The 115,343-nt window shown below is 38.4% G+C and carries 103 protein-coding genes, 8 tRNA genes and 2 other RNA genes (1 of these 113 running past the window's edge); 51 read left to right on the forward strand and 62 right to left on the reverse strand.

All coding sequences use genetic code 11. The features are described from left to right. From AC1M9B_RS05160 to cxpE, 8 genes are all read right to left on the reverse strand, one after another. Window positions 1-832, reverse strand: an 832-nt coding sequence (locus AC1M9B_RS05160; RefSeq protein ID WP_481608701.1) for a thioredoxin family protein, incomplete at its 3' end; no start/stop codon positions are given. Between the two features lie 171 nt (window positions 833-1,003). After that, the gene (locus AC1M9B_RS05165; RefSeq protein ID WP_481588962.1) at window positions 1,004-1,924 is read right to left on the reverse strand and encodes a hypothetical protein; all 921 of its coding nucleotides are present in this window, start codon (window positions 1,922-1,924) and stop codon (window positions 1,004-1,006) included. A gap of 17 nt (window positions 1,925-1,941) precedes the next feature. Further along, the gene (locus AC1M9B_RS05170) at window positions 1,942-3,072 is read right to left on the reverse strand and encodes a toxic anion resistance protein (protein WP_092766783.1); all 1,131 of its coding nucleotides are present in this window, start codon (window positions 3,070-3,072) and stop codon (window positions 1,942-1,944) included. A gap of 8 nt (window positions 3,073-3,080) precedes the next feature. Then, the gene (locus AC1M9B_RS05175) at window positions 3,081-3,863 is read right to left on the reverse strand and encodes a tellurium resistance protein (RefSeq protein ID WP_180027900.1); all 783 of its coding nucleotides are present in this window, start codon (window positions 3,861-3,863) and stop codon (window positions 3,081-3,083) included. Window positions 3,864-3,991: 128 nt separating this feature from the next. Beyond that, on the reverse strand, window positions 3,992-6,403 hold the full coding sequence (locus AC1M9B_RS05180; RefSeq protein WP_481608702.1) for a CSLREA domain-containing protein: 2,412 nt from the start codon (window positions 6,401-6,403) through the stop codon (window positions 3,992-3,994). Between the two features lie 12 nt (window positions 6,404-6,415). After that, complete coding sequence (gene rbtA / locus AC1M9B_RS05185) at window positions 6,416-8,206, reverse strand: rhombotarget A (protein ID WP_481597225.1); 1,791 nt, start codon at window positions 8,204-8,206, stop codon at window positions 6,416-6,418. 181 nt (window positions 8,207-8,387) lie between these two features. After that, entirely contained in the window at window positions 8,388-9,095 is a 708-nt protein-coding gene (hda, locus tag AC1M9B_RS05190; protein ID WP_035266869.1) for a DnaA regulatory inactivator Hda, read from the reverse strand. Window positions 9,096-9,110: 15 nt separating this feature from the next. Continuing rightward, window positions 9,111-10,334 (reverse strand): chloramphenicol efflux transporter CxpE, encoded by a 1,224-nt coding sequence (gene cxpE / locus AC1M9B_RS05195; RefSeq protein WP_481608703.1) that lies wholly within the window; start codon window positions 10,332-10,334, stop codon window positions 9,111-9,113. Between the two features lie 135 nt (window positions 10,335-10,469). On the opposite strand from cxpE, the gene purM reads away from it, so the two are divergent. Together purM and purN are read left to right on the forward strand one after the other, a co-directional pair. Continuing rightward, window positions 10,470-11,540 (forward strand): phosphoribosylformylglycinamidine cyclo-ligase, encoded by a 1,071-nt coding sequence (gene purM / locus AC1M9B_RS05200; RefSeq protein WP_481586445.1) that lies wholly within the window; start codon window positions 10,470-10,472, stop codon window positions 11,538-11,540. Window positions 11,541-11,558: 18 nt separating this feature from the next. Then, window positions 11,559-12,188, forward strand: coding sequence for a phosphoribosylglycinamide formyltransferase (gene purN / locus AC1M9B_RS05205; protein WP_481608704.1), 630 nt, complete (start codon window positions 11,559-11,561; stop codon window positions 12,186-12,188). A gap of 15 nt (window positions 12,189-12,203) precedes the next feature. On the opposite strand, the gene AC1M9B_RS05210 is transcribed toward purN, so the two are convergent. Beyond that, window positions 12,204-13,013 carry an alpha/beta fold hydrolase gene (locus AC1M9B_RS05210; RefSeq protein ID WP_481591826.1) on the reverse strand — a complete coding sequence of 270 codons (810 nt, stop codon included), beginning with the start codon at window positions 13,011-13,013 and terminating at the stop codon, window positions 12,204-12,206. Further along, window positions 13,010-14,023, reverse strand: coding sequence for a signal peptide peptidase SppA (gene sppA, locus AC1M9B_RS05215; protein WP_481608705.1), 1,014 nt, complete (start codon window positions 14,021-14,023; stop codon window positions 13,010-13,012). Before sppA ends, AC1M9B_RS05210 begins: the two co-directional genes overlap by 4 nt. 131 nt (window positions 14,024-14,154) lie before the next feature. On the opposite strand from sppA, the gene AC1M9B_RS05220 reads away from it, so the two are divergent. Further along, complete coding sequence (locus tag AC1M9B_RS05220) at window positions 14,155-15,090, forward strand: lysophospholipid acyltransferase family protein (protein WP_481608706.1); 936 nt, start codon at window positions 14,155-14,157, stop codon at window positions 15,088-15,090. Here the strand turns inward: AC1M9B_RS05220 and AC1M9B_RS05225 are convergent. From AC1M9B_RS05225 to AC1M9B_RS05235, 3 genes are all read right to left on the reverse strand, one after another. Then, window positions 15,087-17,576 (reverse strand): DNA internalization-related competence protein ComEC/Rec2, encoded by a 2,490-nt coding sequence (locus AC1M9B_RS05225; protein ID WP_481608707.1) that lies wholly within the window; start codon window positions 17,574-17,576, stop codon window positions 15,087-15,089. The genes AC1M9B_RS05220 and AC1M9B_RS05225 overlap by 4 nt on opposite strands. Before the next feature lie 82 nt (window positions 17,577-17,658). Beyond that, window positions 17,659-18,336: a lipoprotein-releasing ABC transporter ATP-binding protein LolD gene (gene lolD, locus AC1M9B_RS05230; RefSeq protein WP_035266856.1), complete on the reverse strand. Its 678-nt coding sequence runs from the start codon at window positions 18,334-18,336 to the stop codon at window positions 17,659-17,661. Then, a complete protein-coding gene (locus tag AC1M9B_RS05235) occupies window positions 18,329-19,564 on the reverse strand; it encodes a lipoprotein-releasing ABC transporter permease subunit (RefSeq protein WP_481591824.1) in 1,236 nt (411 codons plus the stop codon). Before AC1M9B_RS05235 ends, lolD begins: the two co-directional genes overlap by 8 nt. Window positions 19,565-19,587: 23 nt before the next feature. Between AC1M9B_RS05235 and AC1M9B_RS05240 the strand changes: the two genes are divergently transcribed. Then, window positions 19,588-20,163, forward strand: coding sequence for a PilZ domain-containing protein (locus AC1M9B_RS05240; RefSeq protein WP_035266851.1), 576 nt, complete (start codon window positions 19,588-19,590; stop codon window positions 20,161-20,163). Between the two features lie 9 nt (window positions 20,164-20,172). Here AC1M9B_RS05240 and AC1M9B_RS05245 read toward each other — a convergent pair whose 3' ends face one another. Together AC1M9B_RS05245 and AC1M9B_RS05250 are read right to left on the reverse strand one after the other, a co-directional pair. Continuing rightward, window positions 20,173-21,081, reverse strand: coding sequence for a DMT family transporter (locus AC1M9B_RS05245; RefSeq protein ID WP_035266850.1), 909 nt, complete (start codon window positions 21,079-21,081; stop codon window positions 20,173-20,175). Between the two features lie 23 nt (window positions 21,082-21,104). Beyond that, window positions 21,105-21,572 (reverse strand): YaiI/YqxD family protein, encoded by a 468-nt coding sequence (locus AC1M9B_RS05250; protein ID WP_035266848.1) that lies wholly within the window; start codon window positions 21,570-21,572, stop codon window positions 21,105-21,107. Between the two features lie 270 nt (window positions 21,573-21,842). On the opposite strand from AC1M9B_RS05250, the gene AC1M9B_RS05255 reads away from it, so the two are divergent. From AC1M9B_RS05255 to AC1M9B_RS05280, 6 genes are all read left to right on the forward strand, one after another. After that, window positions 21,843-21,918, forward strand: a tRNA-Glu gene (locus tag AC1M9B_RS05255). Window positions 21,919-22,026: 108 nt separating this feature from the next. Beyond that, complete coding sequence (locus AC1M9B_RS05260) at window positions 22,027-23,439, forward strand: amino acid permease (RefSeq protein ID WP_180027912.1); 1,413 nt, start codon at window positions 22,027-22,029, stop codon at window positions 23,437-23,439. A gap of 214 nt (window positions 23,440-23,653) precedes the next feature. Then, window positions 23,654-23,729, forward strand: a tRNA-Glu gene (locus tag AC1M9B_RS05265). 24 nt (window positions 23,730-23,753) lie between these two features. Beyond that, window positions 23,754-23,829, forward strand: a tRNA-Glu gene (locus AC1M9B_RS05270). 45 nt (window positions 23,830-23,874) lie between these two features. Then, window positions 23,875-23,950 (forward strand) — tRNA-Glu (locus AC1M9B_RS05275). 157 nt (window positions 23,951-24,107) lie between these two features. Continuing rightward, window positions 24,108-25,511 carry an iron-containing redox enzyme family protein gene (locus AC1M9B_RS05280; protein WP_481608708.1) on the forward strand — a complete coding sequence of 468 codons (1,404 nt, stop codon included), beginning with the start codon at window positions 24,108-24,110 and terminating at the stop codon, window positions 25,509-25,511. Window positions 25,512-25,570: 59 nt separating this feature from the next. Here AC1M9B_RS05280 and AC1M9B_RS05285 read toward each other — a convergent pair whose 3' ends face one another. The 6 genes from AC1M9B_RS05285 to AC1M9B_RS05310 form a co-directional block, all read right to left on the reverse strand. Then, window positions 25,571-26,815 carry an NADH:flavin oxidoreductase/NADH oxidase family protein gene (locus AC1M9B_RS05285; protein WP_481594359.1) on the reverse strand — a complete coding sequence of 415 codons (1,245 nt, stop codon included), beginning with the start codon at window positions 26,813-26,815 and terminating at the stop codon, window positions 25,571-25,573. A 102-nt stretch (window positions 26,816-26,917) separates the two neighbouring features. After that, the gene (locus AC1M9B_RS05290) at window positions 26,918-28,495 is read right to left on the reverse strand and encodes a dipeptide ABC transporter ATP-binding protein (protein ID WP_481608709.1); all 1,578 of its coding nucleotides are present in this window, start codon (window positions 28,493-28,495) and stop codon (window positions 26,918-26,920) included. Next, window positions 28,473-29,483, reverse strand: coding sequence for an ABC transporter permease (locus AC1M9B_RS05295; protein WP_481597230.1), 1,011 nt, complete (start codon window positions 29,481-29,483; stop codon window positions 28,473-28,475). The genes AC1M9B_RS05290 and AC1M9B_RS05295 overlap by 23 nt, the downstream gene beginning before the upstream one ends. 2 nt (window positions 29,484-29,485) lie before the next feature. Then, the gene (locus tag AC1M9B_RS05300) at window positions 29,486-30,556 is read right to left on the reverse strand and encodes a microcin C ABC transporter permease YejB (protein ID WP_481608710.1); all 1,071 of its coding nucleotides are present in this window, start codon (window positions 30,554-30,556) and stop codon (window positions 29,486-29,488) included. Window positions 30,557-30,567: 11 nt separating this feature from the next. Continuing rightward, window positions 30,568-32,415, reverse strand: coding sequence for an extracellular solute-binding protein (locus AC1M9B_RS05305; protein WP_481608788.1), 1,848 nt, complete (start codon window positions 32,413-32,415; stop codon window positions 30,568-30,570). Window positions 32,416-32,454: 39 nt separating this feature from the next. After that, a complete protein-coding gene (locus AC1M9B_RS05310) occupies window positions 32,455-35,667 on the reverse strand; it encodes a LysM peptidoglycan-binding domain-containing protein (protein WP_481608711.1) in 3,213 nt (1,070 codons plus the stop codon). A 215-nt stretch (window positions 35,668-35,882) separates the two neighbouring features. Here AC1M9B_RS05310 and dnaQ point away from each other — a divergent pair, with 215 nt between their 5' ends. The 3 genes from dnaQ to nudC all read left to right on the forward strand — a co-directional run bounded on the left by dnaQ (window position 35,883) and on the right by nudC (window position 39,816). Further along, window positions 35,883-37,298 carry a DNA polymerase III subunit epsilon gene (gene dnaQ / locus AC1M9B_RS05315; protein ID WP_481608712.1) on the forward strand — a complete coding sequence of 472 codons (1,416 nt, stop codon included), beginning with the start codon at window positions 35,883-35,885 and terminating at the stop codon, window positions 37,296-37,298. A gap of 119 nt (window positions 37,299-37,417) precedes the next feature. Continuing rightward, window positions 37,418-39,058, forward strand: a complete 1,641-nt coding sequence (locus tag AC1M9B_RS05320; protein WP_481608713.1) for a chemotaxis protein — start codon at window positions 37,418-37,420, stop codon at window positions 39,056-39,058. After that, window positions 39,058-39,816, forward strand: coding sequence for an NAD(+) diphosphatase (nudC, locus tag AC1M9B_RS05325; RefSeq protein WP_481608714.1), 759 nt, complete (start codon window positions 39,058-39,060; stop codon window positions 39,814-39,816). Before AC1M9B_RS05320 ends, nudC begins: the two co-directional genes overlap by 1 nt. A gap of 23 nt (window positions 39,817-39,839) precedes the next feature. Here nudC and AC1M9B_RS05330 read toward each other — a convergent pair whose 3' ends face one another. The 4 genes from AC1M9B_RS05330 to AC1M9B_RS05345 form a co-directional block, all read right to left on the reverse strand. Next, complete coding sequence (locus tag AC1M9B_RS05330; RefSeq protein ID WP_481608715.1) at window positions 39,840-40,721, reverse strand: alpha/beta hydrolase; 882 nt, start codon at window positions 40,719-40,721, stop codon at window positions 39,840-39,842. Next, complete coding sequence (locus AC1M9B_RS05335) at window positions 40,721-41,413, reverse strand: BON domain-containing protein (protein WP_481588942.1); 693 nt, start codon at window positions 41,411-41,413, stop codon at window positions 40,721-40,723. The genes AC1M9B_RS05330 and AC1M9B_RS05335 overlap by 1 nt, the downstream gene beginning before the upstream one ends. A gap of 64 nt (window positions 41,414-41,477) precedes the next feature. Beyond that, the gene (locus AC1M9B_RS05340) at window positions 41,478-41,894 is read right to left on the reverse strand and encodes a YraN family protein (protein WP_180027924.1); all 417 of its coding nucleotides are present in this window, start codon (window positions 41,892-41,894) and stop codon (window positions 41,478-41,480) included. A gap of 14 nt (window positions 41,895-41,908) precedes the next feature. Then, on the reverse strand, window positions 41,909-42,838 hold the full coding sequence (locus AC1M9B_RS05345) for a penicillin-binding protein activator (protein ID WP_481608716.1): 930 nt from the start codon (window positions 42,836-42,838) through the stop codon (window positions 41,909-41,911). An 11-nt stretch (window positions 42,839-42,849) separates the two neighbouring features. On the opposite strand from AC1M9B_RS05345, the gene rsmI reads away from it, so the two are divergent. Next, window positions 42,850-43,692, forward strand: a complete 843-nt coding sequence (gene rsmI / locus AC1M9B_RS05350) for a 16S rRNA (cytidine(1402)-2'-O)-methyltransferase (protein WP_481608717.1) — start codon at window positions 42,850-42,852, stop codon at window positions 43,690-43,692. A 39-nt stretch (window positions 43,693-43,731) separates the two neighbouring features. Here rsmI and AC1M9B_RS05355 read toward each other — a convergent pair whose 3' ends face one another. The 5 genes from AC1M9B_RS05355 to AC1M9B_RS05375 all read right to left on the reverse strand — a co-directional run bounded on the left by AC1M9B_RS05355 (window position 43,732) and on the right by AC1M9B_RS05375 (window position 48,812). Then, entirely contained in the window at window positions 43,732-43,980 is a 249-nt protein-coding gene (locus tag AC1M9B_RS05355) for a hypothetical protein (RefSeq protein ID WP_035269751.1), read from the reverse strand. A 170-nt stretch (window positions 43,981-44,150) separates the two neighbouring features. Then, on the reverse strand, window positions 44,151-45,389 hold the full coding sequence (locus AC1M9B_RS05360) for an FAD-dependent monooxygenase (protein WP_481608718.1): 1,239 nt from the start codon (window positions 45,387-45,389) through the stop codon (window positions 44,151-44,153). Beyond that, entirely contained in the window at window positions 45,386-46,594 is a 1,209-nt protein-coding gene (locus AC1M9B_RS05365) for an FAD-dependent monooxygenase (RefSeq protein WP_481608719.1), read from the reverse strand. Before AC1M9B_RS05365 ends, AC1M9B_RS05360 begins: the two co-directional genes overlap by 4 nt. Before the next feature lie 195 nt (window positions 46,595-46,789). After that, a complete protein-coding gene (gene pepP / locus AC1M9B_RS05370; protein WP_481608720.1) occupies window positions 46,790-48,109 on the reverse strand; it encodes a Xaa-Pro aminopeptidase in 1,320 nt (439 codons plus the stop codon). A gap of 82 nt (window positions 48,110-48,191) precedes the next feature. After that, entirely contained in the window at window positions 48,192-48,812 is a 621-nt protein-coding gene (locus AC1M9B_RS05375) for a UPF0149 family protein (RefSeq protein WP_092766815.1), read from the reverse strand. Between the two features lie 65 nt (window positions 48,813-48,877). On the opposite strand from AC1M9B_RS05375, the gene AC1M9B_RS05380 reads away from it, so the two are divergent. The 4 genes from AC1M9B_RS05380 (at window position 48,878) to AC1M9B_RS05395 (ending at window position 51,378) form a co-directional block, all read left to right on the forward strand. Then, window positions 48,878-49,429 (forward strand): hypothetical protein, encoded by a 552-nt coding sequence (locus AC1M9B_RS05380; protein ID WP_481608721.1) that lies wholly within the window; start codon window positions 48,878-48,880, stop codon window positions 49,427-49,429. Window positions 49,430-49,431: 2 nt separating this feature from the next. Further along, window positions 49,432-49,716, forward strand: a complete 285-nt coding sequence (locus AC1M9B_RS05385; RefSeq protein ID WP_180027932.1) for a cell division protein ZapA — start codon at window positions 49,432-49,434, stop codon at window positions 49,714-49,716. 101 nt (window positions 49,717-49,817) lie between these two features. Next, window positions 49,818-50,001, forward strand: a non-coding RNA gene (gene ssrS, locus AC1M9B_RS05390) — 6S RNA. Window positions 50,002-50,403: 402 nt separating this feature from the next. Beyond that, window positions 50,404-51,378, forward strand: coding sequence for a hypothetical protein (locus AC1M9B_RS05395; RefSeq protein WP_481608722.1), 975 nt, complete (start codon window positions 50,404-50,406; stop codon window positions 51,376-51,378). A 254-nt stretch (window positions 51,379-51,632) separates the two neighbouring features. On the opposite strand, the gene AC1M9B_RS05400 is transcribed toward AC1M9B_RS05395, so the two are convergent. Then, complete coding sequence (locus AC1M9B_RS05400; protein ID WP_481608723.1) at window positions 51,633-52,889, reverse strand: putative solute-binding protein; 1,257 nt, start codon at window positions 52,887-52,889, stop codon at window positions 51,633-51,635. Window positions 52,890-53,113: 224 nt separating this feature from the next. Between AC1M9B_RS05400 and AC1M9B_RS05405 the strand changes: the two genes are divergently transcribed. The 5 genes from AC1M9B_RS05405 (at window position 53,114) to AC1M9B_RS05425 (ending at window position 58,716) form a co-directional block, all read left to right on the forward strand. Next, window positions 53,114-53,728 carry a 5-formyltetrahydrofolate cyclo-ligase gene (locus tag AC1M9B_RS05405; RefSeq protein ID WP_481608724.1) on the forward strand — a complete coding sequence of 205 codons (615 nt, stop codon included), beginning with the start codon at window positions 53,114-53,116 and terminating at the stop codon, window positions 53,726-53,728. A gap of 116 nt (window positions 53,729-53,844) precedes the next feature. Further along, window positions 53,845-56,271: an endopeptidase La gene (lon, locus tag AC1M9B_RS05410; RefSeq protein ID WP_035269773.1), complete on the forward strand. Its 2,427-nt coding sequence runs from the start codon at window positions 53,845-53,847 to the stop codon at window positions 56,269-56,271. Window positions 56,272-56,426: 155 nt separating this feature from the next. Beyond that, window positions 56,427-56,909, forward strand: a complete 483-nt coding sequence (rlmH, locus tag AC1M9B_RS05415; protein WP_035268469.1) for a 23S rRNA (pseudouridine(1915)-N(3))-methyltransferase RlmH — start codon at window positions 56,427-56,429, stop codon at window positions 56,907-56,909. Window positions 56,910-57,009: 100 nt separating this feature from the next. Next, window positions 57,010-57,786: a DODA-type extradiol aromatic ring-opening family dioxygenase gene (locus tag AC1M9B_RS05420; RefSeq protein ID WP_092766821.1), complete on the forward strand. Its 777-nt coding sequence runs from the start codon at window positions 57,010-57,012 to the stop codon at window positions 57,784-57,786. 153 nt (window positions 57,787-57,939) lie between these two features. After that, window positions 57,940-58,716: a DUF4377 domain-containing protein gene (locus AC1M9B_RS05425; RefSeq protein ID WP_481608725.1), complete on the forward strand. Its 777-nt coding sequence runs from the start codon at window positions 57,940-57,942 to the stop codon at window positions 58,714-58,716. Between the two features lie 51 nt (window positions 58,717-58,767). On the opposite strand, the gene gdhA is transcribed toward AC1M9B_RS05425, so the two are convergent. Next, window positions 58,768-60,111, reverse strand: coding sequence for an NADP-specific glutamate dehydrogenase (gdhA, locus tag AC1M9B_RS05430; RefSeq protein ID WP_035268479.1), 1,344 nt, complete (start codon window positions 60,109-60,111; stop codon window positions 58,768-58,770). Window positions 60,112-60,447: 336 nt separating this feature from the next. Here gdhA and AC1M9B_RS05435 point away from each other — a divergent pair, with 336 nt between their 5' ends. Together AC1M9B_RS05435 and nth are read left to right on the forward strand one after the other, a co-directional pair. Beyond that, complete coding sequence (locus AC1M9B_RS05435; RefSeq protein ID WP_481608726.1) at window positions 60,448-61,239, forward strand: RnfABCDGE type electron transport complex subunit B; 792 nt, start codon at window positions 60,448-60,450, stop codon at window positions 61,237-61,239. Further along, window positions 61,240-61,941, forward strand: a complete 702-nt coding sequence (nth, locus tag AC1M9B_RS05440; protein ID WP_481597251.1) for an endonuclease III — start codon at window positions 61,240-61,242, stop codon at window positions 61,939-61,941. Here nth and AC1M9B_RS05445 read toward each other — a convergent pair. The 4 genes from AC1M9B_RS05445 to AC1M9B_RS05460 all read right to left on the reverse strand — a co-directional run bounded on the left by AC1M9B_RS05445 (window position 61,938) and on the right by AC1M9B_RS05460 (window position 64,797). Further along, entirely contained in the window at window positions 61,938-62,090 is a 153-nt protein-coding gene (locus tag AC1M9B_RS05445) for a hypothetical protein (RefSeq protein WP_481608727.1), read from the reverse strand. The genes nth and AC1M9B_RS05445 overlap by 4 nt on opposite strands. A 75-nt stretch (window positions 62,091-62,165) precedes the next feature. Further along, the gene (gene adk, locus AC1M9B_RS05450; protein ID WP_035268488.1) at window positions 62,166-62,825 is read right to left on the reverse strand and encodes an adenylate kinase; all 660 of its coding nucleotides are present in this window, start codon (window positions 62,823-62,825) and stop codon (window positions 62,166-62,168) included. Window positions 62,826-62,900: 75 nt separating this feature from the next. Further along, window positions 62,901-64,217 carry a DUF445 domain-containing protein gene (locus tag AC1M9B_RS05455; protein WP_035268489.1) on the reverse strand — a complete coding sequence of 439 codons (1,317 nt, stop codon included), beginning with the start codon at window positions 64,215-64,217 and terminating at the stop codon, window positions 62,901-62,903. Window positions 64,218-64,281: 64 nt separating this feature from the next. Next, on the reverse strand, window positions 64,282-64,797 hold the full coding sequence (locus tag AC1M9B_RS05460; RefSeq protein ID WP_035268492.1) for a hypothetical protein: 516 nt from the start codon (window positions 64,795-64,797) through the stop codon (window positions 64,282-64,284). Window positions 64,798-65,033: 236 nt separating this feature from the next. On the opposite strand from AC1M9B_RS05460, the gene mrdA reads away from it, so the two are divergent. Both mrdA and rsmD read left to right on the forward strand, forming a co-directional pair. Further along, window positions 65,034-67,142 (forward strand): penicillin-binding protein 2, encoded by a 2,109-nt coding sequence (mrdA, locus tag AC1M9B_RS05465; RefSeq protein WP_481608728.1) that lies wholly within the window; start codon window positions 65,034-65,036, stop codon window positions 67,140-67,142. Next, window positions 67,143-67,694, forward strand: a complete 552-nt coding sequence (gene rsmD / locus AC1M9B_RS05470; RefSeq protein WP_481608729.1) for a 16S rRNA (guanine(966)-N(2))-methyltransferase RsmD — start codon at window positions 67,143-67,145, stop codon at window positions 67,692-67,694. Window positions 67,695-67,698: 4 nt separating this feature from the next. Here the strand turns inward: rsmD and AC1M9B_RS05475 are convergent, their stop codons facing one another. The 10 genes from AC1M9B_RS05475 to sdhC form a co-directional block, all read right to left on the reverse strand. Beyond that, window positions 67,699-68,106 (reverse strand): hypothetical protein, encoded by a 408-nt coding sequence (locus AC1M9B_RS05475; RefSeq protein ID WP_481608730.1) that lies wholly within the window; start codon window positions 68,104-68,106, stop codon window positions 67,699-67,701. 149 nt (window positions 68,107-68,255) lie between these two features. Then, window positions 68,256-69,146 (reverse strand): succinate--CoA ligase subunit alpha, encoded by an 891-nt coding sequence (sucD, locus tag AC1M9B_RS05480; RefSeq protein WP_035268498.1) that lies wholly within the window; start codon window positions 69,144-69,146, stop codon window positions 68,256-68,258. Window positions 69,147-69,158: 12 nt separating this feature from the next. Then, a complete protein-coding gene (gene sucC / locus AC1M9B_RS05485; protein WP_035268500.1) occupies window positions 69,159-70,325 on the reverse strand; it encodes an ADP-forming succinate--CoA ligase subunit beta in 1,167 nt (388 codons plus the stop codon). 167 nt (window positions 70,326-70,492) lie between these two features. Continuing rightward, window positions 70,493-71,926, reverse strand: a complete 1,434-nt coding sequence (gene lpdA / locus AC1M9B_RS05490; RefSeq protein WP_035268502.1) for a dihydrolipoyl dehydrogenase — start codon at window positions 71,924-71,926, stop codon at window positions 70,493-70,495. A gap of 60 nt (window positions 71,927-71,986) precedes the next feature. Further along, window positions 71,987-73,207, reverse strand: a complete 1,221-nt coding sequence (odhB, locus tag AC1M9B_RS05495; protein ID WP_035268505.1) for a 2-oxoglutarate dehydrogenase complex dihydrolipoyllysine-residue succinyltransferase — start codon at window positions 73,205-73,207, stop codon at window positions 71,987-71,989. Window positions 73,208-73,224: 17 nt separating this feature from the next. After that, window positions 73,225-76,047, reverse strand: a complete 2,823-nt coding sequence (locus AC1M9B_RS05500; protein WP_481608731.1) for a 2-oxoglutarate dehydrogenase E1 component — start codon at window positions 76,045-76,047, stop codon at window positions 73,225-73,227. A gap of 738 nt (window positions 76,048-76,785) precedes the next feature. Continuing rightward, on the reverse strand, window positions 76,786-77,496 hold the full coding sequence (locus AC1M9B_RS05505; protein ID WP_035268507.1) for a succinate dehydrogenase iron-sulfur subunit: 711 nt from the start codon (window positions 77,494-77,496) through the stop codon (window positions 76,786-76,788). Window positions 77,497-77,510: 14 nt separating this feature from the next. Continuing rightward, window positions 77,511-79,409: a succinate dehydrogenase flavoprotein subunit gene (sdhA, locus tag AC1M9B_RS05510; RefSeq protein ID WP_035268510.1), complete on the reverse strand. Its 1,899-nt coding sequence runs from the start codon at window positions 79,407-79,409 to the stop codon at window positions 77,511-77,513. 12 nt (window positions 79,410-79,421) lie between these two features. Further along, complete coding sequence (gene sdhD, locus AC1M9B_RS05515) at window positions 79,422-79,787, reverse strand: succinate dehydrogenase, hydrophobic membrane anchor protein (RefSeq protein ID WP_035268511.1); 366 nt, start codon at window positions 79,785-79,787, stop codon at window positions 79,422-79,424. After that, window positions 79,787-80,185: a succinate dehydrogenase, cytochrome b556 subunit gene (gene sdhC, locus AC1M9B_RS05520; RefSeq protein WP_179997761.1), complete on the reverse strand. Its 399-nt coding sequence runs from the start codon at window positions 80,183-80,185 to the stop codon at window positions 79,787-79,789. The genes sdhD and sdhC overlap by 1 nt, the downstream gene beginning before the upstream one ends. A 1,041-nt stretch (window positions 80,186-81,226) precedes the next feature. Between sdhC and gltA the strand changes: the two genes are divergently transcribed. Then, window positions 81,227-82,501 (forward strand): citrate synthase, encoded by a 1,275-nt coding sequence (gltA, locus tag AC1M9B_RS05525; protein ID WP_035269948.1) that lies wholly within the window; start codon window positions 81,227-81,229, stop codon window positions 82,499-82,501. A gap of 158 nt (window positions 82,502-82,659) precedes the next feature. Here the strand turns inward: gltA and AC1M9B_RS05530 are convergent, their stop codons facing one another. Genes AC1M9B_RS05530 through AC1M9B_RS05540 form a run of 3 tightly spaced genes read right to left on the reverse strand, consistent with a single transcriptional unit; the run spans window position 82,660 to window position 86,067 of the window. Beyond that, the gene (locus tag AC1M9B_RS05530) at window positions 82,660-84,237 is read right to left on the reverse strand and encodes a flavin-containing monooxygenase (protein ID WP_481594374.1); all 1,578 of its coding nucleotides are present in this window, start codon (window positions 84,235-84,237) and stop codon (window positions 82,660-82,662) included. Window positions 84,238-84,252: 15 nt separating this feature from the next. Then, on the reverse strand, window positions 84,253-85,098 hold the full coding sequence (locus AC1M9B_RS05535) for an SDR family NAD(P)-dependent oxidoreductase (RefSeq protein WP_180027941.1): 846 nt from the start codon (window positions 85,096-85,098) through the stop codon (window positions 84,253-84,255). A gap of 15 nt (window positions 85,099-85,113) precedes the next feature. Beyond that, on the reverse strand, window positions 85,114-86,067 hold the full coding sequence (locus AC1M9B_RS05540; protein WP_481590217.1) for a metal-dependent hydrolase: 954 nt from the start codon (window positions 86,065-86,067) through the stop codon (window positions 85,114-85,116). Between the two features lie 282 nt (window positions 86,068-86,349). Here AC1M9B_RS05540 and AC1M9B_RS05545 point away from each other — a divergent pair, with 282 nt between their 5' ends. The 3 genes from AC1M9B_RS05545 to AC1M9B_RS05555 all read left to right on the forward strand — a co-directional run bounded on the left by AC1M9B_RS05545 (window position 86,350) and on the right by AC1M9B_RS05555 (window position 89,817). Further along, the gene (locus AC1M9B_RS05545; protein ID WP_092766833.1) at window positions 86,350-86,838 is read left to right on the forward strand and encodes a hypothetical protein; all 489 of its coding nucleotides are present in this window, start codon (window positions 86,350-86,352) and stop codon (window positions 86,836-86,838) included. Between the two features lie 341 nt (window positions 86,839-87,179). Beyond that, a complete protein-coding gene (locus tag AC1M9B_RS05550; RefSeq protein WP_481597255.1) occupies window positions 87,180-88,805 on the forward strand; it encodes an NAD+ synthase in 1,626 nt (541 codons plus the stop codon). After that, window positions 88,798-89,817, forward strand: a complete 1,020-nt coding sequence (locus AC1M9B_RS05555) for a hypothetical protein (protein ID WP_481597256.1) — start codon at window positions 88,798-88,800, stop codon at window positions 89,815-89,817. Before AC1M9B_RS05550 ends, AC1M9B_RS05555 begins: the two co-directional genes overlap by 8 nt. A 35-nt stretch (window positions 89,818-89,852) precedes the next feature. Here the strand turns inward: AC1M9B_RS05555 and AC1M9B_RS05560 are convergent. Continuing rightward, window positions 89,853-89,929 (reverse strand) — tRNA-Met (locus AC1M9B_RS05560). Between the two features lie 256 nt (window positions 89,930-90,185). Between AC1M9B_RS05560 and AC1M9B_RS05565 the strand changes: the two genes are divergently transcribed. After that, window positions 90,186-90,494 (forward strand): hypothetical protein, encoded by a 309-nt coding sequence (locus AC1M9B_RS05565; protein WP_228133291.1) that lies wholly within the window; start codon window positions 90,186-90,188, stop codon window positions 90,492-90,494. A 57-nt stretch (window positions 90,495-90,551) separates the two neighbouring features. Here AC1M9B_RS05565 and AC1M9B_RS05570 read toward each other — a convergent pair. The 4 genes from AC1M9B_RS05570 to coaD form a co-directional block, all read right to left on the reverse strand. After that, window positions 90,552-90,628 (reverse strand) — tRNA-Met (locus AC1M9B_RS05570). 72 nt (window positions 90,629-90,700) lie between these two features. Next, window positions 90,701-91,082: RNase P RNA component class A (gene rnpB / locus AC1M9B_RS05575), an RNA gene on the reverse strand. Window positions 91,083-91,110: 28 nt separating this feature from the next. Continuing rightward, a complete protein-coding gene (locus AC1M9B_RS05580; protein WP_481593080.1) occupies window positions 91,111-91,374 on the reverse strand; it encodes a YfhL family 4Fe-4S dicluster ferredoxin in 264 nt (87 codons plus the stop codon). Window position 91,375: 1 nt separating this feature from the next. Beyond that, a complete protein-coding gene (coaD, locus tag AC1M9B_RS05585) occupies window positions 91,376-91,867 on the reverse strand; it encodes a pantetheine-phosphate adenylyltransferase (protein WP_035269911.1) in 492 nt (163 codons plus the stop codon). 139 nt (window positions 91,868-92,006) lie between these two features. Between coaD and smpB the strand changes: the two genes are divergently transcribed. Continuing rightward, a complete protein-coding gene (gene smpB, locus AC1M9B_RS05590) occupies window positions 92,007-92,483 on the forward strand; it encodes an SsrA-binding protein SmpB (protein WP_035269908.1) in 477 nt (158 codons plus the stop codon). Window positions 92,484-92,512: 29 nt separating this feature from the next. Here the strand turns inward: smpB and AC1M9B_RS05595 are convergent, their stop codons facing one another. The 4 genes from AC1M9B_RS05595 to rluD all read right to left on the reverse strand — a co-directional run bounded on the left by AC1M9B_RS05595 (window position 92,513) and on the right by rluD (window position 97,508). Then, a complete protein-coding gene (locus AC1M9B_RS05595) occupies window positions 92,513-93,832 on the reverse strand; it encodes a hypothetical protein (protein WP_481608732.1) in 1,320 nt (439 codons plus the stop codon). A 236-nt stretch (window positions 93,833-94,068) separates the two neighbouring features. After that, entirely contained in the window at window positions 94,069-95,364 is a 1,296-nt protein-coding gene (locus AC1M9B_RS05600) for a hypothetical protein (RefSeq protein WP_481608733.1), read from the reverse strand. A gap of 333 nt (window positions 95,365-95,697) precedes the next feature. Beyond that, window positions 95,698-96,438, reverse strand: a complete 741-nt coding sequence (gene pgeF, locus AC1M9B_RS05605; RefSeq protein ID WP_481597260.1) for a peptidoglycan editing factor PgeF — start codon at window positions 96,436-96,438, stop codon at window positions 95,698-95,700. A 17-nt stretch (window positions 96,439-96,455) separates the two neighbouring features. Continuing rightward, the gene (gene rluD, locus AC1M9B_RS05610) at window positions 96,456-97,508 is read right to left on the reverse strand and encodes a 23S rRNA pseudouridine(1911/1915/1917) synthase RluD (protein WP_035269298.1); all 1,053 of its coding nucleotides are present in this window, start codon (window positions 97,506-97,508) and stop codon (window positions 96,456-96,458) included. Window positions 97,509-97,579: 71 nt separating this feature from the next. On the opposite strand from rluD, the gene AC1M9B_RS05615 reads away from it, so the two are divergent. Together AC1M9B_RS05615 and AC1M9B_RS05620 are read left to right on the forward strand one after the other, a co-directional pair. After that, window positions 97,580-98,596, forward strand: a complete 1,017-nt coding sequence (locus AC1M9B_RS05615) for an outer membrane protein assembly factor BamD (protein ID WP_180027950.1) — start codon at window positions 97,580-97,582, stop codon at window positions 98,594-98,596. Window positions 98,597-98,725: 129 nt separating this feature from the next. Continuing rightward, the gene (locus AC1M9B_RS05620) at window positions 98,726-100,621 is read left to right on the forward strand and encodes a DNA primase (RefSeq protein ID WP_481608734.1); all 1,896 of its coding nucleotides are present in this window, start codon (window positions 98,726-98,728) and stop codon (window positions 100,619-100,621) included. 23 nt (window positions 100,622-100,644) lie between these two features. Here AC1M9B_RS05620 and hemA read toward each other — a convergent pair whose 3' ends face one another. Next, the gene (hemA, locus tag AC1M9B_RS05625; protein ID WP_481597262.1) at window positions 100,645-101,928 is read right to left on the reverse strand and encodes a glutamyl-tRNA reductase; all 1,284 of its coding nucleotides are present in this window, start codon (window positions 101,926-101,928) and stop codon (window positions 100,645-100,647) included. Between the two features lie 76 nt (window positions 101,929-102,004). Between hemA and AC1M9B_RS05630 the strand changes: the two genes are divergently transcribed. The 9 genes from AC1M9B_RS05630 to panD all read left to right on the forward strand — a co-directional run bounded on the left by AC1M9B_RS05630 (window position 102,005) and on the right by panD (window position 107,908). After that, window positions 102,005-103,717, forward strand: coding sequence for a tetratricopeptide repeat protein (locus AC1M9B_RS05630; protein ID WP_481595844.1), 1,713 nt, complete (start codon window positions 102,005-102,007; stop codon window positions 103,715-103,717). Between the two features lie 6 nt (window positions 103,718-103,723). Continuing rightward, a complete protein-coding gene (gene lolB / locus AC1M9B_RS05635) occupies window positions 103,724-104,308 on the forward strand; it encodes a lipoprotein insertase outer membrane protein LolB (RefSeq protein ID WP_092766842.1) in 585 nt (194 codons plus the stop codon). A 12-nt stretch (window positions 104,309-104,320) separates the two neighbouring features. After that, entirely contained in the window at window positions 104,321-105,151 is an 831-nt protein-coding gene (gene ispE, locus AC1M9B_RS05640; RefSeq protein ID WP_035269285.1) for a 4-(cytidine 5'-diphospho)-2-C-methyl-D-erythritol kinase, read from the forward strand. Window positions 105,152-105,156: 5 nt separating this feature from the next. After that, a tRNA-Gln gene (locus AC1M9B_RS05645) sits at window positions 105,157-105,231 on the forward strand. A 91-nt stretch (window positions 105,232-105,322) separates the two neighbouring features. Beyond that, a tRNA-Gln gene (locus tag AC1M9B_RS05650) sits at window positions 105,323-105,397 on the forward strand. A 36-nt stretch (window positions 105,398-105,433) separates the two neighbouring features. Continuing rightward, window positions 105,434-106,387: a ribose-phosphate pyrophosphokinase gene (locus tag AC1M9B_RS05655; RefSeq protein WP_035269283.1), complete on the forward strand. Its 954-nt coding sequence runs from the start codon at window positions 105,434-105,436 to the stop codon at window positions 106,385-106,387. Between the two features lie 98 nt (window positions 106,388-106,485). Next, window positions 106,486-106,782, forward strand: coding sequence for a 50S ribosomal protein L25 (gene rplY, locus AC1M9B_RS05660; RefSeq protein WP_035269282.1), 297 nt, complete (start codon window positions 106,486-106,488; stop codon window positions 106,780-106,782). 19 nt (window positions 106,783-106,801) lie between these two features. Continuing rightward, on the forward strand, window positions 106,802-107,380 hold the full coding sequence (gene pth, locus AC1M9B_RS05665; protein ID WP_481608735.1) for an aminoacyl-tRNA hydrolase: 579 nt from the start codon (window positions 106,802-106,804) through the stop codon (window positions 107,378-107,380). 147 nt (window positions 107,381-107,527) lie between these two features. Beyond that, the gene (gene panD, locus AC1M9B_RS05670; RefSeq protein ID WP_035269276.1) at window positions 107,528-107,908 is read left to right on the forward strand and encodes an aspartate 1-decarboxylase; all 381 of its coding nucleotides are present in this window, start codon (window positions 107,528-107,530) and stop codon (window positions 107,906-107,908) included. A 58-nt stretch (window positions 107,909-107,966) separates the two neighbouring features. Here panD and AC1M9B_RS05675 read toward each other — a convergent pair whose 3' ends face one another. Next, window positions 107,967-108,473: a DUF1289 domain-containing protein gene (locus AC1M9B_RS05675; RefSeq protein WP_481608736.1), complete on the reverse strand. Its 507-nt coding sequence runs from the start codon at window positions 108,471-108,473 to the stop codon at window positions 107,967-107,969. Window positions 108,474-108,564: 91 nt separating this feature from the next. Here AC1M9B_RS05675 and trhO point away from each other — a divergent pair, with 91 nt between their 5' ends. From trhO to AC1M9B_RS05690, 3 genes are all read left to right on the forward strand, one after another. Beyond that, on the forward strand, window positions 108,565-109,497 hold the full coding sequence (trhO, locus tag AC1M9B_RS05680) for an oxygen-dependent tRNA uridine(34) hydroxylase TrhO (protein ID WP_035270894.1): 933 nt from the start codon (window positions 108,565-108,567) through the stop codon (window positions 109,495-109,497). A gap of 195 nt (window positions 109,498-109,692) precedes the next feature. After that, window positions 109,693-110,034: a hypothetical protein gene (locus AC1M9B_RS05685; RefSeq protein ID WP_481608737.1), complete on the forward strand. Its 342-nt coding sequence runs from the start codon at window positions 109,693-109,695 to the stop codon at window positions 110,032-110,034. A gap of 67 nt (window positions 110,035-110,101) precedes the next feature. Beyond that, the gene (locus AC1M9B_RS05690; protein ID WP_481608738.1) at window positions 110,102-110,710 is read left to right on the forward strand and encodes a DedA family protein; all 609 of its coding nucleotides are present in this window, start codon (window positions 110,102-110,104) and stop codon (window positions 110,708-110,710) included. 26 nt (window positions 110,711-110,736) lie between these two features. On the opposite strand, the gene AC1M9B_RS05695 is transcribed toward AC1M9B_RS05690, so the two are convergent. Both AC1M9B_RS05695 and AC1M9B_RS05700 read right to left on the reverse strand, forming a co-directional pair. Further along, window positions 110,737-111,261: a YecA/YgfB family protein gene (locus AC1M9B_RS05695; protein WP_179997742.1), complete on the reverse strand. Its 525-nt coding sequence runs from the start codon at window positions 111,259-111,261 to the stop codon at window positions 110,737-110,739. Window positions 111,262-111,327: 66 nt separating this feature from the next. Next, the gene (locus AC1M9B_RS05700) at window positions 111,328-111,534 is read right to left on the reverse strand and encodes a PA3496 family putative envelope integrity protein (RefSeq protein WP_092766845.1); all 207 of its coding nucleotides are present in this window, start codon (window positions 111,532-111,534) and stop codon (window positions 111,328-111,330) included. Window positions 111,535-111,831: 297 nt separating this feature from the next. Between AC1M9B_RS05700 and rpoD the strand changes: the two genes are divergently transcribed. The 4 genes from rpoD to AC1M9B_RS05720 all read left to right on the forward strand — a co-directional run. Next, window positions 111,832-113,769 carry an RNA polymerase sigma factor RpoD gene (rpoD, locus tag AC1M9B_RS05705; RefSeq protein WP_481597269.1) on the forward strand — a complete coding sequence of 646 codons (1,938 nt, stop codon included), beginning with the start codon at window positions 111,832-111,834 and terminating at the stop codon, window positions 113,767-113,769. A 127-nt stretch (window positions 113,770-113,896) separates the two neighbouring features. Beyond that, window positions 113,897-114,184, forward strand: coding sequence for a YbeD family protein (locus tag AC1M9B_RS05710; protein WP_035270687.1), 288 nt, complete (start codon window positions 113,897-113,899; stop codon window positions 114,182-114,184). Between the two features lie 129 nt (window positions 114,185-114,313). Further along, complete coding sequence (gene lipB, locus AC1M9B_RS05715) at window positions 114,314-114,970, forward strand: lipoyl(octanoyl) transferase LipB (RefSeq protein ID WP_035267889.1); 657 nt, start codon at window positions 114,314-114,316, stop codon at window positions 114,968-114,970. 77 nt (window positions 114,971-115,047) lie between these two features. Further along, window positions 115,048-115,343, forward strand: the 5' portion of a protein-coding gene (locus tag AC1M9B_RS05720) for a hypothetical protein (RefSeq protein ID WP_035267888.1). Its footprint extends 238 nt past the window's final position; only the first 296 of its 534 coding nucleotides appear in the window; it begins with the start codon at window positions 115,048-115,050; its stop codon lies beyond the right edge, outside the window.

Genomic DNA, 115,343 nt, shown 5'->3' on the forward strand with positions numbered 1-115,343 from the left:
CACGAACATGTGCTTCCATTTCAGCCGCAAACTTAGGACCTTGCGTCTTTTGCACTGATGTAAAGTTTTCAATATCCATGGTGTCCATGACTTGACCACCCATGCGCTCAGCAACGATCCCCGTACGGATACCTTTACGAGCCGCATAGATTGCAGATGTGTTACCTGCAGGACCACCACCGATCACAAGCACGTCAAATGCATCTTTGGCATTGAGTTTTTCAGCATCTTTCGCTGCAGAGTTAGTATCGAGCTTCGCAACAATTTCTTCCAATGTCATACGACCTTGACCAATATGTTCGTTGTCTTGGAACACCATTGGGACAGCCATGATTTTGCGTTCTTCAACTTCGTCTTGGAAGAATGCACCATCAATCATGGTTGCAGTTGTGCCAGGGTTGTAGATTGCGATCAAGTTAAGTGCTTGAACCACATCTGGACAGTTATGACAGCTTAAAGATACGAATACGTCAAAGTCAGATTTGATTTCTAAAGCTTTGATGGATGCTAATACTTCATCAGATACTTTTGGTGCATAACCAGAAGTTTGTAGCAATGCCAAAATCAAAGAAGTGAACTCATGACCCATTGGTAAACCTGCGAAGAAGACACGCGGTTCTTCACCTGCTTTTGCAATACCAAAGCTCGGCGCACGTTTATTTTGACCATCAAAACGAGCTGTGACGAATGGAGAAAGTTCAGCCACTTCTTCCACAAGTTCTTTGATTTTTGCAGATTTGTCTGAATCATTTAAAGTCGCAACCAATTCGATTGGACCTTCAAGGCGTTCTAAAAGCGTTTTTAATTGAGCTGAAGTATTTTGATCTAACATTGCTAACGTCTCCAAAGGAGTAATATTTATTTGATAAAGCTATATTAGAAGAAATACAAAAATAGGTAAAACAGTTAGTTTGCATAAAGACTATCGAAAAATTGAATTAAAAAATCATTCATTTAAAAATGAATGATTCTTTTATGATGGTCGTAACAGTACAAACTTTAACTATATCTCCAAACGTTGAGTGATCGTTTGAATTCTGCTTTTAAAACTACGAGCTAATCCAAAGAAAATAAGCATTAACAATAACATGATGGCTGAGAACACCATTAATATCATCTTGACGACTTCTGAAATTTGTCGTGCCTGATTTGCCCGATGATCTATCGCTTTTGCCCAAGGAGTAATAGATTGACCATAAACTTGTTGCTGCATTGACCATAACTGCTCTGCATTAAAACCATATTCGACAAACTGTTTTTCATTTCTTTCAGCTTGCGCAAGTCGAGCTAAATATGCAGTTGCTAGCTTGGTATCTTCAGGTTTGTGAATCAAAGCCACTTGCGCAAGGACGTAGGCTTGTATAATTGGATTGACCTGTTGTTCAGTCATGATGACAGCAATCTGACTTTCGTGAATCGATTTATCATAATGACTTAATTGATATTGTTGTTCCAACGACTCATCATTCAAGTCATATTGAACATAGGTCAAACCTGACCAAATTAAGATGACAGCAATGAACCAACCAACAAACTTAAGTACAAATGATTGAAAGCGCACATAGAAAAAACGTATTTTCTTTAAAAAATGAACGATAAAAAAAGCACCAATGACTGAGCTAAATACTTTTAGAATGAACCAACCTAACCAAGATATCAAATTAAAAAAATAGTCAGGCTGATGTTGGTACACGTTTACGACTTCATCTAAACTATGTGGCAAATGAAGCTGCTGAACAGTTTCACTCATACCCATAAAACCATAAATCATGTCCTGATGAATAAAAAGCGACACAACTGAAATAATGAGTACACTGGTACTCAAAAATCCCCATAAATTAAGTATGCGATTTCGTTTGTACAATTCAGGCAATCTTTTCTGAATCTCAGTCTGCGCCACAAGATATTCATTGGTTTTATTCAAATTTAAACCTCAAGAAATTAGTGTTTTGGCTGATTTTGACTCGAATCCAAAACAAGTTGTTGAAGATTTCCTTGCAAAGCCTTAATACGGATTGATGCCTCTTCACGTTTTTGCATCCCTTCTTTCTGAATACTAATAACATCATTCACTGTTTTAATGAGGGTATTTTGAACATGTTCAAGTGTTTCAATGTCAATCACTGAGCGTTGATTTGCTCGAGCAGTATCGACTGAATTCTGGTGTAATAAATCTGCATTTCGTTTAAGTAACTCATTCGTCGCATCATCAATAGTATTAGCCAATTGGACGCTATTTTTTTGTTCCTGTAATGAAATCGCTAAACTAATTTGATTTTTCCAGGCAGGAAGCGTGATATTTTTTATCGCATAAAACTTATCAACCAACATTGAATTATTTGATTGAATAATTCGAATCATCGGTAATGTCTGCATCGCAGATTGTTGCAATACCTGTAAATCACTCACTCTTTTTTCCAAGTTGTTTGCTAAGTGATTTAAGTCGTAGATTTTTTGATTAGTTTGCGCATCTTGTTCTAGCGTACTTAATTCAGCTATTTGCTCCTGAACTTCTTGTTGTTTAATTTTCCCTGCAGCAATATAAACCCCTAATTGTTTATATTCGTCCTGCACACCATCAAACATACGATCCAATGTATTTACACGGTCTTTTAACCCTTGTTGAGAGGTTTCAATTTCTTTAACTAAAGCATCTATTTGTTCTTTAGTGGTATTGAACTTTTGATCAAAACTCTGTTTAGCACCCTTAAATCGATTTAAGATACTACCCAAGAAGCCTGAACTTTTAGCAGGACTTAAAATACTGTTTGTATTGAGCTGTTGAGCCACTGTAACGACTTCATTTAACTTTTGACCTGTTGCATCCAAATCTTTATTTTTAACTAGATCCAGTAATTCATCCGTATAAGTCGCTGTTTTAGTCGCGATATTTTTCCCATATTCAGCAACCGTAGCATGATTCATATCAGCTAGTTCTTGGTGAACTGATTCGACTGCTGCAAGGTCTGACGTCGTCAACCCAATTTCTTTTAAATCTAACTTGGAAAACTTTTCCTCCGTAGAGATTAAGCTTAAGGATTCATTTTTCTTTTGAATTGGAAAATCAGACATAACACACCTTATTCTTTAATTAGTGATTTTTTTAGAGATCGAATCAGTTGTTCGCGACTTTGATCTAACTTTTCAATATCGACTGCGCCATTTTTAATTTGAGTTTGCTCAAGATGATATTGCCAAGCTGGGATTAATACTTGCTGCGCTTCACGAAAACGATCCGTCAGAGTTAATGAAAGTTGTTGAGTCAATTGCATTTGCATGAGAGAAATATCATTGTTTGCTTGTACCGACTCTAATGTTTGTATTTTTTTAGCCAATCGCTCCTCAAAGTTATCGAGTGGATGGCGATGATGAGAAAAATCTGTGTATTCTGTTAAAAATTGTCTTGCTGCTTGAATGTAGCGCGCCATTTGCTCTCTTAAACCAACTGCTTGCTGAAATCGAGAACTAGACTTTTGGATTTCAATGTGAATACGTTGGGACAGCTGATCAGCATCTAGAATGAGTCTATCTAAATCACGAATATAAGAAATTTGACCCGCACCGAACTCCAAATCCAGACCTAACCACTTTTGGAGAGCATTAAATTTTTTTTGTTTTAATTTCTTTTTGGATTGATTCAATTTTTGAATAATATCTGAAATTGTTTCGCTTAATTTTTTATTTAAAGTGGGGTCTATACCTACCAATAGAGCATTTTGTGCCTGCACAATATGTTCAGCATATAAATTAAGTTTAGACGAATCAGTCAATAAAGGAACAAGATCATGCCTCTTAATTGAGAGCAAATCCGAAGGATTAACTTCAATTTGATTTAAGGGTATAAGCTCATTAAAAGATGACATTGGTGTAATTTAAGAAAGTAATCAGCAATCTTCAAATGTAGCAATAAACTGTTCAAAATATACTAATTTTTTGCAAAATATTACACAAAATCAAACACAAAAAAAGCCAGCAAATGCTGGCTTTTTTATTAATGAGGTTTAGATTTTCTCATTCTAAGCCAACTTAAACCAATGAGTCCTAAAAGCCCAAACCCACCTAGGCTACCCCCTCCACTCGTACGAGAACTTCCAGGCCCTGTTTCCGTATTTAGAACAGCTAATGTTCCCTCACCTGATGAAGCGCCGTCTGCGTCCAATACTGAGTACTTAAGATCATAGGAAAAGACATCCAAATTATTGTTCAACTGAACTCGAATGTTTCCACCATAGCACTTTTTAAAACGGTCATTAGCACATGGCTCTACCCGATCTGCGATAATTGAAACGGGATTCGGTACTCTTGCAAAATAAATTGATACCTCATCCCCATTAGCATTATGGTAAAACTCCTTTTTATTTGGAGGATTGATTGCATTTCTGTTGCCATCACCAGCATCACTCGCTTCAGCCAGTAAATTTACACTGATTTGAGTCGATTTTTTTGGATTGATTGTATATTCCACACGTTCAGGAACAGTTGGCACGATATTGATAAAATTACCAATTAAATATGCACTTGATGTTTTTTTACTGTCGCTTTTTGAAGTAAGCGTATATGTACAGAATTCAGAGTCTCCACTCGGTGTTATGCGACCATCTGTTCTATACATGACTATTTGCTTAAGCTGCGGTTTCCACTCACATTTCAACCGCTCATCAAACTTACCTAAGAACGTTTTATCGATATCTAATTTCCCAACTCCCACAACCTCAACTTTGACATCATAATTATCAACATTAAGATGCTCAATTTTTCGCACCGTACCATCAGGAGAAACAATTTCATCCGGTAAATTCAATTTAAATGGATCGAACAAAATTGGACGATATTGATTAAGATTATTTAACTCATTCAAAAATGCTTTTTGATCGGTGAGCTCCTTATTATAATAATCAATCACTTCTTCTTTGGTTTCAGGATCGGCAATAGCATCTTCGAATGCTTTAATTCTATTCTCAGTTGATTTCTTTATCTGAACCAGTGATTCATTTGCTTTACTTAAATTGGAAACAGTCAACTTTAAGGTTTCTATTGCACCAATATCGCAAGTATTGGGAGTCGCATCTAAACTGTTGAGCGAGTCTAATCCAATCCGATTAATACCTCGTTGATCAAGCAGCGAACAACCATCAGTACCAAAATCAACTAAATCTGTACCACTCGAATTAATCTTCGGAAAAAAGACAGGATGAAAGTTAGTATTCTCATCATTAACTGGTAACGATGTTGAAAACAGATCATTGATACTCAATTGACTAACATCAAGACTATTTTTTTGTGCATTTTCTGACGCTTTTGCTGGTAGATCACAGTCTATAGATGGATTACTCAGTGGAATAGCATTTGCCAATAATTCAATACCTGCTGACTCAACTTGGCTCACATCACCGTGACTATATATACAGGCTTTAGCCTGATTAAAACCTATCACATTATGATTTAAGGCTTTTGCACCTGTATTTCCATACCAAAGCACAGATCGCGCGGTATTCGCGATAATCGTATTACTATCGAGCTTCAAAATAGAATTGGGACTCAAATTTATTTGACCCCCATCTGTTAAACGATCACTAAATTGAAAAATTTGACCTTGTGTAGTATTTAATACATTGGAAGATATTGTATTTGCTTGCAATTGAGTTGTAGGTTCACCACAAAATGAGAATAAACTGTTTGAAGCTGTATTTCCATTTTCGGTAATAGACATACGGGATAAATCAATCTTACGACGTGTGAACACAAGATTATCCAAACAAGACATCGCTATAACAGCGCCTTGCTGAGCTGTATTACCACTCACCCACCCGACCGAATAACTTAAAGAGCTATCACTGTCATTCAAAAATATCGCTCCACCTCTTAATGCAGAAGAGCTAGTGATATTTACATTATATAAATCAGTCTCGCCTCCCAATAGCAAAGCGCCACCGTTGGTAGATGATTTACCATTTCTCAGCTCTATATTTCTTAAACTCAAACTCGGTCGATTTAGATTGGTCGTATTAAAAATGCGATATGTATTTTGACCATTAATTATAGTTTGAATTTTAGTTTGCGCAGGATAACTATTTGAAATGACATTCGGTTTGGAATAATCGACAGGCTCTTTACCCCTAATAATCACTGAAGAAGTTGGCTGAAGCTCTGCATTCAAGCTATAGGTACCAGCTTCAAGCTGAATAATGTCAGTTTGTACTCGATCCGTATTACCTTTAGCACAACCTCCATAAGCTCGATTAGTCGAAGCAGCCGTCAACGCTTCTCTGAGTGAACACTTTGCATCATTAGTACCGTCTTCATCATCAAAGGTAGTGACATAAATTATTGTATCTTCAGCAGCCATCAATGACATTGCAGAAAGGACTGCTAAGGTCAAAAAAGCTTTTCTACTTTTCAACATACGGTTACCTTATTATTTTTTTCTACGTATCGCGATTAAAGTCATCAGACCTAATACGGAGATTAGACCTAGCCCCCCACCAGAAGTTTTTACTTTATCGCTTGTATAAGTATCTCTGGGGTCTTGTTTAATGACAGTTGGAATTTCGATATAAGGATTCATTGACTCATTTAACTGACGTGTAGATACAACGACCAAAACTTTAAAATCATCAGTTCCGTGCCAATTCCCTTGAGGTGTATACGTAAACTCTCCATTTTGGAGTAGTTCAGCTTTACCTTTACTAGGAGAGTTATTTTGTTGGATGATCATACAGCCCGCTTGCCATTCTTCTTTTTTCGGATGAGGTCCGACTAAGGCATCACATTGACTAGCAGGTATTAGCTCACCATCTCCTAGAAAATCATTAATATTTAACTTAACAATCTCTCCGTAAAAGATATCCTTGCCAAATCTGCCTGAAGACGTACTTGACTGAATAAGTTCGATTGCGCCTCGATCACACAAAATACGATCCTTACGTGCGTTGCCACGCTGATCAACTGTTTCACATGATGTACCATTTGAATCTGGTCCACGATTAATGATCGGAGAATCTGTCAATTGTCGATAACTAGGCAACACTCTTGGACGGAAATATCCTAAAGCATAGCCAGAATAGACTTTGAACGGACATAAAATGCCAGATGAATTAACATCACATTCACCTTCTACATCAGTCCCAGCTAATAATGTGCGCTCGCCCAGTTTTTCTGAAGCTGTGCCCTCACAACCAAAACCATATAAATTATTGTTTAAATTTGATTGATCGATTGCAGTCTCTACACGGCAGTCTCGATTGCCATTTTTTGCAATTATATTGTTAGTAAGCGATGCCTTCTTAAACGGTGCATTAAAAACCAAGCCAAAATCATTAAAGACCAGCGTATTGTTATTAAGCGCAATACCATCCTTCACATTGATAATATAGCCCTTATTATTAAAAATTGTTGAATTAGTCACTTTGGCATAATTGAGATTGGTCACCTTAGTTTCGTCTTCACTCAACACTTTATGGCTATAGATTGCGAAACCTTCTGAATCTGTTGTTTTATTACCTTTAATAACAGAAGCACTAATGTCAAAATCAGGATATTCACTATACAAAACAGCACCTTGTTGTGCTTGATTGTTTTCCAATAACGAATTAACTAAATTCACTCGCGCGGAACGAATTTTGCTGGTTTCGGATTCAATAAATGATTCAACATTATAAATCGCACCGCCAAAATTCGCTTTGCCATTGATAAGATGGCTTTTATCAAATTTTAGCCGTTCATAATTGAGAATTAACCCACCTTTGTCTTTGCATACTGTTGCGGCACAACCTTGCAAGGTAATTTCGTAAAATTCCACACCAATTGCAGCATCTCTAATTTCATCATCAGCTTTAGGACGAATTCGCTCAATATGGAAAATTCGATCAGTACCCTTCATTGTTATGACGGCATTTTTTGTACCAGGAATATCGTCGACAATGGTAGTTTCATACTGCGTTCTAAAAACCATCGGTTTAGAGATGCGAACTTGCTCGTTTAGGAGATATTCTTTCGTAGATAAGATAATATTATCTGTGGCATCTTTACCACCACAGCCATTGAGACCTGCTTCAGGTTTACCCTGATTAATATATTCAATTGCTTCACGCAACGAACATTGATCATCATTTTTGGTGATATCTTCAGTGGTCGTAACCACAATATCTGCACTGAATACATGCCCTGTTGCACACAACAATACAAGACCTAAGCCCCGTCTGAGCATTACCATCTCCTTAATTTTTTCTTTATTTTTTTAAGTAGCGAACTTTAATTATGTAGCGCTATTTGTCCATTTTGACTAATCTGTCACAAATTTTTTGAATTCTCAATTATTTTTAAGTAAAAAATTGCCGAGTTCAGATAAAGTCTACATTTTGAGTTTTGAATAACATTTAAAAAAGCATTTAAGCACTATACTGATCGATGAGCGCGTAGATTTGCTTAAGGGTTGCGTTGGATAGCTTAACTTTTTCACCCTGTAGTAACTTTGATAATTGATCAACTGTTTGTAATAAGGTACTGGTCTGTATCGGGCCATTGGTCAGCAGATAATCAATAATTAAAGGATCAAAATGCACACCTTTACGATCTAACACAGAATGTAATAAGGCATAGCGGTCAGCATAGGATTGACCTGTTGGCACTTTAACACTCACCGCTTGAGTTAATCTCGACTGAAGATCTGGTAATTCAAGTTTCAGTTCAATTGGCGCAGATCTAGATGAAAAGACTAGTTGTCCTCCACCATCATTATTATTATTTATTAAATGAAATACCGCCTTTTGCCAATGCGGTACACCACTAATCGCTTCAATATCGTCTAGAGCGACCAAATCATAACGATCCAATGAAGTAATCGCCTCAATTGGAGCATCGAGCAATTCTAGCAATGAAACTTTAATTGCAGATTTCCCCACATCTAGATATGAGTCACATATTGCAGTTAATAAGTGACTCTTTCCTGTGCCCGCCCCGCCATAAAGATAAAATCGATTCATTAATCCAGCATGAAGTTGGCGAACTGCATCAATGACGGGTCCCCAACCTGGGCCGGAAAAATCACTGATCCGTGCATCAAGTTGAGGTTCTATATCAAGTTGCAGTTGCCGCATAAATGCTTGGTCACCTTAAGGTTCTTTATTTTGTTTCTGCACATCGATTTTTTCAGATGTTGCAATATCTTGTTGATTATTGATTGATTGTGGTTTGAGATCAAGCTCAATATCAACCTGATCGGTTTGGATTGTAATTTCACCACCACCATGATCAGCTACGGCAACAGCTGGCGTACCATAAATTGTACTCCTTTCATAAGTGTCACGTGCATGTCGGAGCAGTACCACGATTACAGCTGCAACAGGTAATGCAATCAACATACCCAAGAAACCAGCCAATTGTGCACCAGCCAATACAGCGAATACGACCGCTACTGGAGAAAGACCAATTTTATCTCCCAATAAGAATGGCTGAAGCACATAACCTTCAACAGCTTGCCCTACCATGAACACCACTGCAACTAAAAGGAGTTGAGTCCAATCCATACCAAATTGAAAGAAAGTTGCGATCACGGCAGCAATAATTCCTACTGCAAATCCTAAATATGGGATGATACTTGCCAAGCCTGCAATCATGCCAATAATCAAACCAACTTCCAGACCAATTAGTTGTAAACCAACGGCATAAACAATCCCCAAAAGGATCATCACGAGGAATTGTCCTTTTACAAATGCGCCTAGTACGCTATGGCATTCACCTACGATTTCAAGTGTTGAAGCTTCATAAGGACGTGGAATGAGTCGACGCAAACTATTGAGCATTCGATCCCAATCTAAGAGGAAATAAAATGCAATAATTGGAATCAGTACAATTGTCCCACCAATCTGAATAAAATTCAGACCAGATTGTGCCAATTTGAGTGCCATCGCTTGGATACTGTCAGCACTATAATTGGTTTGAACATACTCCATAACAGCTGCTGAAATCTGGTCTACATCTAATTCTAGTGGCACTATATTGAAAGTATCTGATAACCACGGTAAGAAGCTATAATTTACCCAATGAACTACTTTCGGGATACTGGATTTAGCATACATCAGCTGTTCCCAAATTAATGGAACCAAATACCACATTGCCCATGTGATCACGACACCAATACCAATAAATACCAAACTGATAGACAACCAACGAGGTAAACCTATCTTATGCAATCGTTCAACCAATGGACTGAAAAGATAAGCTATTAAAAATGCACCAATAAATGGGATTACGACCGGTTTTAATAAGTATAAAATCCAGAGAAATAAAGCTATCCCTGCAAGGATAAAAACACGGCGTAGGGTACGATCTACCATAGAAACTCGCCTTTTTTAAGATTATTCGTTATGTAAAGGAAAATATTTTAGTAAAGATAACATTTTAGTGCATAAATAACATAAGAGTTTCGTATATTCAGGTTATAATCCCCGCGCGAATGCGGAGACTTCAATATGAGCAACTCAACTTCTACCCCAAACACTGGTTTAAGCTACAAAGATGCAGGTGTCGACATTGAGGCGGGCGACGCGTTAGTCGATCGTATCAAATCTGTCGCTAAACGCACGACTCGTCCTGAAGTAATGGGCGGTCTTGGTGGCTTCGGTGCACTTTGTAAAATTCCTAAAGGTTATGAAGAACCTGTTCTCGTATCTGGCACAGACGGTGTTGGTACAAAATTACGTTTAGCATTGAATTTAAACCGTCATGACACAATTGGTCAGGATTTGGTTGCAATGTGTGTGAACGATTTACTTGTCTGTGGTGCTGAACCACTCTTCTTCCTTGATTACTACGCAACTGGTCACCTCAATGTTGATGTCGCAGCAAATGTAGTGACAGGTATCGGTCAAGGTTGTGAGCTTGCTGGATGTGCATTGGTCGGTGGTGAAACTGCTGAAATGCCAGGCATGTATGAAGGTGAAGATTACGATTTAGCTGGTTTCTGTGTAGGTGTTGTAGAACAAAGTAAAATTATTGATGGCTCTAAAGTTAAAGCTGGTGATGTATTAGTTGGTGTTGCTTCAAGCGGCGCACACTCTAATGGCTACTCTCTTCTTCGTAAAATTTTAGATGTAAAAAATGTTGATTTAACTCAAATTGTTGATGGTCGTCCACTTGCTGATGTCGCAATGGAGCCAACTCGTATCTACGTTAAACCAATTCTAGAGCTTCTCAAACAGGTTGATGTTCACGCGATGGCACACATCACAGGTGGCGGTTTACCAGGTAACTTACCTCGCGTATTACCAAATGGTGCTCAAGCTGTAGTAAACGAATCTTCTTGGGAATGGCCTGAGCTGTTCAAACTTCTTCAACGTGAAGGTGGTGTAGAACAATTTGAAATGTACCGTACATTCAACTGTGGCGTAGGTATGGTTCTAGTTGTTGATGCTGCTGAAGCTGATAAAACAGTTGAATTCTTAAATCAACTCGGTGAAAAAGCATGGACAATGGGCCACATTGTTGACAATGCTGAATCTGTCGAAGGTGCAGACGAAAAAATTCGTGTGATCTTCGCTTAATCAGTTTATTGTTAAAACATGATTAAAATTGCTGTTTTAGTATCAGGTAACGGATCAAACCTACAAGCATTAATTGATGCAAACCTTTCAGGTCAAATTGTCGGTGTGATCTCGAATAAACCTGATGCTTACGCACTTGAGCGTGCTACTCATGCCAACATTGCAACTGCAGTGATTGAACACAAAAACTTCCCAGACCGTGAAACGTTTGATGATGTTATGCATCAGCAACTGCTCGACTGGGAAGCTGATCTTGTAGTTTTAGCGGGCTTTATGCGTATTTTAAGTGCTAAGTTCGTTAAAGCATGGGAGGGTAAAATGATCAATATCCACCCTTCTCTACTGCCAAATTACAAAGGAATGCATACACATCAACGTGTATTAAATACTGGTGATTTATGGCATGGATGTACAGTACATTATGTCACTGCAGAACTAGATGCAGGTCAAGCACTTGCTCAAGGCGTACTCAAAGTGTCGCACCATGATAATGTTGCATCTTTAGCTGATCGTGTACATCAACTTGAACATTTAATTTATCCTCAAGTTGTAGAATGGATTTGTAATCAAACCATTCAAGTCACATCCGAAGGCGTGCACTATAAAAATCAAATTTTGAAAGGTCCAATACAGTTCTGTCATATTTGATTTAAAAAACGCAGCTTAGGCTGCGTTTTTTTGTGGCGTCAAAATAGTTTTTAAATGCGCAGCCAATTGCTCAGGATGTTCAAGTGGGAACATGTGTCCACCTTCAAAAATACTAAAAGGCACACCAAACTTTTTCCTCACTTTATGAGGGAATTTACGTGCTAAGAATGGACCTTGAGAAGCAACAATTAATTGACTTGGAACTTTGAGCTTAGGTTGAGGCAGCCACCATAATGAAGGATTGGTTCTAAAAATATCCACTTCAATAGATTTTGGAATCGCCAACTCAACGCCGCCACGCGTTGGATCTTCAACTAATGCAAATTGAATATAGTCATTAAAACATTGCTCATCAAATGCTGCATATAGGGCTTTTGGTCGAAGTAATGTTGCAGCTTGCTCTCGACTATCCCAATGATCACGTCGACGTTTAGACAATGCCGCTGGCGACATTTGATCCACTGCTTTTAACTTCAAAGACTTTGCAATATGCATAGCAAATGATTCTAGCCCCATAATAAGAGGTGGATCGAGAAGAATAGTTTGACTAAAAAGTTCTGGGCATTTCAAAGCAGCTTTGAACGTCAAAACTCCTCCTAAGGAGTGCCCGATACCAATCACTTTACGACCATGGGATTTCTGAACAATATTATCAATCACTTGCTGTGTCATACTTTCCCAGTGTTGATCTACAGGATAACGTTGATCAACACCAAGATTGGTCGTATAAATCACATCGAATTGATCAGACAAAGCATCAAAAAATTTTTGATAAACTTTCGATGGAACCCCGTTGGCATGAGCAAAATGGATCAATGGTTTCATTGGATTCGATTCACCTGCTCAGATTGAATCTGCTTGGAAATTGAAGAAGCAAAACCTTGACCAAATTCACTTCCAAGTCGTCCAATCACAGAATCAAAGGGGCTACGTTGAATAGTATAATCTACCGTTTTTTCGACTTTTAATTCGCGTTTCAGTGTGTGAATACTGCCAATCCGATCTGCGATACCGAGCTTCACAGCCTGCTCACCAGTCCAAAACAAACCTGAAAATATAGCAGGATCTTGCGATTTCAATTTATTGCCACGACCTTTTTTAACTGCATCAATAAAATGTTGATGAACATTATCCAATACACCTTGTACGTGTGCACGTTGTGCAGGATCAACTGGTTGTGTCATCGACAATAATGCTTTGTTCTCACCTGAAGTCATGGTGCGATCTTCAACGCCAAGTTTTTGCATCAAACCACTCACTCCATAGTTTGGCATAATGACGCCAATTGAGCCGACTAAACTTGATGGATTAACAATAATTTCATCCGCTGCAGACGCTATGTAATAAGCACCTGAAGCACCTGTGTCACCAATTAATGCATAAATTTTTTTATCTTTATAAACCGACTTTAAATATTGGATCTCTTGCCAAATTTCATCAGACTGAACTGGAGATCCACCCGGAGAGTTAATATTTAAAACAACAGCTTGCGATTGCTTGCTTTCAAATGCTTTTTTCAAACCTTTGATCGTATCTGCACTATTCACACTTTGCTGGTCTGCAGCAATCGTTCCTACAATATCGACTGTAGCAATATGCTGTGATGACACCGCACTATCAGTGGAAGTCGTTGAACAACTTTTCCCCATGACCAAAACTATAAACAACAGATATGCGAAAGTAAGAAATTTAAAAAAGATTCCCCAACGTCTTGCACGTCTCTGTTCTTCTACAGATGCGAGAACAGCTTTTTCTAAAATTTGCCATTCTTTTCCGTTCGGTTGGTTATTTGGTTTTTGATTTTCATTTTGTGGTTCAGGCGGCCAAGCGGACATACATATCATCCAAATTAAATTTAAGCTGACATTATATACAAGGAATGAGGTCAAACTATTTATAAGTCAAGATTTAACATATAATAAACCCAAATCACAATATTCTATGAACTTACCAAATTTTGAATCTAATGCCTGAAACCAAAACATCGACCACAACCCGCCTGTTAAATTTCTTCAGTCGCCGTCCGATTCGTTTTTCTCGTTTTTTTGCAAAAATGCTTGCAGGGCTGATTAATACGCTAAAAATTACAAAAACTACGAATACCATCCGCCTCAATATCGACATTTGCTTACCGCATCTTTCTGATGAAGAAAAACATTTAGTGACTCGTGCAGCGGTAAGAAACGAACTTCAATCTTATATGGAATTTTTTAGTATTTGGGGAAGCTCAAACGAAACCAATATTTCACGAATACGCAATGTCACTGGTGCTGAATATTTTCATGAAGCAATGGCTGAAAAGAAAGGTATTATTTTACTCGCACCACATTTTGGTACATGGGAAGTCATGAATGCGTGGTTCGCACAATATACTAAGATGACCATCATGTATAAACCCATCAAGAATGAAGAAGCAGATCAATTTGTGCGCCAGGCTCGTAGTCGAGAACAAGCAACTTTAGTCCCTACAGATGAGAGTGGTATAAGACAAATTTTTAAAGCCCTTAAATTAGGGGGGACAACTGTGATTCTTCCAGATCACAATCCTAAACACGGTGGTGAAATGATCGATTATTTCGGCATACCACTCGAGTCCAGTAATTTAAGTGCCAAACTCATCCAAAAAACCAAAGCCAAAGGCCTTTTGGTCTATGCAATTCGCAATGAAACTGAAGATTTTGATGTATTTATTGAACCAATGGATGCTTCGATTTATGAAGGCACTCCCGCTGACGGAACGTTAGTAATTCACCGTGCAATAGAAAGCCTGATTCATCGTTATCCTGAACATGCTCATTGGAGCTATAAACGTTTCCGTGCAAATCCTGATCTACATAACATTTATCGTATCCCTGCAGAACAAGCCAGAGTAAAAATAGAGCAAGTCAGAAAAGTAAGTTAATCTATGGGGATATTCCGAGTTAACCACGCTTTTTGATCTCGATGATATCGAAATTGTACATCTCTGTTTTTATCGAAGGTCATTCGAATGCTGCCCTTCGATTGGGTATCGAGTAGCGGAATATTAAGCGCTTTTAAACGCTCTTTGACAACAGAATGTGGATGATTATAGCGGTTATCAAAACCAGCCGATGCAATGGCAATTTTAGGTTTGGTATTTTTTAAAAAGTCGTAAGATGAACTATGTCGACTGCCATGGTGTCCTAAGATTAAAATATCTACTCTAAGTTCAGGATACTGCTTTAAAATACGATACTCTGTCTCCCACCCTGCATCCCCCATAATCAGAATATGCTTAAAATCGTTAGCATAGGGTAATGTCAGATACATTACGCACGAAAGCTCATTACGATTTTGACTGACAAAATTTAATTGTGATTCAACTGGTGAAAGAAATTGTATATTGATCTTACCCAATTGTACCTGTTGATGCTGTCGACAATAATCAAATTCAACATACTGAAACCTATCATCTTTTTCATTTGAGATAACTTGATCAATTTGTATATGTTTTCCAATAGTGCGGTATGCTCCAGCATGATCTTGATCAAGATGACTGATAAAAACTTGATCTAATTTTGATATGCCACGTTGAATTAAGAAAGGGACAACTACATTTTCTCCGATACTAAATGTATTCTCATCAAAGCTCCCGCCTGTATCAACTAAAGCAGTTTTCCCTGATGACTGTAAGAGTATGGACTGCCCCTGCCCTATGTCCAAAATTTCTATGATATCGTATCCATCATCACGTTTAGGCATCAGCAATGCCACACCTAATACGGGTATCCATAATCGAGGGATTACATTCTTTGGCATAAAGAACATGAATACTGCCAAAGCGAGCAAAAACATTTGTGCTTTCGTTAACGCTACCCATTTCAATGGATTGTCTAATATTGCTCCCAGCTTAGTCAGTAGCACCAAAAGAACCGATATCAATACATCAGCCAGATGAAATAAAAATTGACCAACAAAAGGAATAAAGCTGAGACAATAGCCCAGTACTTCCAATGGCACGATCAAGGTACCAATCATTGGAACAGCAACTAAATTAGCAAATGGCGCAAATAAAGAAATCTGTTGAAATATCAGTAGAGTGAGTGGTATCAGTGCAATAAATATTTTCCATTGGGATTGCAAAAGTATTTTAAGATACATTTTTGCTTTATCTATAAAACGATGCTTATTGATTAAAGCAGTGTTTTGCTGTTCATGAACGATCGTTTGGTATACACGAATCAAAATCAAACATGCGCCGTACGAAAGCCAAAATGCAGCAGATAAAATACTAAAAGGGTCTAAATAGAGCATTAAGCTTGCACTGATAAGTAATAGTACAAAAGGCTTAATCTTAAATTTAAATAAAATAGCGATACTAATTAGACAAACTGACAATGTAGTTCTTAGTGCAGGAATTTCGAGCCCTGAAAAAAAACTATAAATAATTACCCCACATACGAAAGGGATTAAAAGTAAATATGTTTTGGGAACTTTTAGAAAAATATGAGGACGAAAAATTGATACAAGATACCCCATGAACCACGATAATAAACCAGCAAAAATTAGAACATGTGGACCTGAAATAGCCAATAAATGCGTAATGCCTAGTTTTTTAAATAATTCTTCTTGTTGCTCCGTCAGTAGACTCTTATCACCTGTGAGTAACGCGACTTGCAAACCCTTATTCCTGAATACTCCCTGTTCGATATCATCCCTAAAAGCTAAACGTGCTTTTTCAATGCTCAGGCTCAATCGTGCGATAAGGCTCCGATGCACATCAGTTGAAGATAAATAACCTTCAGAATATAACACCGCTTCACTTACAGGTACGATCCAATCTACACGCATTGTTCCAGCTATATTTTGCTGCAACAACCATTTCTCATGATCAAATACCCCATCTATTGCATAACTATGTGCGGGTCTTAATTTTCCCGTAACTTTATAATAACGCCCTAGTTCTAATGTCGTATCAAGTTTTGACTCTCGCAAATATAATAATAGCGTTTGAGATTGTCCTTGCTTCTTGTCGATCACTTGCGCACGCTGCTGTATTGATCGACCTTCCTGATCCATTTTCAGCTGATTAATTTTATTGATATAGACAACAATTTCTTTTTCTTCAATATATTGAACACGTTTCTCTAAACGATCGTGTAAGGCTGTTTTTGCATGTTGATGCCCCAAAACAAATGTGATCAGACAAATTCCCGTTAGCACAAGCATTCTTGATGATGACTGGACAATACTTGAGGTGTGAGGATAAATGAATCGATCAGGTTGCCTCATTAATCGTACAAAGTAACACATGATCAAAATGATACTTGCCATACCCAGCAAGAGAGTTGAATATTCAACTTCACCCTGAAAGCTGATCGTAGCAACACCAATAATCCAAAAGATGAGAATAAATATTAAAAACATCTAACTTTTATGTTTATTTTTCTTAAATAGATTAAAGCCCACCTAAGTGGGCTTTAACAAGACTGTTAATCGGATTTTGAGCCTATACCCACAATCCATCTTGCATATGCAAAATCTTATCAGCAGTTTGTGCGAGCTGTTCATCATGGGTCACGATGAGCATTGCCATATTAAATTCTTTACGCAGATCGGAAAGCAATTCAAAAATTGTGACGGCAGTCTTACGATCTAAATTTCCAGTAGGCTCATCTGCCATCATCAATTTAGGTTGAGCCACTAAAGCCCGTGCAAGTGCAACGCGTTGTCGCTCACCGCCAGATAACTCACCTGGTTTATGCGTTAAACGATGTGATAAACCCACTTTATTCAACAAATATTCTGCACGTTCTTTTACTTCTTTAAAATTTGCATCTTTACGTAACATCAGCGGCATTGATACATTTTCTAAAGCCGTAAACTCAGGAAGTAAATGGTGAAATTGATACACAAATCCGAGGTGTTCATTACGTAGGAAACCGCGTTCAGCTTCGCCTAAAGTGTCAAAACGCTGCCCATTAAGCATCACTACACCTTCGGACGGACGATCAAGCCCCCCTAATACATGTAACAGCGTACTCTTACCCGAACCACTTGATCCAACAATTGAAACAAATTGTCCTTGCTCAACAACTAAATCCAATCCCTTAATCACTTCAACAGTTGATTTACCATCTGTAAAATGTTTATGAATATTTTTGGCTTCTAAGACAATATTACTCATAGCGTAAAGCCTCTGCTGGTTGAACTTTAGCAGCACGCAGCGCTGGATAAATTGTTGCAAGGAAACTTAGCGCTAGTGATAAGCTAACAATCACCACCACATCTTGCCAACGTAGATACGATGGTAAATAGTTAATGAAATATGCATCGAATAAATTTAGTCCAAAAGCAGTGTTCAACCAGCCAATAAATCCACTAATGCTCGTTGCAAAGATGATTCCTAGTGCTGCTCCTGCCAGTGTTCCTACAACACCAATCACCGTACCCTGTACCATAAAAATCTTAGTGATCGTTGCTGGTGAAGCACCTAAGGTTCTTAAAATAGCAATGTCGGATTTTTTATCAGTAACCACCATCACCAATGAAGATACAATATTAAATGCTGCAACCAAGACAATGAGGAAAAGTAAAAGGCTAACCATTGCTTTTTCCATCTGAATGGCACTAAAGAGATTACCGTGCGTATAAGTCCAATTTGATGGATAGAAATTGCCTCGTAAATCCATAACAACTTCTTCAGCGACTTGTGGTGCTTTGAAGATATCATCTAGCTTCATACGGATACCCTGTGCACCATCCGGCAGTCTCAACAATGTCGAAGCATCATTTAGCGCGATGTAACCCATCATCGAGTCCACTTCCGCACCAATACTAAAAATACCGACAATTTTAAAACGTTTAAATCTTGGAACAACGCCAGCGGGTGATGGTGTCGCTTCAGGTAATACCAATGTTACATTGTCATTGAGACTTAAACCTAAAGCATCCGTCATCTGCTTGCCCAAAACAATCCCGAACTCACCTTTCTTTAATGAGTTGATGTCGCCTTGAACCATATGATTTTGAATAATAGATACATTTTTTTCATAGTCAGGCTCAATACCCGTGACCATTATCCCTGCAACCTGTCCTTGGGCTGTTAACATCCCCTGCAACTGTGTAAAAGGTGCAACACCCGTCACATGTTCATGTTGGTCTATTTTCTTTGCAAGCTCAGGCCAGTCTGTTAGAATTTGTGTAGAGGAAACAGTCGCTTGAGGTACCATTCCCAAGACACGGTTTTTTAATTCACGATCGAAACCGTTCATTACAGATAACACAGTAATGAGAACAGCGACGCCCAAAGTCAGACCGATCATGGAAACTAAAGCAATAAAAGAAATAAAGTGATTACTTCGCCGTGCGCGAGTGTATCTCAACCCTATATACAGCGAGATCGGTTTAAACATACCATCTAGTCCGAGGTGTTTTAATGGAAAATCTTCAGCATCAAAGTGGCAATATTGAAAGACGCGTCATGTCACGTATTGATGCTGCCTTAAGAATAAATTATCAGATCATCACTAAAGATGTCGCTTTGAATGATCCCTATGATTCAAATTTTGTACTACCGCGCTATTTTCTCTTACTTGCAGAATTAGATCAATTTGATCATGCGCTTATGTACGAATTAGAACAATTAAATCAAAAAGATCAACAAATTGCTCGGATATTATCCTTATTTAATCAAAAATTAAACCTCATTACGGGCTCACTTTACGACTCTATTGTACAAACCATGTTACCAGTACCTACTCAAGTCAATTTGTCTGAAACGGGTTTTAGTTTTTATGCTGAGCAACATATCCCTGAACAAACCTATATACACATCACATTGAGTCACCCTGAAAATGATTTTCATATCGCTGCAACTGCACAAGTTGTCTACAGCAATCAAGAAGAAAATGGGCTGTTTAGAACCGGTGCATATTTTCTAACGTTACATCCCCAAGACAAAGTAAAGTTAACAGAAGCCTTGAAGCATTTAAAAAACTCTCAGAATCGCTGAGCATCCAACTTAAGGCTTTAATACTTTTTGTTTAAATTTCTGATTCGTTTCTATATCCCGATAAAAATACATAAACAATCCCAGAAGTAGGATCATTGCTCCCAGTATCATACCTAGCGTTAATTTCTCATGATTAAATGCAGCACCTACACCAAGTGCTAGAACTGGAGTCATTACATTTGTCAGTGACAATGTCGTCGGTTGGATTTTTTTGACCAAATAGAAATAACAAAACATAGCCACTAATGAAGCCATAACAACAGAATATATGATCGCAAGTAATGACTTCATTGAAGGTAATTCAGTAGGTAAATATTTCCATATAAATGGCACAATTAAACATGCAACAAAGGTAGAAACCAGTATTGAACCTGTCGCCTGTGCCATCGGTGCTACATCAGCATTTATTTTTTTTACCCAAAAAATTGACATTGCGTATGAAAAAACGCTAAGCAACATTAAACCAATTCCAATGGGATGGATATGTTGTGATGATCCAGTAAAACTGATCACTACGAGCCCAGTAATCGCGACGATCATTCCTAACCATTGCAGCTTATGCAAATCTTGTTGAAAGATAAATTTTCCAATAAGCCCCGCCATAATTGGTGCTAATCCAAACATCAGTGCAATCATGCCAGAACTTAGATAATCAGTAGCTACATAAGTAAAAAATTGTGAACCAATCAAGCTAAATGAACCAGCAAAATAACTATGCAATGCAATTGAATTTAAAGGAAATTTTACCTTTAAAACAATGAGAAGCAATGCCGCGATAGGCAGTGCCAAGCCTAATCGAATCACCAATGCCCACATTAAATAAATATCTTCTACACTCCACACAATCGCAAGTGGAGTTGTTGCCCAGATGATGACCAATAAGGCATAAATGAGCATAAGTTTAGATTTTTCTGGCATGTGAACTCGATTGATAAGATAAATCAGGCAGTTTTTCTTTTTTGTTTTTGAATCGTTTGATCCAAAGCACTTGAAAATTCACGCTTATCTCTTTCTGAAATTGGCGGTGGTCCACCGGTTTGAACGCCAGCCCCTCTCAAAGTTTCCATGAAATCACGCAAATGTAATCGTGCCTTAATATTAGCTTCTGTCCAAATTTCACCACGTGGATGAATTGCAACGCCACCCTTTTCGATGACTTGAGCTGCTAGAGGAATATCCTGCGTCATGACAATATCATGCTCTTTCATACGTTCGATAATTTCTTTATCAGCTTGATCTGCTCCACTCATCACCTGTATTGAATTAATACGAACAGAAGGAGTTATTCCTACATTTTGATTGGCGACAAAAGTTACTTCAAGTTGGTAACGATCAGAAGCTCTTAAAATGACTTCACGCAAAATTTTAGGTAATGCATCAGCATCCACCCAGAGTTTAAATGGCAACACGCCTCTTTCCTTCGTTGTCTTACCACGTCATCTTATCAAATTTTACAGATGGCTGGTTTTATATGATGAATATAAAGCGGATCGTTTTTTTATAGTGAGGACCTTCTCTCCATGTTATTTAAATACATGAAAAATCTTATTGTTGTCAGTTTAATCAAAATTAAAACTAATTGATTGTTTTTGCTTAATGTATGAACGATTAAAACTTTTTTTGATACGAAGCTTTTGACAATTGAAATGTCTATCCTTAATATACAAGCACCTCGCAACGTCCCTATCGTCTAGAGGCCTAGGACATCGCCCTTTCACGGCGGTAACCGGGGTTCGAATCCCCGTAGGGACGCCATTATCGTTTCATACGATCACTCAATATTCAAAATTACTATTATTTCATTGAAGAATTGTAGTTTTTCACTACAATAACTCGCTTCATTTGTTTCGAATTTTCAATCCTATGCACTCATCTCCGAATGATGCTTCGCATCAGGGCAATTCTGCGCCTTTACAACGCGCTATGAGTACTCGACATCTGGTTATGATTTCGCTTGGCGGCGCAATCGGAACTGGACTTTTCTTAGGTTCGGGTGAAGTCATTGCACAAACGGGGCCTGTTGGTGCCATTATTTCTTATATCCTTGGCGGGATTATCGCCTACATGGTTATGCTGTGTTTAGGTGAGCTTGCCGTTCATATGCCTGAGTCTGGTTCGTTTGGTGCTTATGCCAAAAGATATATTGGACCAGGAACAGGCTATACCATCACTTGGTTATATTGGTTAACTTGGTCGGTTACATTAGGAACTGAGTTTACAGCCGCCGCCCTCCTCATGCAGGAATGGTTCCCAGATAGTTCCATGTGGATGTGGACTATAGTCTTTGGTGTATTCGTATTTGTTTTAAATATGATTTCCACAAAATGGTTCGCAGAATCTGAATTTTGGCTGGCCTTAGTTAAAGTTATTACTGTTGTTGCATTTATTCTCTTAGGCCTACTCGCAATTTTTGGTGTAATTGGTTATCAAGGTTACGAAGCTGCGCCTTTATTTAGCAATTTAACTGCACAAGGTTGGTTCCCTGAAGGTCTATTCCCAATTTTTGCTACGATGCTTATCGTAAACTTCGCATTCTCTGGAACAGAATTAATTGGGGTTGCTGCTGGTGAAACTAAAGACCCAGCTAAAAATGTTCCTAAAGCGATTAATACAGCGATTTTTCGTCTGTTGATTTTCTTCGTAGGTACAATCATTGTAGTAACGTCACTTCTTCCACATCAAGAAGCTGGCTTAGCTGCTGAAGGTGTGAGTAGCTCTCCATTTGTGACTGTTTTCCAGCATATTGGTATTCCCTATGCAGAAGATATCATCCGTTTTGTAATTATTACCGCTTTATTATCAGCTGCTAACTCTGGTTTGTTTGCTGCGTCACGCATGATGTGGTCTTTATCTTACAAAAAGCAGCTCCCTGCAGTATTTTCTAGAGTGAATGCACGTGGTATCCCCTATGTTGCAGTGATCGTGACAATGATCGGTGGGTTACCAGGCTTATTGTCAGAACAATTCGCACCTGAGACTATTTTTACCAATTTATTAGGTATTGCTGCTTTTACAATGGTCGTTGTGTGGATGAGTATTTGTTTAAGCCAATTTAATTTCAGACGCGATTGGTATAAGCAAGGGCGCAAAAAAGAAGAGCTGGGCTTTGCTGCTCCATTATTTCCAATTGTCCCAATCTTAGGTTTTGTGTTCTGTTTTATCACATGCTTAAGTATGGTATTTGATCCAAGTATGCGTATTAGCTTTTTCGGGTGTTTAGCGTTCATTGCTGTATGCTATGCCAGTTATTACCTGTTTTATCACGATAAATCTTGATTTTGAAATAGCGACTTCGGTCGCTATTTTTTTGCTTAGACAGTTCCTATTTTTCCAATGCTTTTCTAATATTTCTTGGAGATTTGATCTAAATTTAGCCTTTAAATTCAATATTGTTTTATTTTCATACGAACACACCATTTTTTTAATTTTTTTGCTGAAATGCGTTTGACACCCCCCTATTTTCACCCTATTATACGCCCACCTCTGAAACGTCCCTATCGTCTAGAGGCCTAGGACATCGCCCTTTCACGGCGGTAACCGGGGTTCGAATCCCCGTAGGGACGCCAATTTTCAGAAGTAGATTTTATTAAGTCCCTATCGTCTAGAGGCCTAGGACATCGCCCTTTCACGGCGGTAACCGGGGTTCGAATCCCCGTAGGGACGCCATTAATTTCAATTGAAATAACATGGTTTAAAATATATTTCTGCACTGTCCCTATCGTCTAGAGGCCTAGGACATCGCCCTTTCACGGCGGTAACCGGGGTTCGAATCCCCGTAGGGACGCCATATTCGAGATGATACATCTCATAAAAAAGCCCAAGCATTTAAGACTTGGGCTTTTTTTTATAACTTAGTCACCCTAAAAATCGAACACAAAATAAACAACATTATCATCTTTGCAGGTTATGGTGGTTTAAACCCTTAATAACGCTTGGAGAAGATGATGTTGGACAACACCGTACTTAATCCCCTAGCATCCCCATCACAATTAAATACAATTAGTCCTAAAACAAATAAAGACTGGGTTGAGTTTTTTTTAGACCCTAAAGTGAATCGTGAATGTAAAACAGAATATGCCGAAAGCTATGTTCTTTCACTATTCGATCAACTCAATACGACTCATTTATCATGGATTGATCAGGTAGACCAAGTTAGGCAACATATACAACACGAACATGATCAAACTTGTTCTAAATTTCAAAGTTATCTAGATCAACGAAAATCAGGCCTTGGGCGTGACTACTTTCCAACCATCTCTCATGCTTTAGAGTTTTTATATAAAGTTGCTCCAGTTAAATATGCAGATGGCTCATGGCTATATTCATCTCTTACGCACCCCTCTTTGTTTGAGAACAAAGATCTAAGCTATATCTACTTAGAAGAACTTGGCTTGGGAGATGCTAAAGCAAATCATGTTTGCATGTATCAAAGCTTACTACGACATTTCGAGCTTGAACCGTACATTAATTATTTAGATGATATTTATTTTGAACAAGCCGCTGTTCAACTTGCTCTCGCATATATATCACATGATTTATTTCCACTGGTAATTGGATTTAACTTGGGTTATGAACAATTACCACTACACCTGTTAATCACCAATTATGAGTTAGCAGAACTTGGAATTGATCCTCATTATTTTAATGTTCATATTACAATTGATAATGCACACAATGGACATGCTGAAAAATCAATACAGGCATTTATTGATCATTATCATCAAGCTCAAGATAAATCAAAATATCTTGAACTGGTGAAAATGGGTTTCCAAATGAATGATCTTGGCTTGAGCTCAACAAATATCATCCGAGAAATTGATCTGACTCAAAGCGTTTATCAACTTCTGCAAAGAAAAGCAGTTGTCGGTCAACATATCCATAACCAAAAATGTCAATTTAATGGCAGATCAATTAACGAATGGCTCGCTCAACCTGAATTAATATCTGAATTTATTCAAATCTTAATTGATAAACAATGGATTATTAAAAACAGGCCTGTCGAAGAAAGTCGTTTTTGGAAACTTATTCACGATAGTGATGGCAAAATGTTTGGTGTGTTTAATGCAACTGAGAAAATGCTGATCAAAGACTGGATTCAAGGGGAATCATTAACTGTTCGTTTAAAAAGAATGCCTGTAACAGGAGATCAAAACTGGCTATCAAAATACAATAATCAACATGAACTTGAACAGATCAAACATCAATGTCATTCATTAGATGATACAAACGATAAACTCGCATTATTAATTCCATATCTATCACCTTACTATCATCCACGAGCGATCGGATTATGGGCAACCCAAGAAGTCTCTAAGTTACTTTTCCCTTTTCAAACACTTGCGCTTTAGTTTTAACTCGCCGCATAAAATAAGGAGCCATAAAGGCTCCTTATATGTATTGATTTATACTATGCAGATTTTCTTGAATTAACTTTGCCCTGAATGATAGCCTTCACATTTCCTTTTGCATAATTCAGAAAAACTTTTAAAGGTGAAAGTTTTGGATTAGGTTGATTACCCTCACCAATCGCTTTGAATTGTGCCGCATACCAAATAATTTCCATAATTGCCATTTTATCAATAAATGGAATCCCTGTTTTAATTGGTTTTACTGCATATCTAACATCGTGTCCTGCAATCAAACGATCAGTTAAATCCGTTTCTACAGCGAGCGGGCGTGCAATTCCAATAAAGTCACATGCACCACTTTCTAAAGCATCATTCATCCCTTTAACGGTTCTGAATCCACCTGTAACCATCAGTTTGCATTTTACTTCTTGACGTATTTTCTCTGCGAAATCTAAAAAGTAAGCCTCACGTGCAATGGTACTTGCTTTACGCTGTTCAGCTTTAGCACCTGCCATTGCGGGCGCTTCATACGTACCACCTGAAATTTCAATTAAATCGATACCTGCATCATCAATAGCTTTAAATACTTGAATCACTTCTTCTTCAGTAATTCCACCACGTTGAAAATCTGCGGAATTCAATTTCACTGAAACGATAAAATTCTCGGATGTTGCAGCTCGAACAGCTTTATAAATTTCTAATAAGAAACGCATACGATTTTCAATGCTTCCACCCCATTGATCATTACGCTTATTGGTCAGTGGCGATAGAAATTCACTGATTAAATATCCATGAGCACCGTGTAATTGAACACCTTCAAAGCCCGCTTTTTCGCAAATCGCTGCAGAGGTTGCAAACCTTTGGATTAGATCTAGGATTTCCTCATGCTCGAGAGCCCGTGGAGTAGCAAAGGTAGTAGCCAACATAGCACTAAATGGAACAGCAGACGGTGCAACAGTTTCTTTATTTAAGCCTTTAGGACACTGTCTGCCCGGATGAGACAATTGAACAAGCTGGACCATACCATAACGTTTACCTAGGTCAGCCCATGCCTTTAATTTAGGTAAATCTCGCTCATTTTCGACCACGACGACACCAGGCTCATTCTTCGCACGTAGATCAACCATCACATTTCCTGTGATTGAACCCCCTAAACCTCCTCTTGCCCAAGCTTCATACAAGCCTGTGTGCAAATGATTTGGTTCACCAGCAGCATTCGCTAGAGCTTCACTCATTGCGCCTTTAATAATGCGATTTTTGAAAGTTGTATTACGAATTTGAATCGGCTCAGCAATTTTACTCATCTTGAAGTTCTCAATTTTGTGCTTATCTAAACCTAAAACCAATTAGGCGTGACTTCCCTGAATTTCAGTCTAGAATTGACAATCCTTCTTGTCAAATAACTTTTATAAACTACTTTGTATAAGATGTTGCGTATAAGCATGAATCGGTGCACGGAATAAACGTTCTGTCTCTTGAATTTCTATAACTTTTGCATCTTTCATCACCATAACTCGATGGCATAACGCTTTCACAATTTTCAGATCATGACTAATAAAGATGTAACTGATCCCTGTTCTCTGCTGTATATCTTGAAGTAATTTCACCAATTTTATTTGTGTATTGCGATCTAATGCAGATGTTGGCTCATCCAGAATGAGTAATTGAGGTTTCAGAATAAGTGCTCTGGCCAGCGATACTCTTTGTCGCTGTCCACCCGACATTTGATGAGGATAACGATCAAGAAATTCTTTTGTGAGATTAACCTCTTCAAGGGCTTGAATCGCGAGATTTAATTTTTCACTCTTTCTCAATTTTTTTAATCTTAACCCTTCAGTTAATAATGACAAAACATCCATTCTTGGATTGAGACTCGAAAAAGGATCTTGAAAAACGATTTGAAAATCTTTTCGATGCGCTCTTAATTGCTTGTCAGACAACTGATTGAGATTGATACAATTTAACTCAATGGTACCTGTTGACTCTATGAGTCGTGCAAGCGCGAGTGCAGCACTGGTTTTTCCAGACCCACTTTCACCTACAATACCAAGCGACTCTCCTTGTTTAAGCTGGAAACTTAAATCTTCCACTGCTATAAATTGAGTTTTAAATACATTCAGAAAATTCAGCTTAGGTGGATAGCGCACTCGAAGATGTTCAGTATTTAAAAGTTCTTTGGCCTGTTCACTGATAGGTGAAATCGAATCAAACTGCTGATTAAGGAGCAGTCGAGTATATTCATGGCAAGGCTGCAGGAATATTTGAGAGAGATCACCCTGTTCAACTGTGACACCTTTAGACAAAACCAATACCTGATCAGCATATTGTTGCACCAACCTTAAATCATGACTAACCAAAACTAAGGCCATATTTTTTTGATGCGCTTGGTCTTTAATTAAATTTAAAATTTGCTTCTGTAGTGATACATCAAGGGCTGTTGTTGGTTCATCTGCAATTAAAATTTCAGGTTCCGAAATCAGAGCTGTTGCGATCATCACCCTTTGACGCTGTCCACCAGACAACTGATGTGGATATCGCTTGAGGAGGTCTGATGAATTACCCAACCCTACATCACAAAGCACTTCTTCTATTTTTTTTTGAATGTCTTTTCTCTTAAGCCCCTTCGACCATAAAGGTTCTGAAATAATTTTTTCAACTGTATGTAATGGATTAAGTGCCGTCATTGGCTCTTGAAATATCATCGCGATCTTATTGCCACGTATTAAGCGCAACTGATCTTCGTGTTTTAGACGCAGATCTTCATTTTGAAATATGATTTCACCACTTAAGTCTAGAGCGCGATCTTGAAGACCTAGAAGACTTAGACAAGCTAAAGATTTTCCTGAACCACTTTCACCAACAATCGCTACTGTCTCACCCGCATTTAGCTTAAAAGACAAATCAGTTAAGATTTTTTGTTCATTTAACTGAATATTGAGCTTGTTGACTTCAAGTATTGGTTTAGCCTCTTGGATCAAATGCATCTCGAGCTGCCTCTCCGATATAAATAAGAATAGATAACACAACTGCTAGACTAAAAAATCCAGATAAAACCAACCACGGTGCTGATAGATTATTCTTACCCTGTAATAAAATTTCACCAATTGAAGCTGTATCAGGTGGCAAACCATAGCCCAGAAAATCCAAGGCTGTAAGTGCGGTAATATTAGCGGTAAGAATGAAAGGAAGCTGTGAGAGTGACGAACTTATAGCATTGGGTAAAATATGTTTGATAATAATTTGACTATCTGTAGCACCGAGTGATCTCGCAGCTCGCACATAGTCCAAATTTCTGGCTTTCAGAAACTCTGCACGAACAAGACCAACTAACGCAGTCCAACCAAACATCAGCATAATTAAAAACAGCCAATATACGCTTGGTGTAAACATGCTCACTAAGATCATCACAATAAATAACATTGGTAGACCACCCCACACCTCTAACAGCCTTTGACCGATCAGATCCAACCAACCGCCAAAGTAGCCTTGGATAGCACCAATGGTAATTCCTATGAATGCAGATCCAATAGTAAGTGCAATGCCGAACAGCAAAGAGATACGAATACCATATATTAATCTTGCCAAGACATCACGACCTTGATCATCTGTGCCTAACCAATTCACGGAGGTCGGTGGAGATGGTACAGCTTCTGCCAATTCATAATTAGGTGTTTGATATGAAAATGGGATGATAGGCCAAATCTGCCATCCATGCTCATTAATCAATTCTTGAACAGCTGGATCTTTATAATCAGCCTCAGTCTCAAAGACACCACCGAATGTTGTTTCAGGATAAGGCTTAAAAATTGGGAAATAAATTTCTTCTTTATAATAAATAAGTATTGGTTTTTCGTTGGCAATAAACTCTGCTCCCAAGGATAAAATAAAGATCGCGATAAATAAAATGAAGCTTAAGAATCCGAGTCGATGTGACTTAAATTTTGAAATTCGTTGATCGAAAAGTGGAGACATTATTATGCTCCTCGACGATCAAAATTGATTCTTGGATCAATCAATTGATATAGAACATCACTGAGTAATCTCAAAATTAGACCGACCAACGTAAAGATAAACAATGTTCCAAAAATCACGGGATAATCACGCTGCTGAATTGCCTCAAATCCAAGCAAACCCAAACCATCAAGATTAAATATAATTTCTACAAATAGATTACCAACAAAAAAAATTCCGATCAGTGCTTCAGGTAATCCTGCTATAACGATCAACATCGCGTTACGGAAAACATGATTGTATAAAACGCGTTGCTCGGTCAAACCTTTAGCACGAGCTGCCGTCACATATTGTTTATTTAATTCTTCCATAAAAGAGTATTTTGTTAGATATGTGAGGGTCGCAAATCCACCTAATATAATAGTAAGGACAGGCAATGTAAGATGCCAAAAATAATCTTTAACTTTATCAATGAAACTGAGTTCAGCAAAATTCTCGGAGACCAATCCTTGTAATGGGAACCATTGTAAATAGGATCCCCCCGAAAAAATCATAATAAGTAGAATAGCAAATACAAAAGTTGGCACTGCATAACCAACCGCCAATATTAAGGAGGTCGTTTGATCAAACAGACCGCCATGTTTATTCGCTTTTCTAATCCCTAGAGGAATGGCGATACTGTAGATCAGTAAGGTACTCCATAATCCAAGGGAGATCGTGACTGGCATTTTTTCCAAAATTAATGTTGCTACTGATTTATTTTTAAAAAAGCTCGTTCCAAAATCGAGTTGAAAATATCCTTTTAGCATTAGAAAAAAGCGCTCATGCACAGGGCGGTCAAATCCATATTGCGCTTTGATCTGCTCGACCATTTCAGGACTGAGTCCTCGTGTACCCTGATAATGACTCTGAAACTCATTAATTTGAGATGCCGAACCAGACACAACACCAATGCCTTGAAACTGCTCAGCTCTCTGTATTGCCTGTTCAACAGGTCCACCAGGAGCAATTTGAACGACGGCGAAATTGATGAGTAATATCAAAAATAAGGTGGGAATGATCAGCAAAAGTCGTTTAAGTATATAAAGCCCCATAAATTTAACCTTTAACGTGAGCCTTTACTTCGACCAAGATAAGTAGCTACTTTGCGAGCTTGCTGTTGATCTACCCACCAATAATCTTCACCAACAGCGAGTTTGGGTTTAATCTGTGGCTGTTTATACATATTCCAATACGCATACCATTCACGATCATTTCCATAAGTAAGTATCTGATAATATCCAGCACGTAATAAACGATCCAAGACACGTGTATTTAATATTAATTTTTCACGATTAGGTGCATGGATAATACGTTGTATAATTTCATCTATAACGCTATTTTTCACACCAGAAAAATTATAATTTCCCTCTTCATTTGCAGCATGACTACTCCAAAATTGCGCTTGCTCATTCCCAGGATTTAGTGACTGAGGCATCACCATCGTGGTTAAATCAAAATCATATTGACGCATCCGCTGTAAATATTGAGGCATATCGACTTGCCGAATCGAAACTTGAATACCCAATTTTTTTAAATTTCGAATATAAGGCATGAGCGTCCGTTGTAAGCCTTCTTGATGAAGAAGCAATTCTAATTGAATTGGTTTTCCATCACGCGCATGCAAACTACCATTTTTAAATGAATACCCCTGCTCAATTAAAATTTTCCGAGCAGTGAGTAAGCCTTTACGATTGTAGCCTGTACCATCAGTGATGGGATATTTCCACGCTTTTAATACCCCTTCTCGTTGTAAAGGATGCAACCGAGATAAATAAGGTTTTAATATTGTTAACTCTTTTGGACTTGGGACTGACTTTGCTTCGAGCTCACTAAACTGAAAATGACTTTGTAAACGTTGATATTGTTGATAAAACAATGCTTTATTTTGCCATTCAAAGTCATAAGCATAGGTCATTGCTTGTCTAAAATAGATATCGTTTAGCGGTTTTTTTCGTGTGTTAAAAACGATACTTTGTGTCGGAGCAGGATTTTTTAAAGCTACACTATATTTTTTAACCAACCCTGAGTTAAATGCTGGAAAGTTGTATTCCGTCTTCCATTTACGAGCAAATTTCTCTTGGTGAAATGTATATTGTCCAGCTTTAAATCCTTCAAATGCAATGTCCGAACTACGGTAATAAACATATTTAATTTGATCAAAATTATAACGACCGCGATTTACAAGTAAATCCTTGGCCCAATAATGGGGATTACGCTGATAGGTAATACTACGACCAGCATCAAGATTTTTAATTGTATATGGCCCTGATCCTAAAATGGGTTTCAGTGTTGCTCGACTAAAATCTTTAGATTGCCAATCTTTTTTAGAAAAAATTGGCATCTGTGAAAGTATTGCTGGCATTTCAGTATTTCTTTCTGATTTAAATACCATTTTTACGGCATGTTTAGACAGAACCTGAATTTTATCTAAATCAGACAAATACATCTGTAAACCGGGATTGGTTTTGGTTAAATACATTTCAAACGTGAATTTAACATCCTCAGCCAGTACAGGAGATCCATCACTAAATCGAGCACGTGGATTTAAATGAAAAATCACAAATTTTGTTCGGGTTGGATCAAACTGAATTTTCTCAGCCAAAAGTGGATAAAACACATTTGGTTCATCTAATGACTTGGAAAATAGCGTATCGAACAAGTAATTTGTACCTTCAACCCAACTTCCTTGCCCATTCATACCGTTTAGATTATCAAATGTCCCATCAGCCGCTTTCACCAACTTTCCACCCTTTGGTGCGTCTGGGTTGGCATATGGCATCGCATCTAAATTCAGATATTTCGGTTTTGACTGTAAAGCAATATAAGGCGTCGTTTGAAGATTTGCCCATGCACTGATATGAATGGGCAAGAAGAGGAAAATAAACTTTGCTTTTGACAAAGTTGATGAAATGCACATCTCGATATGAAATTCCTGATTGCTTAAGCAGACTTAAGAATGTGGAACTTTAATCGTAGCACCAATCTGTAAAGGTGTGTTTGGTTTCAAACCATTCATTTCTGCAAGCTGATCAATGTCTATACCAAATCGATTCGCAATTCTGTACAGGGAATCACCACTACGGACTTTATAATCTGTGACCACTTTAGGAACTTGAATAATTTGACCTCTTTGCAATCCAGCACGTAGGTTCAACTTATTTAGATCTGCAAGTTCTTTTGCAGTCATATCAAATCGTGTAGCAATAACATGGAGAGACTCACCTGATTTGACAGCATAATCCTCTGTATCACGCGATTTTGATTGACGGACTGGTGTTTTTTCAGTACTCGTAGCCGCCTTTTCAACATCGCGACTTACTTTTAATTTTTGACCAATTTGAAGGACTGATCTCGCATTTAGATCATTCAGCGTAAGTAATGATTGAAGCGGCATATCATATTGTCGCGCAATACTTGCTAAGGTCTCTCCACTCTTCACAGTGTGAGACTCTACTTTCTCAGCAGCCGAATTATTTCGTGTCGAACTCTGCTTAGTTGAAGCTTTATTTTCATCTTCTTTCAAATTCAGCTTTTGCCCAACTTGCAATCCTGCATTCGTTCGCAAGCCATTCATTTCTGCTAACTGTGCGACAGAAAGATTATATTTGCTTGCAATGGCATTCAGGCTATCGCCTGATTGAACAACATATTGCTCTGGTACTTTAGATCCCGCTGGTACTTTAATGGTTTGACCAACCATCAATCCTTTTTCAATATCCAAATTATTCAGTGTCGCCAACTCAACAACGGTTAACTTATGCGCATTCGCAATGTTGTACAACGTATCTCCTCGTTGTACGCGGTAAGTTTCAGTCTGAATTTCAGGTACAGTTTTCGCATTACTCGCGCGAGTCGTTGATGAAGCTGTAGCAGATTGCACTTCTTCTAAAGGAACATTAATTTTTTGACCCGCGTACAGGCTACTATCAGCTTTCAGTCCTGAGCTTAATGACGCTAACTCTTGAGTCGAAAGTCCATATCGATCAGCGATTAACTTTAAGTATTCGCCACGTTTAACCGTATAAGATTTCGTTTGAACCTTTGTTACCGCTTGTTCAGTTTTGCTTGATTTAGATGCTTGAGACTGGATTAGATTTAACTTCTGCCCAACCAGTAAATTACTATTGATAGTTAGACCATTCAATTCAGCCAATTGTTGGACACTCAAATCAAACTGGTTTGCAACACTAGTCAGACTATCATTTGCTTTTACAATATAACTTGCTGGCTTTATATCCGTTTTCTGAGCAGATGTCACTGGCTTAGCATCGTAGAGATATAGGGTCGCACCTACATATAAGGTTGCATTTGGATCTACTTGGTTCCATTTTGCAATATCTCTCCAACTTACGCCGTTTTTCATTGCAATAATTGCCAGCGTGTCACCAGGGAGTACCGTATACGTACTACGCTTACCCTTAGGTGGTTCTACAACCACTTCACTTTCAGTTTTCTTAAATGCCTTACCTTGATTAAGCTGGGCTTCCTCAGAAGTAGGCAATGTACTTTCTGCTACAGATTTAGGATAAGCAAAGCCAACTTTAACTTCTGAACCTTGTCCTGCTGCCACAGACTGACTTGTCTGAATCGCAGTTAATTTAATCTTGCCATCTAAAGGATCGACGATCTCAGTACCTTGAGGTGCAATGGCACTAATCTCTCTAACGACTTCCGCTTTTTCTGCTTCAGTGGCCTGTGGCTCAATGACCGAGGCAATAATTTGATCAGAACTCGTAGTTGTTGTGGTTTTTTCAGGTGCAATTGAAGCTAAGATTTTGGCTTTTTCTTCAGCAGTGATTTCGGGTTCGACACGTACAGGTTTAACATTTTGCGCCGGTGTAACAGCAACAGGTATACGAGGTGCGCTTGGCACCACTGCCGAAGCAGCAAAAGCTGCCAATGCATCAGAACCAGAAGGAGTCCTACCCTTCGAAGTTGAAATTGTTGTAGATACTGAAGGTGTTTGAGTATTATTAACTGGCTTCGCTGTTTGAGTTGCCAATACGGAAGCATTTGAAGCTTTTGGTGTATTTACTGTCGTTGTAATTGTCGTTGCTGGCGTAGATGTAGAAACAGGGCTTGAAGCGCTCGCCCATAGACCTGTACTGCTTGGTTTAAGTGCTTTCAATTTACGATCAATATTTGGATTTAAATCTGCTGGAATTAAAATTCGCTGTGGACTTTGAGGATCAATAATATCACCACGATGCCCTGGATTCAGTTGATAAAGTTCTGCACGACTTAAGCCTGTCAGAGAAGCAATTTCGTTTAAACTCGCACCTGCTGGAACTGGAACCTCTCTAAAGTGAGGACGATTCGCAATTGGTGGTAATCTGACGCCATACTTTTCAGGGGATTTGATAATCTGTGCAACTGCAAGGAAACGTGGAACATAGTTCATTGTCTCTTGAGGCAAACGTAATGACCAATAATCTGTAGGCAAGCCAGCAGCCTTATTACGGTTAATCGCTTGTTGAATACGTCCAGGACCAGCGTTATAAGCCGCTAAAGCTAATTCCCATGAACCGAATTGGTTATATAAACTTCCTAAAAACTCGTAGGCTGCACGTGTAGACTCAACTACATCACGGCGTCCATCATACAAATTGGTCTGTCTTAATCCATAAATACGACCTGTACTTGGGATGAATTGCCACATCCCTGCAGCTGCCGCTGAACTCGTTGCAGCAGGATCATAGGAACTCTCAATGACAGGAAGTAAAGCAAGTTCAGTAGGTAATCCACGACGCTCTGCTTCCTTTACAGTATGATAAAGATAACGAGAAGCTCGAGCGGATAAACGATCCAGATAAGGCTGACGCGTAATAAACCAACTTCTTTGAGCATCAATCCGTGGATCCCACTTTGTTTCATCCATTTTAAAACCAACGGTCATACGTTTCCAAACATCACCGTGTTTTAAAATAAGTAAACGATCACCTTCTACTGCACGCATATCAGTTGCAGATAAAAGATCTTCAAGTGAATCTAAACTACTGGCATCTAACATGCCGAGTTGATTCGTCTTTTGCGTCTTAACAGAAGTGGGACTCGCTGTACAGCCAGTCATTACGCCTAATCCGGTTACTGTGGAAGTAATTACTGAAATTTTAAATAAAAAAGTTGCAGATGGCTGCCACACTGCGGTGGTTGTTTTAGACATACAAATTCCGAAAGACGCATAGTAAATTTATTGTATATAAGCCATTTTAGAGGAGCTCGTTGTTCAGGCAAGTCTCTTCTTGATGAGTAATTGCTTATAAATGTTACAAGACATTAAAAAATATCCAGTTATCGCACTGATGTTTCGCATTTACGTATACAATAAAATTTCCGAACTTGATGTTCAACACTTTATTCGATTGATTGGTTCAAACTATGTCTGAAATAACACTTTATGTTGATGGCGCATGTCGTGGTAATCCTGGGCTAGGTGGCTGGGGTGCTTACATCATCACTAAGGATACAGAACATAAAATATGTGGTGGTGAACCAGACACGACCAATAATCGTATGGAGTTAACCGCTGCAATCGAAGGAATCAAATTTTGTCCTGTTGATGCAAAGCTGATCATTTGGACAGACTCAAACTATGTAAAACGCGGTATTACTGAATGGATCAGTGGTTGGAAAAAGAAAAATTGGAAAGACGTAAAAAATCCTGATTTATGGCAAACTTTGGATCAAGTTTGTCAAGGTCGAGACATTGAATGGAACTGGATTAAAGGTCATGCAGGACATCCAGGCAATGAAATGGCAGATCAGTTAGCTAATCAAGGCGCTGACCAAACGGCTGAACAATTTAAAAATTCCCTGCAAGCGAATGATAAAAAAAAACAGTCTGAAGATTGGTTGCTCAATGATCCGTTTGGTTTAGATCTCAATGATCAAGATGAAGAAGTTGAAATTGATTTAGCAGAAAATGATGATCAAGCTGAATACAGCACGGACGAAGTCACCTCAAACTCCTCAGATATTATTAAGACAGTTGATGCACAGGACTTAAATTCTGAATCTGTAGATCAAAGCGTTCCTCAGTTAGCTGAAAAATCGCATCCACATATTGTGGTCACACCTGCTCGTTTAAATTTACAGGGACCACGCCAACTGATTTTAGATACGGAAACTACAGGTTTTTATTATCAAGATACAGACCGTATTATCGAGGTAGGTGCGATTGAAATGATCAATCGTAAACTGACAGGAAGTTCAATTCACATTTATATCAATCCCAAAAAACCAGTCGGTGAATCTGAAGCAATTCACGGTATTTCTGATGATTTTTTGAAAGATAAACCTATATTTGAAGAAATCGCTGCTGAACTGTACGAGTACTTAAAAGGTGCAGAAATTATCGCACACAACGCAACTTTCGATATGAACTTCTTAGATATGGAGTTCAAACGTACTGGCTTTGGTACGCTTTCAGAAGTCTGCGCAGTGACCGATACACTTGCAATGGCAAAAGCGAAACATCCAGGTCAAAAGAACTCATTGGATGCATTAGTGAAACGCTACGAAGTTCCACAGCGTGATCGTACCTTCCACGGCGCCTTACTGGATGCAGAAATTCTGTCAGATGTTTATTTAGCCATGACAGGTGGTCAAGTTTCATTTGATATCGATGCACTCTCAGCGCATGATCATCATTCTGAAACTGGACAAAATCAGTACCAAAAAATTGAGGTAGATTTACCAATCATTTATGCTTCTGATGAGGAATTAGCAGCACACCAAAAATGGATCGAAGATTACCAAGAAAAAAATGGTGAGCCGTGTTTATTTGCTAAATAATCTTCCATCTGCTTGATTCATTTTGTAAAGTACGATCAGTTCGGCTATATTCATTTAGAGCAATAATTCCCCTTATCTGGGCTCTGAGCAAAATTAACGGCCAACATAGGTTTCGATCGATGTCTTATCAAAGTTCAATTTATTTTGACCCTACAGCATTACTTATTGTTAAAAAAGAAATTGATCAAATCATCGATCAGGTCGAAAATACAGTATCAGAGCTTATTGAGGATCAAACACTTCCTTTTGGGATAGATGACGCATTCATTCGACTTGAGCAATCCAATCAAGTTTTTGCCATGATCGAGCTTCCTCATCTTGCACAACTTGCACACTACTGTGCGCAAGTCATGTCAAAGATGATGCAAAATCCAACCGCAAAAAACCTGAAATACGCTGCCGCATTAAGTGATGGTACAACGATGCTAAAGCGATATATCGAGTTTATTTGCTTACGTGAAGTCGATGTCCCCCAATTTCTCTTAGATACACTTAACCATCTTGAACGAGTATTGAACATCCCTTGCACAGCTTTGGGTAATGGAATTCAGACCACTCAGAAACAATTAACTTTAACACCGCAAGCTTCATCGAATCAGATTAATTCATCTGATTATTGGAATACACTATATAAAGATTGTTTAATAAAATTAGTGACGCAAAATGAAACTGAAGACGATTTTGATCGTTTTAAACTCATTGTAGATCATATAGCACTGCTCTCTCTTGAAACACCGAGTCAACAATATTGGCTTCTGATGCAAATCGCATTTAATCAACTTGACCAACTCATTCTCAGTGATGCACGCCTAAAATGGTTGGCTAAAGTTGGCAGTCAAATTCGTGAGTTCTTAAATGCACCCCAGCATTTTCAGGTCGATGAAACTGACTTTGCTAATGCTTTAGCGATTTGTATTAGCCAAGAAAACTACGATTCACAAATGCTTCGTGAGTATTTTCAAATCTCGGACAACATTTTGACTGATGTTCAACTACAAATTTTTAGTCGCCATCTATTTGGACCTGATCAAAGAACAATGGATACCGTTGCTCACTTGATTACAGAAGAATTGAATCAATTAAGATTAGATATTGAAAGTCACTATCAAAGTTTTACCGACGATCAAATTTTAGATATTCGCTTAAAGCTGTATCGTATGGCAAATATCTTTTTAGTCATGAATCTTAATGAAGCTTATGCAGAGATGAAACTGCAAGCAGATCATTTTCATCGAACCTATATTCAACAAAATGCCGATTTTGCTCAACGATTAATGAACAGCATGCTATCGGCTATGAACTCTATCGGGATTTTGAAGCGAAATTTTGCACCAACTCGCATTCAACTTGATGTGAATAATATGAATATATCACTGGATCGGCTAGATGATGCACATGAAACGCTGCAAAAAGAAGCTCGAATTCTCTTGCAAGAACTAGGCGATAAACTTTTTCAAAGCAATGATGTTCAAGACACAAATGATTTATTAAACATCACAACCAATTTAAGACAATTAAGCGGAGCCGCTCTATTTCTTGATGCTCAAATATTAAGTAATGCGCTAAAAAATAGTGCTGAGGCGGTTGAACACTATTACGATATTCAGAAATCACTCACCCCCCAACAACTTCAGCACATTCTAGATGTGCTTGCCAGTCTAGAGCTTCATCTTGATGGCTTGAAGTATGATTATCCTATTCATAAATCAGTATCTGAGACTGCACTCATCAGCAGTCAAAAAATTAAAGCGGTTGCCTAATGTCTGAACTCTCTGTTGCTTATATTTTTAAACAACATCAACTTCTCGTTGATGAAAACTTCCAATTACCACGTGTTGAACGTTTAGAGAGTGATCTGATTTTCCAATCTGGTGATCAAGTAATTGCACGAGATCTACATATTGAAGAAGCAATTCCTAAAGGTTATCAACTTGTGCCAATCCGACAGTTGATCACTCAATGGTCTAAGCAACAATTTGAACAAGCGAGTCGAGCAGTTCAATTATTAGAATGGCGTCGTAATCATAAATTTTGCAGTCATTGCGGTACAGAAACAGATGTGCACCGTTCAGAATATGCCATGATCTGCCCAGCATGTAATTATCACCAATACCCTCGTGTTCAACCTTGTGTCATTACGGTAATTACACGAGGTGACAATGAAATTTTGCTCGCGAAAAATGCAAAAAATAAATCCAATATGTATGGTTTGATTGCAGGTTTTGTCGAAGTTGGTGAAACTTTAGAAGAGGCTGTGCAACGCGAAACCATGGAAGAAATTGGTCTAAACGTTAAAAATATTCAATATCTTGCCAGCCAACCTTGGCCATTCCCAAGTAATTTAATGATTGCTTTTCGAGCCGAGTATGATTCAGGTGAAATTGTGCTTCAGGAAGATGAAATTAGTGATGCCCAATTCTTTAAATTTGATGACTTACCAGAAATTCCATTTGCAGGAAGTATTGCGCATGCCATGATTCAACATGTCATTCACAATACTCCTTTCAAATCTGAATAAATCAAATCCGAATCGTTATAGATTTATTTGAAGGACTCTTCTAAAACTTTCAGGATGAGAGATCGAGTTTTGAAGAGTCGATCAAATAATGTGGCAGTTGTTGCCATGATTGATACATGTCCAGTACGAGGCACCCGAATGAGCTGGCTATGATTCTCTACAGATAACAGTGCTTGATGCATCTCTTCAGAATTATGATCTTTTACCAACGTATCTTGATCTGCTAGAAAAATATAGTGCTGAATATTATTTTTCTCTACAAAATAGTATGGCATCACCGCTTTGAAATTTACTGCTTTATCGAATGCATGTTCAGATAAATGATCACCTAGATAGTTAAAGTGATAGGGTCCAGCCAAACCAATCAACGCTTTAATTCGATCTCGTCCTTCAAAGTCAATGAATGAAGGATGGTAAATCAGTGACATCACATTAAAAGCACCAGCAGAATGTCCGATAAGCGCTATTTGATCTGCACAAATACCATATTTATCAGCACTTTTGATTAAATATTGAATTGAATCTGCAAGGTCAGTTACGTAACGAGGAAAAATATGTTCTGGCGCCAGATGATAGTTTATTACGGCGAGGTTATATCCAGCACGTGTCAAACTTTCTCCAAGAAACTTGTAATCGTCCTTACTTCCTCTACTCCATGCACCACCATGCACGAATATAACTAAAGGTTTATTCGCTGGCGCTTGGCAAACATAAAGATCCAGTCGTTGCCGAGCTTTAAGACCATAAGCAATATTTCTTTTTACAGAATAGCCTTTATTTGAGGTCAATTGATTTAATGCCAAACCACCCAAATTATATGGGCGAAAAGCATTCAGTTTTTGATTCAACTGGGTAAGTTTTAACTGAACTGATTTCGGAAAAAATTGCGTAATCTTATTCGACATTATTGGTAACTAACACCAGCATCAGGATCAATTGCAACGGGTGTCTCAACATAAGGTTGAGTACTTACCGCTGAAGGGTTAATAAGTGATGATGATTGAACACCTGCGCCTACTTGAGCAGATTCCACGTTATCAATCAAAGTAACAATTTTCGTTACATTCCCTACTCGTTGTAAAACTTCAATGAGATCTTGCTCTTCAGCTGTATTTAAGCGTCCCATCACATATAACACGCCATCTTCAGTATGAACCAAGACTTTACTGTCTGAAACAACTGGCGCACGCATAATTAAGCCACGTGTATTCGCTGTCGCAGTCGCATCTTGCATGATGGTAGAGTAACCAATTTGAGGACCAACTGTGATGTAATTATGAATAGATTTCACATCACTCATCGCTCGAACGTTATCTTCTGCTAACTGTTTCAAATGCGCATCAGGCACTTGACCTGTTAACAAGACATTACTGTGAAAGCTATTCACATTGACTCGAGATTGTTTAAAACGAGCATCCAATTTGTATAAATTGATCTTTGCTGTACGTTCAATTGAAGAGTCAATAAATACCTGACCTAAAGAACGAGCTCCACTCACCACCCCAACTGGTTCTGCGCCAGTTCCACCTGAAATAAAACTTGCACAGCCTGAAAGACTAGCAACACACGCCATCGAAATTACAATACGCTTCAACACTCAATCCGTCTCCTCGTGAAACTTGAATTTTTTCTATTGTTGGAAATGGCTTAGCTCATTTGGTTCATAGATTAATCAAGTCTGCATTTATTGTAAATGCATTTTCAATCCACTCGAGATCATAATCCATATCAGAAATTTCATGCTGTAACGGTTTTGCAATTTTTTTATGAAAATCAAAACAAAACACATCAAAACGATAATAAAACTCTGTATAGCTTGGAAATTTTTGAAGAAATGACATTGCTGTTTTCGCAATTTTAATTTGCTTGCTCGATGATATTGATTCTAGGGCAGAAGCATAGGTTGTTTTTGATCTGGCTTTGACCTCAACAAATATAAGCTCAAGATCACGTTGAGCAATCAGATCTATCTCACCATAAAGAGAATGAAAATTTCGAGCCAGCACAATATAACCCTGTGAGATCAAGATTTTTTCAGTTTGGTCTTCAGCCCATATACCTAATTGTTGAGAACTCATCCATTTAAGTCCTCTTAAATATTTTTTAATCTAAACCATGTTTTCTCGAAACACGCAGGTTTTCTTTCGATCCGATGCTCTTTAAAACTCAAATGCCCAGTCTGACCTTGAATTGATATTTGATCAGGATTCTTCGTTTTCAACATCAAATCCGACAAACGCCAAACATCTTGACCGAAGGCATTGAGACGTTGGAATGCAGCAGTATTTTCTGTTGTTTGATTAGGTTTTTTTAAAAATTGAACCATGACTGGAACATCACAGAATTTAGTTCCCTTCGGAATATCCATATTATGATCAATAGCAAAAGCCTGAACATACAAACGTTTTGAAGGCTTATTCTTCAATGAGTTGATCCACGCCATACTGCCTAAAAGCAACACACCTTCATTTGACTTTATATCAGGCAATTGTTGGACTAGAGAAAATTTACCATGAAAATTTTTAAACACGGCATTTACAAAGCTTAAGCTCTCAGACTCAGTACCAGACTCACGCAATATATAGAGATGTTGAACTCGATCCTTTTCAATCTGTTTAATTAAAACTTGAGCATCATCAGTTTTCGATAAACTAAACTGCCACACTTTTGCATGCTTAGAAGGAACTTCATTCAGTGCTAAAACAGGAATTTTAAGCGGTTCTTTCATTATTGCTTCGACATCCTGTCTGGCTAATGGACCAATAATAAGTTTGGTGTTTTGACTGACTTGCGTCTTTAGGATCTCTTTTAATCGTTTTTGATCCGAATTGACATATTTGATTGGCATTTCACTTTTAGACTTTTGATAAGCCTCATCAATACCATTTTTAATACTATTACTTGCTCGCACCATAGGGCCTGAATCAGGTAAAATAACCAATACTTCCGCTTGGGCTTGGAAAATCATTCCACATAAGCCAATACCAATGAATTCTTTTTTTATTCTTAATAGATCCAACATGGAGAAACCTTATGAGTGCTCAGTTATTTGTTGTAGCGACGCCAATTGGGCACTTAGATGACATGACTTATCGAGCAATTGATGTTTTAAAGTCTGTCTCTCTTATCGCGGCAGAAGACACACGTCAGTCCGCTCTTTTAATGAAACACTATAATATCTCAACTCCGCTTACAGCGTGCCATGATCACAATGAAAGTAACAAAATTGATATAATTATCGATAAGTTAAAAAATGGTGAAAATGTTGCACTCGTCAGTGATGCAGGTACACCATTGATTAGTGATCCTGGTTTTAAATTGGTTCGTGCAGCTCAGGAGCATGGTATTCGTGTCGTTCCTGTTCCAGGTGCATGTGCAGCTATTGCAGCATTAAGCGCTGTGGGTCTACCCAGTGATCACTTTAGTTTTGAAGGATTTCTATCTTCGAAACAATCACAACGTCTTATTCAATTAAATAGACTGAAAGACAACACGCATACCATGATCATCTATGAGGCACCACATCGAATCCTAGACTCTGTAACGGATATGGTCTCTGTGTTCGGGGCTGACCGTGAAGTCGGGTTTGCACGTGAAATTACCAAAACCTTCGAAACAATCAAAAAAATGACCCTTGGAGATTTACAATCATTTATTGCAAATGATCATCACCAGCAAAAAGGGGAAATTGTATTGGTCATTGCTGGAGCAGCCACTGAAAAAGACATGGAGCAAGAAGAATTAGATAAATTACTCAATCGTTTATTGCAAGATTTATCTGTAAAAGCAGCATCTCAACTTGCAGCTGATCTCACTGGAATCAAAAAGAAAGTGGCATATCAACGCGCGCTAGAGCTCAGTGGCGCGAATGATTAAGCAAAATAAAAAAGCACCATATTGATGGTGCTTTTTTTATTAATCTTTTATTGATTCATCAGGTGGAACTTCAGTAATACGACCACCACGTGCTAGAAAAGCAGCAACTTCATCTTCCAGTGCCTGACGTTGTTTGAGTTTAGCTGTCACTGTTAATGTTTCAGCTTCCGCGACATCGGCATCAGATACAGTAACGTCACTTACGGCCGCACCTTTTTCTGCTGCTTGTGATTCATTTTCGTCTACAACACTGTCTTCGTTGTCATCAAAATCATTTGCGTCTGTCATTTCAAACTCCCCATCAATGTTTTCACGCACCTGATTGGAACGTGCTTTGATTTTTAGAGAAATGTATCAAGCTCTTTATCGTTCGCATAGTATCTAAAGCACCTCATTTGTATATTTTTTAATCATATTGGTAAAAAAATATATACTGATGATTCTTTTTAGATCAGATTTCAATTCACTTGATATCTTGTATTACTGAGCTGACTCAAACCATTCGCTTGCGACATAAACGCCGATTTTAACGCACTGATATTTTCAACTTGTTTCAAACCAAAGTTTCTCGCCCAAACAATAGGAAAAACAGGAGCAGATTCCATCCACCCAATCATAGACATACTATGCATCATTGCATCGTTTTGAAATTTACGGCGATGCTCATATTTCAATAAAGTTTGCTCATGAGCCCAAACGCCACGTGCGTAGTCCGAAAGTAGCGCATCGCATAGAATTGCTGCATCAAGGCAACCAATATTCACCCCCTGACCTGCAAGTGGATGAATAACATGGGCTGCATCACCAATTAGCGCTAAGCCATTTTTAATATATCGTTGAGCAGCTCGTGCTTTCAGTGGGAATTTTGCTCGAGGCGTTGCGGCTAATACTTTGCCCAACATATGATGACTCTCTCGTGTCAGTAATTGTACAAAATCTTCATCTGAGAGTGACGCAAATTCGTCTGCATAATCATCTGGTAAAGTCCATACAATGGATTGCCAATGACCATATTCTTGATCTTCTAAACTTGCCATTGGGAGAAAAGCCAGTGGCCCTGTTTCTAAGAAGATTTGTCTCGCAACATGTTGATGCGCTTGTTCCGTCTTGATCGCACAGCTAATACCAGCCTGATGATAATCCAAAACATCCAAATCAATCATGGCTTGTTCACGTACGAATGAGTTTGCACCATCCGCACCAATTAAAAGTTTCGTTTTCAATTGAGTTTGATCAGCGAGATGAAGAATCCAACAACCATTTCCTTGCTCAATATGTTTCACTTGAATCTGAGTACGGTAATCATCAATCTGGTCGATCATCATGCTCTGAATCGCAAGGTTCAAGATACTTGGTTCGACCATTGAACCTAATATTTGTGCTTGATCAGGTTTAGAATGCGCTGATGTTCCAAAATTGATTTCACCAAAGCCATTTTTGTTCCACACCTGCATTCCCGTGTAGGGTTGTTGACGAGCTATCTTACCCCATACATCAACATGCTTAAGCAAATGAATAGTGGCTTGACTCAATGCAAGTACACGAGGATTCAATGATTTTAAGGTCTTCTCGTGATCCAATATTGGTACTGCATCAAGTACAGTCGCTTGAACTCCACCTTTAGCCAACAATAAAGCCGTTAATCCACCAACTAAACCACCACCCACAATCACGACATCTAAAATAGCATCATTCATGCTTTTAACCCCATTGCATAATTGGCAACGAGTGGCTTAATACCTGGAATATTTTCAAAGCACATTAGACCTGTATTTCGCACAAATTTTAGAATTGGATTTTGATTACTAAAGCCTCGCACCACAGAATCACAAAACTTAATCACACGTTGCTGATCTTTGAGTCGAGATTTTTCATACTCTTTCAGTACAGCAGCTTCACCTAAATCGGCATTTTTGATGACTTGTTGTTTTAAATATCGGGTCAATACATATGCATCACGCATACACAAATTAAAACCCTGACCTGCGACTGGATGAATGGTATGAGCAGCATTACCCATAAGTACAACACGTCCTACTGCTTGTTTTTCAGCCAATACTTGAGATAAAGGAAAACTAAATCTACGTCCAGTTTTCTCAAATTTTCCAGCTCGATCGCCATAGGTTTTTTGAAGAGCATCTAAAAAATGCTGATCATTTCCATCACCTAGCCACTCTCCCTCAGTACCTTTAGGCACTGGCCAAACAACAGAGCGACGGTATTCACCAGGTAAAGGCAACAATGCTAAAGGACCAAGTGGGCTGAAACGTTCAAAACCGACATGGGAGTGAGGTTTGGATGTCTGCACTGTAGTGACAATCGCCACTTGATCATAATCATACACTGATGCACCAACACCGAGTGCTTTTCGACAGAAAGAATCACGTCCATCTGCTGCTATGACTAATTTGGATTGAAACTGCAAATGTTCATTCGCTTTTAATGCTTCAAGATAAGCTAAATTCTCATCCTGTTTAAGCGACGTCACTTGAACACCATCAATTAACTCAATGAGTGGATTTTTTTTGACCTCTGATAACAATACTCGTCCAAGCCATGCATTCTCAATCACTTGACCAAAGCTCTCTACTTTCTCTTGAGCCGCGATTAAACGTGCCTTACCGAAGCTTCCTTCTTCTGTGATATTTACTTCTAAAATAGGCGTTGCATATTGTTGCAGTGAATCCCAAATTCCCAATTCTTGATAAATTTGCACGCTTCGACGTGACAGCGCACTATTACGGGCATCAAAACTTGAATGATATGGTGCAAGGTTAGCATCATCATAGTTAGGATAGCTGATCGCCTCTAACAATTTCACTGCAATGTTAGTTTTAGCCAGCATAAGAGCAAGGCTTAATCCGACCATTCCACCACCGACAATGATGACTTCTTGTTGCATGTTTTGATCCTTATAAAAGCAAGCAATAGCTGCATACACATAAATTCTTAATCAAATTCATCTTACAATAAAGTTTTTACTTTTTATAATGAATTAGCGTTATTGAAGATGAAGCCATAATTCATTTTTCAATATTGAATATGACATTAAAAAAAAGCCGATGTTTCCATCGACTTTTTAGATTTGTGAAAATGGTTAACTCGCCATCAAGGCTTCGATATCTTCAATGGTTTTTACTACTTTAGCAGTCAGGTTTCTCGGTCCATCTTGAGTGACAACAATATCATCTTCAATGCGAATACCAATCCCTCTCCATTTTGGATCGACAGTTTCATCATCAGGGGCAATATATAAACCTGGTTCAATGGTCACCACCATACCTTCTTGATATGTTCGCCATTCTCCATCGACTTTATATGCCCCTACGTCATGAACATCCATGCCTAACCAGTGACCAGTTCCATGCATATAAAATTGACGATAGGCTTCTGTCTCAATGATTTCATCGAGATCACCCTGCATGATTCCAAGATTAAGCAAGCCTTGCACTAAAATACGAACAGCAACGTAGTGTGGCTCTTTATAAGAGTTACCAATTCTAACCGCATCTATTGCAGCGATTTGTGCATCGAGCACTATATTATAGAGCGCCTTTTGTTCAGTATTAAATTTACCATTTACTGGAAACGTCCGTGTGATATCTGACGCGTAAAATTCATATTCACAAGCTGCATCTATTAAAACTAAATCGCCGTCATTAAGTTGTTTGTTATTTTCAACATAGTGCAATATACAAGCATTTTCACCACCACCCACAATACTGTTATACGATGGTACACAACCATTTTTACCAAAAATATAATTCAGCTCCGCTTCTAAAGCATATTCCATCATTCCTGGTCGTACAGATTTCATCGCTTGCGTATGTGCTTGAGCAGAAATATCAGATGCGATTTGCATTAACTCTATTTCTTTTGGCTCTTTGTGTAGACGCATCTCATCTAAAATTGTATCTAACTGAATCAATTGTGTCGGTGCAGCGGTACCACGTCGGCTTTCACCACTTGCTTCTGCAATCCATTTTGTAATTTTTGCATCAAAACTGGCTTGTTGACCAATTCTATAAAATAATCTTTCTTTTCCTTGAAGCTTTGCGATGATTTCTTCGTCTAGTAGATCAATCGCATAAGCTTCATCCGCATCATAATCATCGACTGCACCATCAATCCCTGCACGGTAACCTGTCCAGATTTCCATCTCTCGATTGCGTTCACGACAAAATAAACTGTAGGTATAACCTTCTTCTTCAGTATCAAATGTTTCAATTACAGCAACTGCTTCAGGCTCTGCAAATCCCGTTAGATAAAAAAAGCTACTATCAGCGCGATATTTATAATCAGCATCACGATTTCTAAACATTTCTTCACGTGTTGCAATAATTGCAATGCTTCTTAGGCCTATTTCAGCGGCTAATTGATCACGTCGTTTTTGAAAATCTGATTGAGTAAGTTTCATATCTTTTCTGCAGCTTATGCTATTTAATTTAAGAAAATACAGTACTACTTATATGTTAAGTAGTACTCTTGATTAAATGTAATCAACTTGGTCGATGAGGTGTAAACATCTCAACGACACTTTGCTCATTTTTTTTCGAAATTGTTGGTTTTACATGTTTCAGTAATGAGCTTTCTTCAACAGCAATCTTGGTTCGTCCAACAGATAAACTCACTGGAATTAATCGAACAAATTCATAAAGTTCTTGATAGCTAATTTCACCTTCTTCATCATTATCAGAATCTTCAAACTCGACTGCTGCAATATCTTGCAAGTGTTCAATCAACTCAGCTTCATCAGCACGAATATGCCCAGACGCTAATCCAAACCCCAATACCACTCCTGCACACCAATCTGCTAAAGCTTGAACACGCTCAGACAATACATGTTCATCATCAGGCAAAATGGGTAAATAATCTAATTCATCTTCTGATAAAGCATGTGAAACATCTTCAGATTCCTCAGCCAGTAAATTAAGCGCAGTAGGTTCTAATTGAGGCACATTCAATGTAGACAAAATTTGTATCCACTCCTCATGAGATGGCGGTTCAGTTACACAAACAATACCTGTAAGTAGACCATGTAACTCACTAGGACTAGTAATTTCCTCAATTGAACCGAATTGTTGGTTCCAATCTGTCCAACCTGAAATATCGTCTTGCATTCGCTTTTCCAATCTCTATACTTCTGTATATATTACCTTTGATTGCGAAACTACGCGACCTCGTTATGTTAGAACAATTACAGCGTTTACAAACGCATTTAGGCACGCTTAAACATCGTTTGTCCGAAACCGAACAAATGAATAGTTCTCTTGAAGCTAAGCAGAAAGAACTTCAGGAAACTCATCAAACTCAAACTGCTCAAAAAAATAGCATCATCACTCAAAAGCAAGAACAGATTGAAAGTCTAAATGACAAATACAATCAATTGGATGGTATTTATAAAACTTTAAATCAAGATGCTACTGCTTTAGCAGAACGTTATAGTCGTTTAGAAAAGAGTTGTACTGATTTAAAAAATAGATTTCAGGAAATCTTGGCTGAAAGGAATGAGTTGAGAGTCATCAAAGAAAAAATGTTGGCTGAACAACGTCAAGCTCAAAAAGAAATTGATGAATTGAAGGCTGAAAATCAACGTTTAATCAAAAAAAATGAACTCGCTAAAACTAAGGTTGAGCAAATCATTCAACGATTGGCCATTTTAGGTACTGATCAAGATCATCATGCCCAAGAAATCCAACAATTAGAAAATCCGGCTGAACAAAATGAGGAAGCATAATTATGTCTGAAGTCGTTACAGTCGAGTTAAGACTAATTGAACAAACATTTAGACTTTCAACCACTCAAGATCGGAAAGATGATTTACAACGTGCTGGTGATTTGCTGAATGAGAAATTTCAAGAATTTCGTAGAAAAGCACCTAACGTAGAACACAATAAGCTCGTTATCATGGTGGCTTTAGAGCTTATGCAAGAAGTTTTAACAATGAACAAATCCTTACAAGAATATTCTCATTGTGAACGCTTACTTGCAACAATCTTGGAAGACGTTGAAAAAACTGTATAAATTTGATCTAAGTTTGCACAGTCAGTTTTACTGAGTGAATTATCACGCAAATAATGGGTATACCAAGGTTTGCCAATCTCACTCATTTCGTTATACTTAATTTAACTCTGGGATGTTTGCCAGCGGGTCTATTCCCCTGCCGATACTTAAACTTATGGATTGTGTTCTGTATATTTAGAGCGTATGCCCACCTCGAGTGGGAAACCCAGCAAGTATACGTCGCGTCCACCTTGAACTCGTCGGGTTCAGGGTAACGACACATGCAGCGGCATCTCCGGAGTCTTTATTTTATTTTCTCTTTTTTCTTATTTTTGAATAAACATCCTTGCGCTTTATCCCAAATTAATAATCAATATTAATATTTTTTTGATTTTTATCACATTATTTTCACTATAAACAACTTATTAGACACTAATCTAAAACAAATATACTTAACTCTCAATATTATTTAATTATTTAAACCTATTGCTTTATATATATTTAACAATATAAAAAAATTGACATATTATTTGTAAATTTGGTTAATAATGACCTAGTAACTTTTCTAAAATTTAAATTATTATTCCCCATAATAGAAATTACACAAAAAGTATTTCATTTTAATGTCTTCTTATTGTTTAAAGACTTCATATTATTAGTCAAACATTATAAACAATGAGAATAGATTTATATTTAAAGGAAGAGAATATGTCTAAATTAGCAAAATTGGCTGGGGTTGCGAGTATTGCTGCATTACTAAGTGCATGTGGTGGTGGAAGTGAATCGAAGCTTGACACGCCAAATGATAATTATATTAAACCAGGTGATGTGAGCTCTACATTTATACCTTTTAAAGATAAGGATTTTTTAACAAAACTTAAAGAAAAGCTTGGTTTTTCAGAATCTTTGAATGTCATGGATGATCGATTTAATCAAGCATTAGGACATATGATTGGCGAAACATTGGGTGATGGACCCATTACTCGTACAGGTAGAGTAATTGAATTAACAGATCAAGGAACAAGTGCATTTACAATTTTTAGAAATTCAATTTGTACTGAGCTCACTAAAAGTGGAACTACTCAAACAATCAAGCTAAAAAGTGGTTATGATTCTTGTGCAACTAGTTTCGGCAAGGAAGTCGTAACATTTAAAGGAGGATCTATTTCGCTTACTGAAACATTAAGCTCTACCACAGTTGAGTTTAATAATGCGCTTTATACACCGTGGACTGATACATCTAAACTATATTTAGTCACTGGTAAAATTGTAAAAGATACAGTTGGTTCTAATGGCGCAATTTATTCTGTAAAAGATCCTTTAAAATTCCAGATTGTAGATAAAAATAACCCTAGCACTACATTGGAATATATGGGGCTACAAGATTATGAATACCGTTTTTTTGATGATCAATTACAAAGTGTGTCAAGTAAAGGTACAATCGTTGGCCAACCTAAAGATGCTAATTTTTCATATGCATTTAACTTCAGTGTAACTCAACCCTTCGAAAAAGAGTGGTGGAGAACTTACCCGAAAGCAGGCGGTAAGTTAGAAATTATTGATGAGTACAATCAAAAGATTGTCGTTGAACAAACTAAAGATTATTCATCATCCGCATCAGTTCGCTTTAACTCAGGCGTGCCAACTAATGTGTCTTGGAGCGATATCGTTAAAAAGAAATAGGTATAAAGCCCCCATCTGGGGGCTTTTTTTACCCATTTAATTTCATGTGTTGCGCGTTCTCTGACATTCTAAGCTGCTCATAATGCACTGGATCATATGCGCATGCACTCATCAACAAAGTAGAAGTAACTACTGCGATAAAAATTTTCATCTCACATTTACTCTTAAACCTAGATGTGAGTAATTTAAAGCATGGCTAAAAACAAATAAAACCGATTAAAATTATAAAAACAATCTATTTTTTAGATTATTAGTTACTCATCTTGAAGCGCACACTCATAATTCTTAGGATCATCACTACATCGTATCTTTTTAAGGATAGACATCATTTCAGGATGATAATGCCCTTCTTTTGTCATCTGAATTCTAGCTTCGCGCATAATTTTCAAATATCCAGGTTTCTCAGCATCTCTTATATTCATCCAAAATTTAGGATCAATTTTAGATTCAGTTTGATTAATAAATTTATAAGCCGGTGTTAATTGCTTGGAAATAATCTCCCTTGCTATAGGCCCCATTCCAGCAGGAAATTTATTTCGATGCATAATCAATGTACCCGTTACTTGAACGAGTGGAAAACGAATAATTGCGCCTCGTACCTCGCCCTTGCTTGTCATTCCACGATAGAGTTCTAAAGGTTCAAATAAGATTGCAGGCGCTGCGATAATATCAACTTCCTTATTGTTGAATTTTCCGCCTACAGAAGTTAAATCCACTGAAACTGGTTGAGCACCAACATTTTGGACTAATTTTTTTTGGGTTGCGTCAAAACTCATTACAGCAACTTTTTTCCCAGCTGCTTTAGATAAAGTATCAATTTTACGATCATTTACCATAATATAAGCAGCACCTAAAGGCACAATACCTACAACCTCATAATCCTTATTGACCATTTTCGAATCAAATTCAGGTCTTGCTAACAGCTGAATCACTTTAGTCAGTTGTTTATAGTTTTGAACTGCACCTATTGCATCAATACTTCCAACAAAAGAGTTGAATTGCTTGGCACGTAAATTACTTATTCCAGCACCATCACAACGTTTACTTCTAAAGTCTTCAGTTAAAACCCGTTCATCTGTATAGACTTTTAAATTAACTTCAGTGGATGTTTTTTGCTTTAATTTTGGATAATTCAAATCTATCTGCATTTGTAGCTTAGCCGTACGATTGACAGTCATTTGCACGCCGAAATCTTGAGCAACTTTAGCAATTCGTGGTAATTCACTCATATAGCTCGTCGCCTGCTCAAATGCTTCACCATGAGCACCGCTCGGTGAATACACACATAAGGTGACTTGTTTCGGAATCTGTTGCCAAACTTTTGGATCATTCAGTAGTTTTTTTATTTTATTCACAGAATGGCTGGACAGTGATAAATCCAACTTAGAGCTAGTTTGAGCATTTACATGATTTGTGATTAGACCAGAAAGACTAATTACTGTCGTGAGCATAACCATACGATAAGCATGCTTGCTCTTTTTAAATAGAATACCGTATTTTTTATTTTTCATTATCGTTCCCTTTTCTATTTTTTATGATCAGAACTTAACTGATCCGATAGAGTTCAGCTTATCGGCTTCAATTTAAAATTAAATTGACCCTAATCATTTATTTGTTACACCTAGAGTAAATGAAAAATATACTATCGAAAATATTCAAATCAGGTTGATTAAACCTGAGTAAAAATCGATAAACTACTTACCTTACACATGCACTTAGATTGGTATAGTTTGAAATGCAGTTGCAAACACAACTTTTAAGAAAAACTCTACGCTCTCGTAGAAGACAACTCTCAATTTTTACGCAACGACGTTCTGCTTTTCAGGTTTTGTCAAAAATCCAATCTCACTCTAAATTTAAATCTGCACAAAAAATTGGGATTTATTTAGATGCATTCGGTGAAGTTAAAACACATATCCTAATCATGCATTGCTTTTCGAAGCATAAAGTCGTTTATCTCCCAAAAGTCTCCAGACTTGATTCAACTTTAAAATGGGTTCCAATTTCAAAGCATCAATATCTAAATAAACGTTTTACTAAACATAAATTAGGCATGTATGAGCCTATGCATAGATTGGGGAAAAATGTAAAACAAATTGATTTACTGTTGATGCCCCTAGTAGCCTGTGATTATCATGGAACACGTATGGGTATGGGAGGCGGCTTTTATGATAGAACGTTAAAGCATGCGAGCAATCAACCCTATCGCATCGGTTTAGCGCATGACTTTCAATTAATCTTAGATCCTTTAAAGCGCCAACCTTGGGATCAGCCATTAGATGAGTTAATCACCCCTAGAAAACGATTAAAATTCAAACGAAGAATATTAATTCACCCTAAATCCAACTGAATTTATCAAGATTAGTAGAAATAAATCGAATTTTATCGATTTTCACCCTTGTATTTTTTAAATTACACATCACTATAAAAATATGGCAACACCGTTGTCACTCATTAGGAGTGCTCATGACTGATATTATTATGAATGAAGAAAACTTAGAACTTCAGACCCCTAGCGTGTTACCGCTATTAGCTTTGCGTGATGTTGTGGTTTATCCCCACATGCAAATTGCGCTTTTTGTCGGCCGTGAAAAATCGATTAAAGCAGTTGATGTAGCTCGTAACAGTGACAATTTAGTTTTTGTAGTAGCTCAACAAGATTCTCTTACAGAAGAAATTGATCACGACAATTTATATCAATACGGTACTGTCGCGAAGATTGTACAAGTCGTAAATCATGAAAACGATGAAAACTGCATTAAGGTTTTAATCGAGGGTATTTATCGCTCTAAATTGATTAATATTTACGATCAAAACGATTATTTAGAAGCTGAACACAGCCTTAGCCCAATGACGATCCGTATGGAGTCGGCAACTCAACAAACTCGCCTCGAAGAATTGCGTGGTCTTTTCAGCCAATACGCTGAAGCGAAACTACGTAATGCGCGTGAGTTAATTAATGCTGCAAATAAAATCGATGATTTATTGCAACTCATGTTCTTTGTCGCTACACGCGTGCCGTTAAACATTGAAGTGAAACAAAAATTCCTCGAACACGATGAATTTGAAGCTCATTTACAAGAGTTAATGACTTATTTGCTTCAACAGTCTGAAGAACAACAGATTGAGCAAAATTTACATGACAATGTAAAACGTCAAATGGAAAAGAATCAGCGCGAATATTTTCTAAATGAAAAAATGAAAGTTATTCAGCGTGAACTTTCTGACATGAATGGCGGTGCTGAAGATGACATTGCTGAGATAGAAAAACGCTTAGCTGAAGCGGATCTTCCTGAGCATGTTCGTAAAAAAGCAGAAGGTGAATTCCGTAAGCTCAAAGCAATGCAGCCTGCATCGAGTGAAGCAGCCGTAGTTCGTAATTACATCGAAACTATATTAGATACACCATGGAATAAGGCGAGCAAAGTAAGTATCAATCTTGCTAAAGCTCAAGATATTCTTGATGCTGATCATTATGGTTTGGATGAAGTTAAAGAACGTATCGTTGAATATCTTGCTGTTCAGTCACGTGTAAAAAAACTACGTGGACCAGTATTGTGTCTCGTAGGTCCTCCTGGTGTAGGTAAAACCTCATTAGGTGAGTCTGTAGCTAAAGCAACAGGTCGCGAATTCGTTCGAATGGCACTTGGTGGTGTTCGTGATGAGGCTGAGATTCGTGGACATCGCAGAACTTATATTGGTGCGATGCCTGGTAAGATTGTGCAATCACTTTCTAAAGTCGGTGTAAAAAACCCTTTATTCCTACTCGATGAAATTGACAAAATGGCTCAAGATCATCGTGGTGATCCTGCATCTGCCTTGTTAGAAGTGCTTGATCCTTCACAGAATCACAAATTCAACGATCACTATCTCGATCTTGATCTTGATTTATCTGAAGTCATGTTTATTTGTACTGCAAACAGTATGAATATACCTGAAGCTTTGTTAGATCGTATGGAGGTCATTCGCCTTCCTGGTTATACAGAGGAAGAGAAAATCAATATTGCTGAGCGTTACTTAGTACCTAAAGCAATCAAGAATAATGGCTTACGTGCTAAGGAATTAAGTGTACACGAAGAAGCAATTCGAGATATCGTACAACGCTATACACGTGAAGCTGGTGTTCGAAGTTTAGAGCGTGAAGTCTCTAAAATCGCACGTAAAGTGGTTAAAGAAGCGGTTAGTAAAAAAGCGAAAAATCTTCAAATTGAAGTTAATTCGGCAAATCTACCTGACTACTTAGGGCCGCATAAATTCGATTTTGGTATGGCTGAAGAAGAAGCTCAGGTCGGTCGTGTTAATGGTCTAGCTTGGACTTCAGTTGGTGGTGAACTACTGACAATTGAAGTTGCAGCAATGAAAGGTAAAGGCAAATTTGTAACCACTGGTTCTTTAGGTGATGTTATGAAGGAGTCTATTACTGCAGCGATGACCGTAGTGCGTACACGAGCTGATGCTTTGGGTATCGATTCTACTCGCTTTGAAGAAACCGATATTCACGTGCACTTACCTGAAGGCGCTACGCCTAAAGATGGTCCTTCAGCTGGTCTTGCTTTAACGACAGCATTAGTTTCTGCGTTTACTGGCATTGCGATTCGACCTGACATTGCAATGACTGGTGAAACCAGCTTGAGTGGCCGTGCAATGCGTATTGGTGGTTTAAAGGAAAAATTACTGGCTGCACATCGTGGCGGTGTAAAAATGGTCTTTATTCCACAGGAAAATGCACGTGATTTAGTCGAAATTCCTGATAATGTGAAAGAAGGTTTAGATATCAAAGTTGTAAAATCAATTGATGAAATTTTACCACTAGCATTAACCTCTATGCCCAAGCCATTAGTCAAAACACCCATTGTGAAAGCAGTTGACGAATCAAAATCTGCTCGACACTAATCGGTCTTTTAAGTGAAGAAAGAGAGCTTAGGCTCTCTTTTTTATAAGATGCCAATGGATGCAAAATTAACAACCCATTATGTTTTAACTTTTGATTTTATAAATTCATCACTTTGAAATGTATAATATCGTGAAACTTCTAGTGACACATTTTCATGAAAATTCGTATCTTGACCATTGGTCAAAAAATGCCAGCATGGGTTCTTACTGGTTTTGAAGATTATTTCAAAAGAATTCAACCTTTTGTACAAACTCAAATTGTTGAGCTTCCTATGGCGAAACGCGGAAAGAATGACTCTGAAGCTGATATTTTAAAATACCGTAATATCGAAGGCGATAGCATTTTAAATGCACTGAAAGGAAATGAACTTTTAATTGCACTTGAAGTGGGAGGAAAAGAGTTTAGTACAGAAAAATTAGCTGAAACCATGAAAGGTTGGATGCTTGAAGGGAATGATGTTGTGCTCGCGATTGGTGGACCTGATGGACATTCTGATGCAGTTCGTAAAGCTGCTGCTTGGCACTGGTCTTTATCTAAATTAACGCTACCCCACCCTATGGTTCGCATTCTGTTGATTGAACAACTTTACCGTGCCATGAGCATTAATCATAACCATCCGTACCATCGTGCTGGATAATCGTTCCGAATTTGCAACATGATGTTCAAATTTAAATGGTTACTCTGACTTCTAAAATTTGCGATGATCACCTCATACATCTAAGAATGGAACCACCCTCATGACTATTCAAACGCTACCTGGTTTATTCATATCACATGGCTCTCCAATGCTGGCTTTGAATCCTGAACAGGTTGGTCCAGCTTTACATCGCTTGAGTCTCAATTTGCCCAAACCTAGAGCGATAATCGTCATGTCTGCGCATTGGGAAAGCAATGCACTCGAAGTAAGTACGGGGACTAGACCTGAAACATGGCACGATTTTCGAGGTTTCCCAGATGCACTCTATGAAATTCGCTATCCTGCCCCTGGTGCTCCAGATGTTGCTGAACAAGTTTTAAATTTATTCGCTGAGGCACAAATTACTGCACATGCCAATAGTACACGACCTCGTGATCATGGCGTATGGATGCCTTTATTACATATGTATCCAGAAGCTGATATCCCCGTAGTCGAAATCTCTTTACCCATGACGATGTCTGCTGAAGCGATATTTAAAATTGGTCAAGCTCTCGCTCCATTAAGAGATCAGCAAATATTATTAATTGGCTCGGGAAGCATTACCCATAATTTAAGAGAGCTTGCTTGGCATGGTGAAACGAGTGAAGTTCCAGAATGGGCATCAACTTTTAGAAACTACGTGGTGCAGCAGCTCACTCATTCGGATTATCCTGCTATTTTAGCGTGGAATACGATTCCTCATGTTCATCGTAACCACCCTACGATAGAACACTTTGCACCTTTATTTTTTTCTATGGGCACTGGTGATCGTTTTAGCATTGTACATAGTAGTTTTACCATGGGTGCTTTAGGGATGGATATTTATCGCTTTGATTGAGAGAAAATAAAATATCATTTTTTAAATGACCATCACGAAATAATCATCGATCAATGGATACATTTTGATACTGAAAAGTGCAGAATGTATCCATAATTTTTTAGATCTCCTGCGTTATCCTTCCTCGGATCAATACAATTTAGAAAGCTTGTTATGAAATTAAAATTAATTACCTTGGCTATTTTGCCTATCACACTTGCTGCGTGTCAGACTTCCGATCTACAAAAAGTTGGGGATTTAGCTGTGTCTGTGCTTCAACAACAAAATGCTGATCAAACTCTCGCTGCATACCAATGGCAAGCCAATCCACAAAATGCGCCTCAACCAATCACTTTAAACTTCACCGCTGATAAAAAACTTTCAATTCAAACGAGCTGCAATACTTTATTTGGCGGGTTTGAGCTAAAAAACAATACTATCGTAGCTGCTCAACTTGCATCTACCATGAAGGGATGTAATGGTTTGGCTGCCGAACAAGAACGCTTTGCTGGAAATCTATTTTCCCAAGCTGCTGTTCCTTTCGTGCTTAATTTAAATGATCGTGATAATCCAACGTTGACTTTGGTACAGCCGAATGGTGAAAAGATTATCTTCACGGGTAAAATGACACCTGAAACCAAATACAAAACCCAAGGTGAAACCATATTTCTTGAAATTTCGCCAGAAACTAAACAATGTACTGGTGTAACTCCCCAAACTTGTCTACAAGTCAGAGAAATAAAATACAACGATAGTGGTATTAAAACGCAAGTCGATAAAGACTGGACTTTATTCTACGATCAAATTGAAGGTTTTTCACATAGTCCGAATGAACGTCAAATCATTCGTGTAAAACGTTATGAAATTAAAAATCCTGCTGCAGATCAATCAAAGTATGCTTATATTTTTGATATGGCTGTAGAGCGTGAAGCTGTAAAAGGTTCTTTATAAAGAATAAAAAACCGAGGCTAAGCCTCGGTTTTTTTATTTTTGAATATATTCTTAGAATACACCCTGAGCTAACATCGCATCAGCAACTTTTACGAAACCAGCAATGTTCGCACCATCTACATAATTCACAGTACCATCTTCTTGAGTACCGAATTTTACGCAGTTACGGTGAATTTCTTTCATGATTGCATGTAAACGCTCATCTACTTCTTCGAAAGACCAACCTAAACGAAGCGCATTTTGAGACATTTCAAGACCAGAAGTTGCAACACCACCTGCATTAGATGCCTTACCTGGAGCATACAGAATTTTTGCATCAACGAATTTTTCAACTGCAGCAAGTGTAGAAGGCATATTTGCGCCTTCAGCTACGCAGATCACACCATTTGCAAGCAATTTATCCGCATCATCAGCATCTAATTCATTTTGTGTTGCACATGGAAGTGCGATATCACACTTAATACCCCAAGGACGTTGCCCTTCAAGATATTCAAAACCATGCTTCGCTGCAAACTCAGAAATACGACCACGTTGAACGTTTTTAAGCTCCATTACTTCAGCTAAAAGCTCTGGAGTTAAACCGTCTTTAATGTATACAGTACCAGCTGAATCTGAAAGTGAAACAACTTTTGCGCCCAAATACATTGCTTTGTCAGCAGCAAACTGTGCAACGTTACCCGAACCAGAGATTGTAACTACCTTGTCTTTGAAACTGTCGTTACGAGTCTTAAGCATTTCCTCAGCGAAATACACTGTACCGTAACCAGTTGCTTCAGGGCGCGCTAGTGAACCACCAAAAGTTAAACCCTTACCTGTAAATACGCATGAAGTGTCATTGCTGAGCTTCTTCATCATACCCGCCATGTAACCAACTTCGCGGCCACCAACACCAATATCACCCGCAGGAATATCTGTGTCAGATCCTAAGTGACGGTATAACTCGATCATGAGTGCTTGGCAGAAACGCATGATTTCGCCTTCTGATTTACCTTTAGGGTCAAAATCAGAACCACCTTTACCACCACCCATTGGTAGTGTAGTTAACGCATTTTTGAAAGTCTGTTCAAAACCTAAGAATTTTAGGATTGAAAGGTTCACTGAAGGGTGGAAACGCATACCACCTTTGAATGGACCAATTGCTGAGTTGTACTGAACACGGAACGCACGGTTAACGTGTGTTTGACCTTGATCATCAACCCAAGAAACGCGGAATTGAATCGCACGTTCAGGTTCAACTAAACGTTCTAATAAACCATGAGCTGCATACTTAGGGTTCTTTTCAATAAAAGGCCATAAGCTTGTCATCACCTCTTCAACAGCTTGAAGAAATTCTGGTTGATGTGCATCACGTGTTTTAACGTAGTCTAGGAAGTCGTTAAGGCTGTTGTATTTCAACGCTTAATCCTCAGCAGAAAATGGATCAAAATTGGTCAAAATTTCAATATATTGATAAGTTTTGGCGCAAAGTATTAAATATCTTTTACAGGCACTGTACAATAGTTTTCATAATTTTTTTTAATATTTTTTTAATTTCAATTACTTAATTATAGTATTTAATAATTTTAAATTATCAAATTCATTACTTTTAATTATCAATTAATGCTTATTCGGCGCTTTTATTGCGCGATAAATGACCCATAACAGCGCACCCCAAACTAACACTAATCATGTTAAAATCATTCATATTTCGCACCTATGATCTCCTTTTCGCTTGATTAAGTTTTAACGTACATGCACGCACAAATCTCATTGATAGAACAAGTTGATGCTTTCCTACCTCAAACCCAATGTGGTCTATGTGGCCACCGTGATGGTTGTTTACCTTATGCTAAAGCTATTGTAGAAGGAGAAGACGCGAATAAATGTGTCCCTGGCGGTCAACCTGTTGCTGACGCAATTGCTCACTTACTGAATCGCCCTAAGCTTAAAGCTGAAGAAAGCGTTTGGCCAATTCAATCTGATGGTCGCCCACAGCGTATGAAAGCGATCATACGTGAAGACGAGTGTATTGGTTGCACTAAATGCATCAGTGCTTGCCCTGTAGATGCCATCATTGGATCAGGAAAGTTAATGCATACTGTGTTAACTGATCTTTGTACTGGATGCGAATTATGTATACCACCTTGTCCAGTTGACTGTATCGATCTTGTTGAAGATTTACAGCCCATACCAAATGAGCAAGCCCGCATCCTAGAACAAAATGATCTTAGAAATCGTTATTATGCTCATATTCAACGTGAGGAAAATCGCAGTCTTCATCGCAAAGGTCCTGTCGTTAAAGCTGAAATTGATACTGCGCTTTTTGCTCAATTTTCAAAACAATTACAATCAGTACCTACTATTCAAACGATAAAAAAAACAGCGCTTCATAAGACATTAGATGCAAAATCTACAATCGAACTTGCCAAATTACGTACACAAATTAAAAAGCTTGAAAAACAACTTGCTGTACGTGAGAGTGTCGATAAGCAAGAGCAACTCAATACTTTATATGAAAAACTCAATTCAATTGAGGGTGTTTAAATGAACGTTAAAACACCTAAAACTGTAAAAAACATGACAAAAAACCAAATTCAAATTTTTTTTGAAAGATTAAGAGCTCAACGCCCAAACCCTAAAACAGAGCTGAATTATTCTTCACCCTTTGAGTTGTTAGTTGCTGTGACCTTATCAGCACAAGCCACTGATGTAAGCGTAAATAAGGCCACAGATAAGCTTTTCCCTGTAGCAAACACACCTGAAGCAATCTATGCCTTAGGTGTAGAAGGATTAAAATCTTATATTAAAACAATAGGTCTCTATAACTCTAAAGCTGAAAATGTCATCAAAGCTTGTGAAATATTGATTAAACAACACAACAGTACTGTTCCTAACAACCGTGCTGATTTAGAAGCACTTCCGGGCGTAGGTCGAAAAACTGCAAATGTGGTATTAAATACCGCTTTTGGTCAACCAACCATGGCCGTTGATACCCACATCTTTCGATTAGGTAATCGTACTGGACTTGCGGTAGGAAAAAATGTACTCGAAGTTGAACACCGTCTAGTTAAAGTGATTCCAAAAGAGTTTATTGTAGACGCTCATCATTGGTTAATTTTACATGGACGTTATTGCTGTATTGCGCGGAAGCCAAAGTGCAATGAATGTGTTGTGAGTGATGTGTGCAACTGGCCTGAACGTTTCGAATATGGAGCGACAAGACAGATCGATTTAAAACAGGTTTAACGATCAAGAGATTTTTTTTTATCTTTTTTCTCTTTATCTAATTTCATCTGTTTTTGACTATCGCGAAGTAATTTAAAACTTATAAATACCAAAAAAGACAATACTGCCAAACATGCAAGCATCAATAAAATAATGGCAATATTTTGCACTTGTTTACCTTAACATCATAAAAAAGAAGCCCTAATATGACTTAGGGCTTCTTTTTTGTCAAAGCTGAATAATGGTTATTTAGTTTGATCTAAAATTGCAAAAAGTTCTTTTTGAACTTCTTCAATAGGACGAAGTCCATTCAACTTATCATACGTTGGCGCATTTTCACCTGAAGCTGCACGCCCTTGGTAAAAGCCAACCAACTGTTCAGTTTCAGTATGATACGAACCTAAGCGCTTACGAATTGTTTCTTCTTGGTCATCTGGACGCTGAACTAAATCTTCACCAGTTTCATCATCTTTGCCTTCCACTTTTGGTGGGTTGTAGACGATATGATAAACACGACCTGATGCTGGATGTTGGCGACGACCCGATAAGCGTTTAACGATTTCTTCATCAGGCACATCAATTTCGATCACGTGATCAATATCAATGCCTTCTTTTTCCAAAGCTTCAGCTTGAGGAATCGTACGAGGGAAACCATCAAAGATACAACCATTTGCACAATCTGGTTGTGCAATACGCTCTTTAACCAGACCAATAATCAGTTCGTCAGAAACTAGACCACCATTGTCCATTACAGATTTTGCCTGTAGACCGAGTTCAGTTCCTTCACGAATTGCAGCACGGAGCATATCACCGGTTGAAATTTGTGGGACATTGTAGCGCTTGCAGATCAACTGAGCTTGAGTACCTTTACCTGCTCCAGGTGGTCCGAGTAATATAATGCGCATAAATAAACATCCTCATTTTAACTATATCGACGATACTTGGTTAATGTCTTTGGTAGGCACCAATCCAGCATCTATTTATAAGAAAGCCACAAATAAATGAATCAGACCCGCGAAGAAACCTGTTACCCCACCTAGCACAATTAAGATCCATTCGTCTTCCTGGAATGCAGGACGTAATAGATTTTGAAACTCGCGCGGCGTTAATTCACGGATACGTTCTTTAAACATTTGATAGATTTTCTGTGCGCGGCTCGCATTAAAAGCTGGGTCGCATACAGGCACCATCGTAATTTCAATTGAGCGATCGATCAAGTCTGTCTTGAGTTTTGCATACTCTTTTGGACCTAAAGATAGCTGTAATGATGTACGAACCAATGGTGTTTCCATGATTTCATTGATATGACGTTTAACAATACGGCGTGTTTTGTCTTTTTTTCCACCATACATCATTTCCATCATAATAGATTTCAATGTAATCAAATCTTCAGTCACTACACGTGCAAATACATCAGATACTTCTTCTTGGCGCTTCATAAACGCACCTTGAATATTATAAGAACCAATGCGTGGAATGACAGGTTTTATCCAAGGGAATTTACGATCTTTCGTTAATTCAAAGAATTGTGGATAACGTATATAGTGTGGTTCAACTGGATTAAATACCATCCAAATTGCAATCCAATTTGTTAAAAAGCCCCAAATTGCTGCCCAGAATGGTACAGTCCAATGCCAAGGCACCACAAACCAAACGATCATTTGGAAGATACCGAAGAACATACCGATTAATGCACTGATATGCCAAATGAAGTTAATTTCTTTTTGACCCACTTTTAGGAACATATTGACCATCAATTGACGGTCGCCTTCCATTTGACTCACTACCATCGCACGCATATCCACGAGCGACTCAACATTTAAAGTTAATTCGGTTACGAGCTCTTTCAAAACATTTGGAAGTTGCTTATGTGCTTGCGCATAAATACGTCTCTTGATTGAGTAAGGTAAGTTTTCCCATAGAACCGCATTGCGATCCATCATCACTTCATCAATTAAGTGCTCTAACTCAAAGCCAACCTGTTCACCAATGATACGAGCAGTATCCTCGGGATCCATCGCATCTAAGAACTCTCGTAAGGAGCCAAGTTTTGATAGTGTATTGTCGGTAATAATACCCGATATACGTCCTGCCTTACGTGGAACAATTCCTTGCCATCCCACCGGAAGCGGACCTAAGTGAAAACCCCAAAACTTAATTGGATAAAACACCATCTTGAGTGCCATCCAGACGTGAGCCCAAGTCACAAATGCGGTTACTGGGATAATACTCAGTACTGCATAAAAATCAGGTCGATTGACGAAGGCTTGCCACAAATCACTCACATATCCAAACATTCATGACTCTCATATTCATATATCTAATTGCAGTCGAACTTGAGGTATAAAACCATAAAGCTTTCTAAAATCCTACACTTAAGGTGTAAGCAAACTGTAGTTCTGGTTTAGTTTCAAAAATCACTTGGTTTCCTTGCGTGATTTCCTCTCCTGCTTTTATCCCTACACTAAATGTACTAATTCTTTCTTTATTCAGCATGACATAAGATAAATCTATACCACCACCGAGTTGAGATTCCTTTTCACCATTGACTGTTTTTGATTTTAGATGACCAGCAAATGCACCTAAATAAAATCCATTTAAGTCCTTAGTTCCGAGAATTATTGGGTAACGAAAACCGACTTGAGCACCCACATCGTGGTCGTCATTTAAGAAAGCGCCAAGCTTTCCGTATCCAATACCGTATGGAGTGACGTATTCTAAATTCCCATGCGCTAACCGTTGTGTAACACCAGCACCCACATTTATTTTAGAAAATTGTTCTGGTTTCAATTTTGCTTCAGGATAAAACGATGAAAAATCTGCGTATGCTAAATTCCCTACCCACATCATGACAGCAAAGGAAACGATTTTTCTCATTATTTTCTCCATTTTCTCAAACTGAGAACAATATTATTATTCATCCATAGTGATTCGACTTTAACAGAATAATTTTCGTTCTTATATACAACAAGCTTTAAAATTAGTGTCTATTTGGTCAAATTTTAATTTTTATAACATACGAACTATTTATTAATTTTACAAATTTTATAGTCAATCTGAGTTAAAATACTTTGATATAAAGTCAGCTTTTACCCGCAAAAAAGTAAAGATCTATGAAGCAGCAGTTCCCACTGAAGAATGTACAACAAGAAAAGCGAATTTTTCGTAGTCGAGTGGTGTTTGCTATTTGCGTGGTAATCTTTTTTTTACTTGTTCTATTGTCTCGATATGCTTATTTGCAAATTGTGCATTACGACCAGTTTAAAGATGCATCGGACAAAAACCGAATTCGTTTACAACCGATTTCCCCTGCCCGCGGTTATATTTTTGATCGTAACGGCATTCTACTGGCTGACAATTATCCAGTTTTTACGGCTACATTAAGTAAAGCGGATGTGCCTGATATTGAAGACACGGTAGAACGCCTTAGAAAGATTATTGACTTGAGCGAAGAAGACATTGAACGCTTCATGAGTCGTGTAAAAACCGCAAAAAAGACTGAACGTGTAACGCTTAAACTAAACTTAACTGAAACAGATATCGCTAAATTTAGCGAAGTAAAGTTTAAATTTCCTGGTGTTTCCATTGAAACCCAAATGACGCGTTATTACCCACATGGTGAATTATTTGCCCATGTTATTGGGTATGTCGGTCGTATTAATGATAAAGAACTTAAAAGCATTGATAAAGATGCTTACGCAGGCACCAACCTGATCGGTAAAATTGGCGTAGAAAAATTTTACGAAGACCTGTTGCATGGTTCACCTGGCTTTGAATCTATTGAGACAGATGCATTTGGTAATGTCTTACGGAAGTTAGGGCGTAAAGATTCTGTACGCGGTAATGACCTCTATTTATCACTTGATTATGGTCTCCAAACAGTAGCTGCTGAGCAACTTGCGGGGCGTCGTGGTGCAATTGTTGCAATGGATCCACGTACAGGTGAAATTTTGGCACTCGTTTCGAGTCCGAGTTTCAACCCCAATTTATTCGTGACTGGTATCAGTCATACAGACTATAGTGCACTGCGTGACAATTTAGATCAGCCGTTGTATAACCGCGCAGTTCAAGGGACCTATCCACCAGGTTCTACCATTAAGCCTATGGCTGCATTAGGGGGTATTCACTACGGTATTGTCGATTGGTCAACTGCTATTTCAGATCCAGGTTATTTCCACTTACCAGGAGACTCTCACAAATTCCGCGACTGGAAAAAAACGGGGCATGGTGTAGTCAATATGCACAAGTCCATTGTTGTCTCATGTGATACTTACTATTACGTTCTTTCTTACCAGATGGGGATCGATCGTATGAACACATGGATGCGTCAGTTTGGATTTGGTGAGAAAACGGGTGTAGACCTTCCTAGCGAAAGTACAGGATTGTATCCTTCGCCAGAATGGAAAATGCGTACTCGCAATTCTAAATGGCTCAAAGGGGAAACAATCTCAGTCAGTATTGGGCAAGGTGCGTTCACTTCTACCCCCTTGCAACTTGCGATGGCAACTGCAATTACTGCAAATCATGGCGCCCATGTTACACCGCATGTATTACGTGAAACCAAAGGAACAAAGCAATTCAAAGTCCACAATGCACCAGATTATAAAATTGCCTTCAATGGTACTGATGAAGATTGGATTAAGATGCGTGATGCCATGGTGGATGTGATCCAATCTGGAACAGGTAAAGGGATTCGTGGTGGACTGCAATATCAAATTGCGGGTAAAACAGGTACCGCTCAGGTCAAGAGTATTGCGCAAGGTAAAAAGTATAACGAAGCTTTATTAACTGAACGTCAACTCGATCACGGCTTATTTGTAGGCTTCGCCCCTGCCGACAACCCAGAAATAGCGATTGCAGTGATATGGGAAAATGGTCGTGGAGGTTCAGGAGCAACCGCGCTCGCACGTCCTGTATTAGATTATTGGTTACTCCATCGTGATCGTAAGCCAATAAAGCCGATGAATCATGTTGTCAGCGGCGGCTTAATGACAGCAGGCATTAAGCCTGGTGAATTACCTAGCGGATCTAGTAATTTATCAGCCGATCCAAATGCACTTCCTCGTGAACTCCAAACATCACGTAACAGCAACAGTGCAACGAATGCAACGAATGCAACGAATGCAACGAATGCAACGAATGCAACGAATGCAACGAATGCAACGAATGCAACGAATGCAACGAATGCAACCACTGACACTCAACGTAACACGAGTCAATAAATGAAAAATCAACTCCGCATCATTGGTGGTGAATGGAAACGACGTGTATTACCTTTTGCCACTATTGAGGGTTTAAGACCAACACCAGATCGTGTACGCGAAACTTTATTTAATTGGTTAATGTGGGATATTCAACAAGCGCAGGTGCTAGATGTTTGCGCTGGATCTGGTGCATTAAGTTTTGAAGCGCTATCTCGAGGGGCAGCTCATGTCACGATGATCGAACCTAATTTAGAGCAAAATAAATTTTTAAAATCAAACTTAGCGCTTTTAAATGTGAATAATGCAAAACTGATTCTAAGCACTGCCCAAATCGCGCTAAAACAACTCTCAAACAATCAATTCGATGTAGTTTTTTTAGATCCTCCCTATAGTTTAAATCTTTGGGAGGAGTTGGCTTCATTGATTGACCCAAAACTCAAAGCAGATGCATTTATTTATGTCGAAGCCGATCAACCATTGTCATCACTTAATCTACCTTCTTCATGGCGTCTCATAAAAGAAACCAAAGCTGGAACTGTTAAATCAGGCCTTTATCAAAAAATAGATTAGACATTTAAAATGTCTGATTCCAAAAAATCCGAATCAATCTGCCTCGATCGTAGGGAAACGAGGATAAAAACTCGTATCCTATCGTTTGATTCTCTTTCAGTAAATACTCAACACCGTATCCAAACGTAATGCTTAATTGTTCCAGATTTGATAAGTCAAAATGACCTGTATCAAGTTTATTCTTCAATTCATTCCGATCAAAAGCCGTGAAATTAAAAAATTGAATACGTTCGGATTGAAAAATTGAATGCGTCAATACATCAAATTTCGAATATTCTTTCTCATTTAATTCTGCAATCTTGGTCTGTTCACTATTTAAATCTTCTATGGCAGGCTCATAGTGAAGTTCTTGCTGAGCTTCAAAAAAATTAAAAATGAGATTTTGATCATTCGTATTTTCATCATGATCCAAGGAATTCGCGTGAACAGCAGAAATTGAAAAAAACATCAAAGCTTGTAAATAAAGTTTTAAATTTTGAATCATATTAATTTTACGTTTCTATATCTTATTATTATGCATGAAAAAAAGCCTCCACTCAGGAGGCTTTTTTACTTAAAGCATTAAGCTAGACCTTTTTCTTTAAGTACTTCTAGCATCGTTGAACCAAGTTCAGCTGGGCTACGTGTATATGCCATTCCAGCACGTTCAAACGCAGCGAATTTTTCTTCTGCCGTGCCTTTACCACCTGAAATAATAGCACCAGCATGACCCATTCGCTTACCTTTCGGTGCAGTCACACCAGCAATATAACCAACAACAGGTTTGGTCACATTTGATTGGATATATTCTGCCGCTTCTTCTTCAGCTGTACCACCAATCTCACCAATCATAATAATTGCATCTGTGTCTGGATCATCTTGGAACAGTTTCAAAGCATCAATCTGATTCATACCAGGGATTGGATCTCCACCAATACCAATACACGTTGATTGACCTAATCCTAACTTCGTAGTTTGTGCAACAGCTTCATAGGTCAACGTACCAGAACGCGAAATAATACCGATTCGTCCTGGCTGATGAATATGTCCTGGCATAATACCAATCTTACATTCACCCGGCGTGATAACACCTGGACAGTTTGGACCCACTAAGCGAGTGCCATTTCCATTGGTTTCTAGATAGCGTTTCGCTTTCAGCATATCAATGGTTGGTACACCTTCAGTGATAACAACAATCAGTCCAACGCCAGAGTCAACTGCTTCAACGATAGAATCCAATACAAATGGTGCAGGAACGTAAATGACCGATGCATCAGCACCAGTCTCTTTCACTGCATCTTTCATTGTATTGAATACAGGTAGATTTAAATGAGTTTGACCGCCTTTACCTGGAGTCACACCACCCACAACCTTAGTACCATAAGCCAAAGCTTGTTCTGAGTGGAATGTACCATTTTTACCCGTAAAGCCCTGTACCAATACTTTAGTGTCTTTATTAATTAATACGCTCATGATTGATACTCCTTATGCTTTTACTGCAGCAACAATTTTTTCTGCGGCATCAGATAAGCCGTTTGCAGAAATTAGTTTAAGACCAGATTCATCAAGTAATTTTGCACCTAGTTCTGCATTATTCCCTTCTAAGCGAACAACAACAGGCACTGTTACATTTACTTCTTGAACCGCTGCAATAATTGCTTCAGCAATCATGTCACAACGCACAATACCACCGAAGATATTGATCAGCACACCTTGTACTGACTGATCCGCTAAAATGATCTTGAATGCTTCAATTACACGCTCTTTGGTTGCGCCACCACCTACATCCAAGAAGTTTGCTGGTTGACCACCATAGAGTTTAATGATGTCCATGGTTGCCATTGCAAGACCTGCTCCATTCACCATACAACCAATATTACCTTCTAAAGCAACATAGTTAAGGTCAAACTCAGATGCCTTGAGCTCACGCTCATTTTCTTGCGATTTATCTCTTAAAGCAGAAACTTCTGGCAAACGATATAAAGCATTCGAATCAATACCGACCTTGGCATCAACACACAAAATTTCACCATTTTCACGGACTGACAATGGATTAATTTCAAACAATGCGAAATCATTTTCTACGAACGCTTGATAAGCTGCAGACATAATTTTAACAAATTGATTAATCTGTTTATCTTTCAGCTCTAAAGCAAAAGCGACTTCACGAGCTTGGAAAGGAAGTAAGCCAACCAATGGATCTACTTCAACTTTAATAATTTTTTCTGGAGTTTCTTCAGCGACTTTTTCAATTTCGACACCACCTTCAGTAGAAGCCATGAAAGTAATACGACGTGATGAACGATCAACAACTGCGCCTAAATACAATTCACGCTCAACTGGATAGACATCTTCTGCAACGAGTACACTGTTAACTGGTTGCCCATTTGCATCCGTTTGATATGTAACTAAACGAGTACCAATAATTTGCGAAGCATATTCTTTTGCTTCATCAGCTGACTTAACAACTTTAACGCCGCCAGCTTTTCCACGCCCACCGGCATGTACTTGTGCTTTCATAACAGCGAATTTGCCGCCTAGCTGTTCAAATGCTTTTACTGCTTCCTCTGCATTTGTAGCGATGATGCCTTCCTGAACTGGCATACCATATTTTTTTAACAGCGATTTCGCCTGATACTCGTGTAAATTCATTGTTTTACCTTTTACTACTTTTCACTTTTTATGACACACCAATATTTAAACTTCCTTCGCAATAAATATTGGCATTTATTAAATTTAGTATTCTAGTTTTAGATGATTATTCAAACAAAAACAACCACCAAATGCAAAAAGAGCGGCCTCAGCCGCTCTTTTTTGTGTTATTTACGTTTACGCTGAATCGCGTGAATCGCTCGCCCATCTACTGCTAACGCAGCTTCATGAACTACTTCAGAGAATGTTGGGTGACCAAATGTCATTAATTGAAGATCTTCAACGCTTGATACAAATTCAAGTGCGATCATACCTTGGTGAACGATATCAGACGCAGCAGGTCCAATCACGTGCATACCAAGCAAACGATCCGTTTTAGCGTCAGCAACAAATTTCACGAAACCAGCGTTTTCTCCTGCTGCCATCGCACGACCATTCGCTGCGAAACCAAATTGACCTGTTTTAACTTCGTGACCTTTTTCTTTCGCTTGTTCTTCTGTTAAACCAACCCACGCCGCTTCAGGGTGTGTATAGATCACAGAAATAATCGTGTCATAGTTCACTTGAGCTGCGTGACCATGAATACGTTCAACAGCCATTACGCCTTCTTCCATTGCTTTATGTGCAAGCATTGGACCACGTACTAAGTCACCAATTGCATATACACCTTCAACAGAAGTTGCACACCAATCATTTACTTCAACCAAACCACGTTCAGTAAGTTTAATGCCAGAATCTTCTGCTAATAAACCTTCTGCATACGCTTTACGACCCACGCAAACGATCAATTTGTCGAAAGTCTGAGTTTTGTCTTCGCCACCTTGAGTGTACTTAACTGTCACTTCACGACCATTTATTTCTGTACCAGCTACTTTTGCGCCAACACGAATATCAAGACCTTGCTTCGTTAATACTTTTTGGTAATCTTTAGCCAAAGCTTTATCAGCCATTGGTAAAAATGCATCCATTGCTTCAAAAACAACAACCTCTGCACCCAAACGACGCCATACTGATCCTAGTTCAAGACCAATTACACCTGCACCAATTACACCTAAACGTTTAGGTACTTCTTGGAATTCAAGCGCACCGGTAGAATCAACGATAAGATCTTGATCTACAGGAGCAACAGGAATATTTACAGGAACAGAACCAGAGGCAAGAATGACATATTTAGGTTCTAAAATTTGAGTTTCACCTTCATGTGGAACAAACTCAACTTTTTTACCAGCTAATAATTTACCTGTACCCTGCAACCATTCAATACCGTTACCTTTCAATAGGCCATCGATACCCATTGTAAGTTGGTTGACGATTTTATCTTTACGAGCAAGTAACTTTTGAAGATCGAATTTCACTTCGCCCGTCGTAATACCATGATCATCTAAATGATGAACAGTATCTTCATAACGATGTGAAGAGTCTAAAAGTGCTTTAGATGGGATACAACCCACGTTCAAGCAAGTACCACCTAAAGATGGTTTTCCTTTATGAATACGCTTTTCAATACATGCAACTTTGAAACCCAGTTGTGCTGCACGAATAGCAGCTTCATAACCACCTGGACCACCGCCGATTACTACTAAATCAAATTGTTGAGACATTCTTCTCTCCAAAAATGGGCCTAGAGGATCGCTCTAAGCCCATGGATTTATTCTTTAGAATTAAAGATCAAGGATAAGTTTAGCTGGTTCTTCTAACAATTCTTTGATTGTTACAAGGAAACCTACTGCTTCTTTACCATCAATTAAACGGTGGTCATAAGAAAGCGCTAAATACATCATTGGTAAGATTTCAACTTGACCATTTACCGCCATTGGACGCTCTTGGATTTTATGCATACCCAAAATTGCAGTTTGTGGCGTATTTAAAATTGGTGTTGAAAGCAATGAACCGAAAGTACCACCATTAGTGATCGTGAATGTACCACCTGTCATATCTTCAATGCCGAGCTTACCATCACGTGCTTTGAATGCGTAATCACGAATACCATTTTCTACTTCAGCATAGTTCATGCGATCAGTATCACGTAATACTGGAACTACTAAACCACGGTCAGAAGATACCGCTACACCGATGTCATAGTAACCGTGATAAACGATATCATCACCATCAATTGAAGCATTTACAGCTGGGTAGCGTTTAAGTGCTTCAGTTGCAGCTTTAACAAAGAATGACATAAAGCCTAAACGAGCACCATGACGCTTTTCAAAAGCATCTTTGTACTGAGCGCGCATGTCCATGATTGGCTTCATGTTGACTTCGTTGAACGTCGTTAACATTGCTGTTTCTTGCGTTGCAGCAAGTAAACGCTCAGCCACACGCTTACGAAGACGTGTCATAGGAACACGTTTTTCAATACGCTCACCTACAGCTACGCTTAATGGTGCAGCAGCAGGAGCAGCAGGTTTAGATTGGTGATTCGCCACATCTTCTTTAGTGATACGGCCACCACGACCTGTACCTGAAACTTCTGATGCATTGATACCAGTTTCAGTTAATGCCTTACGAACAGCTGGAGCTTGGTCTTGAACAGGAGCTTGAGCACGTTCAACAACCGGAGCAGCACCCGCTTCTGTAGCAGCCGCAGCTTGTTCAACTTTCTCTTCAGATTGAACAGCTTGAGTTTGAGAAGCACCAGAAACAGCACCTGCTTCAAATGTAGCAATTACTTCATCAGAAAGAACTGTGTCGCCTTCGCCTTTAATGATATTTGCAATCGTACCATCTGCAGGAGCAACAACTTCAAGTACAACTTTATCCGTTTCGATATCACAGATCACTTCATCACGTGATACCGCTTCACCTGGTTGTTTGTGCCAAGTTGCAATTGTTCCGTCTGCAACTGACTCTGGGAATACCGGTGCTTTAATTTCGGTTGCCATTCTTAAGATTCTCCTGATTATTCTGCTACGATCGCAAGCGCTTCGTTAACGAGTTGTGCTTGTTGTTTTGCATGTAAATATGGTGAGCCACAAGCCGGTGCAGCAGATGCTTCACGTCCTGCATAGCTGATTTGAATTTGTTGACCTGACTTCATAACACCTTCGTATAAACGTGGTGCGATGAATAACCATGCGCCTTGGTTCTTCGGTTCTTCTTGCGCCCAAAAAAGCTCTTTCATATTTGGATATTGTGCAAGTACTTCCGCTAAACGTGCTTCTGGATATGGGTACAATTGTTCAACACGAACAATAGCAGTGTTGTTCAATTCATTTTCACGACGTTTTTCAAGTAAATCGTAATAAACCTTACCACCGCAAAGCACTACACGAGTCACATCCAACTTATTAATGTTATCAACTTCATCAATCACAGTTTGGAAAGTTCCGTTCGCCAATTCATCAAGATTAGATACCGCTAATTTGTGACGTAATAATGACTTTGGAGACATGATAATCATTGGTTTACGAATTGGGCGAATCGCCTGACGACGTAAAGCATGGAAAATCTGTGCAGGAGTTGTAGGCGTCATCACTTGCATGTTTTCTTCAGCACATAGCTGTAAGAAACGCTCTAAACGTGCAGATGAGTGTTCTGGGCCTTGACCTTCAAAACCATGTGGAAGAAGCATCGTTAAACCACAAACGCGCTCCCACTTTGTCTCACCAGAAGCAATGAATTGGTCAATAACAACTTGAGCACAGTTCGCGAAGTCACCAAATTGTGCTTCCCAAATAATTAAGCTCTTAGGTAGAGTTGTTGCATAACCATATTCGAATGCCAATACTGCCATTTCAGACAATAATGAGTCATAAATCGCTGTACGCGGTTGATTTTCTTTAATATGGCAAAGTGGAATATACGTCGAACCGTCTACTTGGTTATGAAGCTTCGCATGACGATGCGAGAATGTACCACGACCAACATCTTCACCAGTTAAACGAACAAGATAACCCTCGTCCAATAACGAAGCATAAGCTAGAGTCTCAGCTGCACCCCAGTTCAATGGCATTTCACCAGTTTGCATTTTAAGACGATCATCGATCACCTTAGAAACTTGACGCTGCATCACGAAGCCTTCAGGAAGCTCACGCATTTTGCGACCAAGTTCTTTTAAACGCTCTTCAGGGAAAGTAGTATCCCAAACGTCAGTGTATTCGTGACCTAAGTATGGCGTCCAGTCAACGAACATTTTTTTATTCGGTTCAAGTACAAGTGCATTAGCAACATGTTTACCTGCTTCTAAATCAGCACGGTAATCTTCGATCATCTGATCTGCAGTCGCACGATCAATTACACCTTCTTGTACTAATTTGTCAGCATATAATGCACGAGTCGTCGTTTTCTTATTAATGACTTGATACATCATTGGCTGAGTTGCTGCTGGCTCATCTGCTTCATTGTGACCGCGACGACGGTAACAGAACATATCGATAACAACGTCTTTACGGAAAGTATGACGGAAATCATGTGCAAGTTGAGCAACAAACAATACAGCTTCAGGATCATCACCATTCACATGGAAGATTGGTGCCTGAATCATTTTCGCGATATCAGTACAGTATTCAGTAGAACGTGCATCACGTGGATCTGATGTTGTAAAACCAACTTGGTTATTGACAACAATATGAACTGTACCACCTACCGTATAACCACGTGTTTGTGACATTTGGAAGGTTTCTTGGTTCACACCTTGACCAGCAAATGCAGCATCACCATGTACGATTACTGGTAATACGTCATCACCACCAATGTCTTTACGACGAACTTGACGAGCACGTACTGAACCTTCAACTACAGGCCCTACGATTTCTAAGTGTGATGGGTTAAATGCCAATGCCAAATGAACTTCGCCACCTGGAGTCATTACGTTTGACGAGAAACCTTGGTGATACTTAACGTCACCAGAACCTTTCTTGTGAAGTGATTTACCTTCAAATTCACCGAAAAGATCTGCTGGGTTTTTACCCATGATATTGACAAGCAAGTTGAGACGACCACGGTGTGGCATACCGATCACAACTTCTTTACATCCCACAGAACCTGCGCGTTGAATAACAGCATCAACCATCGGAATGAAAGATTCACCGCCTTCCACACCAAAGCGCTTAGCACCAACATACTTATTGCCTAAGTATTTCTCTAAGCCTTCAGCTGCAGTTAAACGTTCAAGAACATGTTTCTTTTGTTCTGCTGAAAAACCAAATTGACCTTTCACACCTTCAAGACGTTGTTGAATCCAACGTTTCTCTTTAGTGTCAACAATGTGCATATATTCAACACCAATAGAAGCGCAATACGTCGCCTCCATCGCATTGACCATTTCACCTAAAGTTGCTTCAGTTTTGCCAATTGCAAGATTACCTGTATTGAATACAGTATCTAAGTCAGATTTGGTTAAACCATGAGCCGCTAGATCAAGATCAGGCACTTCTTCTCGTTTTGCCAAACCTAATGGATCTAATTTTGCTTTTTGATGACCGCGGTTACGGTATGCAGCGATTAATTGTAATACGCCAATCTGACGACGCTCGTGCTCAGAACTAACTGAACTTTGAACGACAGGCTGAATACGGTTTGAGTTACGACCCAATAAAAGGAATTGCTCACGTACATTGCTGTGTGGTTGATCCCCTTTTGGGAACTTACCAAAGTATTCTTGCCAATCAGCACCGACTGATTCTGGAGCAACTAAATACTGCTCATAAAGTTCTTCAATATACGCTGCACTGTCAGCGGAAAGTTCAGTGTCAAGACGCAATGCGTCAGCAACTTCTTGCATTTGTGGACCCATTTCCTATTGCAAAACATTACAGGGAGCTTTCTAAGCTCGCCCATGATTGATAATGCCAAATCGGTAAATTGACATTCACCCATCTGGTACAAAAGACCATGGGGCGTATAGCATTAGAGAGTTTCTAATACCAATGACGAATCATAACGCCCTCATTGGCATCATCACTCATCTTTATACTCGATAAAATTACCGAGCAATTTTTGCAAATTGACTTAGAAAAAAATAAAAATATTAGTCTTTTCTAAAGCAACTTTTCAATTTGATTATCCCTGCTTTCAGCTTAACACCAAACCACCAAAATGTTGATTTAATGTACAGATTGAATAATATTCATGCTAAAAATTTTGTTCAAATCCTACCATGAACTTCACTTCAAACTGATTTTATTGACACATACCATTCATAAATTAGCTAAATACAAGTATAAACCATTGAGATAATATAAGGTGCATTTAGATAAATTCTATTAAAATTCATAATTATTAGACTAAAGCCTAAAATTATAGATTTAAATACATGCAACTTGGATCATAAAACCGATATCTTAACATTTTAAAAAGATATTTGCAGATGCAAAACGTTTTCATTTATCCCTAAAGTGCATATTTTTTTATGATTGGGGCAAATCTAACCACTTCAACCAAAATATCTCGAAAACTAAATTTAACATCAAGTTTTGATTAAAAAAAAAGCACACCTAAGTGTGCTTTTTTTGGAACAGCATTATCCAGCTTGATCTAACAACATGCTACGAATGTGACCAATCGCTTTTGTTGGATTTAGACCTTTAGGGCATACTGATACACAGTTCATGATACCTTTACAACGGAATAAACTGAAAGGATCGTCTAAACGAGCCAAACGGTCTTGAGTAGCAGTATCACGCGAATCAATAATGAAACGATATGCATTCAACAATGCTGAAGGACCCAAGAATTTATCAGGGTTCCACCAGAATGATGGGCAAGACGTTGAACAACATGCACAAAGAATACATTCATACAAACCATCAAGATGCTCACGCTCTTCTGGAGATTGTAAACGCTCTTTAGGTGGTGCAGGTTGATTATTAATCAAGAACGGTTGAATTTTGTCGTACTGATCATAGAACTGATTCATGTCTACAACCAAGTCTTTGATTACTGGAAGACCTGGTAATGGACGAATAGTAATTACTTCTGGCAAATCGTTTAGGTTCCAAAGACACGCTAAACCATTTTTACCATTGATGTTTACACCATCTGAACCACAAATACCTTCACGACATGAACGACGGAACGTTAAAGTTTCGTCTTGAACTTTCAATGCAAGTAGCGCATCAAGCAACATACGGTGCTTATCAGTCAACTCAAGCTTGAATGTTTGCATGTACGGTGCTTTATCCTTATCAGGATCGTAGCGGTAGATATTAAATGTACGAGTACCTCTACTCATCTTACTTCTCCCAATTAGAATGTACGTGGTTTAGGTGGAATAGCATCAACTGATAAAGGCTTGTAACGTACTGGCTTGTACTCAAGACGGTTATCAGCAGAGAACCATAAAGTATGCTTCATCCACTCATCATCACGACGGCCGTAAGGATATGCTGGATGATCTGGAGATTCTTCAAAATCTACAACAGTATGCGCACCACGACATTCTTTACGTGCAGCAGCAGAGATTAAGGTTGCTTTTGCAACTTCGTATAAGTTTTCCACTTCAAGCGCTTCAATACGCGCAGTATTAAATACTTTTGATTTGTCTTTTAAGTGGATATTACGGATACGAGGCTCAAGTGCAAGAATCTCTTTCACACCTTTTTCAAGAAGTTCAGTTGTACGGAATACACCTGCATGATCTTGAACGATATCGCGAATTGCATCAGCAACTTCTTGCGCATTCTCACCAGAAGTTGACTCATCTAAGCGACGGATACGCTCGACAGTTTGCTGAAGCACAGTTGTTGGAAGCGGCGCATATTCATCACCGTGATGCTTAGTCACATAGTCAATGATATGTTCGCCAGCAGCTTTACCAAATACAACTAAGTCAAGCAATGAGTTTGTACCTAAACGGTTAGCACCATGTACAGACACACATGAACATTCGCCAATCGCATAGAAACCTTTCACTGGTTTAGTGAAATTGCGATCCGCAGCATTGGTAGAATAAGTATCGCTGTCTTTGTCGTAATGTGCTTCTAGCGGAGTAGTTTCACGCGATTCAGGAACAACAACTTGACCATGAATGTTAGTTGGAATACCACCCATTTGGTAATGGATTGTTGGTACAACAGGAATTGGCTCTTTTGTGATGTCAACGTTCGCGAACTTCTTACCAATCTCAAATACAGATGGAAGACGTTTCATGATCGTATCAGCACCCAAGTGCGTCATATCAAGAAGGATATAATCACCTTTAGGACCACAACCACGGCCTTCTTTGATCTCTTGGTCCATAGAACGTGATACGAAGTCACGTGGTGCCAAGTCTTTCAAAGTTGGAGCATAACGCTCCATGAACGGTTCGCCGTCTTTGTTACGAAGGATTGCACCTTCACCACGACAACCTTCAGTTAACAATACGCCTGCGCCTGCAACGCCCGTTGGGTGGAATTGCCAGAATTCCATATCTTGTAATGGAATACCTGCACGAGCAGCCATACCAAGACCGTCACCAGTGTTGATATATGCGTTTGTAGATGCGCGGTAAACACGACCAGCACCACCCGTTGCGAACAATGTTGCTTTCGCTTGGAATACTGCAATTTTACCTGTTTCTTGGTCAATTGCTGTAACACCAAGTACATCACCTGCTTCATTACGGATCAAATCAAGCGCGATCCATTCTACGAAGAATTGTGTACCCATTTTCACGTTGCTTTGATAAAGCGTGTGAAGAAGTGCGTGACCTGTACGGTCGGCAGCAGCACAAGCACGAGGAACAGCTTTTTCACCATAGTTCGCAGAGTGACCACCGAATGGACGTTGGTAAATTGTGCCGTCAGCGTTACGATCAAATGGCATACCTAGATGTTCAAGTTCATATACAACTTGTGGCGCTTCACGAGTCATAAACTCAATTGCGTCTTGGTCACCTAACCAGTCAGAACCTTTTACTGTGTCATAGAAATGGTAGTGCCAGTTATCTTCTTGCATGTTACCAAGAGAAGCACCAATACCACCCTGTGCAGCTACAGTGTGAGAACGCGTTGGGAATACTTTAGTCAATACCGCAACTTTCAAACCAGCTTGAGCAAGTTGGTAAGAAGCACGCATACCAGAACCACCACCACCAACGATGACAGCATCGAAAGTTTCGTGTGGAATATTTGTATAATCTTCTTTAGGGTTTATAGCGCCCATGATTGTTTCCTATCAATTCGCCCAAAAAATCTGGATTGCCCAGATCGCATATGCAAATACAGCAATAATAACTGCTGAAGTCAGTACAAGGCGTAAACCTGATGCTGATGGACCCATTTGACGAGTCGTCACATAGTCAGTGAATACTTGCCACATACCAATCCATGCGTGTGCAACAAGAGATAAGACTGCCAATAAAGATAAAATCTTCATCGGTAATGTCATCATAAAGCCGTACCACTGTTCGAAGTTGAAACCACCATTACAAAGGATCCAACCAAACACCACAACAGTATAAACAGCTAAAACTACAGCACTTACACGCTGGATAAACCAATCGCGAGAACCTGAACCCGTTAAACCAGTAGCACTTTTCATTAGAGTACGATCCATACAAATGATGCAACGATACCAATTGCAGATAAAATTAATGCGATTGTTGCTGCTACACGACCACTTTGTAACTCTTCAGCGATACCCATATCAGCAAGCAAATGCTTGATACCTGCGATGAAGTGGTAGATTAAGCCAGCGACAAATACCCATACGATAAAGCGCACGATAAAGCTATCAAAAATAGCTTGAACTTGTGCAAAGCCCTCAGGAGAAGACAATGATTTGTCTAAGATCCATAAAAGAACTGGTACGAGTAAAAATACGATGACACCTGAAAGACGGTGTAAAATAGATGCAATAGCCACAGGGGATTTTAAGTTTACGTCTAAAACTTGACCCATGGACAAATTGACAGGTCTGTTGCTTTTCACAGCGGGCATCCTGTAGTTAAAAACTCCATCCGGAGTTTGTTGGAATTAATTCGAAGGAAAGCTGGCATTTGTTAGACAAATAAATTGTCTAAACCTTTATACGACACGGAATTATAAAACGTGCAATTTCAAATTACAAACCTACGAAGCAGGCGTCAACCATAAAATATTTTTAAATAAGAATCATTTACATCTACTTTCTTACAGTTAAGTCATCTCTCTATTTAAATACAAACACTAAGCCATTAATATTTATATCAATTTATTTTAATTTAGTGTTACTGAACTCAAATGTTCGATTTGTCTTAATTAGACTAAAGCACAACTCACTACAAAAATATATTTTTTTAAGAAATATAATATTTATTTTATTTTTCAAAAACTTAAAGATAATTAATTCTCAAATAATTTGTACTTTTAAAACTAATTAGAAAAATGAATATTGCTCACATGGTCATTGTTTTTTTATCTAATTGAATTGAGTAATTTCAAATGTAAAAAAGGATAAAAATCATATGCACTTATAAATTAATTACAAAATGAACTTCATTTTTTAATGTTGAGCTCATCACTTAAAATGTAATGAAACATCATAAATTAGACACTTTTTAATCAATTAGTAAATAAAGTGAAAAAAAATATTTCATTGTCATTATTGGTCTATTTATTCAGTCTATCATCTTAAAAAAACAGACAAATTCTATAAACAATCGCTTTTCACAACCTTTAACATATTGATAAAAGGTATTAATAATCAAGCATTACATGGTTTAAATCATCAAAATATGCACGTTTTTGTCTTTTTTTTTATGCCACTACCGTTGAAATTGTCTTATTATACGGCGGCGCTAGTGAAAAGCAGATAAATTCCTACTGATTAACTGAGTTTAGAACCAGTCACTTTAGGTCGTCATTTTTATCCATAAGTATAATTGACAATTTTTGACTACTCACTAAGCTTAGAGCAAATTTTGAAACCGTCTAACTCACGGATTACAACAGATTATTTCGGGTTAGATAAAACATTCACCAGGACAGGAGATCTATTGAATGTCTGAAGCAACTGGCAAAAAAGCCGTATTACAGCTTGATGGCAAAGAAATTGAATTACCAATTTACAGCGGCACATTGGGCCCAGATGTAATCGACGTTAAAGATGTATTGGCCGCAGGTCACTTCACTTTTGATCCTGGTTTTATGGCTACAGCGTCTTGCGAGTCTAAAATCACATTTATCGATGGTAATAAAGGTGTTCTATTACACCGTGGTTATCCAATCGACCAACTAGCTACTAAAGCTGATTATTTAGAAACTTGCTACTTATTATTAAATGGTGAGCTTCCTACAGCTGAGCAAAAAGAAGAGTTTGACGCTAAAGTTCGTAACCACACCATGGTTCACGATCAAGTTAGCCGCTTCTATAACGGTTTCCGCCGTGATGCACACCCTATGGCGATTATGGTTGGTGTTGTTGGTGCGTTATCAGCGTTCTATCACAACAACCTTGATATCGAAAATGTTGATCACCGTGAAATTACTGCGATCCGTTTGATTGCTAAAATTCCTACCCTTGCTGCGTGGAGCTACAAGTATACTGTTGGTCAACCATTCGTTTACCCACGTAATGACTTAAGCTATGCAGAAAACTTCTTGTACATGATGTTTGCTACTCCAGCAGATCGTGATTACAAAGTTAACCCTATTCTTGCAAAAGCAATGGATCGTATCTTCACGCTTCATGCTGACCATGAACAAAATGCTTCTACGTCTACAGTACGTTTAGCTGGTTCTACTGGTGCTAATCCGTATGCATGTATCGCTGCTGGTATCTCTGCACTTTGGGGCCCTGCTCACGGTGGTGCAAACGAAGCTGTTCTTAAGATGCTTGATGAAATCGGCTCTGTAGAAAACGTTGCTGGCTTCATGGAAAAAGTGAAGACTAAAGAAGTTAAACTTATGGGCTTCGGTCACCGTGTTTATAAAAACTTCGATCCACGTGCTAAAGTAATGAAAGAAACTTGTGATGAAGTTCTTGGTGCTTTAGGTATCAATGATCCACAGTTAGCTTTAGCAATGGAATTGGAGCGTATCGCACTTTCTGATGAATACTTCATCAAGCGTAACCTTTATCCAAACGTTGACTTCTATTCAGGTATCATCCTTAAAGCGATTGGTATCCCAACAGAAATGTTCACTGTAATCTTCGCACTTGCACGTACTGTTGGTTGGATCAGCCACTGGTTAGAAATGCACAGCGGCCCATACAAGATTGGACGTCCTCGTCAACTTTACACTGGCGAAGTTCAACGCGATATCGTTCGTTAATTCGAACTGCGTCGACAGTCAAAAAACCACCCTTTGGGTGGTTTTTTATTATCTGATTAACAACAAACTATTGTTTTCAGCCCTGATGAAATAGAAACCTCGTATATCTAGAATATCTACAAACAAAAAAAAAGCCTGATTAAATCAGGCTTTTTTGATCAGTGTTGTGAATAATGATCCAAATTTAATGAGCTTAACTGCTGTTTTAATTTTGCAAGAGACCATGGCCATGCTGCAAAGTTACGACCATTTTCATCCAAATAGTAACTCTTACAGCCACCTGCATTAAATACAGTGGTTTTAAGATGTTTTTGAACCAATTGATTATGTCGCTTAACAACGTCGTCTTTAATCACAAGCTTGTTAATATTTTGCTTTTTGATCTTTAGTAGGCCATCAAGAATATAATCTAATTGAGCTTCAGCAATACCAATAAATGAGTCATAAACCAGAATATTTGGTCCTAACACCAAAAATGCATTTGGTACATTGGTAATACTTGCACCTAAATAAGCTTCCGGTGAACTATTTTTCCAGCGATCTGCTAAGAGCTTCCCATCCATATCGTAAATGCGTTTACCAATTGGCGGATGCGATACCTCAAAACCCGTACCCCAAATGATGACATCTACTTCATGACGCTCACCATTGGCTGCAACGACCGTATTCCCATCAATCTCAACCAACCCCTCATTGATTAATTTCACATTATCTTGTTGCAATGCTGGATAGTAATTGTTGGCAAATAAAAGACGTTTACAGCCAATATCAAAATTTGGTGTGACTTTTTTTCTTAATTCATCATCTTGAATTTGCAACTTCAATAATTGTTTGCTTAAGAAATTCACAGGCTTCAGCACTTTCGGATTACGCAAACCAAAGTTAATGCCATTTAAAATTTGGGCAATACTGCTCCGCCAAGTGGATTGAATAACGGGAAATTTCTGGATCAGTGATTTCGCTTGATCATTCAAATTCATATCAGCTTTTGGCAACACCCAAGGTGCTGTACGCTGAAACACAAAGAGTTCTTTCGCTAATGGCTGAACCTGAGGAATAAATTGAATCGCTGAAGCACCTGTACCAATAACAGCAATACGTTTACCTTTCAGATCGTACTCATGATTCCATCTTGCAGAGTGAAACATTTCCCCCTTGAAACTTTCTATGCCCTTAATTTTTGGAAATGATGGCTCAGTAATCGGTCCCGTTGTAAAGATTACCGTTTTTGCTAGATACTTTCCTTGAGAAGTTTCTAACGACCACTGCGCCTTCTCGTTATCCCAACGTGCTGTTTTTAATTCATGATTAAATTGGATTTTTTCAGTCAATTGATGCTTCTCAACCACTTCCTCAAGATAACTTAAGATTTCTGGCTGCTTGGCAAACAAATGACTCCATTTGTGACTTGGCGAAAAGGAAAAAGAATATAAGGCTGAAGGAACATCACATCCACATCCTGGATAATTATTATCGCGCCATGTACCACCAACTCGGTTCGCTTTTTCCAGCACAATGTAGTCGCGATATCCTGCCTGATTCATTTTATATGCCGCAGCGATACCGGAAATACCTGCACCAACAACAATCGTGTCATACACCTTTTGTGATTGTTCGACTTTAAGTTCTTTATCTGCGTTATTTTTTTTCTTTACTTTTACTTCTGCTTTTTCAGATTGATCAGCAGTTTGAATTTTTAAATCTGCATTGCTCTCTAATTCGTTATCGAGTGTCATTCTTTTATCTCTCTATTATTTTACAAAACGCTTAAACCATGGATAACCTACACCTAACATTTTGGTATATAAGGTCGGTGAAGCACGCTTCATCAACCAAAATAATTTCGCGTCTGGTTGTGGAATCGTATAAAGAATGCCTTTATCTAAATTGTTTAAGGTTTTTTGTGCAACTTGATCGCTTGTGACAAATGCATGATTCTGCAATAAATCATCCGCTAAACCCGAGTAATTGGAAGGTAATCGCCCATTCTTCATAATATTAGTAGGTACTAAAGTTGGGCAAAGCACATTCACACGGATATTATCTTGATGTAGTTCTGCAGATAACGTTTCAGATAATGCAAGTACACTAGATTTCGTCACGTTATAAGCTGTCATTTCAGGTGCAGCTGTAAATCCTGCTGCTGAAGCAACATTAATAATTGCCCCATAACCTTGTTGTTTAAACTTCGGTACAAAAAAGTGGCAACCATGAATCACGCCCCATAAGTTGACATGCATACACCATTGCCAATCTTCTAGTGTCATCTCATCAAACTTACCACCTAACCCCACGCCAGCATTATTAATAACAAGTGTCACAGGATGATTAAAAAGGTTTTCTGCTTGATTCGCCACTCGCTCAACATCTTCCTTTTTTCCCACATCGCAGGATTCAGCAAATGCTTTTTGCCCTGTGGTCTGAGAAATCAGCTGAACAGTTTCTTCAGCTGCAGCTAAATTAATATCAGCACACACCACTTGACCACCACGTTTTGCAATTTCCAATGCAAAACTGCGTCCAATACCACTTCCCGCACCCGTTACCACAGCATAAGCCTGATGGCTCGGTTTAATTTTCTTCTTAAAAAAAAGCATGAACTATCCTTATTCTTATACCTTTAAAGCAGGCATGAATTCCTTCGTAAAGTATGGTGTTAAAATACCATCCACTGGATTTAATAAACGTTCTTTGTAGTACTCTAAAAACGCTGATGTATCATGATCATTCGGATGGAAGTCTGGTTTGAGATATTCGAAAATATGTTTGATCGAACTGCCATAAACACCATCTTTTAGACCAAAAATCAAACCTACACTTCGGTACATATCTTTGTAGTAACTTAAACTGATTAGATTTGATGGCTTACGATAAAATGGCACAACTAGTGATGCAGCAGAAATCAGCACTAAAATCGTAATAAGCGCTGGGAAAAAGCCTGCTATTCTTAAAGCATAGTTACTCGAAAGAAGTTGGAACACATCATATGCAATATCTTTATGCTCTGATTCCTCAAGCATATGCCACATCCAAATTGCGCGTTGTTTCTCATCTTGAGATTCGAAGAAAATATGCTCATGATTCATCATGTATTCAGCAAGCACTGCGGTAAAATGCTCAATCCCAGCCATAAGCGATAATTTCATTGGCTGAGGCAACCGATTAAAACCATATTCAAAAACGTGATGCGCCAGAAATCTAAACAATTTGACAGGCAAATCTGCCTTTAAAAAAGCGTCATTTAATTCTTCATGAAGTTTAGAATGTAAAGCTTCTTGCCCAATCAGCGCTGTCACTCTTTGCTTCAGTAATGGATCTTGAATAAAGTCACGATGATAACGTGCTGTATCAATAACGAGATCCTCACCATAGGTTAAAAAAATTGAAAGTGAGGCAAAGTAAGCACTTGCTAATTCCGCATTCAAATAAAATTTTGGATCAATCTTTTGATGATCAAAATCAAATTTCATATGACGAATTGGAATAGCTTTTGATTGATTCTCAGGATCAAATTTAGAACCGTTTAGAAATTTAGAAATTTTTTTTAGTGGCTGAGTTAATAACATGGCGAACCTTCTCTTTTATCTCAGTGAATAAATTCAAATAATGTGAATTCTTCGACGTTTCTAAAAAATTAAGATAAAAAGACGAAATAGCCATTTGCATAATAAATCTTTAGAGATGGCATAATTGCTCATTCATCAAGATTGTCTAACAAAATTATTAAGTTTTAATCAGTAAATACCATTTCATTATCATTAAAGGTCAACACCATTTTTAACAAGTAATGATTCCAAATAGTGATATTTTGAATGTCACATAAACTTTAAGTAGATTAAGAAATAAGTATGATGTTGTGGATGCCACTTATTTTAAAATGGATAAAATTTGACGCTTTTAGATGTAGATCACTCACCCAAGGTGAAATCACGTTGAGCCAAAGTGTCTTTGGTGATCTTATAGATTATGACAGGGTGAAAATCATGAATCATCCGTTTCTACCGTGGCAACCCTCAGCGGTATTTATGGCGCCAAAGGGCTATTTGCATATTCGCAACAAACATTTCAAAACTGACTATTCGAAAGAAAATAAAATCTATCAAGGAATTTTCATTCACGAGATGACTCATATTTTACAACACCAACAAGGACAAAATGTTTTGCTCAAAGGCGCTTTTCTTCAAAGTGCGTATTTTATTTCCTTCAAAAAGTATAATCCTTATGCCTATAAATTTGACCCTAAAAAAAATTTCAATGACTACAACATTGAACAACAAGGCGATATAGCTAGAGATATATTTTTGAAAAAGATTCCAAATATTATTTTGAATCAATAAAAATTGTAAAATTAAAAGAATATTTTTTATTCAAGCTATTGATTTGTGAATCAGAAACACCATATCAGCTTTGACATCTGATTTACTGTGTCGCAAATCCATTACGATTTAATTTTTTATGTACAAACAATGGCAAAAGCTAGTATCTACTTTTATTTTAGATAGAATACATATGAATCGTAGTTTTTGCTGTGCAAGAAATAAGATCTTTTATCATGTTTTAATGATGTAAATTTGAGCCATTTGGCAGTTATGTAATATCACATACACACAGCTGAATAATTACTCCAATAAAATCAGCACGTGCTGTATATAAACCTATAGGATAGGACTTGGTTTAAATGAATAGTTTTAAAGTTTCTCTTGCTCAATTCTCTCCATTTGTCGGCAATTTAGAAGCCAATGTTCAACGAATGATTGAACTCGCTAACGAAGCCAAACAGCAAAATGCCAATATCATTGTGTTTCCTGAACTTTCGACCATTGGCTATCCTGCAGAGGATCTCCTACTTCGTCCAAGCCTAAGCAAACGTACAGCATCAGCTTTCGAAAAACTGGCTGAAGTGAAAGACATTGTGATGGTATTTGGTTTTGTTAATCAAGCTGATTCGGGTGCACGCTATAACTCTGCAGCCGTTATGAAAGATGGGCAAGTATTAGGTATTTATAACAAGCAAAATTTACCAAATTATAGTGTTTTTGATGAAAAGAGATATTTCGCTGAGGGTCATCAACACCTTGTATTTGAATATTTAGGACATAAATTCGGTGTATTAATTTGCGAAGATGTCTGGACGCTAGAGAGTGTACAACAACTTGCCAAACTAAATGTTGAAACTGTTCTTGTGCTAAATGCCTCACCATACGAAGTTGGAAAGCCTCAACACCGTGTTGTTACGCTTAAAGAGTTAGCTAAACAATTGAATCTCAATCTTGTTTATGTCAACCAAGTGGGTGGGCAAGATGATCTCATTTTCGACGGAACAAGTTTCGTTGTAAATGCAAATGGTGAAGTTGTACTTGAAGCACCAAGCTTTAAAGAAGACCTTTTTCATGTTGAATATGAAGCAGAGCTTAAATCTTTTAAAGCCGCTACCAAAGCACCTGCATTAGATACGATTGCAGAAATTTACCAAGCTTTGGTTTTAGCAACACGAGATTATGTACAACGCTCAGGTTTCCCTGGTGTCATTCTTGGTCTCTCTGGTGGTATTGACTCAGCGCTCACTCTTGCAATCGCTGTCGATGCTATTGGAGCAGATAAAGTTCAAGCTGTTATGATGCCTTACACATATACCTCTCAAATCAGTGTTGAAGACGCGACTGAGCAGGCAAAACGCATGGGAGTAACTTTTGGTATTGCGGAAATTCACCCAATCGTCAACAGCTTTATGCAGACATTACACCCATTCTTCGGCAATTCTCCTGCTGATGCAACTGAGGAAAATTTACAAGCTCGCGCACGCGGCACCTTATTAATGGGCCTGTCGAATAAATTTGGTAATCTTGTTTTATCTACAGGTAACAAATCTGAATTATCTGTTGGTTACTGCACACTGTACGGTGATATGGTCGGTGGTTTTGCTGTACTTAAAGATGTTTATAAAACGATTGTATTTGAGTTAGCAAAATACCGTAATAGTTTGGAAGATACGCCTGTAATCCCTGAACGTGTGATTACTCGCCCACCTTCTGCTGAATTGCGCCCTGATCAAAAAGATCAAGACTCTTTACCACCTTACGATGTTCTTGATGCAATTTTATATGCATATATTGAAGAAGATCAGAGTCTTGAAGATATTATTTCTAAAGGTTTTGATCGAGATATCGTGACTAAAGTCATTGGATTGGTTGATCGCAACGAATATAAGCGCCGTCAGGGTGCAATTGGTCCACGTATATCCTCTCGTGCATTTAGCCGCGAACGCCGCTATCCAATCGTAAATGGATGGAAAGCAGGTGTCTAACTCGACACAACTCAATCAATTTGCTCAAGCACTTATGCTTGAGCAAATTCGGTTTACGCAACAGTATTTATTAAATGCTGAATCTAATGCTGTACTAGACACGTTTGTTTCAGAGGCTTATGCTCAGTTCAATCGAATCAAACTAAAAGACATTGTAAATCTTGAACAACTTCATGCTGTTGTTTCAAAATATGCTTTTGAATTAAATCTTGGACCTGATTTACTAGAGTTTATTGGCGCAGTTGCACAACGTATTTACCTTCATTTAAAGGATTCAAATGCTTTAATCGGAGATTTAATTTCTGACCATGATTTTGGGCTTTGGCTAAATAAAATTCTTGAATTAGATCAAGTACGTTATGGTTTAAAACAACAAATTTTAAGTAATGAGAAGGCGCATGCAGTAAGTCTTCAATTAGCAAATCAAATTTTAGAAAAATATACACCTTGGCTGGATAGGCTTCGAAAAAATAAAGTTCAAAATAATACGGTCAAATCAAAGATTTTTAATTTTCTCCAAGATCAGCAACACACATTAGAGTTAAAACTAGAATCCCAACTTGCAAATGCAATATTGGTTCAATTAGGCGAAATTATCACACTGCCTCAAAATGAACTTTATGAAATCATTCAACATATTTGGTCAGATCTCCAATTTCAAAAAATTTCAGCTCAGCTTGAGCAGATTGAGGCCATTGATGTCGAAGATTTTTTTATTCTGGTCTATGAAACCTGGAGAAATTTACGCCAGTCCTCTGAGATTCAGTCCATCATTTTAGAAGTGGTTGATGAGTTCTATGAATATTTTGGTGATTACAGTTTACAAGCTTTACTCACGGCTGTTGGACTAACTCAAGAAGATTTAGTGATCGAAGCCCATCGTTTTGCACCTCAGCTTATCAGCATGTTAAATGATTTTGGCGTTCTAGAACAATTAATTCAAAGTTTGATTCAGCCTTTTTATCAAGCACAATCTACACTTGATATTATCTCAAAACATTTTGAGAAATAAAAAAAAGACCATGCGGTGAGCATGGTCTATAAAAATGGTGGCTATGACGGGACTTGAACCTGTGACCCCCGCATTATGAGTGCGGTGCTCTAACCAACTGAGCTACATAGCCGTAAACTGTGTGCGCATTATCTTAAGTTATCGTTGTATCGTCAAGCATACGAAAGCACTAATGATCACCCTTTATACAAATAAACCTTATTTGAACAAAATTAATCCATAATTATATGATTTTATTGTAATAGTAAGGTTTCAATGACATCAAAATCATGCTCAATCCTCAATATTTCATTCTCATATGCTCTTTAAGCCTTGTGAGCGGATGCCAAACGATTTATCCCATATTTGTGAATTATCACGGTGTACGCATGGATGTCGCTCAATGGATCAATGCTCAAAACTTTATAACCATGCAACAAAAACGAACTCTAGTTCAATTAAGCCGTGCTCAACAAAAGCTCGTGCATATTGATGTCATTCCTGAAGATCATAAACTTGCCGTGAGTAAAGAGAATGCGGTTGCTCTTCATTGTGCACAGCTTTATTTGTCTGAGCAAAAAATTGAAAGCTTGCAAAATATTGTGTTTTCAAATGTAAATCAGACAGCCGTTTTAGCACAATTTGAACAAGAGTTTCCAAAAATTAAGTTAGATTCTCAGCTTATTCAGTGCCAATGAAAACTCAAGATTTCACACATAAAAAAAGACCACACTAGTGAGTGTGGTCTATAAAAATGGTGGCTATGACGGGACTTGAACCTGTGACCCCCGCATTATGAGTGCGGTGCTCTAACCAACTGAGCTACATAGCCGTAAACTGTGGGCGCATTATCTACTTGATTGATGTATCCGTCAAGTAATATCGGCACTGTTTGATCAAAATTTGTTGAAGTGAGCCGATAAGCCGGGTTCTGTCTAGAACGATCATTCCTCTAGGCATACAATCACTCATATGCTCAAGCGACCTACCCGAATCCAGTATGGGCCATACCTTAAGGATTCCTATTTGGTCTTGCTTCAAGTGGGGTTTACCATGCCATGAACTGTTACCAGTCATGCGGTGCGCTCTTACCGCACCCTTTCACCCTTACCATTCTCTAGGCTAAACCGAAGTTCAGTTGCAAAATGGCGGTCTACTCTCTGCTGCACTTTCCGTAGGCTTACGCCTCCCAGGCGTTACCTGGCACCTTGCCCGATGAAGCCCGGACTTTCCTCCCCTGCTTTAGTCACGAAGACCTCCACAGCAGCGATCGTCTGGCTCACTTCAAGTGGCGCATCTTAACAAACTTTGAGATCAATTGCTCGTGCTTTTTTGAGCAATTAGTTTTTTATACTTTTCCAGCAATTCATCCTCAGATTCCACATGATTAGAATCTTTAGGAATACAGTCTACTGGGCAGAATAATGAACACTGGGGTTGGTCATGATGACCAACACATTCAGTACATAGGTTTGGATCAATTTCATAGATCAGTTCACCCATATAAATCGCTTCATTTGGACATACAGGCTCACAAACGTCACAATTGATGCACTCATCCGTAATAATTAAAGACACTCTACCAACCTTGCTGATGCTTACGTTCAAATGCCTCAACAACTGCTTTTGGCACAAATTTCGTCACATCACCTTTCAAACGTGCAATTTCACGAACTAACGTGGATGAAATAAACGAGTATTGCTCTGACGGCGTTAAAAATACAGCTTCAAAATTTGAATCTAATTGACGATTCATATTTGCAAGTTGAAACTCATATTCAAAGTCAGATACTGCTCTTAAACCTCTGAGTACAGCTGTTGCCTTTTGCTCTTGAAAAAAATTCACCAACAAACCATCAAAACCAACAAATTCTACGTTATCTAAATGGCTTAATGATGATTTTGCAAGCGCAACTCGCTCATCTAAACTAAACACTGGATTTTTGTGATGACCAATTGCAATCGCAACTACAACTTCATCAAACATTTTTGCAGCACGAGAGACAAGATCAATATGACCATTGGTAATAGGATCGAATGTTCCCGGATAGATGACACGAGTTTTAGACATCCATTTATACTCTAAGATTATTATGTAGGCGCATAGTTTAACAAAAACTCAATTCACACGCACACTTGTTGACAGTGAAATGACTTCACCTCAAGCCAAGTTTGAGGCAAAATAGGCCTAATCTTGGAATATTTGTATTATGTCGAAATCGATTGTAGTAAAAAAAAATAATAGTGGCACTATTGCGCTCAACAAACGTGCACGTCACGATTATTTTATTGAGGAAAAATTTGAAGCTGGTTTAGCGTTACAAGGTTGGGAAGTAAAATCTCTTCGCGCTGGACGCATGAGTATCACGGAAAGCTATATTATTTTCAAAAATAATGAAGCTTATTTATTTGGTGCTCAAATTCAACCTCTTCTTTCTGCTTCAACTCATATCGTTCCCGAAGCAACACGTACTCGTAAGCTACTTCTTTCACGTCGTGAACTCGAGAAACTCCAAGGGGCGATCAATCAAAAAGGTTACACATGTGTACCTTTGGCGTGCTATTGGAAAGGTCGTTTAGTCAAACTCGAAATTGCGCTTGTTAAAGGTAAACAGTTACACGACAAACGTGCCACTGAAAAAGACCGCGATTGGCAGCGTGATAAAGCAAGAATTTTTCATAAATAAAAAAAACGCTCATATGAGCGGTTTTTTTATTAACAGAACCTTAAACTTCCATAACAGTTTGGAGCAAAGGTTTGATTTTTAAGTTGTAGATCTTTTAATGGAAAATTTACATTGGTATTCGGCAAATGAACATTTCCAACACCAAGTTTGTCACCAAACAGACAATCAAGTGCATTACAAGATGGAGGATTTCGACTGATATAATCACTGATTGGTCCAACCACTTGTTTTAACACATCATTTGTAATATCAATACGCTTCTCAGGTGTAACATCTCCAATATTGATCGAATCATTAAATGCCATCCACCAACCTTGCTGTGCAGCAACATCAGCATTTGGCCACCAGATCTCACTATTTTGAACAGAGAGTGAGAATGGATTGTTTATAGGGATTTTATGAATTAAACCTAGATTTTGATCTACCGTAATGTTGGCTTTTAAGCCCGTAATGTTACCACTGACCTCTTTTTGCAAATTCAGTAATCCTACCCCTAGCACTTGGATATTAGCCGTGAGATTACCACCAAAATTCAATTGATTAATATTGGCAACACCTGTCAATTGTGCAGAACTCATTCGAGTACCAGAGACCGTAGTTCCATTAATCTGAATTGGTGCCGTCGTTTCTTGTAATGCTAAATTGTAATTATTCGATTTAAAATCGAGTGTCAAAGTAGGTGCGATAATACAAATTAAACAAATTCTTGCATTCACTTTTCCATCGATAGTTTGACCAGTATCAGCATAAGTCATACTTCGAGCATTAGTATAGCCCATACCCTGAGTGGGATTAATTTTTAAATAACCACTGAGTGAGTTAATACCATTCGGTTTGTCAGAGTTTTCATCACCAAGCGTCAGTAAACCTAATACTTTTTCAGCACTGAGACGCAAACCCACAACTTCTCGAGTTGATGCAGATGTTGGATTTTTTACCGCGAACTCTAAAAATGGATTGGTTAGCTTGGCTGAAGAACCAGCACGACCTTCTCTAGTGTCTGACATACCACTCAAACTCAGATTTTCGATATCAATGTCACATCCACCTGCTCCATTAATACCACCACAGCCAAGTTGTAAATGCTTAATATTTGCATTGAGTTCTATATCTGCTTCCATTCCAAGCTTATAAAAGCCAACACCTTTACCTCGCATATTGTTTGCCCCATCATTGGGATCAATATAACTCATACTTAACAAAGCTTGGCCATTTGTCGCTGATAACTCTTCATCACTCATCATTTTTAAATCATTATGAATGTTATTAGCCGTTGCATACAAAGGAATCAACACTAAGCATGATGTTGAGAAAATCAATTTGATAGAACCAAGTAAACTCTTCAACATTAGAGTCTCCATATTATTTTTATTCAGGCTTAATCCATAAGCAACATCATTACTATCTATAAATTAATGAAAAAAATAAAGAGGCTTAAAACTTGCTAAATGAATTAAAATATAGAAATTAAAATAAAATTTAATATTTTCTAGAGACTTACATCACATTATTGATTTTTAAAATGTGATGTATATTCCAATTTATCCGATGAAATGCAAACTTAAAACTCAAGTATATCTATTATTTAGCAGAATTTTAAACTTCCATAACAGTTTGGGGCAAAGGATTGATTTTTTAACTGTAAGTTTACCAAATCCATATTCACTCTTGAATTTGTTAATGGAACCTCACCTAATCTAAAATTACCTGCTAAACAACTTGTTGCTAAAAAACCACATTCGATTGGATTAGCCTGTAAATAATTACTAATTAGCGGTACAACTTGTTTAATCACTGCATCTGTCACAACCACTTTTTGACTCGGAGTAACATTACCTATATCAATTGGGTCCTCGATTGAAAGCCACCAACCTGTCTGAGCAGCAACACTCGCTCCAGTCCAATGTATATCTTGTTTTTGCACCGATAGAGAAAATGGATTACTCAAAGGTAAGCGGTGAATATATCCAAGGTTCTCTGAAACTTTAACATCTACATTTAGGTTTGAAACATTACCCGTAATGTCACCAGATAGTGGTATAGGCACAAGCCCCCAGAGTTTAGCATTTGCAGAAATTTTACCTGACAATGCAATGTTATCTATTCGAGCAACACCTGTTAAATAGACATTTGACATTCTGTTACCACTAATAGTTTGGCCATTAATTTTTAAAGAGCCGCTTCCCTTAGCTAAATTTAAAGCATAATCATTAGACGTAAAGTCTGCACTTACGAAACCTGTTGTACTCTTTGCTTTTCCGTAAACTAATTCTCCAAGATTGTTAAAATTTACACCAGAACGAGCTGCTGTTGTCGCAGTTCCAACAGCGTCCCTAATCTTCAGATAGCCACTTAAACTATTGATACCATTTGGTTTTTCAGAGTTCTCACTACCAAGCGTTAATAATCCTAGTACTTTTTCTGCACTTAAACGAACACCAACCATTTCACGTGTGGAAGCTGAATCTGGGTTTTTTATAGCAAACTCTAAAAATGGATTGGTTAGTTGGGCACTTGATTGGACTCGTCCTTCACGAGTTTCTGCAACCCCTGACAAACTTAAGTTATCGATATCAATATCACAACCGTTTGCACCATTTACTCCACCGCATCCAAGTTGCAATCTTTTGATGTTAGCATTTAAATCTAATTGGGCTTCCATTCCCATTTTATAAAATCCAATATTTTGACCAGAATTCTTATTGACGGAATCTGCAGGTGAAATATAGCTTAAGCTCATGAGTGCTTTACCTTCAACATGTGAAAGTTCAGCGTCAGTCAGTTCTTGCATTGGAGCAGCATACGCTAATGTTATTGAAGTCAATCCATAGATGACAGGAATACAAAAATTTCTTGATTTCGCGAATCCTATTAAGATCATCATTGTCTCCACAATTTTTTATTTTTATGTCTTGTCTAACAAAAAGACAATGTAATATTCACTATTATATAAATTTTTACTATCAAATTGTGATTGATCTAACATTTTTTGTATTTAAATAATTCATATTTCAAAAAAAATGGTCTAGTAATGAATCACTTATATCAACTTAGCAACTTGTAAATTAATGTATTTTTATTTAAATCTTTCATTTAAATATACAACAGATCGAAGTGATTAAATAAAATCTCAAACATAAGTAAAGATGATGAGCTTTAAGAAAGTCATCATTTAAATACCCAAACGATCTGATTGAAACTAAATAAATTCTTTTCACTCCATGAAGACAAATGTCGCCATGCGGCCGGTTTTTGAATTACGGCGATGAGAATAATATGTTTGATCCTCCGTGTAGCTACATCGCTCACCTCCAAGAACCTGTTCCACCCCTAAACTTTTCAATATATGGCGAGCAATCGCATAGAGATCTCCGTAATACTTACCCTCTAGATCTCCCTTTTGAAATGCTGAACTTAATTCTGGAATCCTATCGCAGAATGTGTGCATTACTTCTTCACCCACTTCAAAGCATGGCTGACTAATTGCCGCACCTAACCACGCCCAAGAGGGTTGAGTGCTCATGGCATTGACTGTATTTTCAATAATGCCATTTGCCAATCCTCGCCAACCTGCATGCAAATTAGCGACTTCAGTACCATCTTTGTTACCGAGAACCACCGGTAAACAATCTGCCGTCATCATCATTAATGCATGTTGTTTTTGCTGTGTCACTAAACCATCGCCATTTAGGGCGTGTAAGCTCATGTCATCATTTACAACGTGACAGATTGTACTGTGCGTTTGGTTCATCCAAGTTAATCGATTCACCCCATAGACTGAAAAGTCATTTAACAAGCTCATTCTATGCCGATGAACACGTTCTGGTTGATCATTTACATGCAACGCCAAGTTAAAACCTTCTAAATCAGTCTGTGGTGTTTTCAGTGCGTGAGGGTGACTCAATTCTGTTTGTCCTACCACGACACCTTTGGGCAAACCTTGCACAATTTGCATGTAAACTTTCCTTTAATTTAGTAAGCCTTATTTTCCGTACGAAGAGTCTCAAGTAATGCTGTGAAATCTTCAGGCCATGGTGCTTCAAACATCATTTCTTCACCTGTCCGTGGATGTACTAACCCCAATTTTGATGCATGAAGTGCTTGACGTCTAAACTCTCGTAAATGAGTAGCAAGTTTTTCCGAAGCACCTGCAGGTACTTTGACACGACTGACATAAACTGGATCACCGACCAAAGGGAAACCAATATAAGTGAAATGCACACGAATCTGATGAGTACGTCCAGTTTCTAATTGTGCTTGAACACGTGTGAAATTTTGGAATCTTTCTTTCACATTATAGTGAGTCACGGCATCACGACCACCTGGTAAGATCGCCATTTTTACACGATCTACAGGATGACGTTTAATCGGCTCATCAATTTTACCGCCTGCAATAATATTGCCATAACAAATTAAATCATAAATTCGATAAACTGATTTTTTCGCTAACTGTTTACTTAAGGAAAATTGAGCTTCTAAATTTTTAGCTACAACCAAGAGACCACTAGTATCTTTATCGATACGGTGTACTAGACCAGCTCGAGATAATTCTGCTGATTTAGGAAAATGATATAAAAGTGCATTAACCAAAGTACCATTCGGGTTTCCTGCGCCAGGATGTACAACCATCCCCACTGGCTTGTTAATGACTAAGATGTCATCATCTTCATAAATAATATCTAAAGGGATATTTTCAGGTTGACTGGTGACTTGGGCTTCAAGCTCTACATCAAGCGTGAGTAGCTCATTCCCTTCACTTTTATATTTTGGTTTCACAACTTGACCATTTACCAACAAATGACCATCCTTCAACCATTGTTTCAATTTTTCACGCGAAAATTCGTTCCAAGCGAGTGCTGCAACTTGATCTATTCGCTGACCAAGAGAACTCTCATCCACTTGAAATTGCAACGATAAACGTGTTGCAGTTGGGGCTGAAGTATGGTTATCTGCATCCTCAGAATCTTCAAGTAAATTGATGTCGATTTCTGGGAAATTAGAATTAGAAGTTTGTGCTGAAGTCATTTGCTCATTCGGACAAAAGTGGTTTAATAGTGCAATTGTAGCCTATTGCCCGTATAAACAGAGGAATTTTTATGTCGCTACCACGTTATAAAGTTACAATGCTTGCTTTATCGCTAGGCTTAGCAGCAACATTTGTGGGCTGTAGCAGTAATCCCAAGAAGGATGTTGTGGATACTGGACCTAAATCAACCGAACAATCTTATTTCGATAAAGCACAAAAAGCATTAGATCGTGGTCAATATAGCGATGCAGCACAATCATTAGAAGCAATTGAAACTTATTACCCTACAGGTCAATATACTCAACAAGCTCAACTCGATCTTTTATATGCTCGTTTTCAACAAAAAGACTATGAAGCTGTTATTGCTCTAGCAGACCGTTTTATTCGGTTAAACCCTCAACATCCTAATGTTGATTATGCTTACTATGTTCGTGGTGTGGCGAATATGGAGCAAAACTATGATGGTCTCATCCGCTACACATCACTCCAACAGGCTCATCGTGATGTCAGCTATTTGAAAGTTGCATATCAAAATTTTGTTGATTTCATTCGTCGTTTCCCAAGTAGTCAGTATGCTGTAGATGCTGCTCAGCGCATGAAGTTTATTGGTCAAGAACTTGCTGAAAGTGAAATGAATGCGGCTCGCTTTAACTTAAAGCGTAAAGCTTGGCTTGCAGCAGTTGAGCGTGGACAATGGGTTGTGGAACATTTCCCTCAAACACCTCAAGTACCAGAAGCGCTTGCAACGATTGCTTACGGATACGATAAACTCGGTGACAAGGCAACATCTCAACAATACGTTGAAGTGCTAAAGCTAAACTACCCTCATCTTGTGAAGTCTAATGGTGAGGTCGATTTACGCGCAGCACGTAAAGATGGAAGTTGGTTAAATCGTGCAACCTTAGGTATTTTAGGTCGTGAAGCACGCAGTCAAACAACAGCAGAAGTATCAGCAGAGCAATCTGACAACACCAATACACAACCCAGTTTATTGAATCGCTTAAGCTTTGGCTTGCTTGGTAATAAAGATCACAATGTGGAAAGTGCGCCAGCAAATGAAAGTATGTACGACCCACAGCGTCAATAATCCATTCTTATGAATCAAAAAAGGTGGGATTACCCACCTTTTTTATTGCATGGCTTTATTTATCGTCTTAAGTGTTTAGGATAGACTTAATTCAATCACTTTATTCCTCATTCTTTTGGCTTTTTAATTATGGCAATTCCACAACATACGATTGATCAAATTTTAGATCGAACTGACATCGTCGATCTTATTGGCCAACGTGTGAAATTAAAAAAGTCAGGTCGTACCTATTCAGGCTGTTGTCCTTTTCATCAAGAGAAAACACCTTCTTTTCACGTCTACCGTGATAAGCAATATTTCCACTGTTTCGGTTGCCAAGCCAATGGAAATGCAATTCGCTTTATGATGGATATTGATAATCGCAATTTCATCGAGGTGATTAAAGACCTGGCAAGCCAAACCGGTATCGAATTACCTAAAGACAATCAAGACAATAAAAAACTCTCATACAAGAGAGAACCTATTAAACCTTACCAAGAAAAGCAACCGCAGGCACCCATTGAAGCAGATGCAGCAGAAATCATTTCTCCGCCTACTTCAGCTTTTGATGTAGATCCTTTTGAAGCATTTCAAAACTATGAATTCGATGAGTATCAATTTAATACAGATAACTTGAATTCAGTTGAGGTCGCACCTGAAGGTAATTTATACGATCTTCTTGAAAATGTTGCTTTATTTTATGAAAAACAACTTCCAAATAGCCAAATTGCGCAACAGTATTTTCAGCGACGCGGACTAAGTGATACCACGATTAAGTATTGGCGATTAGGTTATGCCCCAGAAGATTGGCAACATCTTGAAAAAGCATTTCCGCAAGATATTGAAGGATTAAAACTACTCGGTTTGATCAGAACCAGTGATTCTGGTCGTGATTTTGATCTACTACGAGAACGTGTCATTTTTCCTATACGTGATGCAAAAGGTCGCGTTGTCGGATTTGGTGGACGAGCATTGAATGACGAGATCAAACCCAAATACATCAACTCTCCAGACTCTGAAGTTTTCCATAAAAACCAACTACTCTATGGCTTATATGAAGGTCGTAAGCTCAAAGCCAATCATTGGTTAATGGTTGAAGGTTACATGGATGTCATCGCATTACAGCAAGCTGGCATTCCTGGCGCAGTTGCCACCTTGGGGACGGCGAGCAATGCTGATCACTTGAATCTATTATTTAAACAAAACAATCAGTTAACTATTGCTTTTGATGGTGATTCGGCTGGTCAAAAAGCTGCTCGACGCACTTTAGAAATTGCACTTCCCCTCTTAAATGATGGTCGTGAACTGAAATTTTTTATTCTACCTGCGGAGCATGATCCTGACTCATTAGTTCGTAAGGACGGTGTTGAAACTTTCAATCGACTTTGGCAACAATCACCACTCTTATCAGAGTTTGCTTTTTCACTTCTCAGTCAACAATATCAAATCAATACACCTGAAGGTAAAAGTCAGGTCATGGCTGAGCTAAATCAACTCACCAATCTGATGCCTAAGCAAGGTTCGTATCGCTATTTGATTCGTCAATATTTCAAAGAAAAATTAGGATTCAATAAAAAGTGGCAGCCTCAAGTGAGTCTTGACGCTTCATTATCATTTAATATTCGCACACGAGATGAAGATTTCGCAGTGGCAATGTTAATGTACCATCCTTTTCTTTATATTCATTTTGAAGTATTACGCGCAGTGATTCCTGAAGATGAATTGCTTGCAAAAGTATTAAAAATTTTTAATGTCATTTTTGATGATCTGCCAGATGACCAAGAGTTGGCGAGTTATTATATTTTGGGTGCATGTAGCCCATTTCATCATGAACTCTCTGAGATTTTAAAACGTACTAATATTCAAACACTCACTGAAGCCCCTGAAATGGCTGATAAACTTGCCTCAGAATACTCACTTTCACTCCAAGAAAAATATCTGAGAATCAAATTTAAAGCAGCAAAATCATTAAATGAGTCTAAAAACTTAAGACAACAACTGAATGAGCTAACCAAAAAAATTGGACTACGCTTACTACATGAATAAATAAAAGCGGTCAGTGACCGCTTTTATTTTTTTAGTTTTCGCTGAGCACTAAAAATATCTTCTAAATGTTCTTTAATCGTTTCATAGACATCAGGATTTTCATCTTTAGCGACTTCTCTGAGTAAGATGGATGTAGGATGTAATAGCTTTTGCGTCAAACGATGCGCCATTTCCTGCATGACAATGGCTGCATCATCGCCAGAGGCTAAACGATCTAATGCATGCTCTAATTCAAATGCTTTAACTTTATCTCCATGAGCACGATACTCACTAATTGTCGCTCCAGCTTGTGAAACTTTCTGCTGAGTCACCAATTGTGTTGCTAGTTGATTGACCATCACTTCAGCTTCAACAGCGGCTTGGCGTCGCTGCGCTAAGTTTTCATCAATAACACCTTGAAGATCGTCCACCCCATAAAGGTAAACACCATCCAAACTTTCAGCCTTAGATTCAATATCGCGAGGAACAGCCAAATCCACCATCAACATTTGACGGTAACGACGTTTTTTTAGTGCTGACTTAACATCTTGATAGGAAATGACCTGATGTAAACTTCCTGTACAACTTGAAATCACATCAGCGCGATGTAAATTTTGAGCTAAATCAACAAAAGGAATAATTTCTACCGCAACACGATGTGATATTTCTTGCGCTAAAAGTTCCGCCCGTTCCTGACCACGGTTACAAATTAAAATTTTAGCAACGCCCATTTCAGCTAAGTGCTTTGCAACCAAGCTATTCATTTCACCTGCTGCAACCACCATAACGGTTAATTGTTCAGGCTTACTAAAAACTTGTAGTGCTAACTGTGCTACCGCATACCCCATGGATACAGCATGACTACCGACCGCTGTTTCTGAACGCACTTTCTTAGCAGCATAAAATGCATATTCAAAAATACGATTTAAATTTTGTGAAACAACTTCAGACTCTTTTGCTAAATTAAGTGCAGACTTCACTTGCCCCATAATCTGAGGCTCTCCAAGCATGAGTGAATCTAATCCTGATGCAACACGCATCAAATGTGTCACAGCATCTGTATTTTCATAACGGTAAATATGATTTTGTAATTGTTTTACATCAATGCCATTTTTTTGAGCGAGCCAATCTAATACCATCTCCGCATTATCAGCGATGGCGTAGACTTCAGTACGATTACAGGTTGACACCACAACCATATCGTTCAGCTGGTCATGGTGACTTTGTTCAGCCAACAATAGTTTTAACTTTTCAGGGTTAAAAGCAACTTGCTCTCGTAATTCAACTGAGGCTGTTTGATGGTTGACACCCAATGCAAAGAAAGACATATCAGATCATCAATTGGCTAAATTTATGCTATTGTGCAATAACGGTGTCATAAAAAGCAGTACTTGGATAAAAAAATTGCGTCAAACAATGAGCCGCACAACCGGCATGACAATTCGACAGTATTCTACCACACTCTTGTTAGTGAGTAGCATGACTTACAGTGCTCATATTAGAGCATCTGGAGAATTTTACCATGCCAATTTAAATCATAAAGTTTTACAACAGGCTATGGTTGCAGAATTTGCTTTAGCTGCACATGACACACCGACTGCTTTACACAACTATACCGTACTTGCAATCCAAACCAGTTCAACAGCTTTAAAACAACGTGCACTTAACGTCGCACTCGAACAAAACGACTTACAAGCCGCTTTAGATATTGCAACCCATTGGGTCGTGCAAGAACCCAAAGATGTACCTGCAAAATTCTATCTTGCGCATATCGCATTAAAGTCACACGAATATGAACTTGCTGCTGATGTGCTCGATGATATTTTAAATTTAGATCCTGAATCAGATTTAGAACAAATTCTTGAAGGAATTTCTCCGGAATCCCCTGAGGATCGAGCATATTTATTAAACACTTTGCGTAATAGTAAAACGCGTAACAATCCTTCAATTCTCGTTTTGATTGCGAGTTTACAAGCACAAAATAATGAAATCGAAAATGCCTTAATTACTTTAAATAAAGCATTAAAAAAACGCCCCAAATCAACAGGGTTTATCTTACTGAAAGCAAACTTACTCATGGCTTTAGGCGACGAAGAAGAGACGCTAAAATGGTTTGAAAAAAGTGCTCGTAAAAATCGTAATAATTTAGAGCTCAGTCTGGCTGAAATCCGCTACTTAATTAAACTGAATAAAAATGAACAGGCGTTAAGCAAATTAAAACGCATCATAAAAAAATGGCCTGATTCGGAAGAAGCTCTTTTTATCGCTGGTCTAACATCAATTGATCTCAAAGAATATGAGCTTGCTGAACAGTATTTGGTCGAACTACGTGCATCTGGACAGTATCAAAATGATGCTTATTTTTATTTGGCATTAAATGCTGAACGAAAACAACATTTTGAAACAGCTAAAGCTTATTATCGACTTGTAGATGGTAATTTATATATGGTTTCTAGACGAAATCTAATTTCAATCTATGACAAACAAAATCGCTTAAGTGATGCGCTGCGCTTTCTGACTCAGGAACGGGTGAATTACCCCCAACATGCGAGTTTCTTATATCAAGCACAAGCTGAAATACTCAAAAAAATGGGCAATAACAAAGCTGCCTTGGGCTTACTCAAAGAAGCGGCTAAAAATTTAACTGATGACCCTGAAATTTTATATTCTCAAGTCTTATTACTTGATCCATTTACGGATCGCGATCAATTAGATGAATTGCTTAAAAAATTACTCACGATCGAACCCAATAGTCCAACATATCTGAATGCGTATGCATATACTCTGGCGTTGCAAAATCGTCGTTTAGATGAGGCGAGACAATATGCCGAACAAGCTTTAGACAATGCCCCAGAACAAGCATCTATCTTAGATACCTTAGGCTATATCTGCTTTCTTCAAAACGATTTTGACACTTCCACCCGTGTACTTGCGAAAGCATATCAACTCAGCCAAAGTCCAAATATCGGCATTCGATATGCTAAATCGCTTTATATGCTGGGTTCACTGGAAGAATTTAGCCAAGTGTTACATCAACTCCATAAAAATCATCCAAATCATCCTCAATTGGATCAACTCGATAGTTTATTGTTGCCACAAAATATCAAAAAGAGTTAATACTGTATGATCTTAAATTTAAAATCATTATTGCTGATTGCCACAAGTAGTGCGCTTCTTGGGTTAACTGGCTGTCAAGCAATTCAAACTCAACCATCACCGCCAACAACGCAAAACCTTGAACAATCAAATCAATTTAATCTTCAGGGTAAAATTGGCGTCAAGACCCCCAAGCAATCAGGCAGTGCTTTTTTTACTTGGCAACAGCAAGATGAACAGTTTGATATCGAGTTAAGCGGAATTCTTGGAGTCGGTAAAACTCAAATCTCAGGTCAACCTGGTCAAGTGACACTGAACAGTGCCAAAACTGGTGAAATTACAGCCAACTCACCTGAAGAGTTATTGTTTCGTGCAACAGGTTGGGAAGCACCAATTACTTATTTAGTCGATTGGGTACAAGCTAAGCAAGCGACTGAAGAAGCTGAAATTCAAAAAGACGAATCGATGCGAATCAGTGAAATTAAAGAACAAGGTTGGCATATTCAATTATCTTACAACGGTCAATCTACACAACCAAACCGTTTGATTTTAAAGCAACAACTTGAAGATGGAACTGAAAATCGTATTACAATGGTAATTCAAAATCGTTAAGTTTGATTATTTATGATTCGTGTACCCTCCCCTGCAAAACTGAATTTGTTTTTACACATTACGGGGCGCCGTGAAAATGGTTACCATGAGTTGCAAACTATTTTTCAGTTGATAGATCTTTGTGATTGGATGGAATTTACTCCAATCTCTAACCAATCTATCTCCATTTCAGGCCTATCAGAAGTAAGTCTTGAACAAAATTTGATTTATCGTGCAATGATGATGCTGAAACCCTATGCCAAAAGTGAAAAATTAGGCATTCATGTCAACATCGAAAAAAATATACCGATGGGTGCAGGACTCGGTGGTGGCTCTTCAAATGCGGCTACCGCGTTATTAATCATGAATCAACTTTGGCAATGTGGCTTAAATCGTGATCAATTAGCAGAAATTGGTGTACAACTGGGTGCTGATGTTCCCATCTTCATCCATGGTCGTAATGCATGGGCAGAAGGTATTGGTGAACACTTAACATTCATAGACTTAGATCAAAAACAATACATTGTGTTAAAACCTGACTGTTTTATCAGCACTCAACTGCTTTTTTCACAAAAATCGTTGACAAGAGACACGAAGACCTCTAAATTTTGCGCCTATCAGATAAAGCCATCTGATTTCAGAAATAACTTTGAACCTCTGGCAAGAAGTCTATATGCTGAAGTCGATGAAGCAATGCAATATTTAGATCAGTTCGGTGTTGCAAAACTTACAGGTACAGGTGCTTGTGTTTTTACTGAAGTAACGACTGAAATGAACATTGATGACATTCTTGCTCATTCACCTTGTAAAGCTTACTTAGTGAATAGTTTAGAACAATCACCATTGAATCAAATCATCGTTTAAATGATAGGGGCGTCGCCAAGTGGTAAGGCAGCGGGTTTTGATCTCGCCATCCGTTGGTTCGAATCCAGCCGCCCCTGCCAATTTAGTTCAAAAAGACAGAACATTGGTATCATGAGTTGAGTCAAACAATCTTGACAAACCCATATAAAACCATTAAAGTTCTGCCGCATTAGGGGCGTCGCCAAGTGGTAAGGCAGCGGGTTTTGATCTCGCCATCCGTTGGTTCGAATCCAGCCGCCCCTGCCATCTCATTCTATACATTTCAACCGCCAAGGGTGCTTCATGCCCAATCTTGTCGTTTTTAGTGGAACTGCGCATCCACAATTCGCCCAAAAAGTCGTTAGCCACTTGCATATCCCTCTAGGTGCTGCATCTGTAGGTCAATTCTCTGATGGTGAAATCGCTGTCGAAATCACTGAGAATGTCCGTGGTAAAGACGTATTCATCGTTCAGCCTACTTGTGCTCCAACTAATGATAACCTTATGGAAATCTTAGTAATGGCAGATGCATTGCGTCGTGCAAGTGCTGGTCGTATCACTGCTGTGATTCCTTATTTCGGTTATGCTCGCCAAGACCGTCGTCCTCGTTCTTCACGTGTTCCAATTACTGCAAAAGTAGTAGCAGATATGCTAACAACTGTAGGTATTGACCGTGTTGTGATGATCGATCTTCATGCTGACCAAATTCAAGGTTTCTTCGACATCCCTGTAGACAACATTTACGGTACGCCAGCGCTTTTAGCTGACTTACGTCAACAGTCTCATGACAACCTTATGGTTGTTTCGCCAGACGTTGGTGGTGTTGTTCGTGCTCGTGCTGTTGCGAAACAAATGGGCGATATCGATTTAGCTATCATCGACAAACGTCGTCAAAAAGCAAATGAATCACAAGTGATGCATTTGATTGGTGATGTTAAAGATCGCGACTGTGTGATCGTTGATGACATGGTTGATACTGCTGGTACTTTATGTAAAGCCGCTGATGCATTGAAGACTTTTGGTGCGCGTCGTGTCGTAGCATATGCTACTCACCCTGTTTTATCTGGTAAAGCGATCGAGAATTTGAAAAACTCTGTTATCGACGAACTTGTTGTGACAGATACAATTCCGCTTTCAGAAGAAGCTTTAGCTCTTGGTAAGATTCGCCAAGTTTCAGTTGCGAGTATGGTTGCTGAAACAATTCGTCGTATTAACAACGAAGAATCTATTAGCGCAATGTTCGATTCTTATCTATAATAGAGCGCTAAAATTTTAAAGCCCTGCCTTTTGGTAGGGCTTTCTATCACTAGATCGGTCGCAGATCTAGTTCACTTAACTTAAATAGGATGTCTCTCATGGCAAACTTCGTATTAAATGCAGTAGCACGTGAAGAAGCAGTACAAGGGAAAGGTGCGAGCCGCCGCCTTCGTCTTCAATCTAAAGTTCCTGCTATCATCTATGGTGGTGATGCTGCACCTGTAGCAATTACACTTGAGCTTCGTCAGCTTGTTAAATACTTAGAAGACAACGCTTTCTTTGAAGAAGTAATTGAAATTGATGTTGATGGTAAAGTTGAAAGCGTTAAAATCCAAGCTTTACAACGTCACCCAGCTAAAAACACTCCAATGCACGCTGACTTCAAACGCGCATAAGTGTTGATGGTGTAAATTAGTGTCTCATATTTCACTGATTGTTGGTTTGGGCAACCCTGGTAAAGAGTATGCTCAAACCCGCCATAATGCAGGCTTCTGGTATGTAGAACGTCTTGCAGAACAATATGGCATAACACTTAAAAATGACCCTAAGTTTAATGGATTAAGTGGTCGCGGTAATGTAGAAGGACAAGATGTTCGACTTTTATTACCTTCAACCTTTATGAACCGTTCTGGTCAAAGTGTTGTACCCTTCGCAAAATTCTACCAAATCTCTCCAGAAGCAATGCTTATTGCTCACGATGAACTTGATATGGATCCAGGTATCATTCGCCTCAAAACGGGTGGTGGTCATGGTGGTCATAACGGTTTACGTGACATTGTTCCTCATACTGGCCCTAACTTCCATCGTTTACGTATTGGAATTGGACACCCTGGATCAAAAGACCGTGTATCAGGTCATGTTCTAGGTAAAGCACCCTCAAGTGAACAAACGCTCATTGACGATGCAATTCATTACGCACTAAGTCGTACAAAATTATTAGTGAATGGTGAAATTCAGCAGGCAATGAATCAAATAAATGCCTACAAGCCGTAGTTGATAAATTTAATTTTTGTTCAACAATTTTTCTTGCCACGATGAAAATTTGAGGGCAAAATGCGCTTTCAAATGCTTCACCCAAATTAAAAAACTGTTGTTTCTAGATAATAAAACAATCTTAGAACAACTCAGGAGACGCTTCCCATGCTATCTCGTTTATTAAAAGCTAAAATCCACCGTGCAGTTGTAACACAAGCTGAACTTCATTATGAAGGTTCATGTGCAATTGATGGTGTATTACTAGATTTAGCTGGTATTCGTGAATATGAAGAAATTCATATTTGGAATGTAACTAATGGCAAGCGTTTTACAACTTACGCAATCCGTGGTGAAGAAAACTCAGGCATTATTTCTGTAAATGGTGGTGCTGCTCACCAAGCAGATTTAGGTGACATTATTATTATCGCGACTTTCGGTGATTTTACTGTTGCAGAAGCTGATGCACATAAACCACGTTTGGTTTATGCAAATCCAGATAACACTGTGAATCACACAGCAAACTGTATTCCTGTCCAAGTTGCTTAATGATTGACTAAAAACTCGCTTACTTGAGCGAGTTTTTTTATAACAAATTATCATAGAATTACTCTTCATCCACCAACTGCAAGCTCTGGCTAATCCCATCTGCTCTTAACCAAGCTAATTCATAACTGGCATTCGCCAAAGCAAGAACCCGACGTTCAAACTCACTCCAGATCGGTTTAACATGTGGAGCTGAAATACCTAAACCACTCTGCTCTGCTAAATGCTTGTTTTTTTCGCAAATTTTAAGCGCATGATATAATTTTCGGCCTTTTGAAGCATTCTCCAATACTCGGATTCTTTTTGATTCAATGAATTTTTCCACCTCAGAAAGTTGAGCATGAGGAAGCATTGGAACCAAAATTTGATCCAGTTGTTGATCTAAACGCTTCCAAATACTCAGTCGTTGTTCTTCATTATAAGTATTCCATTGAATCACTTCATGATTAAAACGTCGACAACCACGACATACCGCATCACCAAACACTGTTGAACAACGTCCCGCACATGGTGTTAATGAAGGGATTCGACGCGTTGTATTCAAAATATTTTCCTCATATAAAACCATAAATTTTCTATGGCTTTCTCGCATATTTTCAAAAATCGCGTTAGAATACGCGCCTGATTTTATCCCTATATTAATACATTTGGAGTACTCCATGAACGCTACTGTAGAACAGCTTGCACCTGTAGAACAGCAAGCGACCACTGGTTGGGTTGTTGCGGCACTTTATCAATTTAAAGAAGTTGAAGATTCTCTAGCACTTCAACAAAAATTACTTGAGTTGGTAAAAACCATCAACCTATGCGGTACTCTTATCGTTGCCCATGAAGGGATTAACGGAACAGTTGCAGGTGACCGCCATGCAATTGATGTCATTCATCAATTCCTTTTAAATGAAGGATTTAATGACATGGAATATAAAGAGTCACACAGTGACGAAAAACCATTCCGTAAAATGAAAATCAAACATAAAAAAGAAATCGTGACTTTAGGTGTTCCAGTGAAACCACGCGACTTGGTTGGTCACTATCTAGACCCTAAAGAATGGAACGAACTCATTGCACGTGATGACGTGATCTTAGTCGATACAAGAAATGATTACGAGTACAAAGCAGGCACATTCAAAGGGGCAATTGATCCAAAAACTGAAACGTTCCGCGAATTCCCTGAATATGTAAAAAACAATCTTGAACAGCATAAAGATAAAAAGATTGCCATGTTTTGTACAGGCGGGATTCGTTGTGAAAAATCAACTTCACTACTTCTTCAAGAAGGCTTTAAAGAGGTATATCACCTCAAAGGTGGTATTCTTAAATATTTAGAAGAAACCCCTCCTGAAGAAAGTTTATGGGAAGGTGAATGCTTTGTTTTTGATGGTCGTACTGCGGTTACACACGGAGTGGAAGAAGGTCAAAATGTGAAGTGCCATGCTTGTGGTTGGCCATTAACCCCCGAAGAAGTAGCATTACCAAGTTACGAACATGGCGTATCATGTGTTTATTGTATCGATAAAACAACAGAAAAGCAGAAAGAAGGTTTCCGTATGCGCCAGTCTCAGATTATTGCTGCAAAACGTAAACGCCTCTAAATAAAAAATATTTTATTTAACTTACAAAAGCGTTGTATACATTACAGTGTAGATGACGCTTTTTACATTGAACAAACAAAATTTCAATTCTGATATATCACCATTACAAAGTTATTTTATAACAACACAAAACACATGAAGTCATTCAGATAAATTTAATACGAAGGAAATAAATTTAGCTCAAGGATGAAAATCATGAATCGAGTGCCATTCAAATATCTTCCTGTTCGACGGAATTTTGCTCACCATAATCATTTAGATCGTGTATCAGCTGTACCGACACATTTAAAATTTATATATCTCGATTCACATAATTCTGATGTTAAATTGCATATACGTAACCAATCCCATTATTTTATCGTAACGTTAGGTGCTTGTATCGGCGCAATTATTGCTTTAGCAATCGGTTTTCAGATGAGAGATTCAATGAGTCTTATCTTCATCATCAGCATAGCTCCCCTTCTCGTCAGCTATATCCTACGAGAAGTCTATGTTCATACACTTATACAAATTCAACATCCTAAATTAATGCATTAACTTAATTTCACTGTATTTTTTCTTAAAAACATCTAGCATAGGTTTAACTTTAAAATACAAATCACTTATGAAAGATTGGATCATTTCAGTGATGGAGCAATTGGGCTATTTCGGCATTGCTCTATTGATGTTTCTCGATAATGTTTTTCCACCTATACCCTCAGAGATTATTATGCCTTCAGCTGGCTATACCGCTTCTCAGGGTCAATTACTTTTGATCGGTGTCATTATTTCAGGAAGTATAGGTTCGCTCTTAGCTGCCGCTACGCTGTATTGGTTAGGACGTAAGATCTCTGATCAAAAGCTCTATACGTTCGTTGAAAAATATGGCAAGTATTTATTTATTAAAGTAGCTGATGTTGATAAATCATTAGAATGGTTTGAAAGATATGGACATCGAATCGTTTTTTTTGGACGTATGGTTCCAGCAGTACGATCTCTGATTAGTATACCTGCAGGCATGAGCAAAATGCCTTTTGTAAAGTTTATGTTTTATAGTGGTTTAGGCACGGTTATATGGACCACCTTTTTAGCATATGTGGGTTATTATTTTGGAAATAATACTGAAATGATGCACAAAATATTTAGCCAAGTAAGCTATCTAATTATTGCTATTGTGATCAGCATAATCATTTGGATTGTGTACCGCAGACAAAAAAGAAAGAACTCAAAATAAAAAAAGCACCTTACGGTGCTTTTTAATTAGTTCGGCGTATGATACATCAAATATAATTCATTCAAGTTATCTGGAATTTCTTCTGCAAGCTCATCCATCAATTGACCGTTACGGCGGAAAGACTCCATTTGAGGATCTTCTTCGTCAACACCACTGAATACCATAATTGGCAGAGTGAGATCAACTAATTGCTCTTCAAACTCAGGTGTGAACCATGCATCTTCATTTAAGAACATTGCATCGACAAAGCCTACACTCCAATCCCCAAGGCTTGACTCTACATCTGCTTCTTCAATTTCAAAAGGAAATTCAATACCTTCTTCATTGGCAAGTTTTTGACGTAAATCTTCTAACCAAAGTTTAATTTGAGCTACGATCTCTGCAGGCACTTTCTTTTGATTATTGTCAAATAACTCATCCAACCAACGATCAAATTGAGGACCTACAGCTGTCGCACACAAAAAACCATGAGTTGCAGCAAAATCTAGACCATGCTCATTTTGGTCGCCATCTAAGTAGTCACTTAACAAGTCTAAATCTAATGCACTCATTATATTTCCAAAGGTTGTATCTTAATTTCGTAGAATAACATTTTAGATCAGGATACCCAATCTAATTTAGTCTTCATCATCGTCGAAATCATCATCGTCAAAATCATATTCAAGATCTTTCAATTCACGATCTAAACGACGCTGTGCAAGTAAGTCATCAATCAAGCGACGCTTTTCTAATGATTCTTTGGCGCTAATTTTGCTCGTAGTTTCATCAAAACTAACATCATCATCACCGTAGTTATCATCTAGTTCAAAATCTGTAGAAGACACTAAAACTACCTCATGTGTGAAAAAATGAATGGGGCTAGGCGCTATTTATCTTTGTTCAGAATACTTGTCAAGTTTTATTTTATTTTTCGCTGATATTTATACAAATTTTAGTTTTTTTTGGACAAAAAAATATGTCATTATTTAATCAAGGATCAGAGCCTTATTGTTGGTTTAAAATAAAAAGCATGATGTGCTTGAAATGAACAATTTTGACCCAATATTGACTTAAATAGCTTAATTCATTGGTTTTCAAAACCAATTATACTGAGTTAATACGATACTAAAGATAAGTTAATTGTGCTAGAATGCACGGTTTTTCCCCGCCACAGATTCAACGAGAAGAGAGCAAAGATGAGCGATATGCATTCCCCTACTTCACAAGTAGCGGCTCTGATTAGCCGAGGCAAAGAACAAGGTTACTTAACCTACGCTGAGGTTAACGATCATCTCCCAGACTCGATCACTGAAAGCGAACAGATTGAAGATATCATTCAGATGCTTCAAGACGTCGGTATTCCTGTACACGAACGTGCGCCAGAATCTGACGATGCAATGTTTGATGGTAGTAGCGCAGAAACGACTGACGAAGTTGCTGAAGAAGAAGCAGCAGCAGTTTTAGCATCTGTAGAAAATGAGCCTGGTCGTACAACTGACCCTGTTCGTATGTATATGCGAGAAATGGGAACAGTTGAACTGTTGACTCGTGAAGGCGAAATTCAGATTGCAAAACGTATCGAAGAAGGTATTCGTGACGTTTTAAACTCAATTGCTTATTGGCCAAATGCGGTTGAAGTTGTATTACAAGAATATAAAGATTACGAAACTGGCGAGCGTCGTTTAGCCGATATTCTTTCAGGCTATTTAGATCCAGAGTCTGATGAAGAAATTCCAGAAGTTTTAGAAGAAGTTGATGCTGATCTTGAAGAAGAAACAGAGACTAAACCAACTAAAGATGTAAAACTTGATGACGATGATGAAGAAGAGTCTGAAAGTGATGATGATTCTGAGGGTGATTCAGGTCCAGACCCTGAAATCGCAAAAGTGCGTTTTGCAGAGTTAGAAGCTGCGTGGAATGCGACTAAAGATGCGATCGCAAAACATGGTCGTAACAGTAAAGAAGGTAAAGCAGCTCTTGAGTCGCTCGCAACCGTCTTTATGATGTTTAAGTTCACACCACGTTTGTTTGACATCATTTCTGAAATGATTCGTGGTACGCATGAACAAATTCGTACAGCAGAACGTGAAGTAATGCGCTACGCAGTTCGTCGTGGTCGTATGGATCGTACTCAATTCCGTACAACGTTCCCTGGTCAAGAATCAAACCCATCTTGGTTAGATGAGCAAATTGCTAAAGCCACTGCTGACCAAAAACCATACTTAGAGAAAGTACGCCCTGACGTTCTTGCTTTCCAACAAAAAATCGCTGATATCGAAAAAGATCTAGACCTTACTGTACTTGAAATTAAAGATATTTCTAAACGTATGGCGATTGGTGAAGCAAAAGCACGTCGTGCTAAAAAAGAAATGGTTGAGGCGAACTTACGTTTGGTCATCTCCATTGCGAAAAAATATACCAACCGTGGTTTACAGTTCCTCGATCTGATTCAGGAAGGTAACATCGGCTTGATGAAAGCCGTAGATAAGTTTGAATACCGTCGTGGTTATAAGTTCTCGACTTATGCAACTTGGTGGATTCGTCAGGCGATTACACGTTCAATTGCTGACCAAGCACGTACGATTCGTATCCCTGTACATATGATTGAAACCATTAACAAGATCAACCGCGTATCTCGTCAATTGCTTCAAGAAATGGGACGTGAACCTACGCCTGAAGAGTTAGGTGAACGCCTTGAAATGGATGAAGTCAAAGTTCGTAAAGTGCTTAAGATCGCTAAAGAACCAATTTCGATGGAGACACCGATCGGTGATGATGAAGACTCACATCTTGGTGACTTCATTGAAGATGGTAACATCACTTCACCAGTTGATGCTGCCACTTCAGAAGGCTTGAAAGAAGCAACACGTGAGGTACTTGAAAACCTCACTGAACGTGAAGCTAAAGTCTTGAAGATGCGTTTTGGTATTGATATGCCGACGGACCACACGTTGGAAGAAGTTGGTAAACAGTTTGATGTAACACGCGAACGTATTCGACAGATCGAAGCAAAAGCGTTACGTAAATTACGTCATCCATCGCGTTCTGAACATTTACGCTCGTTCCTTGAGAATGACTAATCTATCCATAGGATAATACAGGCTTGAATATGGGGGACACTCCCCCATAATATAAAGCATGTAGCAAATAATTCTAAATACCTGCGCCTAGCAGGTATTTTTACTAATGAGGTGTCCTATGACTGACATGATCGATCGCACTCCATCACGCGAACTACAAGAACATCTTTGGGTGTTTCCGATGGATTATCCAATTAAATTGATTGGTCTTGCAGGTGAGGATTTACGCAAAGCCGTGAATGACATTTTTGTTAAACATTTCCCTGATTTTGATGGGAATGCAATGACAGTGACACCATCGCGTACAGGCAAGTATCATTCAATTACTGCGCAACTTCGTTTTGAAGAGCTTGAGCAAGTACATCAAGTATATGCAGACTTGGCTGCTTGCCCTTTAATTAAAACTGCACTTTAATAAAAAAACACGCTTCATGCGTGTTTTTTTATGTTTGTTAATTATTCATCAAGTATGTGCCTAGGTCACACTTAATTCAACAATATTGTCTATAATAAAACTCATTTTTGAATTTGAGCCTTAACCTCCGTGGATGTCAAAACCAAACCTCAATTGATTATTCGTCACTATACCCAAACCACTTCTTATGAAGATCGCTTCCAAGAAATGAAGCTGATGACAGAACAGCGTGACGAACAAACAGCAGATGAATTTTGGATTTTGCAGCACAATTCTGTGCTTACCCAAGGACAAGCTGGCAAACCAGAACATATATTAGTGCCTAGCCATATCCCAGTTGTTCAAACTGATCGTGGTGGACAAGTCACTTGGCATGGTCCAGGACAATTAGTTGCATATTTTATGTTTGATTTAAATCGATTAGGCTGGAATGTCCGTACTTTAGTCAGCTATGCAGAAAATGTCATGATCGATTTATTAAAAAAATACGGTATCGAAGCTTATGCTAAACCAGATGCACCTGGTGTTTATGTTGATGGTAGAAAAATTGGATCTCTGGGCTTTAAAATCCGAAAAGGTCGCAGTTATCATGGACTCTCACTTAATATAGATTGTGACCTGGAAGGCTTCCAAACTATTAATCCATGTGGTTATGCAGGTCTTGAAATGGTCAGAATCTCTGATTTGATAAATCCCTACCCAAGTTTTGATATGTTAGTTCAAGACCTCATTGCCTATCTAAAAAAAAGTGACCTGTTCAGTCAAATTATCGTGAATGATCATTAAAACTCCTTTACTTTGTCATTAGATAATTTTAGAGTATTTACTCTAAATTATAAAACTATGTGATAAGGGACAAGTGAGTGATTTCTATTAACTCTGTAAAGCCCGCGCTAGAACAAGCTTATGTCAAACTCATGCTTGACGTGATTGGCAGAGGCTTAGCGATGGCAAGTCAAGTCGATGAAGAAATAAAACAGGAAATTGCTAAATTTCCTGTCGGCTTCACGATTTCAATGGACGTTTTCAACAGTGATGCAGCATTTATTGCACAAGTGAATCCACAACATCAACTTGTCTTAATCGACCATGCATCAAAAAAACCAGATTTAACGATTACCTTTAAACATATGCATCATGCTTTTTTGGTATTTTCTTT

The sequence above is a fragment of the Acinetobacter sp. ANC_7513 genome, from assembly GCF_056779915.1.

What these genes read in the sequence shown, in the direction of transcription:
- AC1M9B_RS05710 (WP_035270687.1), top strand. Translation starts at nt 113,897, where the DNA reads ATGATCGATCGCACTCCATCACGCGAACTACAAGAACATCTTTGGGTG.
- cxpE (WP_481608703.1), bottom strand. Translation starts at nt 10,334, where the DNA reads ATGGTAGATCGTACCCTACGCCGTGTTTTTATCCTTGCAGGGATAGCT.
- AC1M9B_RS05400 (WP_481608723.1), bottom strand. Translation starts at nt 52,889, where the DNA reads ATGAAAAATAAAAAATACGGTATTCTATTTAAAAAGAGCAAGCATGCT.
- AC1M9B_RS05455 (WP_035268489.1), bottom strand. Translation starts at nt 64,217, where the DNA reads ATGTTTGGATATGTGAGTGATTTGTGGCAAGCCTTCGTCAATCGACCT.
- AC1M9B_RS05285 (WP_481594359.1), bottom strand. Translation starts at nt 26,815, where the DNA reads ATGAGTAAAATTGCTGAGCCGATTCAAATTCGTAATACAACTTTCAAA.
- rbtA (WP_481597225.1), bottom strand. Translation starts at nt 8,206, where the DNA reads ATGCTCAGACGGGGCTTAGGTCTTGTATTGTTGTGTGCAACAGGGCAT.
- sppA (WP_481608705.1), bottom strand. Translation starts at nt 14,023, where the DNA reads ATGTCCGCTTGGCCGCCTGAACCACAAAATGAAAATCAAAAACCAAAT.
- purN (WP_481608704.1), top strand. Translation starts at nt 11,559, where the DNA reads ATGATTAAAATTGCTGTTTTAGTATCAGGTAACGGATCAAACCTACAA.
- AC1M9B_RS05330 (WP_481608715.1), bottom strand. Translation starts at nt 40,721, where the DNA reads ATGTCGAATAAGATTACGCAATTTTTTCCGAAATCAGTTCAGTTAAAA.
- AC1M9B_RS05310 (WP_481608711.1), bottom strand. Translation starts at nt 35,667, where the DNA reads ATGTCTAAAACAACCACCGCAGTGTGGCAGCCATCTGCAACTTTTTTA.
- AC1M9B_RS05620 (WP_481608734.1), top strand. Translation starts at nt 98,726, where the DNA reads ATGGCAATTCCACAACATACGATTGATCAAATTTTAGATCGAACTGAC.
- AC1M9B_RS05175 (WP_180027900.1), bottom strand. Translation starts at nt 3,863, where the DNA reads ATGTCATCTTTTAATGAGCTTATACCCTTAAATCAAATTGAAGTTAAT.
- hda (WP_035266869.1), bottom strand. Translation starts at nt 9,095, where the DNA reads ATGCGGCAACTGCAACTTGATATAGAACCTCAACTTGATGCACGGATC.
- coaD (WP_035269911.1), bottom strand. Translation starts at nt 91,867, where the DNA reads ATGTCTAAAACTCGTGTCATCTATCCGGGAACATTCGATCCTATTACC.
- AC1M9B_RS05505 (WP_035268507.1), bottom strand. Translation starts at nt 77,496, where the DNA reads ATGAGTAGAGGTACTCGTACATTTAATATCTACCGCTACGATCCTGAT.
- AC1M9B_RS05690 (WP_481608738.1), top strand. Translation starts at nt 110,102, where the DNA reads ATGAAAGATTGGATCATTTCAGTGATGGAGCAATTGGGCTATTTCGGC.
- trhO (WP_035270894.1), top strand. Translation starts at nt 108,565, where the DNA reads ATGAACGCTACTGTAGAACAGCTTGCACCTGTAGAACAGCAAGCGACC.
- pgeF (WP_481597260.1), bottom strand. Translation starts at nt 96,438, where the DNA reads ATGCAAATTGTGCAAGGTTTGCCCAAAGGTGTCGTGGTAGGACAAACA.
- mrdA (WP_481608728.1), top strand. Translation starts at nt 65,034, where the DNA reads ATGAAGCAGCAGTTCCCACTGAAGAATGTACAACAAGAAAAGCGAATT.
- AC1M9B_RS05565 (WP_228133291.1), top strand. Translation starts at nt 90,186, where the DNA reads ATGGATGTCGCTCAATGGATCAATGCTCAAAACTTTATAACCATGCAA.
- AC1M9B_RS05240 (WP_035266851.1), top strand. Translation starts at nt 19,588, where the DNA reads ATGGAAAATCTTCAGCATCAAAGTGGCAATATTGAAAGACGCGTCATG.
- AC1M9B_RS05365 (WP_481608719.1), bottom strand. Translation starts at nt 46,594, where the DNA reads ATGCAACAAGAAGTCATCATTGTCGGTGGTGGAATGGTCGGATTAAGC.
- sucC (WP_035268500.1), bottom strand. Translation starts at nt 70,325, where the DNA reads ATGAATTTACACGAGTATCAGGCGAAATCGCTGTTAAAAAAATATGGT.
- AC1M9B_RS05595 (WP_481608732.1), bottom strand. Translation starts at nt 93,832, where the DNA reads ATGTTGAAGAGTTTACTTGGTTCTATCAAATTGATTTTCTCAACATCA.
- AC1M9B_RS05375 (WP_092766815.1), bottom strand. Translation starts at nt 48,812, where the DNA reads ATGCAAGACGATATTTCAGGTTGGACAGATTGGAACCAACAATTCGGT.
- purM (WP_481586445.1), top strand. Translation starts at nt 10,470, where the DNA reads ATGAGCAACTCAACTTCTACCCCAAACACTGGTTTAAGCTACAAAGAT.
- lolD (WP_035266856.1), bottom strand. Translation starts at nt 18,336, where the DNA reads ATGAGTAATATTGTCTTAGAAGCCAAAAATATTCATAAACATTTTACA.
- AC1M9B_RS05435 (WP_481608726.1), top strand. Translation starts at nt 60,448, where the DNA reads ATGCACGCACAAATCTCATTGATAGAACAAGTTGATGCTTTCCTACCT.
- AC1M9B_RS05685 (WP_481608737.1), top strand. Translation starts at nt 109,693, where the DNA reads ATGAATCGAGTGCCATTCAAATATCTTCCTGTTCGACGGAATTTTGCT.
- rplY (WP_035269282.1), top strand. Translation starts at nt 106,486, where the DNA reads ATGGCAAACTTCGTATTAAATGCAGTAGCACGTGAAGAAGCAGTACAA.
- gltA (WP_035269948.1), top strand. Translation starts at nt 81,227, where the DNA reads ATGTCTGAAGCAACTGGCAAAAAAGCCGTATTACAGCTTGATGGCAAA.
- nth (WP_481597251.1), top strand. Translation starts at nt 61,240, where the DNA reads ATGAACGTTAAAACACCTAAAACTGTAAAAAACATGACAAAAAACCAA.
- AC1M9B_RS05360 (WP_481608718.1), bottom strand. Translation starts at nt 45,389, where the DNA reads ATGAATGATGCTATTTTAGATGTCGTGATTGTGGGTGGTGGTTTAGTT.
- AC1M9B_RS05655 (WP_035269283.1), top strand. Translation starts at nt 105,434, where the DNA reads ATGCCCAATCTTGTCGTTTTTAGTGGAACTGCGCATCCACAATTCGCC.
- AC1M9B_RS05530 (WP_481594374.1), bottom strand. Translation starts at nt 84,237, where the DNA reads ATGACACTCGATAACGAATTAGAGAGCAATGCAGATTTAAAAATTCAA.
- AC1M9B_RS05180 (WP_481608702.1), bottom strand. Translation starts at nt 6,403, where the DNA reads ATGTTGAAAAGTAGAAAAGCTTTTTTGACCTTAGCAGTCCTTTCTGCA.
- panD (WP_035269276.1), top strand. Translation starts at nt 107,528, where the DNA reads ATGCTATCTCGTTTATTAAAAGCTAAAATCCACCGTGCAGTTGTAACA.
- rsmI (WP_481608717.1), top strand. Translation starts at nt 42,850, where the DNA reads ATGAGTGCTCAGTTATTTGTTGTAGCGACGCCAATTGGGCACTTAGAT.
- AC1M9B_RS05460 (WP_035268492.1), bottom strand. Translation starts at nt 64,797, where the DNA reads ATGAGAAAAATCGTTTCCTTTGCTGTCATGATGTGGGTAGGGAATTTA.
- AC1M9B_RS05425 (WP_481608725.1), top strand. Translation starts at nt 57,940, where the DNA reads ATGAAATTAAAATTAATTACCTTGGCTATTTTGCCTATCACACTTGCT.
- AC1M9B_RS05500 (WP_481608731.1), bottom strand. Translation starts at nt 76,047, where the DNA reads ATGCAAGAAGTTGCTGACGCATTGCGTCTTGACACTGAACTTTCCGCT.
- AC1M9B_RS05225 (WP_481608707.1), bottom strand. Translation starts at nt 17,576, where the DNA reads ATGTTTTTAATATTTATTCTCATCTTTTGGATTATTGGTGTTGCTACG.
- AC1M9B_RS05290 (WP_481608709.1), bottom strand. Translation starts at nt 28,495, where the DNA reads ATGCATTTGATCCAAGAGGCTAAACCAATACTTGAAGTCAACAAGCTC.
- rsmD (WP_481608729.1), top strand. Translation starts at nt 67,143, where the DNA reads ATGAAAAATCAACTCCGCATCATTGGTGGTGAATGGAAACGACGTGTA.
- AC1M9B_RS05420 (WP_092766821.1), top strand. Translation starts at nt 57,010, where the DNA reads ATGACTATTCAAACGCTACCTGGTTTATTCATATCACATGGCTCTCCA.
- AC1M9B_RS05345 (WP_481608716.1), bottom strand. Translation starts at nt 42,838, where the DNA reads ATGTTGGATCTATTAAGAATAAAAAAAGAATTCATTGGTATTGGCTTA.
- AC1M9B_RS05550 (WP_481597255.1), top strand. Translation starts at nt 87,180, where the DNA reads ATGAATAGTTTTAAAGTTTCTCTTGCTCAATTCTCTCCATTTGTCGGC.
- sdhC (WP_179997761.1), bottom strand. Translation starts at nt 80,185, where the DNA reads ATGCCCGCTGTGAAAAGCAACAGACCTGTCAATTTGTCCATGGGTCAA.
- AC1M9B_RS05540 (WP_481590217.1), bottom strand. Translation starts at nt 86,067, where the DNA reads ATGTTATTAACTCAGCCACTAAAAAAAATTTCTAAATTTCTAAACGGT.
- sdhD (WP_035268511.1), bottom strand. Translation starts at nt 79,787, where the DNA reads ATGAAAAGTGCTACTGGTTTAACGGGTTCAGGTTCTCGCGATTGGTTT.
- AC1M9B_RS05300 (WP_481608710.1), bottom strand. Translation starts at nt 30,556, where the DNA reads ATGGGGCTTTATATACTTAAACGACTTTTGCTGATCATTCCCACCTTA.
- rluD (WP_035269298.1), bottom strand. Translation starts at nt 97,508, where the DNA reads ATGACTTCAGCACAAACTTCTAATTCTAATTTCCCAGAAATCGACATC.
- AC1M9B_RS05405 (WP_481608724.1), top strand. Translation starts at nt 53,114, where the DNA reads ATGCAGTTGCAAACACAACTTTTAAGAAAAACTCTACGCTCTCGTAGA.
- lolB (WP_092766842.1), top strand. Translation starts at nt 103,724, where the DNA reads ATGATCTTAAATTTAAAATCATTATTGCTGATTGCCACAAGTAGTGCG.
- odhB (WP_035268505.1), bottom strand. Translation starts at nt 73,207, where the DNA reads ATGGCAACCGAAATTAAAGCACCGGTATTCCCAGAGTCAGTTGCAGAC.
- AC1M9B_RS05245 (WP_035266850.1), bottom strand. Translation starts at nt 21,081, where the DNA reads ATGCCAGAAAAATCTAAACTTATGCTCATTTATGCCTTATTGGTCATC.
- AC1M9B_RS05600 (WP_481608733.1), bottom strand. Translation starts at nt 95,364, where the DNA reads ATGATCTTAATAGGATTCGCGAAATCAAGAAATTTTTGTATTCCTGTC.
- AC1M9B_RS05675 (WP_481608736.1), bottom strand. Translation starts at nt 108,473, where the DNA reads ATGGTTTTATATGAGGAAAATATTTTGAATACAACGCGTCGAATCCCT.
- smpB (WP_035269908.1), top strand. Translation starts at nt 92,007, where the DNA reads ATGTCGAAATCGATTGTAGTAAAAAAAAATAATAGTGGCACTATTGCG.
- AC1M9B_RS05545 (WP_092766833.1), top strand. Translation starts at nt 86,350, where the DNA reads ATGATGTTGTGGATGCCACTTATTTTAAAATGGATAAAATTTGACGCT.
- lpdA (WP_035268502.1), bottom strand. Translation starts at nt 71,926, where the DNA reads ATGTCTCAACAATTTGATTTAGTAGTAATCGGCGGTGGTCCAGGTGGT.
- sdhA (WP_035268510.1), bottom strand. Translation starts at nt 79,409, where the DNA reads ATGGGCGCTATAAACCCTAAAGAAGATTATACAAATATTCCACACGAA.
- AC1M9B_RS05380 (WP_481608721.1), top strand. Translation starts at nt 48,878, where the DNA reads ATGTTAGAACAATTACAGCGTTTACAAACGCATTTAGGCACGCTTAAA.
- AC1M9B_RS05355 (WP_035269751.1), bottom strand. Translation starts at nt 43,980, where the DNA reads ATGACAGACGCAAATGATTTTGATGACAACGAAGACAGTGTTGTAGAC.
- lon (WP_035269773.1), top strand. Translation starts at nt 53,845, where the DNA reads ATGACTGATATTATTATGAATGAAGAAAACTTAGAACTTCAGACCCCT.
- AC1M9B_RS05295 (WP_481597230.1), bottom strand. Translation starts at nt 29,483, where the DNA reads ATGTCTCCACTTTTCGATCAACGAATTTCAAAATTTAAGTCACATCGA.
- dnaQ (WP_481608712.1), top strand. Translation starts at nt 35,883, where the DNA reads ATGTCTGAAATAACACTTTATGTTGATGGCGCATGTCGTGGTAATCCT.
- AC1M9B_RS05615 (WP_180027950.1), top strand. Translation starts at nt 97,580, where the DNA reads ATGTCGCTACCACGTTATAAAGTTACAATGCTTGCTTTATCGCTAGGC.
- AC1M9B_RS05235 (WP_481591824.1), bottom strand. Translation starts at nt 19,564, where the DNA reads ATGTTTAAACCGATCTCGCTGTATATAGGGTTGAGATACACTCGCGCA.
- AC1M9B_RS05280 (WP_481608708.1), top strand. Translation starts at nt 24,108, where the DNA reads ATGTTGGACAACACCGTACTTAATCCCCTAGCATCCCCATCACAATTA.
- AC1M9B_RS05340 (WP_180027924.1), bottom strand. Translation starts at nt 41,894, where the DNA reads ATGAGTTCTCAACAATTAGGTATATGGGCTGAAGACCAAACTGAAAAA.
- AC1M9B_RS05320 (WP_481608713.1), top strand. Translation starts at nt 37,418, where the DNA reads ATGTCTTATCAAAGTTCAATTTATTTTGACCCTACAGCATTACTTATT.
- AC1M9B_RS05395 (WP_481608722.1), top strand. Translation starts at nt 50,404, where the DNA reads ATGTCTAAATTAGCAAAATTGGCTGGGGTTGCGAGTATTGCTGCATTA.
- hemA (WP_481597262.1), bottom strand. Translation starts at nt 101,928, where the DNA reads ATGTCTTTCTTTGCATTGGGTGTCAACCATCAAACAGCCTCAGTTGAA.
- adk (WP_035268488.1), bottom strand. Translation starts at nt 62,825, where the DNA reads ATGCGCATTATATTACTCGGACCACCTGGAGCAGGTAAAGGTACTCAA.
- AC1M9B_RS05385 (WP_180027932.1), top strand. Translation starts at nt 49,432, where the DNA reads ATGTCTGAAGTCGTTACAGTCGAGTTAAGACTAATTGAACAAACATTT.
- sucD (WP_035268498.1), bottom strand. Translation starts at nt 69,146, where the DNA reads ATGAGCGTATTAATTAATAAAGACACTAAAGTATTGGTACAGGGCTTT.
- AC1M9B_RS05210 (WP_481591826.1), bottom strand. Translation starts at nt 13,013, where the DNA reads ATGAAACCATTGATCCATTTTGCTCATGCCAACGGGGTTCCATCGAAA.
- AC1M9B_RS05695 (WP_179997742.1), bottom strand. Translation starts at nt 111,261, where the DNA reads ATGAGTGCATTAGATTTAGACTTGTTAAGTGACTACTTAGATGGCGAC.
- AC1M9B_RS05220 (WP_481608706.1), top strand. Translation starts at nt 14,155, where the DNA reads ATGCCTGAAACCAAAACATCGACCACAACCCGCCTGTTAAATTTCTTC.
- ispE (WP_035269285.1), top strand. Translation starts at nt 104,321, where the DNA reads ATGATTCGTGTACCCTCCCCTGCAAAACTGAATTTGTTTTTACACATT.
- AC1M9B_RS05535 (WP_180027941.1), bottom strand. Translation starts at nt 85,098, where the DNA reads ATGCTTTTTTTTAAGAAGAAAATTAAACCGAGCCATCAGGCTTATGCT.
- nudC (WP_481608714.1), top strand. Translation starts at nt 39,058, where the DNA reads ATGTCTGAACTCTCTGTTGCTTATATTTTTAAACAACATCAACTTCTC.
- rlmH (WP_035268469.1), top strand. Translation starts at nt 56,427, where the DNA reads ATGAAAATTCGTATCTTGACCATTGGTCAAAAAATGCCAGCATGGGTT.
- AC1M9B_RS05260 (WP_180027912.1), top strand. Translation starts at nt 22,027, where the DNA reads ATGCACTCATCTCCGAATGATGCTTCGCATCAGGGCAATTCTGCGCCT.
- AC1M9B_RS05170 (WP_092766783.1), bottom strand. Translation starts at nt 3,072, where the DNA reads ATGTCTGATTTTCCAATTCAAAAGAAAAATGAATCCTTAAGCTTAATC.
- pepP (WP_481608720.1), bottom strand. Translation starts at nt 48,109, where the DNA reads ATGAAACTTACTCAATCAGATTTTCAAAAACGACGTGATCAATTAGCC.